Below are 114,412 nucleotides of genomic sequence, written 5' to 3' on the forward strand. Positions count from 1 at the left end.
ATTCCTGCACGGGCTCGCCGTCGACGACCTCTCGAGCTTCTACTACACACTCGCCGACCCGGTCGCCAAGGCCGGCGTCGAGGTGATCCTGTACGACCAGCGTGGCCAGGGCCTGTCGGAGCGTCCCCCGGAGGGCTATCGCCTCGACGACGCCATGGCGGACTTGTTCGCGATCCTTGACGCCTTGGATATCCGCGATCCGGTCGTCCTGGTCGGCAACAGCTATGGCGGAATTCTCGCCGGGCATGCGGCGCTGGCCCGGCCCGAACGGGTCGCGGGCCTGGTTCTGATCGACGCCGGATTCGCCGGCGAAATCGTCGGTGAGTGGCTCGAACGCATGATCAACACCCTCAGTGTCGCCGCCCTGCAATACGAGCACGAACGGATCGGCGAACAATGCGCCGCCGTGGGATGGCGCAAGCTGGCGCGGCAAGCGGCCGGCATCAACGCGCTGCTCAACGAGACGACACTGATCGAGGACCTCGCCGCCGCGCCGGTGGTCGACCCGGTCCGGCTGGGCGACATCGGGTGTCCGGTGCTGGCGGTGTTCGGTGAGCATTCCGAGATGATCGGCGCGGCACACGAGCTCGTCGGCCGGGTCCCGGACTGCACGGTGGAGGTGTTGCCGGGGCTGGCCCACACCGTGCTGCGGGAGGCGGCCGGCCCGCTCGCCGAAGTCGTGGTGTCCTGGCTGGGTTCGCAGGCGGGTGCTCGACTATGAGCCGCTTCCTTTTCGTCGTCCCGCCGCTGGCCGGGCATATCAACCCCACGGCAGCCATCGCGGCGGAACTTGCCGGACGTGCCCACGAGGTGGCGTGGGTGGGCCATCGGGTCGCCCTCGAACCGCTGGTGCCGGCGGGCGCCCGGATCTTCCCGGTCGCGGAGGAGATATCCGACGGACGGCTGCGCGCTTTCCGCGAACGCTGGCTCGGACTGCGCGGTTTCGCGGAGCTGAAGTTCTTCTGGGAAGAGTTCTTGATTCCACTCGGGCACATGATGCTGCCCGCGGTCGGTGCGGCGATCGACGCGTTCGGCCCGGACGTCATCGTTTCCGATCAGCAGGCGCTCGCGGGTGCGCTGGCCTCCCGCCGGACCGGGCTGCCGTGGGCGACCTCGGCGACCACGTCCTCCGAGCTGACCCGGCCCCTCGCCGCCCTGCCCAGGGTCGAGTCGTGGGTGATCGAGTGCATGGCGGCTTTCCAGCGCGCTCACGGCGTCCCCGACCCGGTCGATCTGCGCTGGTCGGACCACCTGGTCATGATCTACTCGACGACCGAGCTCCTCGGCCGGCTCGACGGCGTTCCCGAACACTTCGTCTTCACCGGACCGGTCCTGAACGCCACACCCAGGGAGGTGGCGTTCCCCTGGGACCGGCTCGATCCGGTTCGCCGCACGGTGTTGGTGTCGCTGGGCACGCTGAACGCCGAAGCCGGCGGCCGCTTCTTCCGAACCCTGGTGGATGCTGTCGACGAGGAGGCGGACCGCTGGCAGCTGATCATCGTGGCTCCTCCGGCGCTGATCGGCCCGGTACCGCCGCATGTCCTGGTTCGGGAGTACGTGCCCCAGTTGTCGCTGCTCGCCAAGGTCGACGCCGTGGTCTGCCACGGTGGTCACAACACGGCCTGCGAGGCACTCGCGCACGGTCTGCCGCTGGTCGTGGCGCCGATTCGCGATGACCAGCCCATCGTCGCCGCACAGATCGAGCGTGCCGGTGCGGGGGTCCGGGTGCGGTTCGGACGCGTGCGGGCTCCGGAGCTTCGCGACGCCCTCCGCGCGGTGCTGGACAACCCGGCCTACCGGGCGGCTGCCCGGCGGATACAGGCGTCGTTCGACGCGGCCGGTGGCGCCGCGGCGGCGGCCGATCACCTGGCGGAGTTGGCGGATCGTGCGCTTGCGAGCCGTGGAGGTCGCCGTGGCTGACTTGGTCTCGCAGCTGGATGCGGCTCTCGACCTGCGGCTGGTTGCGCATTTCTACCGGAAGCTGCACGGTCGGAATCCAGCCGGAATCTGGCAGGCGCCGGGTGCTGTCCCCCTGCTGAACGACGATGGCGGGTCGGTTGCGACCGTCACCGAGTGGGGTGCGATCGTGGCCGTCGAACCCCGAGCCGGCGACACCGTCGAATTGCGGTCGCTCAGCCGGCCGGCCGAGCGGGCCTCGGTGGATTCCGCGAGTTACTCGCCCGGCCGCCGGGCCGCATCGGGTCCGGACTGGTCGGTGGAACCGCTGGCCGTCGTGTGGGCATTTCGTGAGTCCGGGTACTCGCTCGGCGGCGTGGCGATCACCGTGCAGACCGACCTCCCGCGCGGGTGCGGACCGGCGGTGCCGGTGGCGGCGGCGTGCGCGACCGGACTTGCCCTGCGCGACCTGCTCGCACTCGACATTCCCGATACCGACCTGATCGACCTGGTCAGCGCCGGGCTGCAGGCGTTTTCAGTTCACACCGCAGCCCCGGGACTGGTGGCCGCGTCGCTGCTGTTGGGCGGCGGTGACGCGCTCGCCTGCGACAGCCGCGGCGGCTCGCGCGACCGCCTCGCCCTGGACTCGAGGAGTGCGGGGCTTCGGCTGCTGATTGTCGACACCCGGGTGCGCAGGCACCTCGCCGAGGGCGACTTCGCTGCCATGACCCGGTTCGACGCCGGTGGCCGCAGCCTGTCCGATCAGGCGGTAGCGCTGCTGCGCGCGGGTGACGTGCGAGGACTGGGACCGCTGCTCATCGCTTCGCACGAGGCCCTTCGACGTGCGGGGTGGAGCGCGCCCGAGCAGGACCTGGTGGTGGAGGCGGCGCTGGAGTCGGGGGCGCTCGGTGCCCGCATGATCGTCGATGGCGCCGGGCGCCCGGCACTCGCGCTGGTGCGCGTCGAGCAGGTTGGCGCGGTCCGATCGGCAATCGCGCGGACCTTTCGCCGGTCCGGCCGGCCCCCGCCGCGGTCAGTGTCCACTGTCACCGCGCGTCGCGCGCGTCGCGTCGCCTGAGATACCACTGGAAGGGGTGCCCGACATGGATTCGCTCATAGGGGGTCGAGGGCGGTGGGCCGATTGGTTTCCCCTGCTGTTCGCGACCGGAGTGCTCGTCAACGGTATCCGGCTGCGCCGGCGCCTGCGACGCCTGACCGTGCTGGAGCCGGCCACGGAACCCGTTGCGGATGGCCACAGTTTTCTCGTCGCGACCGGTGTGGAGCTGGACGAGGACACCAGGCGGGCCGCGAGTGCCTTCGCCCGCTGCCAGGGTTTGGACGTCGTCGACCTGGTCCCGGCGGATCTGTCGGTTGATCCGGCGATGGACCTGGGACGGCGGATCAACCCGGCTACCTTCCGGGGCGACGCCTTCGCGCTCGGGCGAGGAGCCCACCACGCGATTCTCGCCGACCGGGCTGTTCTCCACCATGCAGGTGTTGCGCAGGTCGGTGAGCTGGAGCAGACCGAGCTGGCCCGGATCACGATTCTTCTCAAACGGCAGGCCTACGCCTCGACCGAGGTGGTGGTTGCGCCGGGTCTGCGGTCGCTGCCCGAGCAGACCGACAAGTGCCGCGCACTCGCGCGGGTGCTCTACCCGTTCGAGTACCAGGTCCGCTCGGCGCTGCCGGGTGTTCAGTACGCAGCTTTGGCTCTGAGCGTGCTGGCAAATCCGGCCCGGGGCCTGATCGCCGCCGCAATGTTCTGTCTTCAGCCCTACCTGGTGTTCGCAGGCCGACACGACCCCCTTGCCCCGCCCGATCTGCACCGTGCGGTACTGCTGCGTTTGATCCGTGCTCCGCGGCGCTGGTGGCGTGCCCTGAGCGGTCCCTCGCCCCAGGCGATGGCCAGACGCGCGCTGGTGGCGGAGCGCCGGCCCGGGTACGCCGCCGACCTGGCGGCCGGGATCGGGAGATTCTTCGAACCCCGCCGGACCAGCTGTCCCTGGTGCGGCGGGACCGACCTGTCGGTCCGGGTGGCCATGCCCGATGTCATCAAACACAAGCCGGGACGGTTCACGCTGGAGCAGTGCCGGCAGTGCGGGCACATCTTCCAGAACCCGAGGCTGACCGCAGCAGGTCTGGAGTTCTACTACCGCGACTTCTACGACGGCCTCGGCGCGGAGTGGCAAGAGGCCGCCTTCGAGCACCCCTATCCGAGGGACGTTTATCAGGCCCGGGCCGCGATGCTCGCACCGTTCACCACGCCCGAGTCGTGGTTGGATGTCGGGGCCGGCCACGCCCACTTCTGCGCCGCCGCCCGCGTGGTCTGGCCTCGGACGCTGTTCGACGGGCTGGATATGTCGAACTGTATCGAGGAGGCCGAGCAGCGGGGTCTGGTCTCGCGGGGCTACCGGGGGCAGTTCCCCGAGCTGATCGAGCAGTTGGCGGGCCGGTACGACGTAGTGAGCATGCACCACTACTTGGAGCACACGCGCGAGCCATTGGCCGAGCTGGATGCGGCGGCTCGAATACTGCGGCCCGGGGGCTACCTCCAAATCGAGGTGCCCGATCCCGAGTGGCCATTGGGTCGGCTCCTCGGACGGTACTGGCTGCCCTGGTTCCAGCCGCAACACCTGCACATGTTCCCCGTCGCGAACCTCGAGCGGGCCCTGGGCGAGCGGGGGTTCACGACTGTCGCCGAGGAGCGCGGCCGAGCCCACATCGGTGGCGGCGTCACCGTCGCGGCCGGGCTGTTCCTGCGGGATCTCATGCCGCATGTGGACTATCCGTGGTCGCAGTCCGCTGCGACGCTCCCGCGTCGACTCTGGCAGGCCGGCGTTTGGCTGGCGGGCTCGCCGCTGATCGCCGTCGGCATGGTGGCCGACCAGATCCTCGACGGGGTCACCCGCCATGCGAGTCGGGGCGATGCCTACCGGGTGCTCGCCCGGATGGACGATGGACAAGGCCCGGCCGAACTCCCTCCAGCGGCGGGAGAAGGTGTCCCATGAGCCGGTTCCTGTTCGTTGTGCCTCCGCTCGCCGCGCACGTCCACCCGACCGCGGCGGTCGGAGCCGAGTTGGTCGACCGCGGTCACGTGGTCGCCTGGGCCGGCCACGTCGACCACATCAGGCCGATGCTGCCCGCTGGGGCCCGCCTGATCGAGGTGGGCTACCCGGACGACGGAGCCGCCGAACCGGTGGGGTCGCGGCAGTGGGGGGAGTCGATGCAGAGCCGTCGGCAGGGGATGCGTGGGCCGACGGCGTTCCGGTTCCTGTGGGAGGAGTTCCTGATCCCGCTCGCCACCTCGATGGTGGCGGGTGTCGAGGCAGCGGTCGACGACTTCTGCCCCGACGTGATGGCTGTGGACCAGCACACTCTCGCGGGCGCGCTCGTCGCCCGCGCTCGTCGCCTGCCATGGGCAACTTTGGCGATCATGTCCGCGGAGCTGGTCGACGCCCCGGGGCCCAAACTGCAGGCCTGGGTCACCGAGCGAGTCAACGGCTTTGTGCGCCGTTTCGATGATCTGGGTGCGGACACCTCCGAGGCGGGCGACCTGCGCTTCTCCGAGCACCTGGTGCTCGCCTTCACGACGGCGGCGCTTGTCGGCCCGCTCGAGCGGTTCCCCGACCACTATCGGTTCGTCGGACCCTCGATCTATCCGCGTGGTGGCGGCGACTTCCCTTGGGATCGGCTCGACCCGGCCCGCCACCATGTGCTGTTGACGCTCGGGACCGTCGCCGGCGACGTTGGGCAGCGCTTCATTTCCACGGCGATCGAGGCAGTGGAACCCATGACGGATCGAATCCAGCTGATCGTGGCCGCCCCACCAGGGTCGATCGACTCGTCCGGGGCGGATGTGCTGGTGCGCGACTTCGTGCCCTATCTGGAACTGCTGCCCCATCTCGACCTCGTGGTGTGCCACGCAGGGCACACCACGACCTGCGAGGCCCTCGCTTTCGGAGTGCCGCTGGTGGTAGCGCCGATCCGCGATGACAACCCGGTCGTCGCGGGGCAGGTCCAGCGCGCTGGAGCCGGGATCAGGGTGAAGTTCGGCCGGGTGCGGGCCGCCGAGCTGCGCGAGGCGATAGTGACGGTCCTCGACGACCCGTCGTACCACCGGGCGGCGTTACGGGTGCAAGCCTCCTTCAAGGCCGCCGGCGGTGCCGTGGCCGCAGCCGACTCCCTGGAGAAATTGGCATGAGCCGCCCACGACTGTCTGGAGTGTTGCCGCTGCTGGTTACCGGTGGGCTGATCTGGAACGGGTGGAGGCTGCGCCGCCGGATATCCGCGTTGCGGACCTTGGCGCCGGCCGACGAGCCGGTCGGTGCGAGCCTGCGTTTCGTTACTGCGGAAGGAGTCGCTCTGGACGACGCCATGCAGCGCGCGGCCGCTGTTTATGCACGCAAACACGGGGTGGCGGTGCTTGACCTGGTGCCGGCGGACCTGCCTGTCGAAGCCGCGCTCGATCTGGCCCGGGTAGTGGATCCCACCACCTACCGCACCGCGCGGCTGTGTCCCGGCCGCGGTGCGGCACATGCCCTTGCGATTCAGCCCGCGGTGTTGGAACGAGCCGAGCTCGACAAGATCGCCGCCCTGGATCCGGTGCAGATCACCAGGTTCACCGCCGAGGCAAAACGATGTGCCCCCGCGGACACGGATCTGGTGGTGACTCCCCACCTCGCGGCGGTTGATGTCGACCTCGGCAAGCGGCGAGCCGCTCTGGAAGCGACCGGATTTCCTGGGGTGTGGGCATTGACTCCCCTCGTGGTCCGATACGCGCTGCTGGCCGCCGGGTGCTGCGCCCATCGTGGCTGGGGTGCGGCGGCGGTACTGGTGTACTGCACGCAGCCCTATCTCGTCGTGTCGGGTGGCCCGCTCCGTCCGCGAGACCTGGCTTTCGCTTGGCTGCGGCCGGTGCGTGAGCCATACACCTGGATCAGGACGATTCTGGGCACGTGGCGCTCGCCGGAACAGGAGCGGGAGCGCGCGGAGGCCGCTGCTGCCAGGCAACGCTACGCGCGGGATCTCGCGTCCGGTACGGCGCGATTCTTCGAGACACGTCGAGAGACCTGCCCGTGGTGTGGCGGTCATGTGCTGAGGAAATGGGTCGAATCGCCGGACTTCAGCCAGCGTAAGCCCGGAATCTTTCGGCTGGACAAGTGCCTGGAGTGTGGCCATGTTTTCCAGAATCCGCGGCTGTCCGTGGCCGGCCTGGAGTTCTACTACCGCGACTTCTACGACGGTTCCGGTGCGGCAATGGCGGATTTCGCCTTTACCGTGACGGCGCCGGTCTATCGGGATCGGGCGATGATGTTGGCTCCGTTCACCACACCCAAGCGCTGGCTGGATGTCGGCACGGGGCAGGCCCACTTCTGCAATGCCGCTCGCGCGGTGTGGCCGGAGACGGTTTTCGATGGGCTGGACATGAGCGTGAACATTGAGCGGGCGCAGCAGCGCGGCTGGGTCTCTCGCGGCTTTCGCGGGTTCTTTCCCGAGCTGGCGGAGGAATTGGCTGGGCGCTACGACGTGGTCAGCATGCACCACTACTTGGAACACACGCGCGAACCATTCGCCGAGCTCGATGCCGCGGCGCGGGTGTTGCCGCCCGGTGGCTATCTGCTCATCGAGGTTCCCGATCCCGAGTGGCCGCTGGCGCGGCTACTAGGGCGGTACTGGCCGGGCTGGTCGCAGCCGCAGCACCAGCACCTGTTCCCGCTCGGCAACCTCCGAACGGCTTTGGCCGCACGGGGTTTCACCTCCGTCGCCGAACAACGTGCGCAAGCTCAGATGCCTTTGGACTTCAGCGGATCCACGCTCTTCCGAGTCGCCTCGCTCACGCCGGACCTGTCTACGTGGTCGCCGCTCGCCGCGACCCGTTTCCGTCGGCTGTGGAGTGTTGGGACCTGGACAGTGGGGGCACCGGTAATCCTCGCAGGCGGGCTGGTCGATCAGGCGATCAAGGCGGCGCTGCGCGATGGAAGCAGGAGCAACTGCTATCGACTGCTGGTTCGCAGAGACTGAGCCCGACGAGGAAGGAGCGCCCTGCAGTTCATGCCCGGTCCGGTCATCATTCACGCACTCGGATCGCGGGGCGATATCGCACCCGCGACCCTGCTCGGCAGGGAACTGCGGCTGCGTGGCCACCAGGTCCGGCTGGTCACCAGCAAGCGCTATGCCTCTCTCGCCGCGGAGGCTGGACTGGACCACAGCCCGTTGAGCATCGATTTCGAAGAGTTGATGCCCAGCCCGGCCTGGCAGGTGTGGTCCGACGGCAAAGGCCCGGCGGCAATTACGCGCGTTGGGTGGCGTTGATCCCCGCCGCTATGGCACCGACATGTTCGTGGGTCGGCTTCCGCATGAATGGCTCTTTCCACGGACCGCCGCAGTGGTTCACCACGGCGGGGCCGGGACAACCGGAACGGGGCTGCGGGCCGGTGTGCCCAATGTGGTGTGTCCATTCCATATGGATCAACCGTTCTGGGGAGCGCGTGTGGTCGCGCTGGGCGTTGCCGCGAGCACCCTGCCGGCGTCACCGTGAACAGCGGGATGGAGGTACGGTTCCTGGCATGAGCAAGACAACTGTGGAGTTGTCCCATCCGATCTCGGACGGCATGCTCACCTATCCGGGATTGACGGGACCGCGGGTCACCACAGATGTTTCGCGTCAGCAGTCGCCACTGATCGACATGGCCTATGACATCGCGCGGGTGGATATGGTCGGCAACACCGGCACCTATATCGATGCGCCCTTCCATTTCCATGCCGATGGTGCCGATATCGCCGAGTTGCCGCTGGAGCGGCTGCTCAATGTACCGATCGTGATGATCCGAGCGGCCGGCATGCGCGCGGTGGGACCGGATGTGCTCGGTGACCCGGCACGGCTGTGGGGCAAGGCGGTGCTCGTGCACACCGGATGGTCGGCTCGGTGGGGGTCGCCGTCGTACCGGGGCCCCGGGCATCCGTTCCTGATCGGTGAGGTCGCGGAGGCGCTGGTCGCTGCGAATGTGGCGGTGGTCGGAATCGACTCGCTCGACATCGACGACATCTCGCTGCCCACGCGACCGTGTCACCACGCATTGCTCGGGGCGGGAATCCCGATCATCGAGCAGATGACGAACCTGGACGTGGTCCCCGACATCGGTGCCAGGCTGGTCGCACTGCCGGCGCCGGTGCGCGGGATGGGCTCGTTTCCGCTGCGCGCTATTGCCTGGACCGATCACGGCGGCGCTCGCAGCTGATCACGATTTCACGAATTGGGCGCCCGGGCCGGGGGTGCGGTGGATGGCCGCTGGGGGTAGATGGGCATGGCCCGCGGCGCATTCCAGGACGAGCCGGACCGGGGCTTCGCAGTCGTGGTCGGCGCCGGGGGTGTGATGGCGGATCACGACCGACGGCCCCTGCGGATCGGCCAGATACTTGTCGCCCCACTCCAGCAACGCCACCAGGGTCGGCCGCAGGTCGAGGCCGCGCTCGGTGAGCCGGTACTCGTAGCGCTGCCGGGAGCCCGGCTCCTGGTATGGGATGCGTTGCAGCACACCGGCTTCGACCAGGCTGTCGAGCCGGGCGGAAAGCAGGTTGCTGGCGATACCCAAGCGGCCACGGAAGTCGCTGAAGCGAGTCGCGCCATCGATGGCCTCTCGAACGATCAGCAGCGACCAGCGTTCGCCGACTACCGACAGCGCGCGTCCCACCGAGCAGTTGGCGGTGTCGATTCGGCGATCCGGGTCCATGTGGCCACCCTATCGGGCTAGGTTGACAATCTCCACTCAGCGACCCTAGCGTTCGTTCATCTGAGTTTAGAAACTAAATCTAGGAGGTCGTCGGCATGCCGATGCTCGATGTCTACATTCCGGAGGGCACGTTCACGGCCGAGCGGGAAGCGGCGCTGATGAATCAGATCACCGAAATCCTCATCCGCCATGAGGGATTCGACCCCGCCGATCCGGTCACGCGCTCGGTCTCGTGGGTGTTCCTGCACCGCCCGGCAGCGGTCTACGTCGGCGGCGCACCCGCCGACATGCCGCGGTACAAAGTGGTCCCGTCGGTCCCGGAAGGACAACTGGACACCGCCAAGCGAGCCGGCGTCATCGCAGAGGTCACCGCGGCGATACTCGATGCGGAGGGCGGCGCGTGGCCGCGTGATCCCGGCCGAATCTGGGTGTTCCCCACCGAGATTCCCGAGGGACACTGGGGCGGATTCGGTGAAGTCAGGCCGTTGAGCCGAATTCTCGGCCGGTTGACCGGTGACGACGCACGGGCCACCCGGCTGGCGGCGGAGCGAATCGCCGCCAGCCGCGTCGAACGCACCACGCTCCCGCACAGCGCGCGCTGACCACCCGGTACCGGTGCCGCCATCTCGAGGCAGCACCGGCACCGACGGCCTCCAGCAACAGCTCGGATTATGGTGCGGCTCAGTCCGATTCGAGGCGGGAGCGCACGTCGTCCGAGGTGATGACCGGGCTTCCGAGGGTCAGTATGCGGAGTTGACGTTGTCCATGGAGCCGTAGCGGGCGGCTGCGTAGTTGCAGGCGGCGGTGATGTTGGCTACGGGATCCCAGATGTCCCAGGAGGTTCCGGCGACGTGGTAGGCCTGGAAGGTCGGGTCGATGACCTGGAGCAGGCCTTTGGACGGGGTGCCGCTGGCTGCGTTGGAGTCGTAGAGGTTGATGGCGCCGGGGTCTCCGCCGGATTCGCGCATGATGTTGCGGTGGATGGCGTCGTAGCTGCCCGGAATGCCTTGTGCGGCCATTATATCCAGTGCCTGACGGATCCAGCCGTGGAGGTCGGAACCGTACACGCCGGATTCCGCCGAAACCTTGCCGGAAAGACTCATGGCTGCCGGAACGGTTTGTGCCGGTGTGTGCGGGACGAGTGCCGAGGCCTCGGCGGTTGCCGTGATCGTCAGTGATGCGGCTGCCAGGGCGTAGACGGCGAGACGGCGGGCGGTCCGGGTGCGGGGACGGGGTCCGGTGGCCATTGAGTTCCTCCTCGGGAATTTCGGTGCCGGGCACATGTCGCTCCGTTGCGACCTGCGGGGCGAGAGAGCCCTGGCGGCGTTTCCGGGGGGAATCGGCCGCGTCGGCAGTGAAGACAGCATTGGTTGCGGGCCTGTGTCGGCACGACGGCCGATCTCCCCGAGACATACCTATTTCTGCTTCTCGCTCAATCCGCGTGTGGGGGTCCGCACTAGCGGCGGAGACCCGTCACCCGGCTGCGGGAACGGGCCGGCCCGTGTCCCTGAATTCGGCTGTTCGAATCGCGTTTTCCAACTCTGGAGCGCCTTCCCGATAGCTCGGTTGCCGAGGTCTGGCGGGGATACGCTGTGCGTTGACGAGGATTTGGCGGGTGTTGCTCGGTGCCGGGACGCCGGTGGATGGTGGGCCGCTGATGAGTGAGGACGATCGGTTCCTGACAGTTCGTGACGTGTTCGAGCCGGTCACGGACGAATTGGCCGCAGCCGGGTTCGAGGATGCCGAGGAGATCGGGCGGGGCGGTTTCGGTGTGGTCTATCGCTGCACACAGACCGAGCTGGATCGGACGGTGGCGGTGAAGATCCTGACCGCCGAGCTGGACGAAGAGAACCTGGCACGGTTCTTCCGGGAGCAGCGCGCGATGGGTCGGCTGACCGGGCATCCGAACATCGTGACGATGCTGCAGGCGGGTGTCACCGAGGGCGGACGGCCCTATCTGGTGATGCCGTATCACCCGGTCGGCTCTCTGGATGCACGGATCCGTGGGCAGGGTCCGCTGCCGGTTGAGACGGTGTTGTGGGTCGGGGTGAAGTTGGCCGGGGCGCTGGAGAGTGCGCATCGGTTGGGCATTGTGCATCGGGATGTGAAGCCGGGCAATGTGCTGCTGACCGAGTACGGCGAGCCCGCGCTGACGGATTTCGGTATCGCGCGGATCGCCGGGGGGTTCCAGACGACCGCAGGAACTCTGACCGGGTCGCCGGCCTTCACGGCCCCGGAGGTGCTCGAGGGCCAGGATCCTACGCCCGCCGCGGATGTCTACGGGCTGGGCGCCACCCTGTTCTGCGCCTTGACGGGGCATGCGGCGTTCGAACGTCGCAGCGGGGAGAACGTGGTGACCCAGTTCCTGCGGATCACCACCCAGCCGGTGCCGGACCTGCGCGAGAGCGGCATCCCTGCCGACGTGTCCGTGATGGTCGCGGCGGCGATGAGTCGCGATCCCCTCCAACGGCCGTCGGCAGCGGCGCTGGGGGAGGCGATCCAGCGGGCGCAGCGCCACCACGGGTTCACCGTGGACGAGATGGCGTTGCAACCCGAACCGACCCAGGAGCGCCGGGACCGCAAGCCCGCCGCGCCGGGGTGGCGCCCGCCGGTGCCGCCGATTTCCCGAAGTGCAGGCACATTGCCGCTGGAGTTGACCAGTTTCGTAGACCGCCGCGTCGAGCTGGCGGAGTTGAAGAATCTGCTGTCGGCGGCCCGGTTGGTGACGTTGACCGGGATCGGCGGTGTCGGCAAGACCCGGCTGGCGTTGCGGGCGGCGGTGTCCACGCGCCGGGAGTTCGCCGACGGGGTGTGGTTGGTCGAGTTGGCCGATGTCCACGACCCGTCCCTGCTGGTCAACGCGGTGGCAGCCATCCTGGGGTTGCGTGACGATCCGGCGCGGCCGTTGCCCGAGGTGTTGGTCGAGTTCCTGTCCACGCGCAAGTCGCTGCTGGTGCTGGACAACTGCGAGCAGCTGGTGGCGGCGGTGGCGGAACTGGTCGGGACATGGTTGCGGAGCTGTCCGGACCTGCGGATTCTGGTCACCACCCGCGAGCCGCTCGATATCGCCGGCGAGGCGGTGCTGCGGGTGCCGCCGCTGACGGTGCCGGACCCGGATCGGGAGCCGTCACTGCGAGGGAGGCTGCGGTACGACGCAGTCACGCTGTTCGTCGACCGCGCGACCGCGGTCGTGCCAGGTTTCGAATTGTCGGAAGACAACAAGGCCACCGTGGCCCGGATCTGCGCTCGGCTGGACGGATTGCCGCTGGCGATCGAGCTGGCCGCAGCGCGGATGCGGATGATGTCGCCCGAGCAGATCCTGCAGCGCCTCGACGATCGATATGCACTGCTGAGGCGCGCGAGCCGTACCGCACCTGCGCGGCAGCAGACACTGCAGTGGTGTATCGACTGGAGCTACGGGCTGTGCACCCCGATCGAGCAGCGGTTGTGGGCCCGGTTGTCGGTATTCGTCGGAGGCTTCGAACTCGACGCCGCTGAACAGGTGTGCGGCGTCGATCTGGCTCCGGAGAATGCGCTCGATGTGCTGTCCTCGCTGGTGGACAAGTCGATCGTGATCCGCGACGAGTCGGATGGTGTGGTGTGGTTCCGGATGCTGGAGACACTTCGCGACTACGGCCGACAGAAGCTGCGCGAGTCCGGTGAGGATCAGCAGTTACGGCGCCGGCACCTCCACTGGTCCCACCGAGTAGCGCTGGCCGCGGAGGCCGGGTGGATCAGCGACCGGCAGCCCTACTGGAACGCCAGGCTCGAACGCGGACAACCCAACCTGCGCGACGCGCTCGAATACAGCCTGGCCGAGAACACCGAGCAGGCGGCCGAAGCCGGACTGCAGACCGCCGCAGCACTATTCGTGTTCTGGACTTTCCGAGGTCTGTACAGCGAAGGTCGGCGTTGGATCGACCGGCTCCTCGACCACCCGGCCCGGCAATCCGTACCCGACCGTGTTAAAGCCCTTCACGCCGGCTGCATCATGGCAGCGGTGCAGGGCGACGTGCCGGCGGCTGCCGCCCTTGCCGAGGAGGGACGCGTGCTCGCCGAACGGGTTCCCACCCCGATGACCCGGGCACTGATCACCTATGCCGACGGTATCGTGGCGCTCTATCGCGGTGAGCTTGCTCTGGCGGTCTCCTGCTTGGAACGCGCTGTCAGGATGCTCAGCTCGAATCGGCAAGGATCCCTTTACGCTGCTGCTTTGGCCCGACTCGGCGGGGTGCACGCACTGGCCGGTGATACAGAAGTGGCGATCCAGTGTTACCGGAAGTTGATTTCCATCACCGAAGAGGTCGGTGAATCGTACTTCCGGTCGCTAGCGTTGTGGGGCCTGGGCGTTGCCGCCTGGCGGCAAGGTGAACGGTCCCGGGCAACCGAATTGTTCGAGGACGCACTGCGAGTCAACCGGCGAATGCGCAGTCCGTTCGTTGCCGCGTTGAGCCTCGAGGTGCTGGCCTGGGTCGCCGGTGCCAACGGTGACGCCGAGCGTGCAGCCGTACTGATGGGAGCCGCAGAAGAAGGACGGCGGTCCTTCGGTAACCCTGCGCCCATCTTGCCAATGGTGGACAATCACGACGAATGTGTCCGGACAACGCGATCCGCTCTCGGCGCCCGGAGATTCGATGTGGCCTCCGGCAAAGGCCGAGCGATGGGGATGGACGATGCCGTAGCTTACGTACTCGGCGAGACACCTGCCGACGCCATGGCCGCATCGGGTCCGGCCGCGGCTCTCACCAAGCGTGAGGGCCAGGTCGCGGACCTCATCGCGCAAGGCCTCACCAACAAGCAGATCGCGGCCAAACTGGTGATCTCCCAACGCACCGCCCAGGGCCACGTCGAGCACATTCTCACCAAACTCGGATTCACCTCCCGCGCGCAGATCGCGGCCTGGATCGCAGAAGACGCCCGAACGACAGAGTGATCGACCGGGCCGGCCGGCAATGAGATCCGGTACCCGGGGAAGCTCGAAGGCGAAGAGTCGAGACACCGTCGGGGCCGAGGCCACCACCTCGAAAAGCGCTGGCTCACACCGCAATACCGCCGGATCGGCAGCGTAGTCACCGCCGACAGCAAGCGAGCCGAGCCGACCTGTTCCGCCCCTGCGAGCGTGACGCCACGGCGTGGCTGGCTGAGGCTCGGCCCGACAACCTCGCGACGGTGCGAGATTGCCGGGCCGAAGTCGAGGATCACGCCCTTGCGTCGAGGGCCGGGTTATCGACGATCAGTATGCCGAGTTGACGTTGTCCATCGAGCCGTAGCGGGCGGCTGCGTAGTTGCAGGCGGCGGTGATGTTGGCTACGGGGTCGTAGATGTCCCAGGAGGTTCCGGCGACGTGGTAGGCCTGGAAGGTTGGGTCGATGACCTGGAGCAGGCCTTTGGAGGGGGTGCCGCTGGCGGCGTTGGTGTCGTAGAGGTTGATGGCGCCGGGGTCTCCTCCGGATTCGCGCATGATGTTGCGGTGGATGGCGTCGTAGCTGCCCGGAATGCCTTGTGCGGCCATGATATCCAGTGCCTGACGGATCCAGCCGTCGAGGTCGGAACCGTACACGCCGGACTCGGCCGAAACCTTTATGCCGGTAGTGCTCATGGCTGCTGGAGTGGTCTGTGCCGGTGATTGCGGGACGAGTGCCGAGGCCTCGGCGGTTGCCGTGATCGACAATGATGCGGCTGCCAGGGCATAAACGGCGAAGCGAAGGGCGGTCCGGGGACGGCGTCCGGTGGCCATTGAGTTCCTCCTCAGGAATTTCGATGCCGGGCACATGTCGCTCCATTGCGACCTGCGGGGCGAGAGAGCCCTGGCGGCGTTTCCGGGGGAATCGGCCGCGTCGGCAGTGAAGACAGCATCGATTGCGGGCTTGCTTCGGCACGACGGCCGATCTCCCGGAGACATACCTATTTCCGGGACTCACCCTTTTCCGGCTCTCGGCTCGATCCGCCGCACCGGCCGGTACCCGTGTCGGGAATGGCAGAGTTTGCCACCCGGGCACCAACAGCATCCACGGAGTGCGGTCACGGCCGGTCGCGAGCATTTTTCGTGATGGTCTGACCACTCGCGCAGGGATATTCTTGCTGGTGTCCGCTGCTGCGAATTACGAGTTACCGATGGCTGAAAGTGTTCCAATCGAAACGCAGCGTGATGCCGGTCCCGACGTCGTCACGGAGCTGAGCGCTGCCGGGTTCGACGACGCCCATGAGATCGGGCGGAGCGGTCTCGGGGCTGTTTACCGGTGCACCCAGGTTGCCGTCGACCGCACGGTGGCGGTGAAGGTCCTCACCGGTGAACTGGAGGAGGACCGGGAGCGGTTCTTCCGCGAGCAGCGGGCGATGGGTCGCCTCACCGGGCATCCGAACATCGTCAGCATGTTCGAGGTCGGGCAAACGGGCAGCGGTCGTCCCTATCTGGTCATGCCGTATTTTTCCCGAGGCTCGCTGGCTGAACGTATCCGCGACGACGGTCGGCTGCCTCTCGCGGACGCGCTTCACATCGGGGTGAGGATCGCGGGGGCGCTGGAATCCGCACATCGAGCGGGAGTTCTCCACCGCGATATCAGGCCGGCGAACATTCTGCTCACCGACTACGACGAGCCGGCGTTGACCGACTTCGGTCTCGCCCACGTCTCCGACGAGTTCGAGACCGATGCCGACCTCATCGCCAGCTCGCCGGCCTTCACCGCGCCCGAGGTGCTCGGTGGACAGGCACCCAGCCGCGGCTCGGATGTCTACGGGCTGGGAGCCACCTTGCTCGGTGCTCTCACCGGCCAGGTCGGATTCGAACGCGGCCGCGGTGAGCCGGCGGCGACCCAGTTCGTGCGGATCACCGGCCCCTCGAATCCCGACCGCTGTGAAATCGGTATCCCCTGGGACGTACGCGCAGTGATCGACGCGGCGATGTCTCGCGACCCGCACGACCGGCCTACCGCAACGCTGTTGGGCGAGCAACTGCGCCGAATACAGCGAGAGCACGGTTTCGCGGTCGACGAGATGGCGGTGCGCGACGAATCGGGCTCCGAATCCGAATCGCTGGTGAGTTCGGAACCGTCAGGGCCGCAAGGAGTTCCGCGTATTCGCAGCGACGGATTGCATGAGGGGACGGGGAATCTGCCGCTCGAGCTGACCAGCTTCGTCGATCGACGGACCCAGTTGTCCGAGGTCGGCAATCTGCTGCCAGGGTCGCGTCTGGTGACCCTGACCGGGATCGGCGGGGTCGGAAAGTCAAGGCTCGCACAGCGAGTCGCTCACAAGGTCCGGCAGAGGTTCGCGAACGGGGCGTGGCTGGTCGAGTTGGCGGAGCTGCGCGATGACGCTCTGCTGGCCGATGCGGTGGCCGCTGTCTTCGGAATACGAAGCCAAGGTGTCATATCCGTGCTCGACACGCTGGTGGAGGCGCTGGAACCGTATGAGCTGCTGCTGGTGCTGGACAACTGTGAGCACGTGGTCGACGCGGCCGCGAAGCTGTCGGAGGCGCTGCTGCGGGCGTGTCCGAATGTGCGAATCCTGGCCACGAGCCGGGAGGCGCTGGGGATCGGCGGGGAAACCGTGTATCCGGTGCAGCCGCTCGGGATTCCCGATTCGACCAGTGAGCGGGCGCTGGCGCACTCCCACGCGGTGGCACTGTTCGTCGAACGCGCCGCCGCGGCGGTGCCGGGGTTCGAGATGACCGAAGCGAACCAGCGTGCCATTGCCCAGATCTGCACCAGGCTGGACGGATTGCCGTTGGCGATCGAGCTGGCCGCGGCGCGCCTGCGCACGATGTCGGTCGAGCAGATCCAGACCCGGCTGAGCGACCGGTACGCCCTGTTGACCCGGGGTGGCCGGGGAACGCCGAAGCGGCAGCAGACGCTGTGGTATTGCGTCAATTGGAGCTATGACCTGTGCACACCCGACGAGAAGCGGCTGTGGGCTTGCTTGTCGGTGTTCGCCGGAGGTTTCGAACTCGACGCCGTCGAGCAGGTGTGCGCCGATGACATGACCGAGTCCCAGGTGCTCGATACCTTGTCCGCGCTGGTGGACAAATCGATCCTGGTCCGGCAGGAAGCCGAGGGGGCGGTGCGCTTCCGGATGCTCGAGACGGTGCAGGAATTCGGCCGGGAGAAGGCCGAGGAGTCCGGTCGGTTCCCGGACCTGCACCGGCGGCATCGGGACTGGTGCGAACAACTGGTACGCGAGGCCGGCGCCAATTTCATCGGCCCGCATCAACTGGATTGGGTTGCCCGGCTCGAGCGGGAACTGCCGAATCTTCGAGAGGCATTGGACTTCAGCCTGTCCGAGTCCGAGGAAGGCGGGCTCGGGATGACCACGAACCTGTACCTTTTCTGGGGCTTGCGGGGGCGGCTGCATGAGGGCCGTCGCTGGTATGAGCGCGTGCTCGGCCATTCGCTCGACGGCCGGACCGCGGACCGAGCCAGGGCACTGTTCGCCGCCGGCACGATCGCGGGTTTGACCGGCGACCTGCAGACCGCCAACGACCGGTTCACGGAGCTCCGCGTACTCGCCGAGCAGACAGTGGAACCGCTGGTCGGAGCCTTGGTCAACCACGCCGAGGCAAATCAGGCGCTCGCCCGCGGCAATGTCGGCGAGTCCGACGCGGTTGCCCTGCTGACCGATGTGGTCCGCAGTTACGAGGCGTGCGGTGAGCTCGGAATGCAGTTGGACGCTCAACTGTCCCTCGGCTGGGCCTATGCCCTGGGCGGTGATGCTGCCCGGGCCGTCGCCTGCCACGAGAAGACGCTCGCCACGACAGCAGCCTGCGGCGAAACGATCTATCGCTCATGGGCGTTGTTCGCGGCGGGCTTCGCCGTCTGGCGCGACGGCGACGTCGAACGCGCCAAGCACCTGCTGGAGGAAGGCGTTCGGCTGTCCGCACTGACATCCGATCCGCTCGTCGCCGCGGGTTGTCTGGAGACGCTGGCCTGGATTGCAGCCGACCGGAACGAACCTCGCCGTGCGGCGGTCCTGATGGGCGCAGCGGACAAGCTGGGGCGCCTCGCCGGCACCGCGACGCTCATGGTCCGTGATCTGCTCGCATACCGTACCGAGTGCATGCGGAGCAGCCGGCAGGCGCTCGGCGCACGAGCCTTCGACCGGGCCCGCCAGGAAGGTTCCGCGATGAGTCTCGACTCGGCCGTACGGCTCGCGCTCGACGAACCGTCCCCCGCACCCGATAGTTCGCCGCAGCAGCTGACGAAACGTGAACGGCAGGTCGCCGACCTCGTCGCGGAAGGTCTGACGAACAGAGCGATCGCGTCACGTCTGGTGATCTCGCAACGCACCGCACAGGGGCACGTCGAACACATCCTGGCCAAATTGGGTTTCACCTCGCGCGCCCAGATAGCGGCGTGGGCTGCGGAAAATTCCGGCGGCAGTCCGGGATGACCGGCCGGCGTCTCGCTGTGGTGTCGGCCGTGTCGAACTGCTCCCCGTGCCGGTGCGGCAACGGATAATTCGGCTGTGACCCAAGGCGGCGAGGCCCCTCCGGATGATGCGCAGATCCTCGGACGGGTGATGGGCGCGGGTCGCCCGCAGAGCGTCGGTAGCTTTCGCTTCTGGTTCGGTGACCAGCGGTGGGAGTGGTCCGATGAGGTGGCGGTGATGCACGGCTACCCGCCGGGCGCGGTGTCGCCGACCACTGATCTGCTGCTCTCGCACAAGCATCCCGAGGATCGTGTCCAGGTCGCGAGCATGATCGCGCGTTCGGTGAACGATGCGCTGCCGTTCTCGAGCCGCCACCGCATCATCGATACCGGCGGGAACGTGCACGACGTGATCGTGGTGGGTGATCAGATGGTCGACGGCCAGGATCGGGTTGTCGGATCGGCCGGTTTCTACATCGACGTGACCGATGCGCTGGCTGAGCACCGTCAGGAGGCTCTCGACGACAGCCTGCCCGAGCTGTATGCCGCGCGTGCGGTGATCGAGCAGGCCAAGGGCGCGATCATGCTGGTCTACGGTGTCAGCGCCGAGGCGGCGTTCCGGGTGCTCGCCTGGCGATCGCAGGAGACCAACACCAAGCTGCGTGCCCTGGCCGCGCAATTGATGGAGGACCTGCAAGCTCTGGCGGACGCGGCGAAGCCGATTCGCACCCACTTCGACCACCTGCTGCTGACCGCCCACGAGCGAGTACCTGAGCAATGACGGTCAGCGGTTTCCGGGCCGCGCCCCGCGGTACGCGAACAGTCGGTTGCAGCACCGGCGAGCGCGGGTTTACCGTCAGAGGGTTCGGTGTGCGTCGATTGGCAGATCGTGGCATCAACAACGCAGCAGCGCAGGCCCTTTCGCGCGTTGACGAAGCCCCTGGCACTGACCCGGCAGGAATCGCTGCAAATGGCGGCGATGGCCGGGATGATCGTCGGCCTGCATGTGCTGGGCTGGTTCACACTGGTCGCGCTCGTCGCCCCACAGCATCTCAGCGTCGGTGACCGCACCCTCGGCATCGGAGTCGGCCTGACCGCGTACACCCTGGGTATGCGGCATGCGTTCGACGCCGACCACATCGCTGCCATCGACAACACCACGCGCAAGCTCATGCACGATGGGCAACGTCCGCTGTCGGTGGGATTCTTCTTCTCTCTCGGACATTCCACGGTCGTCTTCGTGCTGGCCCTGCTGCTCTCGATGGGCGTGCGGGTCATTGCCGGGCCGATCGAGAACGACTCCTCGGCCCTGCATCACTACACCGGACTGATCGGCACGACGGTATCCGGGACGTTCCTCTACCTCATCGCGATCCTGAATCTCGTTGTGCTGGTGGGGATTCTGCGGGTCTTCGGGCGCATGCGCGGCGGCGGCCACGACGAGGCCGAGCTGGAGCAGCAGCTGGCACAGCGTGGTCTGGTGAATCGGCTGCTCGGGCCGGTGACGAGGTCGGTGACCAAGTCCTGGCAGATGTATCCGATCGGGCTGCTGTTCGGTCTCGGCTTCGACACCGCCACCGAGGTCGCGCTGCTGGTATTGGCCGGCACCAGCGCGGCGGTGGGCCTGCCCTGGTACGCGATTCTGTGTCTGCCGATTCTGTTCGCCGCCGGTATGAGCCTGCTGGACACCGTCGACGGCGGCTTCATGAACTTCGCCTACGGGTGGGCTTTCGCCAAACCCGTGCGCAGGGTCTACTACAACATCACCGTCACGGCGCTGTCCGTCGCGGTCGCCCTGATCATCGGCACCATCGAGCTGCTCGGCCTGCTCGTCGGCCAATTGGGCTGGACCGGCGGCGTCTGGGATTGGGTCGGCGGACTCGACCTCAATGTGGTCGGTTTCCTCGTGGTCGGCCTGTTCGTCCTCACCTGGGCCATTGCCCTGCTGACCTGGCACTACGGTGGCCTCGAGGAAAAGTGGACCACCGCGCGGCAACCTGAAGCCGGGGAATGAGCCGCAGGGGTGAGGTGGTGTGCGGGGCACGGCTCGGGAGTAGCTTGATAGGGGTCCTTCTCGGTAGGGGTTCTTCTCGACGAGACGAGTCGTTGTGCACGAGATGGCGATTACCCAGAGTGTCATCGATGCCGTCGGCGAACACGCGGCCGGCCGCACCGTCCATAGCGTGACGCTCGAGATCGGCGCACTCTGTGCCGTCGTCCCCGACGCTCTGCGATTCTGCTTCGATCTGGCCGCCGAGGGAACCGTCGCGGCGGGCGCACGTCTGGACATCCATCTCATTCCCGGCATGGCCCGGTGCCGGGCCTGCGGCCGGGACTTCGTCCTGCCCGATCCTGTGCTGCTGTGCCCCTGCGGCAGCGCGGATGTCGAGGTGACCGCCGGGCGGGAGCTGCGAATCCGATCCATGGAGGTGAGCGACCCATGTGTGCTACCTGCGGATGCGGTGGCGAGACGGGCGGACTGATCACCGTCCCCAACCCGCACGACCATGCTCATGACGACCACGCCCATCACGACCATGGGCACCCGGGGCACGACCATGCCGGCCACGAACACGGCGGTGACCACGTGCACCTGCCGATCACCGAGACCGTGACGCTGGAACAGCAGGTCCTGGCCAAGAACGACCGGCTGGCACAGGAGAACCGGGCCTGGCTCGCCGAACGCGACATCCTCGCGCTCAATATGACGAGCTCGCCGGGTGCGGGAAAGACCACGCTGCTGGTCCGCACCATCCGTGAACTCGGTGCGGGACCGGTCGCCGTCATCGAGGGGGATCAGGAGACCCTGCTCGACGCCGAGCGGATCATGGCCACGGGATGCAAGGTGGCACAGATCAATACCGGTGCCGGCTGTCACCTGGACGCGGCCATGACCCGCCGCGCCCTCGACCTGCTCGCGCCGGAGTCCGGCAGCCTGCTGTTCATCGAGAACGTCGGAAACCTGGTGTGCCCGGCGCTGTTCGATCTGGGCGAGAGCGGCAAGGTCGTGGTGATCTCGGTGACCGAGGGCACCGACAAGCCGCTGAAGTACCCGCACATGTTCTCGGTGGCGACCCTGGTGCTGATCAACAAGATCGACCTGTTGCCCTACGTCGACTTCGACCCGGACCGCTTCGGTGAGCTCGCGCGATCGGTGAATCCCGGAGTCCGAATCCTGGAGATCTCGGCGTCCACCGGGGCGGGTCTCGCGCAGTGGTACGAGTGGCTGTCCGCCCAGCGCGTGCCTGTTTAGCGGACCCTTGAGGCGGTCTCGGGCCGCGCCTAAACTTACGTGATCAGGCTCACATCCCGGTCGGTCGTTTTCGAGAAAACGGCGACGCCCGACCGTCTGGCATTTCGCTTCGAAGGGTGGCACCTTTTCATGCCGACTAAAGAAGCAGTCAATGCGGAGCAGACGCTGATCCACGTTCTCTGGATCAACGCGGGACTCAGTTGTGATGGCGACTCGGTGGCCCTGACTGCCGCCACCCAGCCCAGTGTCGAGGAGATAGCTCTCGGATCCCTGCCTGGTCTGCCCAAGATCGCCGTTCATTGGCCACTCATCGATTACGAATGTGGCCCGACCGGGGGAGCCGACGACTTCCTCGAGTGGTTCTTCAAGGCCGATCGTGGCGAGCTCGAACCCTTCGTCCTGGTCGTCGAGGGGTCGATCCCGAACGAGCGTTTGCACGTCGAGGGCTACTGGTGCGGGTTCGGCAACAATCCCGAGACCAACCAGCCCATGACCACCAGCGAATGGGTCGATCGGCTGGCCCCGAAGGCGACCGCAGTGGTCGCGGCCGGTACCTGCGCGACCTACGGCGGCATCCACGCCATGGCCGGCAATCCGACCGGCGCCATGGGCGTCCCCGACTACCTGGGCTGGGAGTGGAAGAGCAAGGCCGGCATACCCATCGTGTGCGTGCCGGGTTGCCCGATCCAGCCCGACAATCTCTCCGAGACCCTGACCTACCTGCTCTACATGGCCACCGGCCAGGCCCCGATGATCCCGCTCGACGAGGCATTGCGCCCCAAATGGCTTTTCGGTGCGACGGTGCACGAGGGGTGCGATCGCGCGGGCTATTACGAGCAAGGGGATTTCGCCACCGAATACGGCTCGCCGAAATGCATCGTGAAATTGGGGTGCTGGGGCCCGGTCGTGAAATGCAATGTGCCCAAACGCGGTTGGATAAACGGCGTCGGCGGTTGCCCGAATGTCGGTGGTATCTGTATCGGTTGCACCATGCCCGGATTCCCGGACAAGTTCATGCCCTTCATGGACGAGCCGCCGGGCGGCAAGTTGTCCTCCACCGCGTCGGGTTTGTACGGCTCGGTGATTCGCAGTCTGCGGCACATCACCGGCCGCACCGTGGACAAGGAGCCGAGCTGGCGGCACAAGGGAGACAAACTGGATTCCGGCGCGGTCCGGACCTGGTAGGGAAGGCAATCCGATGACCGAGATCATTCCCGAGCCCTCGCACCGCACGATCCAACCGGATGCCCTCGTCGAGATGGCCTGGGATCCGATCACCCGCATCGTCGGGAGCCTGGGCATCTACACCAAGATCGATTTCGAGAATCGGGAGGTGGTCGAGTGCCACAGCACCTCCTCGATCTTCCGCGGTTACTCGATCTTCATGCGCGGCAAGGATCCTCGTGACGCGCACTTCATCACCAGCCGCATCTGCGGCATCTGCGGCGACAACCACGCCACCTGTTCGTGCTACTGCCAGAACATGGCCTACGGGGTGAAGCCGCCGAATCTGGGCGAGTGGATCGTCAATATGGGCGAGGCCGCCGAGTACATGTTCGACCACAACATCTTCCAGGAGAACCTGGTCGGCGTGGACTTCTGCGAGAAGATGGTGTCCGAGACCAACCCGGGCGTGCTAGCCCTGGCCGAGAAGACCGAGGCGCCGCACGCGCAGGCGCACGGCTACCGCACCGTCGCCGACATCATGCGGGCGCTCAACCCCTTCACCGGCGAGTTCTATCGCGAGGCGCTGCAGGTCAGCCGCTATACGCGAGAGATGTTCTGCCTCATGGAGGGCCGCCACGTGCACCCGTCGACGCTGTACCCCGGCGGGGTCGGCACGGTCGCCACCATCCAGTTGATGACCGACTACATGACCCGGCTCATGCGCTACGTCGAGTTCATGAAGAAGGTCGTCCCCATGCACGACGACCTGTTCGACTTCTTCTACGCGGCGCTGCCCGGATACAACCGGGTCGGCCTGCGGCGCACGCTGCTGGGCTGCTGGGGCTCGTTCCAGGATCCGGAGGTGTGCAACTTCAACTACAAGGACATGGAGAACTGGGGCAACGCGATGTTCGTGACCCCCGGCGTCATAGTGGACGGGAAACTGATCACCCACTCACTGCTGGACATCAATCTCGGTATCCGAATCCTCTTGGGCAGTTCGTATTACGAGGACTGGACCGACCAGGAGATGTTCGTCAAGAACGATCCGCTGGGCAATCCGGTGGACCGCCGCCACCCCTGGAATCAGCACACCAACCCCAGCCCGCAGAAGCGCGACCTGGAGGACAAGTACAGCTGGGTGATGTCGCCACGCTGGTTCGACGGCAAGGAACATCTCGCGCTCGACACCGGTGGCGGACCGCTGGCGCGACTGTGGTCCACCGCCCTGGCGGGGATGGTCGACATCGGCTATGTCAAGTCCACCGGCCACAGCGTGCAGATCAATCTGCCCAAGACGGCGCTCAAGGGTCCGGTCGAATTGGAGTGGACGATACCGGCTTTCGGCAGCAACACCATCGAGCGCAACCGCGCCCGCACCTACTTCCAGGCCTACGCCGCGGCGTGCGCGCTGCACTTCGCGGAGAAGGCGCTCGAAGAGATCCGGGCCGGGCGGACGAAGACCTGGGAGCATTTCGAGGTGCCGGACGAGAGCATCGGCTGCGGTTTCACCGAGGCCGTGCGCGGTGTGCTGTCGCACCACATGGTGATCCGGGACGGCAAGATCGCCAACTACCATCCGTATCCGCCCACACCCTGGAACGCCAGCCCGCGCGACAGTTTCGGAACCCCGGGACCGTACGAGGACGCGGTGCAGGGACAGCCGATCTTCGAGGAGAACGATCGGGAGCACTTCAAGGGCATCGACATCATGCGCACCGTCCGCAGTTTCGATCCCTGCCTGCCCTGCGGTGTGCACATGTACCTGGGTGGTGGCAAGTCCTTGGACCTGCTCCACTCACCCACCCAGGCGCTGACCGCTGAGTAGCGGTCGAGCCGGTACCAGGAGGCGAGCGCGGTGAACGACCGATCCGAGGACCACCGCGCTCAGGCCGCGGACACCGATCGCTGGCGCGAGGCCGGCGAGCGGATCGACACCCTGCTGGGTGCGATTTCCGCCGCCGGGCCCGTGGCGCGGGAGCGCGCCGAGGAACTGGTCGGTGAGATCGTCGGCCTGTACGGTGCGGGACTCGAGCGGACCATCCGGCTGCTCGATCCCGAGACCGTCGAACGGCTGGTGGCCGACGACCTGATCGCCAGCCTGCTGCTGGTACACGGACTGCACCCGCACGACACGCTCACCCGCGTGCGCACGGCGCTGGACGGAGTGCGCCCATACCTGGGCTCGCACGGTGGCGACGTGACGGTGGTGGCGGTGACCGACGGCGTGCTGCGGCTGGCCTTCACCGGCAGCTGCCGCAGTTGCCCGTCCTCCGGGGTGACCCTGGAGCTGGCGGTGGAGGACGCGGTGCGCGCCGCCGCGCCGGAGATCGAGACCATCGAAGTGGTTGCGTCCGAACCGGATTCGAATACCGGCGTGATCCCGGCGGAGTCACTGCTGGCCCGCGTCCACGCCAACGGCGAGCACGGCGGAACCTGGATCGGGGCGCCCGAGCTGGCACTGCTCGGCACGGGTGAGGTGGGTGGTTTCGCGCTGGCCGGCGCGGCCGTCGTGGCCTGCCGGGTCGGCGACGAGCTGTTCGTCTACCGCGATCACTGTCCGTCGTGCGGGAATTCGATGGTGGGAGCGGCGCTGCATCGCCGGGCCGGGTTCGGGGCCGGCGCGGCCGTGCTGCGCTGCCCGGTCTGCCGGGCCCACTTCGACGTCGTACACGCCGGCGCACGCCTGGACGGCGACGGTCATCTGGAACCGCTCCCGGTTCTGATCCGTTCGGGCACACCGCAGGTGGCGGTGCCGATGGAGGCGGCCGGATGAATCCCGCCTTCGGCGTGCTGCGCAGGCTCGCGACGTCCCGGCCCGCCCCGGCGCCGGCGGGGGAGCGGTGTGAGATGTGCGGTGAAACCATCGCCGAGACGCACAGCCACGTCGTGAATATCGAAGGCAGACAACTCATGTGCGTCTGCCGGGCCTGCTATCTGCTGTTCACCGACCGCACCGCGAACCTGCGGTATCGCGCGGTCCCGGATCGCTGCCTCGCCTTCCCCGGGGTCAGCATCGGCCCGGGGGATTGGGACGCCCTGCAGATTCCGGTCGGCCTGGCCTTCTTCTTCCGCAACTCCACGCTCGGCCGCACGGTGGCGTTCTATCCCGGCCCGGCCGGCGCCACCGAATCCGAACTGCCGCTGGACCAGTGGAGCGCGATCCTGGACCGGCATCCCGAGCTCGCACAGGCCGACGACGATGTCGAGGCCGTGCTGATCCACCTGCCCGAGCGCGGCGGCACCCCGACCTGCCTGCTGCTGCCGATCGACGCCTGCTACGAATTCGTCGGGCACATGCGGTTGCTGTGGCGCGGATTCGACGGCGGGCAGGAAGCCCGCCACTACATCGAGGAATTCCTCGCCGCCATGACCGCCCGGGCCCGTGTCGTGGGAGGCACCCCGTGAGCCCGGCGTACTCGATCACCTTCGCGGTCCTGGGCATCCGGCCCGAACCGTATGCCGTGACGCCGACCCTGTCGGCGCGGACCGGCATCGCCGCGCTGTCCGAGGAGCCCGTGCACGCCATCGCCCTGCGCGCACAGGTGCGTATCGACCCGAACCGCCGCTCCTACACCGACGAGGAGGGTGCGGGCCTGACCGATCTGTTCGGTCCCCGGGAACGCTGGGCCGAGACCCAACGCTCCTTCCTGTGGATGCATTGCGCGACAATGGTTCCCGGCTTCGCCAGCGGTGGCACCGAGGTGGATCTGCCGATGCTGTGCACCTACGACCTCGAGGTCGCGGGTTCGAAGTATCTGCACGCGCTGCGCGACGGCACGGTCCCGCTGTCGTTCCTGTTCAGTGGCACCGTGTTCATCAGGGGCGAAACCGGTTTCGCGGTGCAGCAGGTGCCGTGGGACCGCGACGACCGGTTCGACATGCCGGTGTCGGTGTGGCGGGATCTGATGGCCGCGCACTTCCCGGACACGGGCTGGGTGCGGTTGTCGCGGGAGACACTGGATGAGCTGTCCGCCTTCAAATCCGGTCGTGGCCTGCTCGGCTACGACCAGGCGGTGCGCGAGTTGCTGGCCGCGGGGGGTGCGTGATGAGCGCCGATGTCGCGGCACGGGCGGCGGCGCGCGCGGTGGCCGACGCGGTGCTCTACGAGGGGTACCTGCTGTACCCGTACCGGGCGAGCGCCCGGAAGAACGTGTGCCGCTGGCAGTTCGGCGTGCTCGGACCGGAGCGGGCGGCCGCGGACGGGCTGGGCGAGGATTCCGAGCTCGCGACGCAGTTCCCGGTCACGGCCGGTGAGCCGGCGCGGATCAGTGTCGCGGTGCGGTTCCTGCACCGGCAGCGGCGCACGGTCCGGAGCTCGGACGGCACCGCCGTCGCGGAACTCCATGCCGCCGGTCGGTCCTGGCTGAGCTGGGACGAGGCCGTCGAATACGAGCACGACATCGGCCCGATACCGTTGGCGCACAGCATTTTTCCGTTCACGGTCCCCGGCGCCGAGGAGAGTGCGGCGATCAGTGACGACACCGGCGGCGTGGTCGGCTCGTTGCTGCGCACCCGGGAACCGCTCCGCGGCGAGCTCGAACTGTCGGTGGACGACGTCGGCGGCTACCGCCGAGTGGGCATCGTCCTGCGCAACACCGGCGCGGCGGCCACCGACCCCGATGACGCGCTGGCCCGCTCGCTGCTGGGCGCGCACCTGATCGTCGAACTCGACGGCGGGCGGTTCCATTCGCTCACCGATCCGCCTGCCGACGCCGAGGATGCTGTCCAAAGCTGTTGCCACCACCGCTGTTTCCCGGTGCTGGCGGGCCCGCCCGGCCAGGACGAGCTGCTGCTGGTCTCCCCGATCATCCTCTACGACCATCCCGAGATCGCCCCGCAGAGCCAGGGCCCGCTGTTCGACTCCACCGAGATCGACGAGATCCTGGCGCTGCGCGTGCTGACCATGACCGATGACGAGAAGCGCGAGGCGCGCGCCACCGACCCGCTCGCCGCCGAGATCATCGATCGCTGCGAGAAGCTCGACGCCGAGCGACTGGGATCCCTGCACGGCGTGCTGCGGGAGGACCCGTCCCCACGGGTGCTGCCCACGCTGGCCGACGGCGTCGACTGGTGGGATCCGATGGCCGACAGTGCCGTTGCGCCCGACACCGACGCGGTGGCGGTGGCCGGGGTGCTGGTGCGCAAGGGCAGCCGGGTGCGGTTGCATCCCGGGCGCCGCGCCGACGCGCAGGACCTGTTCTATGCCGGCCGCACCGCCAGGGTGGTCACGGTGCACGAGGACGTGGACGGCGGGGTGCACGTCGGTGTGGTCGCCGAGGACGACCCCGCAGCCGAATTGCACGAATGGTACGGGCGCTACCTGTACTTCGCCCCCGATGAGATCGAGCCGCTGGACGGCTCGCCCGAGTGAAAGGAAGGGCCGGAGATGGCAACGGTAGGAGTGGTCGCGATCGTGATCGTCGCCCTGGCCGCGTTGTTCGCGGTCGCTGTGGGCCTTGTGTCCATCCCCGATATCCGCAGGTACTTCCGGATACGGCACATGTGAGCGGGTGATCGCACGACACGGGTACTGGTCGCCGGGATCGGCAATATGTTCCTCGGCGACGACGGATTCGGATCCGAGGTGGTCCGGCGGCTGCCGCCGGACCACGACCCCGGCGTGTGCGTCACCGACTACGGCATCCGGGGCCTGCACCTGGCCTACGACCTGCTCGACGGATGGGACGCGCTGGTGCTGGTGGACGCGATCCCCGATCGCGGCGAACCGGGACGCGTGGAGGTCTTCCGCGCCGAATCCGGCGGCGGCGCTGCCGGATTCGACGGGCACGCCATGCACCCGGAGGCCGTCTTCGAGACCGTGCGCGCACTCGGCGGCGCGGTGCCGCCGACGGTCGTGGTGGGCTGCCAGGTGTGCTCGGTCGACGAGCGTATGGGACTGACCGACGTGGTCGCCGCCGCCGTGCCCGCCGCGGTCGCCGCGGTCGGCGACGTGCTGGCCGAACTACTCGCCCGGCAGGAGGTGTGAGCCGTGTGCCTCGGAATTCCGGGCCTGGTCGTGGAGATTCTCGACGGCTATCACGACCAGATCGCGCTCGTCGACGTTTCCGGTGAGCGGCGGAAGGTGAATGTCGGCCTGCTGGACCAGGATCCGGTCCGGCCCGGTGACTGGGTGATCATTCACATGGGCCTGGCGGTGGAGAAGACCGATGCGGCCGGCGCGGCCGCGGCCCTGGACGGGCTGCGGCTGCTGCGCCAGGGAGACGCGCCATGAGCGCCGGGCGCGGCCGCCGCCGCGTGGTGGTGCGCGGCGTGGTTCAGGGCGTCGGCTTCCGGCCGTTCGTGTACACCACCGCCGCCGAGCTGTCCCTGACCGGATCGGTGTCCAACGACAGCTGCGGTGTGATCATCGAAATCGAGGGCGCGACCGCGGATCTGGCGGAGTTCGTGCGGCGGATGCGGTCGGATGCGCCGCCGCTGGCGGTCGTCGAATCCGTCGAGTGCCTCGAGATTCCGGTGCGCGGCGGCACCGGCTTCCATATCGCCGCGACCAGCCGGGACGGGACCGGACGCACACTGGCCTCACCCGATGTGGCCATCTGCGCCGAGTGTGTCGCCGATCTGTGCGATCCGGGCAACCGGCGCTACCGGCACCCCTTCGTGAACTGCACCAACTGTGGTCCCCGGTTCACCATCATCGCGAGCCTGCCCTACGACCGCGATCGCACCAGCATGGCCGGCTTCCCGATGTGCGCGCGGTGCGCCGCCGAGTACGCCGATCCCGCCGACCGGCGCTTCCATGCGCAGCCCATCGCCTGCCCCGACTGCGGTCCCCGGTTGTCCTACACCGGCCCGGGCGCCGGTGATCCGGTCGCCGCCGCACGAGAGTTGTTGCGCGACGGCGGAATTCTCGCCGTCAAGGGCATCGGCGGGTACCACCTGGCCTGCGACGCCGGGAACGAGACGGCAGTGGCCGAGCTGCGCCGGCGGAAACGCCGCGGGGACAAGCCGTTCGCCGTCATGACGGCGGATCTGGATACGGCACGGCGTATCGCCGAGATCGACGAGACGGCCGCTCGACTGCTGACCGGGCCCGCCCGGCCCATCGTGCTGCTGCCACGCGCGGACCTCGCCGTCGGTACCGAAACCGGCGGGCGCGCTCCGGAATTCGCCATCGCGCCGTCGGTCGCCCCGCGCAACCCCGATCTCGGCGTCATGCTCGCCTACACGCCGCTGCATCTGCTGCTCTTCGGCCTGCCCGGTGACCCGCCCGGCCCCCGGGTGCTCGTGATGACCTCGGCGAACCTCGGTGGCGAACCCATCTGCTACGACGACGCCGACGCGCGGACCCGGCTGACGGGTCTGGCGGACGCCTGGCTCGCGCACGACCGTCCCATCCTGGTGCCCTGCGACGATTCGGTACTGCGGGTGGTCGACGGCATGGAACTGCCGTTGCGTCGTTCCCGCGGCTTCGCCCCGCTGCCCCTGGCCCTGCCGCTGCCGGTCCAGCCCACGCTCGCGGTGGGTGCGGATCTCAAGAACACCTGTGCCGTCGGCGACGGGCGCTATGCCTGGCTCAGCCAGCACATCGGCGATATGGACGATCTGGCGACGCTGCGCGCCTTCACCGACGCCGAACGCCATCTCGAGGAACTGACCGGCGTGCGACCGGTCGTGCTGGCCGCCGACGCCCACCCGCGCTACCGCTCGACCGCGTGGGCGCGGGAACAGGCGGGCGAGCGGCCGGTGCGCACCGTGCAGCACCATCACGCGCACATCGCGGCGGTCATGGGTGAACACGGCCTCGATCCGGCCGCCGCCGTCCTCGGAATCGCCTTCGACGGCACCGGATTCGGGCCCGACGGCGCGATCTGGGGCGGCGAGGTGCTGGCGGCCGGATACAAGGGCTACCGGCGGCTGGCCCATCTGCGCTACGTACCGCTGGCCGGTGGCGACGTGAGCGTGCGCCGCCCCTACCGCATGGCGCTGGCGCACCTGCGGGCCGCCGGAATCGAATGGACCGAGGATCTTCCCGCGGTGGCTGCGTGCCCGCCCGCCGAGCGCGCCGTGCTCGCCCACCAGCTGGACACCGGATTGGGCAGCGCGCCGACGTCGAGTATGGGCCGGCTGTTCGACGCCGTCGCGGCACTGGCCGGGGTCCGGTTCGAGGTCGACTACGAAGCGCAGGCCGCGATCGAACTGGAATGGCATGCGCGCGGGGTGGACCCGGCGGCCGGGCATTACCGGTTCGCGAGGCCGGATCGGGCCGGAGACGGGGACGGTGCGTCGGTGTTCGACGCCGCCCCGGTGATCGGCGCCGTGATCGGCGATGTGCGGGCGGGCGTCCCGGTGGGGATCATCGCGGCGCGTTTCCACGACGCGGTCGCGCGGCTGGTCCTCGGCCTCGCGGCCGACTACGCCACCCCGGCCACCCCGGTCGTCCTGACCGGCGGCGTGTTCCAGAACGCGCTGCTGCTGTCGGCCGCGCGTGGACTGTTGGTGGACAACGGTTTTCGAGTCTTGACCGCTCATCGGTTGCCGCCCAACGACGGCGGCCTGGCATTCGGGCAACTACTCGCCGCCGAGGCGGGTTGAGCGAAGGGAGCAGCAAATGTGCCTGGCAGTCCCGGGAAGGGTTCTCAGCCTGCAGGAACGCAATGGCACCCTGATGTCGATCGTGGACTTCGGCGGCGTGCAGAAGGACGTATGCCTGCAATACATCCCCGACGCCGCGGTCGGCGACTACGTCGTCGTTCACGTCGGTTTCGCCATCCAGCGGCTCGATGAGGAATCCGCCCTGCGGACACTCGCCGAGTTCGAGCATCTGGGTGTTCTGAAGGAGGAGTTCGGTAACGGATTCGAGATCGCGGCCGCGCAGGCGGGCCTGGCGAATCCCGAAGCAGCGCAGGAGTCGACAGGGCAGGAGTCGGATGAACCGGAGGTGGGGTCGTGAAGTACCTCGATGAATTCAGCAACCCGCAACTCGCCGGGGTTCTCCTCGAGCGGATCCGGGAAAGCGCAACGCGCCGCTGGGCGATCATGGAAGTGTGTGGCGGGCAGACGCATTCGATCATCCGTCACGGCATCGACCAACTGCTGCCCGAGACGATCGAAATGATCCACGGACCCGGCTGCCCGGTGTGCGTGACCCCGCTCGGCATGATCGACAAGGCCCTCGACATCGCCGCGCAGCCCGGCGTGATCTTCTGCTCGTTCGGCGACATGCTGCGGGTACCGGGCAGCTCCAAGGACCTGTTCCGGGTCAAGAGCGAAGGCGGGGACGTCCGGGTGGTGTACTCGCCGCTCGACGCGCTCGAGCTGGCGCAGGCCAACCCCGATCGGCAGGTGGTGTTCTTCGGCATCGGCTTCGAGACCACCGCGCCCGCCAATGCGATGACCGTCTATCAGGCGAAACGGCTTGGCATACGGAACTTCTCGCTGCTCGTCTCGCACGTGCTGGTGCCGCCCGCCATCGCCGCGATCATGGAATCACCGTCGTGCCGGGTGCAGGCGTTCCTGGCCGCCGGGCATGTCTGCACGGTGATGGGTACCCGCGAATACCCGCCGCTCGCCGACAAGTACCGGGTTCCGGTCGTGGTCACCGGGTTCGAGCCGCTCGACATCCTCGAAGGCATCCGGCGCACCGTCATTCAGCTCGAATCCGGACGGCACGAGGTGGAGAACGCCTACCCGCGAGCCGTTGCCGAAGCGGGCAACCCGGTCGCGAAGGCGATGCTCGAAGACGTCTTCGAGGTCACCGACCGCGCCTGGCGCGGGATCGGCGTGATACCGCGCAGTGGGTGGCGGCTCTCGGACCGGTATCGCGAGTTCGACGCCGAACAGCGGTTCGCCGTGGGCGACCTGCACACCGCCGAGTCCTCGATCTGCCGTTCCGGTGAAGTGCTGCAAGGGCTGATCAAGCCGCACGAGTGCGCGGCCTTCGGCAAGCAGTGCACGCCCCGCAACCCCCTCGGGGCCACGATGGTCTCCTCCGAGGGCGCGTGCGCCGCCTACTACCTGTACCGGCGCCTGGACCTGCCCGCGGAGGTGGCACATGCGTGAGGAGATCTCGGCGCCCGTCGACCTGGCGAACTGGGTGTGCCCCATGCCATTACGGGATTCACCCACCATCGTCATGGGCCACGGTGGCGGCGGCGCGATGTCGGGGGAACTGGTCGAGCATCTGTTCCTGCCCGCCTTCGGCGCGGCCGCCGAGGCCGGGATGGGGGACTCGGCGGTGCTCACCGTCGGGGAGTCCAGGCTCGCCTTCAGCACCGACTCCTTCGTGGTCAAACCGATGGTGTTCCCGGGCGGATCGATCGGTGAGCTCGCGGTCAACGGCACGGTCAACGACCTGGCCATGGCCGGTGCGCGACCGCTGGCGCTGTCGACGGCGTTCATTCTCGAAGAGGGCACCCCGCTGGCCGAGATCGCTCAGATCGCCGGGGCGATGGGTACCGCTGCGCTCGGCGCGGGCGTCACCCTGGTCACCGGTGACACCAAGGTGGTCGACGCCGGGCACGGCGACCGGGTGTACATCAACACCACGGGTATCGGCGTGATCGACGAGGGCGTGGACATCCGTCCCCAGCGCGCGAGTGTCGGGGACGTGGTGATAGTCAGCGGCGATATCGGCTTGCACGGCGTCGCGGTGCTGAGCTGTCGCGAGGGACTGGAGTTCGGCACCACGGTGTGCAGCGATACCGCACCGCTGCACGGCCTGGTGGCTGCCATGCTCGCCACCGGCGCCGACGTGCACGTGCTGCGCGACCCCACGCGCGGCGGTATGGCCGCATCGCTCAACGAGATCGCCCATACCGCGAAAGTCGGTGTGGCACTGGAGGAGAACGACATCCCGATCCCGCCCGAGATCCGCGACGCCTGTGGACTGCTCGGTCTCGACCCGATGTACGTCGCCAATGAGGGCAAGCTGGTCGCCTTCGTCGCGGCCGAGGACGCGGACCGGGTGCTGGCCGCCATGCACGCCCATCCGCTCGGGACGCGGGCCGCTGCGATCGGCGTCTGTGTGTCCGAGCATCCGGGCATGGTGGTGGCCAGGACCGCCCTCGGCGGTACCCGGGTGGTGGATCTGCCGGCCGGAGAACAGTTACCCAGAATCTGCTGAGGCGGAAGGGAATTCGCCCATGGACCCGGTCCACGTCGACGGGACCGAGATGTTCGCGCGCTACGCCTACGCGCCGAACGCGCTCGGCTACTGCGGGCCGCCCGACTCTGCCGGGCTGCGTGACGGGTCGAGCGCGGCCGTGCGGGCGACCGCACCGTTGTTCTCCGGGGCGTGGCCGTATCTGTGCGTGATGTCCGCGCTGACCGGGATCGAGGATCCACTCGACGCCCGGCTCGTCGAATCCTATTGGCTCGGTGGCGGAGTCGGTGCCGCGCTGGATCCGGCCGAGTTCGGCGCGGCCCTGCTCGCGCGCATCGGTCCGGTCGCCGGCCAGTATTGGGCGCACCTGAGCGCCCGCCTGGCCGTGGAGGCCGCGCCCAACCACAGCTTCCACGTGCTCGGCGTCTACCCCTGGTCCCGGCTGCTCGATGCGGCGGGTGAAGGCCCGGCCCTGCGGATTCTCGACGACTGCCGGATCACCTGGGCGCGAGTGATGGATCGGAGCGATTCGCAGGTGCTGGTCCGGTCCCGCCGGTTGAGCTGGGATGGCCTGAGCCTGGGCCTGTCCAGACCCGAGGACCGGACCCTGGACGTCTGGCACGATGGGTACGCCGCCGTGCCCGACGTCGAGGCCGGCGACATCCTCGCGGTGCACTGGGATCACCTGTGCGGGCGGATATCACCCTCGCAAGCTGCCGCGCTCGCTACCACGACCGTGCGCCAGATCAGGGTGACCAACGAGCGGCTGGCGCTCGGCCGTTCCGCCGCAACGGCGGGCGCGAGGCCGGACGGCTGAATTCCCGCCCGGACCTCGCCCGCGTCGGCTTCCGTCGAAATTCGATGAGTGCCAGCGCAACCGGGACCTGATCAGAGCTGCCCGAGGCGCTGAGCCAGGATCGTGGCGCGGGCCAGCTGGACCTTGCGGGCCTGGCCGGATGCGAAGGCCATCAGTCCGAGCGGGGTGCGCAGCCGGAGCTCGTCCTCGATGCGCGTGCCTTCCGGGCCGTCGGCGAACTCGAAGCGGTAGCCCATGTGAACGCCGCCGGGGCTCTTCACCTCACCCCAGACCGCCTTGCCGGGCGTCCCCTCGAGCGACACCCGGATGCGGTTGTCGTATTTCAGCCCGAGGAGCCGGAACCGTTCGACGGCTACGTACGAGCCATCCTGGACATCCTCGACCGCCACGACGAGCGGCGACAGGCCGATGTAGTTCTCGGGCCGGGTCAGATGCTCGTAGGCCGCTTCCGTGGGGGCAGGGACGGTGAACGTGTTACGGAGAATCTTTTCCGGCATTCCCGAACTCTAGCGGTCCCGCTGGTATGGGCTCGGCACGGTGCGGAACAGCTTGGCGTGCTGCTGATTCCGGTGTATCGGGTCGCACCGATGATGACCAGTCCGATCGACGTGGGGCAGCGATTCAATACTGATCAGTATCGGATACCGATCGGTATCAGTTATGCTTCGGTCATGCCCAAAGGAGTGACCAAGCGCAGGCCGATCACCGTGACCGCTTTGCTGGACGCGGCGTTGGCGTTGTTCGCGGAGCAGGGCTTCGGGGCGACGTCGATTCCGGAGATCTGCGCTCGGGGTGGGCTGACCAAGGGGGCGTTCTACTCGAACTTCGCCGACAAGGACGAGCTGTTCCTGGCGTTGTTCGATCGGGAGTGGAATGCGCGGCGCGAGCGGCTGCGGCAGTTGCTGCCGCCGGACCGCGACCCTGCCGCGAGGCTGAGCGGGGGCGTACTGCCGTCGATGGTGGACGAGGCGGAGCGGCGGTGGTTGCTGGTGTCGGCGGAGTTCGGGCTGCATGCGATTCGGCGGCCCGCACTCGCGCGGGCGCTGCTCGAGCACGAGGCCCGCGGTCGCGCCGCAATGGCCGAACTGCTCACCGAGGCGCTCGCGGCGAAAGGGCTCGTTCCCGTGCTGCCGATCGAGGACCTCACCCGGCTGATAGTGACGGTCGTCGAGGGCGAGAACCTGCACACCCTGACCGAGCGGTCGGCTCAGCGTGCCGAAACGGCCACGGCACGTTGGGAAACCGTCGAAATTCTGATCGAGCGACTGTCCGCCCCGGAAGGCGATATCCATGACTGAGCAAGACATCCCTGTCCGCGGCGCGCACGGCCTCGACCATGTCGCCGCCCTGAACGACCTGCTGGCCGACGTCGGTCTCTCCACCGAAAACGCCGGAGGCAGTGTCGGTTTCGCCGGACAGGATCCGATACTGCCTGCCCGCCACCGGCTCGGGGCGTGCATCGGGATTCCGATCATGGCCGCCGCCGTCGGCGCTGTCGCCCTGCATCGCCGCCGTGGTGGCCCGGGCCAGGATCTGCATCTCGACCTGCGGCAGGCCGTGCACGGCATCACCCCGCATGCGTTCTGGCACCCCACCCTCGCCGGTGAACTGCCGCCGTTCCCGCTCGTCGCAGACAATCCCTTCCTGCTCACGCCGTATCGCACGGCCGACGGCCGCACCGTCATGGCCTCGGGCGTCTACCCGCACCTGGCGGCGAAATGGTGCCGATTCCTCGACGTCCCACCCGATTACGCGAAGGTCGCGGCCGCCTTCGCGACCCGCGACGCCTTCGAACTCGAGGACGCCGCCAACGCCGCGGGGCTCCCGCTGTGCATCGCCCGCACCCCCGGGGAATGGCTGGCTCACCCGCAGGGCGCACTGCTGGCGCAGCAGCCCGTGATCGGGCTGCGCCGCATCGGCGACGCACCGACATCCGACTTCGGTTCGGCTGCACGACCTTTGGACGGCATCCGCGTGCTGTCGTTCACCCACGCCATCGCCGGTCCCACCGTGGGCCGCACCCTGGCGGAGCACGGAGCTGACGTGCTGTGCGCCACCCGCCCGAACGATTACGAGCACGACTTCATCTATGCCGAAGCCAATGTCGGCTCTCGCAGCGCCTATCTCGACCTCACCACGGACGCCGGTCGCGAACGCGCCGACGGGCTCCTGGCCGACACCCATATCGTGGTCAACAATCACCGCGGCGACAAGCTCGAGAGCCTCGGCCTCGACCCCGAGCAGCTGGCCGCCCGGTACCCGGGCATCATTGTCGTCTCGGTCACCTGCTACGGCTCCGACGGCCCTTGGCGCACCCGCGGCGGTTTCGACATGAACGGCTCCGCCGCCTCGGGCCTGATGACCCTCGAAGGCACCCCGGAGAACCCGAAACTCCCTGTCACCGGCATGATCAACGATTTCATCACCGGCTATATGGGAGCCATCGGCGCCCTCGGCGCCCTGAACAAACGAGCCATCGAAGGCGGCTCCTGGCACGTCACCGTCAACCTCACCCGCACCGCCATGTGGTACCAAACCCTCGGGCTGGTCGACCCGGCACTCGCCGGCACCGACGACGACCACACCCTTCGCGAACCCGCCGCCTACGACGCCTCCAGCCCCCTCGGCGACATTCACATGCTCGCCCCGCCCGTCCGCTTCTCCCACACCGACCCCGCTTGGCCGGACCCGCCCTTGGTACCGCGCGGCTCCAGCCGACCCGAGTGGCGCGATCGATGAGTAGCTCCGAAGATCCGCACCGGCTGCGGCCCATCACCTGAATGTGTGATGCCTCGGGCGGCGCGGATCGGGCACGCTGACGTTTCGGCCGCTGGTATGGCCCGGATCAGATGATGCCTGTGACGAGGAGCGTCTCCATGACCAAGAGCGACGAATCGACGATGACGGTGGAGCAGGCGCGGACGATCTCTGCGCCGCTGTATGCCGCGTTGAACAGGCCGGCCGAGCAGGACGTCGCAGCACTGCTGGCCGAGGCATGCAACGACGACTACCGGTCGTTCCACACCAACCAGGATTTCCTGACGCGTGACCAGCTGGGTGAGGTGTTCACGCGGATGGGGGAGACCGTCCCGGATCTGGCGTGGGAGGTCGTCGACATCCATGTGGTCGACGACATGATGATCGTGCGCGGCGAGGCGACGGGGACGCCCGTGGCCGAGTTCTGGGGTGCTGCGCCTACCGGTAAGTCCTTCCGCACCATGGCCATCGACGTGTTCACCGTCCGAGACGGAAAGCTCGCCACGGGCTATCACGTCGAGAACTGGGCGACCGCGCTGAAGCAACTGCAGGCCTCGTAGTACGTCCTTGCACCCTGGATCGAGGGAGGAATCACCATGCCGGCAGGGCCCGCGAACACGAATGAGGAACTGGTCGCCGCCGCCCGCGCTCAGCCGGCCGAGATCGCCGCCGGCGCGGCGTGATCCGGTCGGCCGGGAGTAGTCGTGACCGCACAGGCCTTGTGGCTGGACGATATTCGGGTAGGGGATCGCTTCCGGAGCGGGTCCCACACCGTGACCGCGGCGGAGATCGTCTCCTTCGCCGAGTCGTACGATCCGCAGCCGTTCCATCTCGGTGAATCCCTGGCGGCGGGAACGTTCTTCGCCGGGCTGGCGGCCAGCGGATGGCATACGGCCGCGATCACCATGCGGTTGCTCGTCGATGGTGGGCTGCCGATCGCGCACGGCATCATCGGCGTCGAGCAGCAGCTGGCGTGGCCGACGCCGACGCGACCCGGCGACGTGCTGCACGTCGAGTCGGTCGTCACCGAGGTGAAGGTCGGCCGGTCCGATCCCGCGCGCGGAATCGTCACCACCGAGTACCTGACGATCAACCAGGAGGGCGAGGTCAGGCAGCGGGCAACCGGCAAGATCCTGGTGTTCCGGAAACCGGAGTAGCACTCCGACCCGGTCAGGCCGGCTCGTGGATTTCGGTGACGATGGTGTACAGCTCGATGATGGTGCCGTCCTGGGTGCGCGCGATGTCCATACCGACGACCACCGGGGACTGGCCCGCGGGACCGTAGTGGAAGCCGAGGTGGCCGATGTCGTCGAGTTCGGAGGCCGGGCCCGCCGGGCGGAAGACCCAGTCCGGGTTCTCGGCGCGCAGCTCCTCGGCGCGGCGTTCGAGTTCCTTGCGTCCGTGCATGATTTGTTCCGCCTCGTGCCAGATCACCTCCGCGGCATAGGTTTCGGCGATGGCCGCGGCGCGCCGCGCCGGGTCGGGCTCGTTGAAGACATCGAGGAGGTTGCGGCGCATGAGGTCGGCGGGGGAAGGTATCACTGCGGGTCCTCTCATACGTGGTGGACGTTGCGATTCGAGATCGAGTGTGCCCGTGCGGACCAATCCCGGGCCTCGGGTGCGAGCTCGGCCAGGGCGGTCTCACTACCCGGTGCCGCGGTGCCGGCCAGGAGTTGTCGGCCCGGCGCTCGCTGCACGCCGAAGGCCCGGTAGATCATGTTTCCGGCCCTGTTCGAGCCGGATGTAGCAGTCGGCGCTGACCCCGGTGAGTACGGCGGCCTCTTCCGCGCGGAAACTCGCCCAGTTCGATGCCGGTCATCATCACAGCCTACGTACCGGACCGATCGGATCGGTCGCGACACCACGCCGTGGTTTCGGATCAAGGTCAAGGAAATCGCCGAGAATTATCCAGTAAGGGATTTACCAACCATCCGAATACCCACCGCCACAACGGAAATCACCGCTCGTACGGCGTGGCACCATCGACATCGAACACGGTAGTCACCCGTACAACGAGCCAGCACAACATGGGGGCGGCAGGGTTGCTCGTAGGCTCGTGGCACGGCACACCGGGACTCAGAGCGCTCGCCAGGTCCAGGGCTTCGGCACCAGTCCACGGAGGCACGCGATGCGGTGCTGGGCTTCTATCGCGGCTGCTTGCCTCGTATCCGATCGACCAAGCGCGAAACCGACCCATCGGAACTCCTGGATATCGGCAAGTACCCGATAACCCGGCCACCGGGTCACGTCGTAGCCGCCGTAGGCGTCGACAAAGCTCTGATACTGGCCGGCGGTGATCCGTCGGAAGTCGGTGTAGTCGACCGCCAGTTGAACGAGATCCCACTCGCGCCAACCAACAGATACTTTGTCGAGGTCCAAGACGGTGGGATCACCGGAGGGCGGCACCACGAGATTTCCTTGCCAGGCGTCGCCGTGTAGGACGCAAGGCGGCGACGGGTCGTCCAGTTCGTCGTACCGCTGGTGCAGCCGCGCGTACTGCTCCAAAAGCCATGAGCGGTCGACTTCCTCGATCGTGGTTGCGGACTCGATGCGTTCTCGCAGTCGATCGAATGGCGCGTAGCTCGGCAGCGGGAACTCGGTCGGGGCCGTCAACGCATGCAACTGGCGGAGCATCGTGCCCAGCTCTTCAGGTGTGGACGGCCTGTGGTCGGGGATCAGAGTCCACCAGGTTACGGGCCGTTCGTCCACCACCGTGGGCTGTGGAATCGAGTTCACCGCGCGCACTGTCGTGATGCCATTTCGGTTGAGCCACTGCGAGATACACAGTTCCCGCTGTGCCGTCCTGTAGCTGTGCGGCTCGCCGATCCGTGCCACGATCCCGTTGGGCAACTCGAAGATCGCATGCGAGCCATCGCGGATGGTGACCGCGCCGTGGGCATCGACGTTGCCGAGTTTCGCCGCCCTGGACAGCACCTCGGCGGCGGTGATCTGCGGTCCAGGCTGGTTCACGAGGACACCTCGAACGCCTCGCGCTCGTCGGTGAGCACACTGTACAGCCCATACACCTCGGGGATGCCAAGGTGCTTGATCGACGCACGAGTCAACACTTGCAATACATCGCGAATGCGGTGGGAATGAAGCTCTTTCGCTTGGCTCGCGGCTTGCAATCCGAGCGCGGCTGCTTCCTGGGGGTCGCCTAGACGCATGGTCAGCGTAGCCAGTCGCGTCAGCGAGAAAGTTCGTGACCGAGGGTAGCTCTGGCCTTGTCGCCGGATGGCTTGGCCAATCCGTGGTGCGGCCAAATCCATTTGGTTTCGAGCCAACGCGACCGGTATGAGGGCCTTGCCGGTGCTGCCCAAGTGCTCGGCTTCGTCGTAATAGCACATCCAGGGCGCATCTTCGCCGGGCATGCTGTCGGCGAAGTAATCGTCTGAGCGCGCGACCTCGTTCAACGTCTCGTCGGTGCGACCGAGGGCGGCGAGGAACTGTGCGCGTAACGCGCTGAGCATGGCGCGGGTGGTGGCAGAAAGCCGGTCGCACCGAACTTGGGCGAGTTCGATCAATGACAGAGCGTTGTCAACGCCGCTGGTGTAGGCCGTCATTCGGGCCATGTCGGCGAGCGTGCTCGCACGTAGTTCCCACGATCCGGCAGAGTCTGCGCACCAGAGGGCGAATCGGGAGTGTTGCTCTGCGGTGGTGAAGTCGCCGATATCGAAGGCGGCAAAGGCTGCGACGCCGCTCAGGTTGCCAACGGCCTCGAATAATGCCCGGCGCGTTTCGGGTGCGGTCTTTCCTCGCACGAGCGGTGCGAACGAGTAAAGCTGTTGGCTGGCAGCGGTATTGGCTGATCCGCCGCCATGAAGGTTTTCCGTGGTCGCGGCGTGGCGGGTGGCTTCTTTCACTCGCTCGACATCGGACCATGCGACGCTTTCGGCGCTCGGGGAATCAGGTGCGTAGCAGGCGGGCACGGACTCCAGGTTGAAGGGGCTGAACACGTTGGCGGCGAGCGACTTGCCGGGTACATCCGTGCCGGCGAGCGAGCTCGCGCCAGCACGCCGCGTCTCTCGCCGATCGCCATCCGCCTGGGCGCGAAGGGTGACAAGCGCTCCGTTTGCCTCGAGAGCGTTGTCGATCGCAGCAACAAGCTCAGGCGAAGGGAGATTGGAACCCTCCCACTCGGTCATGGTGACGTACTGGCGCGAGTAGCCGATCTTGGATGCCAGTACGCGCTGAGAGATGCCCGCCTCTTTTCGGAGGCGTTTGATTTCGCGCGCCAGATCATCGGCAACCGATGGCGGTTGCCGACCGGGTTCGATCGTCGAGTCGCCCTCACCCCTGGTCATGGGTTCATTCTGGTCTACCGCGCAGGTATGGCAAGTCGACTTTCGTCGCGACTTGCCATCTTTCTTGCCTGGCAAACGCCGCAGTTTGCTCGTTGTGAACGCCGCCGCGAACCGCGCGGCTCACACCCGAGCGATGAAGGAGCGCTGATGCACCGAGGTAGCAGGGTCTTCAGGTTCCCCGGGGGTGTGATGGAACTTCAGGCCACCGAGGACGAGTCCGAGGACCATTCGGGGTTCTACCTGGAATTTCTCAAGTTCAACGAGGGTGTCGGCGACCACGAGTTACCGCTGGAAGGGGCAGACATGCGTTACATGCCAACGTGTCTGGGCTACCTTCGGACTGACGTGTCCGGGGTGGCGCAGCTGTGGGATCAGAGCCAAATCCGCAAGCTCGCAACACGTCTGGGCTACGACTTCGCCGACATGGTGATCTATGACCCGAAGTTCGGGCGGCCCCCGTTGGCTCGCCTGAAGGCGCAAGCGACCCGTTTGGATGCCGAAGCGGTCATTGTCCCCAGCCCTGAGCACTTCGAGGGCGGGGAGATACCCGGGACACTGGTCCAGCAACTCGACGTGATCACCGTGAACCCCGAAGAGACCTACGCCCGGCGAACGATGTCGCCTCTTCGAGACCTCCCACCCGCACGTGCCGACGGCGCATAACGGGGAGGGCTGGTCGATGCGTCAGACCGAGTTGTTCGCAGCGATCGTGGCTGCCGCCCTGACATCCGTCGTGGTCATCGCGGGATCGGTGCTCGCGGTCGTGCGGTTGGTCTTCAACTTCACGCCAACCGAACTCGTCGCCGAACTCCGGGGATACCCCCATACCGACACCTGGAGCCATTCCGATGCTCAGGCACCTCGAAGGGGGGTGGTTGATCGACGTAGCGATTCAAGAACACCGATGGAGTTGTCCCACAATGCATTTCGCGATGAACCCTCGGCTAACCGCAACCGTGCCGGGGGTTTCCGCAACCCCGGGGAAGGGTCCCAGTCCACCGGAGACGGATTGGGGCCACTCCCTCATGCTCACTATTAGGAACGCTGGATTCGGTTGCCGCCACTCCTGGCACCCTGCACGCGGGGGTGTGCCTGCCGGGGATACATGGCGTGAGGTGCGGGGCTCCCGATGCGTCCTGCGGATTCTGATGTGCCGCAGTCTCGACCCGGCGGTGGAGGCGGCATCGGTTCCAGCAGCTCGAATCCAGGCTGCCTGTCAAGGAGTGTGGTTCCGAGATGTGACCCCGGTGAGTACGGCGACCTCTTCCGCCCAGGAACTCGCCCAGTTCGTTGCCGGTCGTCGCCACAGCCTACGTACCGGATCGATCGGATCGGTCGCGACGCCACGCCATGGTTTCGGATCACGTGCCGGCGAGGCCGATGAATTCGTGTACCGATCGGACGCTACCTGCGCCGTCGCCGACGGCGGCGGCGATGCGCTTCATCGATCCGGCGCGCATGTCGCCGACCGCGAAGATGCCCGGCACGCTGGTCTCGAACGGGAGGGGGCCGCGGCCCAGGGTGTCCCACATGTCTTCCGCGGTGCCGGGGCCGAGCGCGATGTCGGTGAGAACGAATCCGTCGGAGTCGAGGCGGATGTCGGCGAGCCAGGAGGTCTCCGGGTCGGCGCCGATGAAACAGAACAGGCCGGAACACGGGAGCTGCTGCGGTTCGGGTGCGTTCTTGCCGGACACGGTGATCGCGGCCAGGCGATCGTCGCCGTGCAGTGCGGTGACCTCGGTGCCGAGCCGGATGTCGATCGCGGGGTTGGCCTCGATGCGGTGGGCGAGGTAGCTCGACATCCCGGCGGACAGATCTCCCGATCGAACCACGAGGGTGACCATGCACCCGCGGCCGGCCAGGAAAAGCGCGGCCTGTCCTGCCGAGTTCGCGCCGCCGATCACCGCCACCGGGGTGCAGGAGCAGGTGCGGGCCTCGATTTCGGTGGCCGCGTAATAGATTCCGCGCCCTTCGAAGTCCGGCCAGCGCGGCAGGTCCAGCGCCCGGTACTTCACCCCTCCGGCGAGAATGACCGCCCGCGAGTAGGCGACGGCGCCGTCGGACAGCGTCACCTCGAACAGCGCGCCGGTGCGTCGCACCGAGACGACCCGGCACGGGCTGTTCAGCGAGGCGCCGAACTTCTGCGCCTGCACCATGGCCCGGCCGGTGAGGTCCGCGCCGCTGATGCCGTGCTCGAATCCGAGATAGTTCTCGATGCGGGAGCTGGAACTGGCCTGCCCGCCGACCCCGACCGCGTCGAACACGACCGTGCGCAGCCCTTCGGAGGCGCCGTAGACGGCTGCGGCCAACCCTGCGGGCCCGGCCCCTACGATGATCAGATCTGTTGCGGCCGAATCAGGTTCGGTTTCGGCTGAATACGCGAGGCCGAGGGCCGCGGCGACCTGCGCCGGATTCGCGTCGGTGATCACTCCGGTCGGCGTTACCGCCGCGGGCAGCCGTTCGTCGGTGACGCCGATCGTCCGCGCGAGCGCCGCGCCCGCGGTGCTGTCGATGTCGAACCAGGTATAGGCGATGCGCGCGTGCGCGGCCCAGGAGCGCAGCGCCAGCGACTCGCGAGACAGTTCGCTGCCGAGCATGCGCACGCTGAGCGCGGCGGCGCCGGACTGGAGTTCGCTACGGCGGGCGAGGAATGCGGTGAGGATGAGGTCCGACAGTTCGGTGTCCTCGTCCATCAGCCGGCGGAACGCGCCCGGGTCGATCCGGATGATGGAGCCTGCCGCGGTGACCCGCGCGGTCAGATACGTCGACTGCCCGGTGAGCAGGTTCAGCTCGCCCAGGAACTGACCGGGCGTGCACGAAACCACCAGCGCCTCGGGCAGATCCGTGGTCGCCACCCGCACGATCTCCGCCGCGGCGGTGGTCAACACGATGAAGTCGTAGGTCCGCTGCCCGGTTCCGTACAGCACCGCACCCGGCTGCACGACCTCGACGCTGCCGTATCCGCGCACCCGCTCGAGTTGTGCATCGGACAGGACGGGGAAGCGCTCAGCTTCGGGGTCGTGCGCGGGCGCGGCGGGAGTCATGGGGCCGACCCGTCGATGTCGCCGCGGAAGTCGCTGACGTCGGCGGCGAATTCCCGGGTGTGCTGGAAGATGCCATTGCCCGCGCGCATCACCCCGTTGGGGGCGGCCGCGTAGCTGAGCGCGGTCGAGGTCATGTCGCTTCCCTTCGCAGGACTGCCGGTCAGCGGGCCGTTGCCGATCGGTCGGACCAGGTTGCCATTCCCCAGCACGACGATCACTCACCTATTCGTGTGACGGCAAGCTGTGCAGGGTGTTCGCAAGCTGGACCCGGGACTGGATGCCGAGCTTGGTGAACGCCGAACGCAGATGGGTGCCGATGGTATTGACCGAGATGCCGAGCTCGGCGGCCGCGGATTTATTGGTGTGCCCCGCGCCGATGAGGGCCGCGACCCGGCGTTCCGAGGGCGTGAGCGAGGCCCAGCCGTCGGTTGAGTGATGCAGTGTGACAAGCCATTTGGAACGACGAGCACCGGCCGCCCGCATCACGTTCTGGATTTCGGCGGTCTTGGCCCGGGCATTCATGGTGTGGAATTCCTCCCACGCGCGGTCCAGTTCGGCCAGGCCGCGGCTGCGGTCACCGGCGGCGAGGAGGGCCCGCCCGTAGGATTCGGCTCCGCAGGCGCGCAGCAGGGGACGTGGGCTGCGGGCGAGAACCTGTGCGGAACGGCCGATGAGGTCCAGATCGCCACGGTTGCGGCCGCGCAGGTTCAACGCCATGCCCTCGAAACTGGCGACCCCCGGATTCCGGCTCGCTGCCACTTCCGCGACCGCTGTTGCCAGAGCAGTGAATTCGTGATCCATGGCGGTGTCGCCGATCTTGAAGAACAGGCCCGTCCAGCACGGCCACAGTGGCCAGTAGCCGTTGCACACACCCGCCCCGTCCAGGACGGGCCGCCACGTGGCCATGGCGCTCTCGAACTCACCGCGGGCGGCGGCGAGCCAGCCGCGCATGACCCCGACCACCGGCTTGCGGGTGTGGTCACCGCCTCGAACGATCTCGTCGGTGGTCCGGATGTGCTGATCCGCGCGCTCGATGTCGCCCTGCAACAACGCCACCGCGACGCTCACCATGGCGCCGTCGCAGGCCTGCTCGGTGTTGCCGAGGGTGCGGCCGAGGTCGATGAGCGCGCGGGCTGCGGCATCTGCCTCGTGGAGGCGTCCGAGATTGAAGTGCAGCCACATTTCGCTGCCGCTCAAGGCCGGCAGGATGGCTTCGGTCGTGCAGTGGTCGGTGCGGGCCTGATCGAGCAGCGCCTGTGCGTGGTCGTAGCGGTCGAGGAACTGCAGCTCGATGATCTCCTCGGCCAGGTAGGAGACCCCGCCGAGAGCGCGAAGTTCGCGAAAATGGCCCAGCGCCGTGAGGTGGCGGGCATCGTTCTTCGCGGCCTCACCGGCCGCCTGCAGAGCCAGGCCGAGCGCCTCGCGGTCGTCGACCGTCCGGGCGAGGTCGAGCGCGGCCTCGCTGACGCGGATGGCGGCGGGTCCGCGGGCGATGCGGGTGTTGGCCAGGGCAGCGGCAGCGCGCAGGCGCGCGGTGACCGTGGGCTCGAGGGTTCGGGTGCCGAGGACCCGCTCGGTGCGGGTGACGAGATCGCTGATGCGACCGCTCAGCCACAATGCCTGGGCCACTTGGGTTTCCACTTCAGCAACGAGAGGGTTGTCGTCCAGGCGAGCGAGGATCAGGTCGGCGACGGTGATGGCTTCGGTGGAACGCTGGGTGCGGCAGAGCACCGACAGGCACCGTTTGCTGAGGTCGAGCCAGGCGGGCTGGTCGGGTCGAACGGCCCGGAAGGCGAGCGCCGCCAGTTCCCCGGCCTCCTCGGGGTGGGCCGCCACGAGGGATTCGGCGACCTGAACCATGGTCGTGGCGCCGGGCAGATCGCCCGGACCGATCGCTTCCCGCGCGTGCGCGGCGGCGATGAGTTCTTCGGAGGCTGCGAGGTAGTAGACGGCGCAGCTGCGATGCAGCCGTCGAGCGGGTGCGGCCGGAATACCGGCGCACACCGCGGCACGTACCAGGTCATGCCGGCAGTCCACACGCTCGCCTTCGGCGCGCAGCAATCCCGACTCCAAGGCGCCGGAAAGAGCTTGTGGGAGCTGCTGTTCGGAGCTCGCGGTACCGAGCCTGCCGAGGTCGGGTACCGGAACCGCACGGCCGGCGATGGCGACGGTCTGCACGAGATCCCGCGCGGCGGGGCCGAGCTGTGCCAGCCTGGCGGCAATGGCCGCCGTGAATTCCACCGATACGGTGTCGGAGTCGTCGCGGGCGGTGGCTCGTGCGACATTGTCGATGATCTGGACGGCCAGTGTGGGATTGCCGTCGATGGCATCGAGGTATCCGCGCAGCCGCTGGTCGGGCAGGTGGCCCAGCCGATCCTGCGCGATCATGGCCAGGTCCGGCAGCGCCAGCGGGCCCAGCCGAATCTGCTCGACAGCGGCGAGTCCGTGTCCGGGGAGATCGGCTTCCACGTCGTCATCGCGGGTTGTCAGCACCCACACGACGGGCAGCCGGACCAGGCGTGGAATCACGGTCCGCAGGAGGAACTGGCTGACCCGATCGGCGCGGTCCACATCGTCGACGGCGAGCAACAGTGGGGCGGTGGCGGCGCGGTTCTCGAGCGCCGAGGCGACGGCTTCGACCAGGAGGAGCGGTTCTGCCGATTGCGCGACGATGCCCGCATAGTCGGCGGTGGCCAGCAAGGGATCTCGTCCGGAACGCAACAGGCCCAGCACCGTCGCACCCGGCTGGACCTGCTCCACGATGTCGCAGCGACCGGCCGCGACACGCATGCCGGTGCGCTCGGCCTGGCGGCATATCTCCGACAGCAGCGCCGTCTTGCCGAGCCCGGCGGCGCCGGTGATCCAGATGATCCCGCCGGTGCCGTGTCTGCTCGCGCCTCGCAGCACCGCCAGCGCACGCCGCATCGGTTCGCTCCGGCCCCGCAACGGCTCGGAATGCAACGGACACCGCCTTTCCCCGCAGCCACCCTGGACTACCCATTCTGCGCGGCCGCTCGAGCTCCGGCATCGCGAATTCGTCCAATCGGTGCTCGACGGGGCGGCTCGCCTCACCTGTTTGCGGTAGAGACGCCCCGGCCCGCTCGCTCGATACTGGGGCGACGATCCGTATGCGGGACCATGCAGGCCGTTGGATGGCTTCACGCGCGGCCGGACCGAGGAGGAGGCATGCACGACGCGCATGGCGCGCTCGCGTCGCAGCCTCCCGGGGCGGGACCGCAGCTGGGCCGGCAGCGTAGTGGCCGCGGCGCGCATTCGACAGTGTTTCTCCACGGCTGGCCGCAGACGTCCCACGCGTGGCGCCGGGTGCTTCCGCTGCTGGACGAGCTCTGTTCCGCGGTGGCCCTGGACCTGCCGGGAGTGGGCCGATCCGCGCCCCAGCCGCACGCGTTCGACAAGGTCACGATGGCGGCGAATGTGCATGCCGCACTGGAGGATCTGGGCCTGGGCCGGGTGTTCCTGGTCGGGCACGACATGGGTGCGCTCGTCGGCTATGCCTTCGCTCGACGGTATCCCGCCGCCGTCCGGGGACTGGTCAGCGTCGATACGGCGCTGCCCGGCATCGCCGGATGGGAGGACGTCACCTGCTCGCCGGCCTACTGGCATCTCGGCTTCCACAGCGACAGCTCCTGCGGCCGTTTCACCGCCCAGCCCCTGGTCCAGGGCAACGAGCGTGAGTACTTCCGCCGATTCATCGACCGCTTCGCCGCGCACCCGGAGGCGATCGGCGACACCGACATCACCGCCTACGTGTCGGGCTATCAGGGTGCGGATCGTCTCACGGCGGGGTTCAAGATGTTTCGTGCGCTGCCACTCGATATCGCCGACAATCAGCACGCCACCGAGGCGCTCGAGGTGCCGATCCTGCTCGCGTTCAGCGAGTTCTCCCACGCCACCGTCACCGACACCGTCGCGCAGGGACTACGCGATGTCGGAGTCACCGATGTACGCACCACCATGATCCCCGATGCCGGGCACTGGCCGGCCGAGGAACAACCGGTGTCGCTGGCCCGAGCCATTACCGAGTTCGTCGAATCGATCGTCTTCATCGATGAAAAACGGTGAGTATCAACGACCTCGGGCGGCGGGGTCGATCAGTTCTGGAATTGGGCATAGGCGGCGGCGAACAACGTGTAGGGGTTGCCGTAACCGGGGAAGAGACCGGTCATCTCGTCGATGACCTCTTGCGCGGACGACAGTTTGGCGACAGCCCGGTCGAATGCCTCGATGTAGGAACGGGATTGCGCGATTTGGCGTTCGGCGTCGTCGTCGGGCGCGCCGGGATCCTTGTGGCCGGCGATGATCGTGGCGGGGTGCAGGTCGGCGATCTTGTCGATGGTCGCCAGCCATGTCCGGCGGCTGGCGGGCGTCGAATTCCACAGCCACATATGGATGTTGTTGTACACGGCGTCGCCGGAGCAGACGGTGTCCAACTCGGGGATATGGACCACGGTGTTGAGGACACCGTCGGCGCCCCCGACTTCGACCAAGCGCACCGGGTGGTCGTCCACGGTCAGGGTTTCCGATTCCACCGGCTGCGGGAGTGCCGGTGTGCGGTCGAACCGGTCACCGAACCACGCGATCCAGTTCTGCTGCACCTCGGGTCCGAGGTTGTAGCGCGCTTCCTCGATGACGGTGGTGTTCAGAGCCAGCAGCCGGGCCTGCGGGAAAGCCTCGAGGACCGGGCCCGCGCCGAAGAAGTGATCGCCGTGACCGTGGGTGATGACGATGCTGGTCAGGTTCTTGCCGGTGTTGCCGATCCAGGCGGCGAGGCGGCGGCCTTCCTCGACCGTCATGAGCGCGTCGACAAGGATGGCGTCCCGCGCACCGGAGATCAGCGTGGCGGTCGATGCGGGCCAGGTGGCGGCGGTGTCCGGATCCCATCCCGGTCCACCGTTGATCGGCAGGTATCCGGTGTTGAAGACGTCGATCGTGAGAGACATGGCAATTGCTTTCGCTCGCAAGGGGCAGTCGGTGGTCTGGACGACCCGGAAGCCGGATCACGGCTCGAGTATCCGGAGTCGGTTCCGGACGCTCCATCACCCGAATATGTGACCCTGCCGCGAAGCACGGATGCTGCTTCGAGAGGCGGCGGATCGAACGCAGGCTACGATTGACCAAGCAATTGCTTGGTAGAGGGAGAAGTAGTGAGCGATGACTTCCGGGGACGTGATGGTGCCGCACTGGTCGCGGGTGGCACCGGCGGGATAGGCGCCGCGGTGGTCCGCCTGCTGGCGCAACGGGACAGCGACATCGGGCTCACCTATCGCGCGAATCGAGACGCGGCCGAGCTGCTGACGAAGGACGTCGAGCGGGTCGGACGCTCCTGCCGCGCCTGGGCGCTGGATCTCACCGATCCGAGTGCGGTCGCGGATGTCGTCACGCAGTTCGAGCAGCGATTCGGCAGTCTGCACACCGTGGTCTACGCCGCCGGACCCCATGTCCCGATGGTTCATCTGAGCAGCGTGTCGCCGGAGCAGTACCGGCAGCAGTTGACTGCCGACGCCGCGGCGTTCTTCAACCTGATGCACGCCACCCTGCCGCTGCTACGCCGGTCGCAGGGCTCGGTCGTCGCGGTGACCACGGCCGCAACACGCCGCTATCCGGTCCGCGATGGCCTTTCCGCCGGCACCAAGGGGGCAGTGGAAGCCGTCGCCCGTGGCCTGGCGGCCGAAGAGGGTCGCTACGGCATCCGCGTCAACTGTGTCGGTCCGGGCATGCTGACCGACGGTATGGCCGAGCGCCTGATCAATTCCGGAGATCTCGATCGAACCGCGCTCGAGGTCGCCCGGCGCAATATTCCGCTGCGCCGCTTCGGGAATGCGGACGACATCGCGGAAGCCGTCGCGTTCCTCGCATCGGACCGAGCGGACTTCATCTCCGGCCAAACACTGGACGTCGACGGCGGCTACACGGTCTGACGGACTTCGCCGACCGACCGCTGGTTCGCTGACCGTGACGACCATCCGCCCGATTGCAGTCGACCCGGCTGAGCGTTCATTCATCCCGCTGGGATGCCGAGGCGGGCGAGTTCGGTTCGGACGGTGGCGATGACGTCGGGGAGGGCGGCGGCGACCGGGGTGGAGAGGCCGACGCCGAGGTCGAGGCGGTGAGCTTCGACGGCGATGACTACGAGTTCGGCGGGGACGCGGCCGAGGGCGCGGCCCAGGGGGAGGGCGTCGGGGATGCCCATGGCGTGGGAGCTGGCGGCGTGGGTGAGGCCGCGCAGGGCGTCGACGGTGGTGCGCCAGACCCGGCCGGGGGTGGAAGGTTCACAGAGGACGGCATCGACCACGATCGCCAGCTCCGCGTCGGCCCAGAGATCCAGCAGACCCGTCGGCTCGCCGTCGCTCAATGCCACGAGAACGCCGGGCAGGCCCAGCCTTTCGAGTTCCGTGGCCACTGCGGGGCCGATGCCGTCGTCGTGCCGGTACTCGTTGCCGACGCCGATGACGACGGCTCGCGGACCGCTCATCGGCGCACCACGTCGAGCTCGAGGAAGTGGGCCGAGCACGAGATGCACGGATCGTAGTTGCGGATGGTGCGTTCGCACAGGGCGGTCAGCGCCGCATCGTCCAGGTCGAGGTGCTCGGACACCACGTGGCGTAGATCGTCCTCGATGGCAGCCTGGTTCTGGGAGGTCGGCGGAATGATCGTGGCGGCCCGGATGGAACCCGCGTCGTCGATTTCGTAACGGTGATAGAGCAATCCGCGCGGGGCCTCGCTGATACCGTGGCCGACGCCCGGCCGTGGCGCGCAGAGCGCAGCAGGGCTCACGGGCGGCTCGTAGTCGGCAATGAGACGTAGCGCCTCATCGATGGCGTACACCACCTCGACGGCACGAACCACGATGCTGCGGAACGGATTACGGCACTCCGGGCCGAGCCCCGCCGCGGCGGCGACCTGGCGGGCGAGTGGGGAAAGACGCCGGGAGTTGAGGCTGTATCGAGCCAGGGGACCGGTCAGATAACTTCGCCCGTCCAATCGCGCGTGCAGCGCGGTGGAATGCGGAACCTGTTCCTCGACCACGTGCTCGCCGAATTCACTTGCGGGGAAACCGAGTCCGGTGCTGGTCGACACGGTGCCATCCTCGATGGCGTAACAGTCCGACGCGGTGGCCGCGAGTAGATCGTGGTCGAGCTCCAGATCCGGGAAGTCGAATTGCGCCACCCGGCAGGCGGTTTCGATCGCGAAGTCCTGGGCGCGGCGCAGCTGTTCGGCGACCGGTGCCAGATCGGCGCGGCCGGGCACAGAGTAGAAACCGCCGACCCGGACATTGATCGGGTGGATGGCACGGCCACCGATCAGTTCGAGCAGCGTATTGCCCGCCTTCTTGATGGCCAGCCCTTGCTCGACCAGTTCGCGATGGTCGGCGGCCAGGGCGATGGCGTCCGGGTAACCGAGGAAGTCGGGCAGGTGCAGCAGGTGAATGTGAAGGGAATGACTCGAGATCCACTCGCCGCAGTACAGCAGTCGGCGCAGCGCGGTCAGCGGCGGATCCAGTGCGACGTCACATATCTGTTCGAGCGCGTTGCAGGCGCTGGTCTGATACGCCACCGGGCAGATGCCGCAGATCCGGGCGGTGATATCGGGTGGCTCGGTGTACGCCCGGCCGCGCAGGAAGGCCTCGAAGAAGCGCGGCGGTTCGTAGATATTGAGCTCTGCCCGCTCCACCCGCCCGTCCTCGACGACAACCCGCAGCGCGCCCTCGCCCTCCACGCGCGCCAGCGAGCTGACCCGCAATTGCCTACTGCGATGGCTCATCCCGGTTCCTCTCGGCGAAGTCCGGCGCGGCGACCGCGACCGTGCTGAACACTCGGTCGATATCGGCGGTATCCATGCCGTTGATCCGCAGGATCGGCAGCAGCGCACCGATATTGGGCCGTTCCATCGGGCCGAAGCAGCCGTAGCAGCCGCGGTGGTAGGACGGGCACAGGGCGCCGCATCCCGCCTGGGTGACCGGGCCGAGACAGGGAATGCCGTCAGCGACCATCACACAGGTATTGCCGCGGCGCTTGCATTCGGTGCAGACGCTGGTGTTCGGCAGGTCGGGTTCGCGCCCGGCCAGCAGCGCGCACAGGGTCTCCAGCAGTTGGCGGCGGTCGATCGGGCAGCCGCGCAGCTCGTAGTCCACCGGCACATGCGCCGCGATCGGCGTGGCGGTGTCCAGCGTCGAAATGTATTGCGGGCTGGCGTATACCACCGACGCGAATTCGGTGATGTCGGCGAAGTTGCGCAGCGCCTGGATGCCGCCGTGACTGGCGCAGGCGCCGATCGTCACGAGAATCCGTGACTGAGCGCGGATCTCGAGGATCCGGCGTTGTTCGTCGGGCGTGCTGACCGAACCCTCGACCAGCGACACGTCATAGGGCCCGGGCTCGACCGCGCTGCTCGCCTCGATGAAATGAGCGATGCGGACCCGGCCCGCCAGCGCGAGCAGTTCGTCCTCGCAATCCAGCAGGGTGAGCTGGCAGCCGTCGCAGGAAGTGAACTTCCAGACCGCGAGCGTGGGTGTCGTCATCAGAGCTCCCGTACCGAAAGCAGGGGTTCGGCCACCGCGTAGTCCACGACCGGGCCGTCGCGGCACAGCAGCAGCGGACCGAGCTGGCAATGGCCACAGCGGGCGACACCGCATTGCATATTGCGTTCCAGGGTGACCCGGATATCGGTGGGCGGGACGCCCGTGCGCAGCAGGGCGTGCGCGCAGAACCGCATCATCGGTTCGGGACCGCAGAGGAATGCCGTGGTGTTGCCCGGATCGACAACCAGTTTCGCGAGCGGTTCGGTGACGAAGCCGATCGGTCCCGTCCAGCCGGGAGCCGGATGGTCGACGGTCTGATGCAGTTCGAGCAGGCCGCCGCGGGCCCAGACCTGCTGGTTGTCCCGGAAGAGGATGTCATCGGGTGTGCGAGCACCGGTGATCAGGACGATCCTCCGAAATTCGGTGCGCCGCGCCAGCGCCTCCAGCACGACCGGGCGCAGCGGCGCCAGCCCGACTCCGCCGCCGACGATCACCAGATCGCGCCCGGCGGCGGAGCCGAGATCCCAACCGGTCCCGAACGGTCCGCGCACTCCGATCGTCGCGCCGACCGGAGCGTCGTGCAGGGCCGCGCTCACCGCCCCGACCGAGCGGATGGTGTGCTCCAGGAAATCGACTGCGGCACAGGGATTTCCACTGACCGAGATGGCGACCTCGCCCACGCCGAAGCGGTAGAGCATCATGAACTGCCCGGCCCGGAACCGTTGCGCGGCAGCGTCGATCGGGGCGAGCACCAGGGTCGCGGTGTCACTGGTCTGCAGGATGCGGCGTGCCACCCGATACGGGAGCATGGTGTCCGCGGACGCGCCGACGCGGGCCTCGGCGATCATCGGCCGTCACCTGACGTGCCCAGGCGTTTCGGTGTGGCGGTACAGGTTTCGGCGGGATTGCGGTAGAGATCCAGCAACCGGGCGCGGGTGGCCTGCAATCGTTCGAGGAGCGCCTCGAACAGCAGCAGCGTCAGTGCATGGCCGAAACTCGGGTCGGCGTCGGCGAATTCGGTCAGCCGAGTCGAATCGAATTCGATCGCTCGCACGGGTTCGGCGGTGATCGCACCGAAATGCCATCGGTACGGCGGCACCAGCCACGACCAGCCGAGCAGATCGCCCGGACCGAGTGTCTGCACCACGACATCGCCCCGCCCCGGCACCCCCGCGTCCAGCACTACCCGGCCTTCGCTGATGAGCCAGCAGCGGTCGGCCCGTTGGCCTTCCACGATCAGGCGCTGCCCGGCCGGATAGTGCACCGCATGCCCGGCCCGGGTCAGTGTTTCCAGCTTCGCGCGGTCGAGTGCTGCCAGCGAGGCGAACGCGGACAGTTCCTCAGTAGTGACCATCGCCGGCCTCCTCGCGCAGTTCGACGAGCCGGCCCATCTCAGCGGTCAGATCGATACCGGCCGGGCACCATGCGATGCAGCGTCCGCAGCCCACACAGCCGGAGCTGCCGAACTGGTCGTCCCACGTGCCGAGTTTGTGGCTGAGCCACTGCCGATACCGGCTCTCGCCCGACTGCCGCACGCTGCCGCCGTGCACATGGGAGAAATCCAATTCGAAGCACGACGCCCAGCGCTCCCAGCGTTCGGCATGGTCGCCGGTGAGATCGGTGACGTCCTCGGTAGTGGTGCAGAAGCAGGTGGGGCACACCATGGTGCAGTTGCCACAGGTCAGGCAGCGGCTCGCCACGTCCTCCCACTGCGGTGATTCGCGGGATTCGCGAATCACCGCGCGCAGGTCCGCATCCGGCATGCTGCGGCCCATGCGACCCGCTGCGGCCGCCACCTCGGCGCGGGCGTCCGCGATCTCGGCCTGGGTCGCCGGGTGTGAGCGGAGCTCGGCGAGTATGCGCTCGCCCGCCGCACTGCCCACCTCGACCAGGAACCGATGCCCGCTGTCGTCGATGCGTTCGGTGAGCGCGAGATCGTATCCGGCCGAGACGCCCGGCCCGGTGCCCATCGACGCGCAGAAACACACCCCGCCCGGCTCGGTGCAGTTCACGCCGACGATGAACAGACCGGCGCAGCGGGCCGCGAAAGCCGAGTCCGGGTACGCATCTCCACCGAGCACCCGCCCCAGAATGCCGATGGCGGCCATATCGCAGCCGCGCACACCGAGGAATGCGGCGGGGCGATCCGGTTGCGGTGGCTGCGACGACGGCTCGGTCGCCGGTGTCGGCGTCGGACCGTCTCCGGCCGCTACGAGATTCAGGTCGGCGTCGAGTCGTGCGATCAGGCGGTGCGGTGGATGCAGGAACTGCTTCCACGATCCCGGCCCGGCCGAATGCGCGAAGACCGCCTGGTCGGTGCGGCGATACACGCGATACCGGCCCGGCTCGGTGTGCACGCCCCACCCGGCGGGCAGTGCGGCCGGCGTGTCGAGTTCGTCGAGGATGATCGCGTTGTCGCGCATCGTCGGGCCGATAACCCGATATCCGTTCTCCTGTAACACCACGACGAGTTGGTCCAGCCCGTCGCGGTCGATCGTCACGGTGTCGCCGATGGTCACGCAAGCCTCCGTTCTCGCGTGTCGTTCGATTCCAGTCTGGCCGGTGCGGCGCGGCCGCGAACAGCGTCGAAGGTCCTCGGTACGGGGCCGGAGTGCCCGGGTCGGAAAGTCAGTGGCGAGATCGGTCAGCCCCGGCTGTCCGCATCGGAGCGGGAGGCGGGTACATGCTGCATCGACGAGTACCGCGCCGCGGCGATCTCCTCCTGGGCGCGCAGTTCCGCGCTGGTCCGCACATACGCATCGGGGCCTGGAAAGGTCAAGGCCCGATGCCCGGTGTCGGTCCAGTGCACGAGATACGGCGGTGCGCCGTCCGTGCCGTGCACCTCTTCGATGAGACCGCGACGGACCACGCCCCCGACCGCGCGTCCTTCGACGATCAGCCAGTCCCCTGGTTGTGCTCGCATCGAACGACCTCCTTACCCGTCGGCCGGAAACTCGTGTCTCGAATCTCTATCGTGGTAAGGCCATGCAATCCCTGGGTAGGGCCGGAAGTCCCTGCGCAGGACCTGGCCGCCCGCATGATGAACCACGCGACCACGAATCGGCCAGTAGCGCACCCGTGCCAATCCGAACCTATACCCGGCCTGCGGGTCGCTCACGCCGCCCCCTCCGGCTCGGCCGTAGTAGTGGGCAAGCGGGTGATGAACCAGTCCCGCGCGAGCTCCGCGGCCTTACGCAGGGTGCCGGGTTCCTCGAACAGATGGGTCGCGCCGGGCACCTCGGCCAGCACGGTCTCACATGACATCGCCTTGGCCGCCTGGCGATTCAGATCCATGACCAGGTAGTCGTGACCGCCCACGATCAGCAGAGTCGGCGCTCGTACCGCCGACAGTGCGCGGCCGGTCAGATCGGGTCGCCCGTCGCGAGACACCACCGCCCGCACGTGCACGCGCGGATCGGCTGCGGCGCGCAGGGCAGCGGCGGCACCGGTACTCGCCCCGAAATACCCGATCGGCAGCCCCTCCGCGTGTTCCTGTCCGCTCAACCACTCGGTGACCGCCACCAGTCGCCGGGCCAGCAGATCGATGTCGAACACATTGGCGCGGTTGACCTCCTCGGCCGTGGTGAGCAGGTCGAACAGCAGCGTGCCGAGTCGGGCCCGCTGCAGTACCTCGGCAACGTAGCGGTTGCGCGGGCTGTGGCGGCCGCTGCCGCTACCGTGCGCGAACACCACCACACCGATCGGATGCTCTGGAATGGTGAGATGCCCTGACACCATGGCTTTCCCGGCCCGCACACGCACCTCGTCGTCGCACAGCGGCGGATCCGCGACCGGTCCCGGTCGTGGCCGCGGATCCGGGGCAGCGGCGCCCGCCTCGGCGCGATCCTCGAAGACCATCGAAACCTCCTTAAGGCAGGCACTTCCAGCCTCACAGCCGCCGGCCGCCGCCGGCAGATCCGGTTGTCGCCGGTCGGGAGAGTCGTTGGTCCCACAACGACCTCCGAGACATCGGGTTGCTGACAGCGGGGGTGCGGTTCCGGCGCACCGTCCGTGCCGCCGTGCTGCGACTCTCCGGAGAACCCGGCGCGCCGACTACGCCCATCACTTCACCGGCCTGATCCTGCGATGAAACGCCGCCGGGTCACTGTGGGTCGAGGCTGACGTCAGCAACACGAAACTATGGATCTACACCCGGGCAGGCAGCGGGGCAGCGCCGGCGCACAAGGCAGCGCAGGCAGAGCGGGCGCCACCATCCCGACGCCGACCAGCCTGCGGTTCACCGCAATTGGTAACCAGTACGCCGGATACGTCAAAGTCGGCAGTACGCCCGCGCGATTCCGCCCAAGCATCGCGGCTCGCGCAATATTCTTCATACTCAATGTCTTTCGCGTCGCATGATTCTGATTGGCGTTCCTCCGCGGCAGTGCCACGCCGCGATATTTCCAGCTGGGAGCGTCGCGCGGTCCTTCCTGCCGCGACGCATCAAGTCAGCAACCGGCTGGATAACTGACACGAAAGGTCACAGGGCGGACGCCCCTGAGGTCGGTTGGCCAACAGATCGCGACCGGCGATTTGCCGCTCTCTTCCATGGCCGATTACCGTCCTCTTCCCTCTCTCCCCGCTCGTTGCGGTTGCGCGCCTGAGCATCTCGCTCCAGGACCTCCCTCAGGAGGTCACCGGCGGCGACGCGGGGGCGCAGGACGATTTCCGGAGCATGACGGCCCGGCAGGGAATGACATAGGTCTCTGTGGCGGAGAGGTCCAGGGGCAGGATGCTCGAGGCACAACCGCTTCAGGAGGACTGATGACTGACAACGCCGTTCCCGCAACGGATCCGGGTAACCCGCCGATCGTGGTCGGAGCCGACGGATCCGAAATCTCGTATCAGGCGGTGGCGTGGGCTGCAGTCGAAGCGGCCGCGCGCGGGTGCCCGCTGCATATCGTCGTTTCGCATGCGGTCACGATCGGGATGGGGCCCAGGCCGGAGCTGACCCGAGCGGAGATGCGGACTCTGCAGGAGCAGGGGGATCAGGTGCTCGAGGACGCCGAGCGGATGGCTCGTCTGACGCTGCCGGGGAACACCGTCCCGATCACCACCGAGCTGATCTTCGATCTGATCGCACCGGCGTTGATCGATCGGTCGACACATGCGCGCATGGTCGTGGTGGGCAATCGTGGACTCGGGGCGGTTCGCCGGGCCGTCCTGGGTTCGGTCAGTATCGCTCTCGCTCGGCACGCGCACTGCCCGGTCGTCGTGGTGCACGGCAACCCGGAGACCGCTGCCGAAGGCAAACCGATCGTGGTCGGCGTGGACGGCACGGCGAACAGCCGGCCCGCGTTGGCACTGGCGTTCGAAGAAGCCTCGCTACGGAAAGCCGGCCTGATCGCCGTACATGCCTGGAGCGACACGACCGGGTTCGACCTGCCGGTCATGGGCTGGGAGTCCATCCGGCAGAGCGAGGACAAGCTGCTCGGTGCAGCGCTCGCCGAGTACGAATCGCGCTATCCCGAAGTCGTGGTCGAGCGGGTCGTCGCCTGCGATACGCCGACGCGGGCCCTGCTCGAACAGGCGGAGGACGCGCAGCTGATCGTGGTCGGCAGTCATGGTCGTGGCGGGTTCGCGGGCATGGTGCTCGGGTCGGTCAGCACCGCGCTGCTGCACCTGGCGCACTGCCCGGTGCTCGTGGTCCGGAAACAGTGACGCGGTGAATCCCGCCGAGGGACAGGCGATGTCGAGAACGCATCCCGATCGCATCGCCTCGTATCGGCGATGGTGCACCGGTGGGCCCTTTGGCCCGCATCCGATGACGATCGACCGCATCGACGCCGGTGCGTGGATTCCTACCGTGAGAAGTGCAGTCCCGTCCGGGCACTGCGGCATCGCAGGACATCGGAGGACACGATGACAGACCTGGCGTACGACGACCCACATCGGCTGGCCTCGGCGGCCGTGGTCGTCGGAGCGGACGGATCCGACGGCGCGGCGCTCGCGGTGCGGTGGGCGGCGGACTTCGCGGCAGCGCGCGGGAGGGAGCTGCAGATCGTGCACGGCCTCGATCTGGCCGCTACGAGTGGCGCGTTCGGGCCCTACGAGGTCGTCGCGCCACCGATCCTCGACTCCGTTCGGGCGCACGGCCGCGCCGTGCTCGCCCGTGCCGAGCTCGCGGCGCGGGAACAGCAGCCCGGACTGCGTATCGTGACCTGCGTGTCGGGCGACACCGGGGCCGAGCTGCTGATCAAGCACAGCGCATCGGCCTACGCCACCGTCATCGGCGCGACCGGAGATGTCGGAACCCTCGGGCACCTCGGGTCGACGCTGCTCGCGGTGACCAGCCACGCAGCGGGCAAAGTCGTCGTCGTCCGCCCGGAAACCCTGCATGGCAGGGTGATTCGCGATTACGGTCCGGTCGTCGTCGGCGTCGACGGCAGCCCGACCAGCGAGGATGCTGTCGAAGCGGCCTTCGCTGAAGCGTCCGAACGCGGAACCGAGCTGGTCGCCGTGCATATCTGGACTGATTGGACCTCGGGCCGATACGCCGGTGACAGTCCGCCGGTGGACATCGGCCAGCTCGACCGCGTCGAGCATGCCGTGCTCGCTGAACGGCTGGCAGGCTGGCAGGAGAAGTATCCCGATGTCGAGGTGACCCGGAAGCTGTACCTGTCCGGGCCCGCGGAGCGGTTGATGGAGTTGTCGCAGGACGCACAGCTGGTCGTCGTCGGCAATCGTGGCCGGGGCGGATTCCTGGGGCTGCTGCTCGGATCCACCGCCCACTGGCTGGTTCAGCACGCGCACTGCCCGGTCATGGTGGTGCATCCCGAACACGGAGGGGACGGGCGGCGATGACTATGACCGAGGGCATGGCGTCAGCCCTCGGTATCGGTGACTTTCGGCCGTCACCAACGGCCACCCATGGAGACATGCTGAACAGTACGAAGCTGCGAATCCCGAGGAAGGAATAGCGATGTCGAGGACGCATCCCGATACCGACACCATCCGCGCGGCACTGGCCCTGGCCGTGCGCGCCCCGTCGGTGCACAACACGCAACCCTGGCAGTGGCGTATCGGGGAGAGCACCCTGCATCTGTACGCCGACGACACCCGCTGGCTGAAGCACACCGACCCCGACCGCCGCGAACTGGTGCTCAGCTGCGGCGCGGCACTGCATCACCTGCGAGTGGCGATCGGCGCGGTCGGATGGGAGACGATCGTGCATCGGCTCCCGAATCACGCGGATCCGCGACACCTGGCCGCGATCGAATTTCGCTCCGGGGCCACTGACCCCACGACGGTGCAGCTGGCGCAGGCCATCGCTCGACGTCGCAGCGACCGGCGGCATTTCACCTCCTGGGAGGTGCCCGCCGTGCACGCGGACAAGGTCATCGCCGCCGCCCGTGTCGTGGGCGTGGAAATTCGCGACGTCGATGCCCTCGGGGTGCGTGGGACACTGGCGCAGGCCTTCGAACAAGCGTCGGCGAGCCACGCCCAAGACCCGGACTACATCGCGGAATTGCATGCCTGGAGCGGCCACCATGCCGCACCATCCGGCGTCCCCGCCCGCAACGCCGTGGTCCCCACGGACCCGGCCGTACGTCCGTTCTCCGACCCTCGGCTCCCCGAAGCAGTCGTCCGCGACACCGACGAATTCTCGCGAATGCTGTTGCTCAGCACCGGGTCCGACGATCCCCTGGCGTGGCTGCGCGCCGGCGAATCCACCAGCGCCGCCCTGCTGACCGCGACCGTCCGCGGCCTGGCCACCTGCGCTCTCACCGAACCTCTGGAACTGCCGGCCATCCGGGAACAAATCCGCACGAACATCCTCGGCGGCTTCGGCCATCCGCAAGTGATCATCCGAATGGGCTGGGCGGCAACCAGCGCCGGCCCGGTCCCGCCCAGCCCCCGGTTCGCGCTGGACGAGGTGGTTCACCCGCTGGAACCGGCCGACTCGGCCGACCAATCGCAGTGACCAGTGCCGGGATAGTCATTTCGCTCCGATCTGTTCGCCTGTGGTCACCGCGTCCGTGATGCGGCCGGGGTGGTGAGGCCGTGGCGCATCACGGTGGTGAGGTAGTCGGGGGCTTGGCGGGCGCCCATGTGACCTTCGACGGTGAGTTCCCACGCGGTTTCGGCCAGCCCGCAGAAAGTGGAGGCCAGCCAGGTGGCTGGCATGTCGGCGCGGAGCACGCCCGCGTCTTGGCCGGCGGCCATCAGTGTGACGGTGTGGGCGAAGATCTCCTCAGCGCGGTCGGTGGCCTCGGGTGCACCGAGCACGTCGGGTTCGACGTAGACCAGATTCCAGAGCTGGGCGAACGGGACGTATTCGGCGACGAGCCCGGTCAGGACCTCGTCGGTGAAGCCGGGATGGGCCCGAGCGCGAGCCAGGGCCAGGTCGCAGTCGTCGAGGATCTTGGCGGCCATGGCCTGCACGAGTACCTGGCGGGTGGGGAACATGCGGGTCAGTGTGGCGCGGCTGATACCCGCGCGGGTCGCAATAACCTGCATCGACGCTCCGCGGTCCTTGGCCAGGACCGGGATCGCCGAATCCAGCACCCCGCTGCATCGGTACGCATCTGTGTATGAACTCCGTAAGCCTCGTTTGACGCGGGATCGCCGGTCTGGCCGCCGCCCGCACCCTGGCCGACCGAGGGCAGGACGTGGTGGTGCTCGAGGCGCGCGACCGTATCGGCGGCCGGATCTGGACCGACCGTCAATGGCCCGATGCCCCGGTCGATCTCGGCGCGTCCTGGATCCATGGCGTCGACTCCAACCCCATCGCCGAGCTGGCTCGCAGAGCCGGGGCGCGCACCGTGCCGACCAGCTATGACAACGGCACCGACTACGGTACGGACGGCCATCGTCTCGACGAGGACGCCACCGACCAGATCGGACACTGGCGCGACACGATCGCCAAAGCCCTCATCAACGCCCAGGACGACGCAGACAACAACGATGACGAGCGGGACGCGTCGCTGCGGTCGGTGGCCGAGCGTGCGGTGAACTGGCCTGTACTGTCCGAAGCGGACAAGGTATTGGTCGCCTCGGTGCTCAACGATTACGAACACGAGTACTCCGGCAGTGTCGATGACCTGTCGAGCCTGTACTTCGACGCCGACGCCAAGATCGAAGGCAAGGACGTGCTCTTCCCCGCCGGCTACGGCGCGATCACCGACTACCTGGCCAAGGGCCTGACCGTGCGCACCGGACAGGTTGTCACCCGCATCGACTGGAACGACCACGGAGTCACCGTCACCACCAACACCGGCGCCGTCGACGGATCACGTGGTGGTCACCCTCCCGCTCGGTGTGCTGCAAAGTGGCGCAGTCGAATTCGGTCCTGGCCTGGCCGACGACAAGTCAACTGCGATTGCGAAACTGGGCATGGGGGTACTCGACAAGTGCTACCTGCGATTCCCTGCCAAGTTCTGGCCCGACACCGACTGGCTCACCTACGTGCCCGGCCTCGACAAAGCCAGGCGGTGGGGCCAATGGGTCAACTACTCCCGCACCGACCGACTACCGGGTCACCCGCTGGTCATCCGACCCCTATGCCCACGGCTCCTACTCGTTCAACAAACTCGGCTCCACCCCTGACATGCGCGACCACCTCGCCGCCGGCATCGACGACCGCGTCCATTTCGCCGGTGAAGCGACGGATCGCAAATCCTTCGGCACCGTCCACGGCGCCTACAACTCCGGCCTCCGCGCCGCGGAACAGATCACCCGGTGAGAACCCGAGTGCTCGGTGAGGCGGTCCGGGGGCGGCGAGTGCGTCGAGGGTGTCGGCCTTGCGTGGGCCGGGTGGATCAGTGCGCCTCGATGTCGACCCCGGCGATCCGGCTGAGGGGCAGAGTGGGATCGACCATGTCGAATCCTGTGTCGGCGCGGCCGTCAGGGATGAATCGGAATGGTGTGCGGTGCGTGCAGTTTCAGAGCCTGTGCGATGGAATCCGAAAAGGTGCCGATGGCGGTCCAATCCCGCAGGTCGCCGTAGCGACCGCCGCCGAGCAGGCGGTAGAGGATGCGTGCGCCGAGTGAGACGCCGACGCGCTCGTAGTGCCCCGCGAAGGCCTGGTATTCACGCGGACTGATCGAGTCGCGCACGGCGGCAATGCGTTTCGGCACCATGCGGCCGATCCGATGGCCGATCGGTCCGCGCAGCGCCGGTTCGATGCCGACACTGAAGAGCCAGACCGGCCGAGCGCTGAGTTCGTCGCGGTGGGATGCCACGTACTCCGCGACGTTGGGCAGCAGGGCCATATCGTGCACCGCGCTGCCGATGACCACGGCGTCGAAACGCGACAGGTCCGGTGCGTGCTCGGCGTCGGCGACCTCGACGGTCGCGCCCCGGGCGGCGAGATCGTTGCCGATGTACTCGGCGATCTCCCGGGTCGACCCCTGAGCCGAAGCGAAAACGATGCTGACTGCAGGCTTGCGATTCTCCATGTGCCGAGCGTGCGCCCCGGAGACGGATCAGAATCAGAGGACTCGTGCCCGGCCGGAAGGGACGATGGTCACCAGCCCGCCGGCGGGACACGGAAGTCCCGCTAGTTCAGGTGGCGTGCCAATACCGGGGGGCTGCCCGGCGATCGTCGGGCGGGATCGGTGAATCCGGGCCGCAACTGATTCGATGACATCGGCCCATGGCCGGTGCCGGGACCGGAGCCGAGAATGGGGAGCATTCCATCGCTGGTCGGAGGTAAGGGCCATGGGTGTCATCGAGGCGCATGCAGTTACCAAGCGGTACCAATCCACTCTTGCGCTCGATCGTCTCGAACTCGACATCGAGGCGGGGGAGATCTACGGCTTCCTCGGCCCCAACGGCGCGGGAAAGACGACGACGATCCGGCTGCTGCTGGGCCTGCATCGTCCGACTGCGGGCACGGTGCGCATTGCGGGCCGGGACGCGTGGGCCGATCCGGTCGCCGCGCACCGGCATTGTGCGTATGTCGCCTCGGAGGCGTTGCTGTGGCCGTCACTGACCGGCGCGGAAACCTTCGAATACCTGGAGAATCTGCGCGGCGGCTGCGATCGCGCATACCGCGACCGGCTGATCGAGCGCTTCGATTTCGACCCTGACAAGAAGATTCGCGCGCTGTCGAAGGGCAACCGGCAAAAGGTGCAGCTGGTGGCGGCGTTCGCGACCCGCGCCGAAATTCTGATCCTCGATGAACCCACCTCCGGGCTGGATCCCTTGATGGAGGCGGCTTTTCGCGAGACCGTCGGTGAGGCCCGCGACCGCGGGCAGACGGTATTCCTGTCCTCGCATGTGCTCAGCGAGGTGGAGGCCCTGTGCGACCGGATCGGCATTCTGCGGGCGGGACGGCTCATTGATGAGGGCACCCTGGCGCAGCTGCGGCACCTGTCGGCGCGGACGGTCGAGGTGAGCTTCGCGCGGGACGGCGTCGATATCGCTCCGCTGCGCCTGGTCGACGGGGTCGAGGTCGTCGATGCGGTGGATCACCGTGTGGCACTGGAGGTCCGCGGTGAGATGGGGCCGCTGCTGGCGGTGCTCACAGGGATGCCGGTGACGACGATCGACAGTCGGGAACCGAGCCTCGAGGAGATCTTCCTGATCCACTATCACGACGGGGTCGGCAGCAGTACCGGGAAGGGCCGGGCCGGGAGCGCGGCGGAGACACGGCGATGAGCCGCGAGGCGATGCACGGGTTCGCCGTCATGGTGCGAGCGCGATTGCGCGCCAACCGGATATCGCTGGCGGTGATGACGGTTTTGATGGCGGTGTTCTGCACGACGGCGTTGCAAACATATGTGGTGGCGTTCCCGAATCAGGCGACTCGGACCGCGATGCTCGCACCGCTGACGAACAACGGTGCGCTGCGCGCGCTGTACGGCTACCCCTACGACGTCGGCTCGCCCGCCGGTTGGGTGGCGTGGCGCAGCATGACCAGTGTCGGGATCATCATGGCGATGTGGGCGGTGATCATCACGACCGGTGCGTTGCGCGGAGAGGAAGATGCAGGCCGGGGCGATCTGGTGCTCAGCGGCGGACAGTCCCGGCGGCGCTGGTTCGCGGCGGTGCTCACGGCCACGGCCGTTGAGACTTTCGTGATCATGGTGGTGACCGTGTCCGTGCTCGCCGCGGTCGGGGTGCCGCAGCATCTGCTCGGTTTCGTCGGCGCCTGCGAGCTGGGGCTGCAGCTCGCATTGCCCGCACTGCTGTTCGCCGGAGTGGGCGCCCTGACCGCGCAGTTGGCCGCCACCGTGCGTGGCGCGCGGTTGCTCGCGGCGGGAATTCTGGTGGCGGCCTTGATTATCCGCATGCCCGCCGACGTCGGTGCGGGCATTCCGTGGCTGCGATGGCTCACGCCCCTGGGCTGGTTCGAGGAACTGCGCCCGCCGGCCGCGCCGTCGCTGCTCACGCTGGCGGCGATTGCCGTCGGAACGGCTGTGCCAGTGGTGATTTCCGCGTATCTCTTGCGGATGCGGGATATCGGCCGGGGCGTGCTCGGGGTCCGGGACAGCCGGCCGCCACGGCGGCTCCTGCTCGGCTCGGCGTGGCAGGCCGCCCTGCGTGATGAGATTCCGCAGCTGAGTTTCTGGTTCGGCGGGACCATCGCCTACACCCTGCTGATGGGCGGCCTGGTCAAGACCATTCTCGACTTCATGCAGCGCACTCCGATCTATAGGCAGTTCTTCGGTCGCCAGATCGCCGTCGACGGTTTTGTCGCCACGCTCTTTTCGCTGGTCCAGTTGCTGGCCGCGCTCTTGGCGGTGGCATTGGTCGTGGCGGCCCGCAGCGAGGAATCGGCGGGCCGGCTGGAAGTCGTGCTGGCCATGCCGCACTCCCGGCTCCGATGGCTGTCCGGCCGCGCCGTGCTGGCGGTGTCCTTGGCGGCCGGTTTGACTCTGGTCGCATCGGTGGGCATGTGGACCGGCGCGGCGCTCACCGGCGAACGCCTTCGATTCGGTTCCCTCCTGGCGGCGTCGGCGAACAGCCTCCCGCTCATCGTGACCACCGTGGGCGCCGCGACCGCGGTGCTGGCGCTTGCACCCCGAGCCGTCTCCTTTGTGCACGCCCTGGTCGCCACAGCATTCCTCTGGGACTCCGTGGGTACGGCACTCAAAGCCCCGGCCTGGTCGCTGGAAGTCTCGCCATTCCACGCCCTCGCCCGCATGCCCCTGCAGCATTTCGCCGTCTCGCCCGCCCTCGTGCTCACCACGCTCGGCCTGGGGCTGTTCGCGCTGGCGCTGCTCAGCTTCCGCCGCCGCGATCTCGCGCTCGCATGACGACCCGCCCAGCGACGGAGGTCCTCACCGCGATGGACTTTGCGCACTGCCCGTCGCGGGCGCGTCGTCGTTGACTGGGAGCGGGAGGTTTCCGTGAAGACCGTCAACCATGAGAGCCCGCGAAGCACCAGCCGAGGCGCTGGGAGCCGATCGGCAAGTCCGCGTTCGAGCGCGCCGCGGCCAATGCCACCAAGTTCTCTCGGGAATTCACCTGGGAAGTGGCACGATCGAGCCTCGCGGGATTGCCCGGCGGCGGGCTGAACATCGCTTACGAGGCCGTGGATCGGCATCGGGGCACTCCGCTGGAGAACGCGCCCGATCGCGACGGCTGCGGTTCCCCATATCGAAGGAACGGTTCCCCGGTTACCGGCCCTCGCACGACTCGGCGTCGATGTAGCGCAGCACCTGGCCGGGGCGGGTGCCGGAACGGTAGACGGTGATGCCCTTAGCGCCGGCCTGCCAGGCGCGCTGGAAGACCCGGCGTACGTCGTCGGGAGTTTCGGATTCGGGGAGGTTGACCGTCTTCGAGACGGCGGCGTCGGTGTGGCATTGGACGGCGGCCTGCATCCGGATGTGCCAGATCGGCTCGATTTCGTGTGCGGTGTCAAATCTACGGCGGAGCTCATCCGGCAATCCGATGGCGCCGGAAGCTGTTCCGGTAGAGAGGATTTCGTCTTCCAGGACGGTGGACCATGCCCCTGCGGCCGTGGCGCGTGCCCGGAACAGGGGATCGATATGCGGGAAGTCGCGTCCGAGGATGTGCCGGGTATAGGCAAGGCCGTAGAGGGGTTCGATGCCGGCGGAGGTGCCTGCGATCAGCGAGATCGTCCCTGTGGGTGCGATCGAGGTGACCTGCGCGTGGCGCATGGGGGACCCGGTGGCCCACCGGCTGTGGGGGAACAGTGGGAACGGGCCGCGCTCGACGGCCAGCTGCCGTGAGGCGGCGTGCGCCCAGCGGGCGATGCGCGCCATGAGCCCGCCGGTGGAGCGGACGGCGTCGGTGCTGTCGTATGGGAGGCCCAGGGCGGCAAGCATTTCCGCGAGGCCCATGACCCCGAGGCCGATCTTGCGGGTGGCACGCGCGGCGGCGGCCAGTTCCGGCACGGGATACTCGGACACGTCGAGCACGTCGTCGAGGAAGCGGACCGCGATCGCGACGCCCTGTGCGAGCCTCTGCTCGTCGAGTCTTTCGCCGATGACGAAGCGTGCGAGATTCACCGAACCGAGCGTGCAGGACTCGTACGGTGCCAGCGGTACCTCGCCGCACGGGTTGGTGGCCCGCAACGCGCCCAGCTCCGGTACCGGGTTGGCGCGGTTGACCGCGTCGAGGAACAGCAGGCCCGGTTCGCCTCCGCACCAGGCGGATTCGGCGATCCGATCGAACAACTCGCGAGCACGGCCTGGGCCGCCGGATCGAGCCCGAGGTCGTCGATCACCGCATGGGGGTTCCAGGCTCGGAGGTCGCTCATCGCGTGACGATCCGGGGGAAAGCCGTTGCCGTATCGCGGGACACGATCTCGGTTCCGGATGGGTCCGGGACCACCAGCACCGGGCAGGGCGCGTGGCGGACGAGATCCTGGGTGATGCTGCCCAGACGCGCCGTGTGGGCGGACTCGGGATCATGCCCGATCACGACCAATTGCGCAGTGGCGCCGAGGCGTTCGACCGCGGTCGTGGCATCGCCGACCACCGTGACGGGCCGCACCTCCACATCGGGGAAGTCGCGTCGATACTGCCGCAGCTGGGCATCGGGGACGACCGAGGTCGCCGTGTGGTGATCGGGCGGAAGTCCCGACCACATCGCGTAATCGGGTGGTGACGCCCACTGCCGCCCCTGCCATACCCGCGCCACGGTGACATCCGTGCCGCGGTCCCGTGCCGCGCGGAACCCGGCGAGCAGGGCCGCACGGGCGGTGTACCAGGTGCCGACCACGACCAGGATCGAACCGTGCTCGGCTGCGGGCCGTCCGACCACCGCGACCGGGCAGCAGGCATCCCTGGTCACCGCCAGCGCGGTGGATCCCAGCACCATGTGAGAGAGAAACCCGACGTCCCGGGCACCCAGCGCGATGAGCATCGCTGACCGCGAGAGCTCGACGAGTACATGATCGGCTTGCCCACGCAGCACGGCGGTGGTGATCGCGAGCGGGTCCGCATCCTCAGCAGTTTGGTGCCGCGCGAGGACCGCGGAGCGCGTGTCCTCGAGTGCCGCGTGAGCCTCCCGGTGCCGCTGCCCGCCCGGCCGGAATGCGGGCTTGTCGATCGCGGGCACGACCGAGACCAATCGCAATGGGGCATGCCGGGCGACGGCCTCGGCCGCGGCCCACTCGGCGGCGCGCACGGCCACCTGCGAGCCGTCGATGCCGGCGACGACCGGACCGGGTTCAGCGGTCACCGCGGTGGGGATGTTCGTCTCCATGAAGCCAGGGTTCGCCGCGTCACTCCCGTCGGCTAGAGACCGCGCACCCGGGATCGCGGGACCAAAGTCACCGGCGAAAGGACCACCGTCCCCGGCAGCGACGACTCGATGCCCTACAGAACCGATGGTCTGGAGCGTGAAATCTAGTGTGTCAGAACAGTTTACCTCTCGTAAGGAGGGATCATGAGCCTGCTGTCCGTACATCGTCAGCCCGGTTCGCTGCTGCCCGACCTTGCCGAGCTGTGGAACGCCGTGGCGCCGCCCGCCGTCCCGATGTTCGGCACCCACCTGATGCGCGTCGAGGACACCATCGAGGAGGGGCGCTACCTGGTGCGCGCCGAGATTCCCGGTGTGGACCCGGCCAAGGACATCGAGGTGTCCGTGCACCAGGGGGAGCTGACCATCAAGGCCGAGCGGACCGAGAAACACGAGGAGAAGGGACATTCGGAGTTCACCTACGGCTCCTTCGTCCGCACTGTCGTACTGCCGCCGGGGGCTCAGGAGGAAGGCATCGACGCGAGTTACGCCAAGGGCATCCTGACTGTCAGTGTTGCGCTCGGTGAGCCCGAATCGCCCATCAAGACAGTCGAAGTCAAGTCCGCGGAGTGACATCCCGGCCCCGCGAACCGCACGGGCCCACACCCGAGAGAAGGCGGCCGATGCCGATCGTGACCTTGACCATGAATCCCGCGATCGACATCGCCGCCGGTGCGGACCGCATCCGGCCGACCTCCAAGACCCGCTGCACGCCACCGCGATTCGATCCCGGTGGCGGCGGAATCAACGCCGCGCGCACCATCGCGGCTCTCGGCGAGCCGGTGACCGCGATCTTCCCGGCGGGCGGCCCGTCGGGGCGGCAGCTCGAGGAGCTGGTCCGTGACGCCGGAGTCCCGATGCGATCGATCCCGATCTCCGGCCATACCCGGGAGAACCTCGCGGTCACCGACAACGGAAGCGGCGACCAGTTCCGATTCGTGTTTCCGGGACCCCGGGTGACCGCGCCGGAACTGCATCTCTGCTTGAGTGAAATCGAACGCGCGGCAGTCGGTTCCCGCTATGTGGTCGCAAGCGGCAGTCTGCCCCCGGGTGTCCCGGACGACCTCTATCAGACTCTCGCCGACCTGCTGCGCGACCTGGGTGTCCGTCTGATCCTGGATACGTCGGGTGCAGCGCTGCGCGCGGTCCGGTACGGGGTTCACCTCCTGAAACCGAGTGTGCGTGAGCTCGCCGAGCTCACCGGTCACCCGCTGCCCGACCGCAAGTCGCAACTCGCGGCCGCGCGGGAGCTCATCCTGGCGGGAGTTTGCGAGATCGTGGTCGTGTCGCTGGGGGCGAGCGGCGCGCTGGCGGTGACGCGCTACGACGACGAGTGGTTCCCGTCGCTCGAGGTGACCGTCCGCAGCGGTATCGGGGCCGGTGACGCCATGGTGGGCGCCATGACGGTCGGCCTGGCACGCGGCTACCCACTCGATGAGGCGGTGCGGCTGGGCATCGCCGCCGCCACCGCCGCCCTGACCACGCCGGGCACCCGGCCCGGCCATCCTGCCCGCATCGCCGAGCTGTACCAGCAAGAACCTGAGACCCGGCCGAGCTGCTTCTCGCCGGCCGGCTCGGGCAGCGCCGAAACGCCTGTTCCACAGAGGAGGACGTGATGACACACGAGGACTACGACGATCCGCACCACTTGGCCTCGGCCGGTGTCGTGGTCGGAGTGGACGGATCGCTCGGATCGGAGCTCGCCCTGCGCTGGGCCGCGAGCTATGCCGCCCAGCGCCGCCGGGAGCTCCAGATCGTGCACGCCCTCGATCTGGGCGGAGTCAGCAGTTCTGGAGGGCCCTCCGGGGTGGTGCCGCCGTCGGTGGTCGACGCGGTGCGGGCCCGGGGGCAGCAGCTCGTTCGCGAGGCCGAGGAGATGGCGCTGCGGATCGAACCCGGATTGCGGACCGCGACACGGCTTTCGGTGACCAATGCAAGCAGACTGCTGGTGGAGCTGAGCTCGGCCGCCTACGCGGTGGTGCTCGGAGCGACCGGAAACGCCGGGACATTCGTCCATCTGGGATCCACGCTTTTCTCCGTCACCTCCCATGCCCACAGTTCCGTGATCGTGGTGCGCCCGGATCCGGATGCGCACGACACTCTCCGCGAGTTCGGACCGGTCGTCGTCGGCGTCGACGGCAGCCCGGTCAGCGAGGCCGCCATCGCCACGGCCTTCGCCGAAGCCGCCGAACGCCACGCCGACCTGGTCGCCGTACATGTCTGGAGCGATTGGGATTTCGGCGAATACCTCGGTGACCGAGCCCCCGCCGATCTGGACCAGGTGGACGGACTCGAGGACGCCCTCCTGACCGAACGACTCGCGGGCTTCCAGGAGAAGTACCCGGACGTGCAGGTCACCCGCCGCATCTATGCGTCCGCCCCGGCGGACAAGCTGCAAGGGTGGTCGAAACACGCGCAACTGATCGTGGTCGGCAACCGCGGCCGCGGCGGTTTCACCGGCATGCTCCTGGGTTCCACGACGCACACGCTGGTGCAGCACGCCCATTGCCCGATCATGGTTGTCCGTCCCGCGGAGTGAGCCGAGCAGCCACCGAATCAGGAGACGTCATGGAAGAGAATGCTGTTCCCACAACGAGTTTCGAGCACTCGGATCACGATGATCTGGGGATCGTCGTCGGCACGGATGGATCCGAGATCTCCTATCAGGCGGTGATGTGGGCCGCCGTCGAAGCCGACATGCGGGGCTGCCCGCTGCATATCGTCACCTCGTACGCGAACCCGATCGTGGCGGGGGCGACGGAACAGAACCCCCACGACAGGCGTGACCTGAGGCAGCGAGGACAGCAGGTGCTCGCCGACGCCGCGCGTATCGCCGCCCACGCAGTGCCGGGGGCGAGCCTGCACATCAGGACCGAACTGATCTTCGACATGATCATCGGCGCGTTGATCGAGCGCTCGCGGCGGGCGCGGCTGCTGGTGGTCGGCAATCGGGGGCTCGGCTCGATCGGGCGGGCGGTGCTGGGGTCGGTGAGTACCGCGCTGGCCCGGCAGGCGCACTGTCCGGTCGCGGTCGTGCACGGTGTTTCGGAGACAGACCCGGCCTCGGCGTCGAAACCGGTGGTGGTCGGGGTGGACGGATCGGCGAACAGCGTGCCGGCCATCGAGCTCGCCTTCGGGGAGGCGTCGCGGCGCAAGGCCGACCTGATCGCGGTGCAGGCGTGGAGTGATACGGGTGGCTTCGACTTACCCGTGATGGGGTGGGACGCGATCCGCAAGACCCAGGATGTGCTGCTGGAAGCGGCCCTCGCCGGCTACGCCGCGCGCTGTCCGGAGGTCACCGTGCACCGGGTGGTGTCCTCCGATACCCCGGTGCGCGCGCTGCTGGAGCAGGCCGAGAACGCACAGCTCGTAGTGGTCGGCAGCCATGGCCGGGGCGGATTCGCCGGGATAGGGCTGGGCTCGGTGAGCACCGCGCTGCTGCATCTGGCGCAGTGCCCGGTCCTGGTGGTCCGTCAGCCATCGCAAACCCGGGCCGAAGAACCCGCCGGACAGTGACTTTCGGCCGTCACCGGCGGCCTGTCGCACGGGCCATGCTGGGTGAGAGCACGAGAATTTCGAGGAAGGACAGGCAATGTCGACTCTCCCCGATCACGACACCATCCGCGCCGCCGTGGCGCTGGCGGTGCGGGCGCCGTCGGTGCACAACACCCAGCCGTGGCTGTGGCGGGTCGGCGACACCACGGTGCACCTCTACGCCGACGACAGCCGCCGGCTGCCCTACACCGACCCGGACAGCCGGGAGCTGGTGGTGAGTTGTGGTGCGGCGCTGCATCATCTGCGCGTGGCATTGCGCGCGGTCGGCTGGGATACGGTCGTGCACCGGTTCCCGAACCCCGCCGAGCCGAGACATCTCGCCGCCCTGGAGCTCCACCACGCCGAGCCCGACGCGTCCGCTACGCGTCTGGCGCGCGCTATTGCCCGGCGGCGCAGCGACCGTCGCCGGTTCACCTCGTGGGAGGTGCCGCCCGCGCAGGTATCCGCGGTCGTCGCCGCGGGCGCGGATGTACCGGGAGTGCAGGTCCGCGAGATCGACACGACCGGGGAGCACGCGCGACTGATGCGCGCTTTCGTCGACGCCGCGACCGCACACCGCGATGACGCCGGCTACAACGCCGAGCTGACGGAATGGAGCGGCCACCACGCCGGCACACAGGGCGTACCCGCGCGCAACGCGGTGGTCCCGCCGGATGCGACAGTCCGGCCGTTCGGCGACCCCCGCCTGCCCGAGGCGGTCGTGAGTGACACCGAGGAGGCCGCGCGAATGCTGTTGGTGTGTACCGCCTCGGATGATCTCTGGGGCTGGCTACGCGCCGGCGAGGTGGCGAGCGCGGTACTGCTCGAGGCCACCGCGCGGGGGCTGGCCACCTGCGCGCTGAGCGAACCCCTCGAAGTCACCGGTGTGCGGACCCGGATCCGCCGGGATCTGCTGGGCGACTTCGGTTATCCGCAGCTGATCATCCGGATGGGCTGGGCGGCGACCAGCGCCGCACCGGTACCCACCACACCTCGGCTCCCGCTCGAGGACATCGTCCGTCCGCTCGAATCGCTGAGCCTGTCGGGTGAGCAATAGCGAAGACATGAGAGTCAGGAGCGCACAAATGACTGAAAACCTTGCCCCGCAGGTGGATCCGAATCCACCGATCGTCGTGGCCGTGGACGGTTCGGCCGTCTCCTACCAGGCGGTGGCCTGGGGGACGCTGGATGCCGCGCGGCACGGGGCTCCCTTGCACATCGTCACGTCGATTTGCGCGCCGGCCGGGCCCTCGCCGACCGTCGTGCTCGATGCCCCCGACATGGCTTCGCTCGAACTGGACGGCGAACGCATCGTGGGTGAGGCGACCCGCATCGCGTCCGAGACGCTGCCCGGCGAAGGGGTCGAGATGTCCTCGGAAGTCACCGAGGAGCCGATCATCTCGCGCTTGATGGACCTGTCGCGGGACGCCCGGATGATCGTGCTCGGCAGTCGCGGACTCGGCGCGCTCCGGCGTGGGCTGCTGGGATCGGTCGCCACCGCGGTGACCCACCACGCGCACTGCCCCGTTGCCGTCATCCATTCGACCGCGGCGGCGGACCCGGTATCGGCGCGGCAGCCGGTGCTGGTCGGTGTCGACGGCACGTCGAACAGTGTTGCGGCGCTGGAGCTCGCGTTCGAGGAGGCGTCGCTGCGCAAGACCGGCCTGACCGCACTGCACGCCTGGAGCGACGTCAGCGGACCCTACCTGCCGATGTCGGGGTGGGAGACCATCGAGGAGCAGGAGCGGGCGACCTTCGGTGAGGAGATGGCCGGATACGCCGAGCGGTATCCCGATGTCCCGGTACGGCGAATCCTGGTGAAGGATCGTCCGGTTCGCTCGCTGCTGGACGAGGCCGAACACGCGCAGCTGGTGGTCGTCGGCAGCCACGGACGGGGCGGCTTCACCGGCATGCTCCTGGGTTCCACCAGCAACGCCCTGCTGCACAGCGTCGATTGCCCGATCGTCATCGTGCGCGGCGAATGACCGGTTGGCGCGGCGGCCGCCGGTTCACTCCAGCGGCGCCGCCCAGTGCAGCAAGGTCCCCGCTCCCTCGGGGTTGGGGCCGAAGGAGAAGGTGCCGCCCATCTCCTCGGCCCGGCGCTGCAGGTTGTGCAGCCCACTCGGGGTGATGTTCTCGGGGATCCCGCAGCCGTCGTCGGCGACCAGCACAGTCAGATCGTCGGAGACGTCGATGGTCACCGCGACCGTCGCCGCCCCGGCATGCCGCACCGCATTGGAAACCGCTTCGCGCACCACGGCTTCGGCATGGTCGGCGAGTTCGGCCGCCACCACCGACAGCGGCCCGGTGATGCGCAACGACGTGCGCAGGCCGGTATCGGCGGTGTGCGTGCGGATCACCTCCTCGATCCGCTGCCGCAGCCGGGTGCTGCTCGCCGCGCCGCCGTGCAGGTCGAAGATCGAGGTGCGGATCTCCTGGACCACGTCCTGCAATTCGTTGATGACGTCCGAGATCCGGTCGCGCACTTCGGCCGAACGGGCGCGGGCGACGGTGCCCTGCAGGCTCAGACCGGCCGCGAAGAGCCGCTGGATGACATGGTCGTGCAGGTCGCGGGCGATGCGGTCGCGATCGGTCAGCACGTCGAGTTCGCGCATGCGCTGCTGGGCCTCGGCCAGCTGGATCGCCAGCGCGGCCTGATCGGTGAAAGCGCCTGCCAGTTCCTGTAATTCGTCCGCGAACGGGGGAGCACCGGCCGGGCGGACCATGACCAGCACACCGAAGGTCGACTCCTGGGCGTTGAGCGGCAGGATCAGCGCGGGTCCGGCGTCGAGCGCGATGTCGAGACCGAGATCGTCGCTGTCGTCAAGGCACAGGGCCACACCCTGGCGGAACGCTCGTCCGATCGCCGTCCCGGATGTGTGGACCACTCCGGTGTGACGGTGATCGTCCGGACCGGCGCACTTGCTGATCCGCAGCCCCTCGGCGTCGGCGTGGTTGCTGTCGGGTTCCTCGTCGACGGCGAGGAACGCCCATTTCGATTCGGTGAGGGTGCGCGTGTGTGTGACGAGGTGAGCGAGCACCTGCTCGGGATCGGTTCCGGCCAGGAATTCGGTGGCGATGTCGCGGGTGGCTTCGATCCAGGCTTGGCGGGTGCGGGTGGACTGATAGAGCCGGGCGTTGTCGATCGCGATTCCGGCGGCCGCGGCGAGGGCCTGCACGATGACCTCGTCGTCCTCGGTGAAGGGTTGGCCGCCGGACTTCTCGGTCAGATACAGGTTGCCGAAGATCTCGTCGCGGATCCGGACGGGCACGCCGAGGAAGGTCCGCATCGGCGGATGGTGGTCGGGAAAGCCGACCGACGAGGGATGGTCGGCGATGTTGTCCAGGCGGATCGGCTTGGGCTGGCTGATCAGCAGACCCAGCACGCCGCGGCCCTCCGGGAGATCGCCGATCCGGGCTCGCATCTCCTCGTCGATGCCCTCGTAGATGAACTGTTCGAGCTGATCGTCCGCGCGGACGCCGAGCGCGCCGTAGCGGGCGTCGACGAGGCTGATGGCGGTGTGCACGATGGTGCGCAGGGTTTGATCCAGATCGAGCCCCGAGGTCACCGAGAGCATCGCCTCGACCAGGCCGTCCATGCGGTCGCGAGCGTCGATGATCTGTTCGACACGGTCCTTGACCTCGGTGAGCAATTCCCGCAGCCGCAGCTGGGAGAGGGTGTCACGTACCGAGTAGGAGCCGTCGGGCTCAACGGTCATCTCGTGTTTTCCTGTACTCGTGTCGGGCGCGCGCGACTTGTTCTGTTACGGCTGTTTCATTTTAGGCGCGCGCCCGACGACGATAGTGCAGGTGAGTGGACGGCAGTGTCACCGCCGGTCCGGCTGGGCAAGTGCGCGGTCCAGGAGCACGCGCCGTTCGGCAGCTGCGACGGCGTGCCGGGTGCGCTGGATCGCATCGGGCGAGACGGACACCGACGTGATGCCCGCGCGCACGAGATGCTCCACGAATTCCGGACGGGTGGAGGGCGCCTGGCCGCACAGCGACGAGGTGATGCCGAGCCGGCGGGCGGTGGTGACGATCTGCGCGATGGCGTCCAGCACCGCCGCATCGGATTCGTCGAACAATTCGGCGCACTCCTCGGAATCGCGGTCCACGCCCAGCATGAGCTGGGTCAGATCGTTGCTGCCGATGGAGATTCCGTCGATCCCCAGTCCGACGTACTCCGGTAGCCGGTAGATCACCGACGGCACCTCGGCCATGACCCAGCGGTGCAGGCCCCGCTGGCGTCCGAGCGGGCTCGCGTCGACGAGCTCGAGGCACTGCTCGAGTTCCCAGCGGGTGCGGACGAACGGGATCATCAGGTGCACGTTCGGGGTCTGTTCGCGCACGCGTGCGAGCGCGGCCAGTTCGAGCCGGAACATCTCCGGCTGGCGTACGTAGCGGTAGCAGCCCCGGAACCCGATCATCGGGTTGTGCTCCCGGGGCTCGTAGCGCTCGCCGCCCTCGAGCGCCCGGAACTCGTTGCTGCGCATATCGCTTGCCCGGTAGACGACCGGGCAAGGCGCGAAGGCGGAGCTGATCCGGAGGATGGAGGCCGTCATGCTCTGGACGAACTTCTCGTCCTCGCCGCGGGCGATGAGATCGCGGGGATGGCGGCCGCCGAGCGCCTGGGTCAGCAGGACCTCGGCGCGCAGCAGGCCGACCCCGTCAGCGTCGCCGGCGGCGACGCGTTCGGCGACTTCGGGCAGCGCGAGATTCACGTAGACGCGGGTCGCGGTGGCCTCGGGTGCGGTGGTCTCGGGGACCGGACGCGGCACCGCGGTGATGGTGGCCGGAAGCGGGTTTCCGGCGTACACCTGGCCGGCGGACCCGTCGACGGTGACCTCCTGGCCGGTGGTCAGCTGGGAGGTGGCCGTGCGGGCTCCGACGATGCACGGGATACCGAGTTCGCGCGCCACAATGGCCGCGTGGCAGGTCATGCCGCCGCTGTCGGTCACCACCGCGGCGGCCCTCGACAGGGTCGGCAGCCAGTCCGGATTGGTCATGGGAGCGATCAGTATCTCGCCGTCGCCCAGCGCGGATCCCTCTGCGGGAGAGCGTAATACGCGCGCGGGCCCAGTGGCGCGGCCGGGTGCCGCGGCCAGCCCGCGCACCAGCACCCGACCCTCGACGGTGGGCGCCACGGGCGGTTTCGCCGCGGCGTCGCCGGGCAGTATGGTGATCGGCCGCGCCTGGACCAGCCAGAGATGCTCGTCGTCGAAGACCCATTCGACGTCCTGGGGGCGGCCGTGGTGCGCCTGCACCTCGAGTGCGAGCCGGGCCACGGCGACGGCCTGGTCGTCGGTGAGCGCCGGCGCCTCGGCCTCGGATTCGGAGAGCTGAATTCGCTGATCGCCGTCCGCGCCGGGCACGATGGCGAAGCTCTGGTTGCCGACCTCGGTGCTGAGCAGTGTCGGTCCGGCCGCGTCGAGGACGTAGGTGTCGGGTGTGACGGCGCCGGACACCACCACCTCGCCCTGGCCGCGCGCGGCGTCGATGACGATGCGATCGAGCGAACCGGTGGCCGGGTCGGCGGTGAAGGCCACGCCGGCCGTGCGGGCGGCCACCATCCGCTGCACCACCACGGCCATCTCGGGCCGATTGTGCATGCCGCGCCGCGCCCGATAGGTCAGCACGCGCGGGGAGAACAGCGATGCCCAGCAGTCGGTCAGCGCGGTGATCAATTCATCGTCGCCGTGAATATTGGTGTGGGACACGTTCATTCCCGCGAACGACGCGGTCGCGCTGTCCTCGCCGACAGCCGAGGACCGCACGGCCACGGTAACGGCGTCGCCGAGCCGGTGGTAGGCCGACAGCACGGCATCACGGACGGCCGGCGACATCGGGGTGTCGTGCACGAATTCCCGCATGCGGCGGCACAGCTCGTCGAGCTGCTGTGTCTCGCCGCGGGTCGCGCCCTGCGCTGCCGCGAGCCCGCGGGTGTGCAGTTCGTCGAGTTCCGGGCCGTGCGCACCTGCGCAGATCACCTCTTCGTAGGCGGATTTCAGCACGACGAACCCCGGCGGCACGGGCAGCTGCGCCGCGACCAGTTCGCCGAGATTGGCGCCCTTGCCGCCGGCACGGTCGGCATCGGTCAATCGCAATTCATCGAAGGTGGCGACGTAGTCACCCATGATGGCTCCAGTTCTTTTTCGACCCGGGCAGCATGAGCAGCAACAGGATCGGGACGGCGAGGATGAACAAGGCGGACAGCATCGCCAGCGGCGATGCGCCGCTGAGTTCGAGGCCGGTGACCACGAAGGGAAGTGCGATGACGAACAGGGGGGCGTGCCGGATCGTCACTGCTGCGCCTCCGGAGTCTCGAAAATACCTGCGGAGGTGAGAATTTCACTGAAATCGGTGCCGAGCAGCACGCGCCGCAGGGGTACGGGAAGTTGTGCCAGCACGTGGTCGAGCTGGCCGGGGGAGAACAGCTGGGCCAGCGCGTCGGTGACCGCCGCGGACATCCGCCTCGCCTCTTCCGTCGACACGTCGGCCGTCCGGGCGAATTGGTCGAGGAACGACTGCGGATCATGGCGCACGGGAACACGTCCCGGCGTCCAGCCCTCGTAGTAGACACCGCGCAGCAGCGTGGGCAGCTGGGCGCTCAGGTGTGCGGCCGCGCCGATATCGAGGCGGTCGCGCACGGTGTGCAGCCAGGCGCGCAGGGCCCGGTGCGCCTGCATCCGGTCGTCGGTGCCGAGCCGGTCGGCGACGGTGCGCAGCCAGATGCGGCCGGTATGGATCGCCGGGGCGAACGGATCGGTGTGATGGCTCATCGGCATGGCCTTTCGCGAAAATCGGGATGACCGCAGGCGTGCGGGTCAGGGGTGGGTCGGAGTGGCCTTGGCCTGCGGCAGGTGCAGAGCCTGCGCGATGGTGTCGGTCCAGATCGTGATGTCGGACCAGTCGCGCAGGTCCCCGTAGCGGGCACCGCCGAGCAGGCGATACATGGCGCGCGCGGGCAGCGAGACCCCGGCGCGTTCGTAGTGCCCGGCGAACGCGTGGAAATCACGCGGTGCGATCGAGTCACGCAGGGCGGCAATCTTCTTCGGGACGATATGGCCGATGCGGCGCCCGGTCGGACCGACCAGGGCCGGCCCCAGCCCGACGCTGAACAGCCACACCGGGTAAGCCTGGAGTTCGTGGCGATGCGACCGGACGAATGCGGCCATCTCCGGCAGCAGGGCCAGATCGTGCACGGCGCTGCCCAGCACGATGGCATCGAAGGGCGTGAGTTCGGGAGCGTGTTCGACGTCGGCGACCTCGACGGTCGCGCCGCGCGCCGTGAGATAGGCGCCGATGAAGTCGGCGATCTCACGGGTGGATCCCTGGGCGGTGGCGTAGATGACGGCGACGCGGGGAGCGGTGGTTTCCATGCATCGAGCCTGCTCGCGTGGCCGGATTTCGGTGAGAGGACTCCTACCCGTGGTGACCGGGACCATGGTCCTCGACCGCCTCAGCCGGCCGCCGCGGCGGGATGGGACAGGCCGGCCAGCGCGGTGGCGAGCAATCGACGGGCCTCTTCGGCCGGTCCGGCGAGCTCGGGCCTGGCCAGGACCTCGGCGAGCAGCGTGGGATCGGTGGCCTCCACGAGCACGCCGGTCCGGTCGGCCCGCACGACGACATTGCAGGGCAACAGCAATCCCGCCTCCCGGTCGACGGCGAGGGCGCGACCGGCCAGCTGCGGGTTGCAGGCTCCGAGGATCAGGTAGTCCTCGATGTGCTCACCGGTCCCCTCCCGGAGGGCGGCCTGGACATCGAATTCGGTCACGACGCCGAATCCGTGCTCCCGCAATGCAATCCGGGTGCGGTCCACGGCGTCGGGGAACGTCGCATCGAGGTGGACGGCGATGGCCGCGGCGGGTGCCACCGGAATCCGGATCTCGGTGATCAGCAGACGGGGATCGCTCACCTCGTCGGGGCCGATGAGATAAGCCTCTGTCGGCGGCCCGATGGGCCGATAGCCATTGCCCTGCAGCCACTCTCGCAATGCGCGGTACCCGGCGTCGATGTGGTGATAGCTGCCGCGATGGCAGGTGCGGGCCACCAGCGCCGGCGACTGGATGGTCAGCTCCGCACCCGAACTCGGGCCGAGGGCGGGTGCGGCCTCGATGGGAAGCCCGAAATCGACGACGATGGCATCCTCGGCGGGCAGTTCCCGATGGAAGGTGATCGTCGGCGCGCCGTTCGCGACCAGACCGGCCTGCTCGGCGACCTCCTCCAGCCGGTTCATGCCGCCGACAATGCCGTCGCTCAACAGGTCCGGGCGGATCTCCAACGGTATGCGCAGCACCGCCTGCGGCGGCATCTCGCACACGTTCACCCGGTACTCCATGACGCGCCTCCTTCGATGGTTCGTGCGTTCAGCGTGCGTCCGGACGCGCGGGCGGCACAGAGGACAAGGTCACGGTGGCGGGGGAACAAACGCACAGCCGTACGGGGCGATCGGCCGGCAGGCCCGGGTCATGATCACAGTCGTTCGTCGGCGGCGAGGGCGAAATAGTTCTCCTCCTCCTGCACGAAGTGCAGGCGCAGCACCGCATGCAGGCCGTAGAGGCAGGCCAACAGGTCGTCGATCTGATCCGGGTCGAATCCGCCACGCGCGTGGGCCAGTTCGAGATGGGTGCCGATGCGGGTGGCCAGCCGCTGGATCTCGGCGTGCGCGCGGCTCATGGTGGCGGTTGCCTCGGTGCCGCCGAGCGGCGCGGCGAGCGCGGGATAGAGCTGGGTCTCCTCGGCCACCTCATGGGGCAGCAGGTCCTCGATCAGAAAACGGTGCACGCTGTCGAGTGCCGCGAGGGCAGCGTCATCGGGGCGGTCCGCGACCCGGTCGGCGACCGCGCGGAGCTTCGCGAGGGCGTCCTGCAGGACATCGTGTTCGGCGGCGAAGCGGTGGAGCAGCTCTTCGGTGCCCGCCGGCAGGTCGAGACGGGCGGCCGGATTGCCGCGCAGTGCTCGCAGCGCGTTCAGGATCACGGCGACATCGATGGCCTCCTGAAGCAGCGCACCCGCCGCGGGCGGCAGCCAGCCGACGGCCGCGACGACCATGGCCGCCAGCGACAGGGTCATGCCGACGGTCGCGCTCTGGACCGCGATGCGCCGCGACCAGCGGGCGATGTCCATGGCGTCCGCGAGCCGGTCCAGCCGATCGGTGGTGAGCACGATATCGGCGGCCTCGGACGAGGCGGTCGAACCCCGCGCTCCCATGGCCACTCCCACCGTGGCGGCGGCGAGGGCGGGCGCGTCGTTGATGCCGTCGCCCACCATGACGGTCACCTGCTGCCGACTCTCCCGGCGCACCGCCTCGACCTTGTCGGCCGGGCTCTGGCCCGCGTAGACCTCGTCGAGGCCCAGCACCGTCGCGACCTCGCGCGCGGGCTCGGGACGATCACCGGTGAGCATGACGAGACGGTTCAACCCGGCCTCACGCAGCCGGCGCAAGGTGCGGGGCGCCTGCCGCCGCAAGGGATCCCGCAGCAACACGACACCCCGGGGGTCGTCGTCGACGACGATCCAGGCGACGGCGGCGGAGTCCAGCCGTGCCCGATTCATCACCGGCCGCGCCCATTCCGGGGTGATCATCGACTCCGGCAACTTCCCCACCTGCACGCGATGACCGTCGACAGTGCCGGTGACGCCGCGACCCGCCTGCTCGGAAACCGCTGTGGCAACGGCGAGCTGGAGCTTGCGGGCCAGCGCCTCGGTCACGATCGCCTCGGCCAGCACGTGCGGCGACAGCTGATCCACCGAGGCGGCCAGCTGCAACAGCCACGCTTCATCCGCGCCCGGAGCGGCGGCGACTTCCGTGACCACGGGCCGCCCGGCCGTGACGGTACCGGTCTTGTCCATGACCAGAGTTGTTGCGCGACCGAGATTTTCCAACGCCCCGCCGTCGCGCACCACCACGCCGACCCGCGACGCACGTGACAGCCCCGACACGATGGCAACGGGCGCGGCCAGCAACAACGGGCACGGTGTCGCGACCACGAGCACCGCCACCGCACGCACCGGCGATCCGCTGAACCAGTACGCGGCACCCGCGACGAGCAGGGTCAGCGGGAGAAACCACACGGCATAACGGTCCGCCAACCGGACCGTGGGCGCGGTGGCGGCTCCGGCTTCGCGTGCCAGCCGCACGATTCCGGCATAGGTGCTGTCGTCGGCCGTCGCGGTGGCCCGCATCTCGAACACGCCGCCGGCATTGAGCACGCCGCTGCGCACCGGCTCCCCGGGGGCGCGCTCGACCTGGAGCGGTTCACCGGTCAGTGCCGATTCATCCAGTGCCGCAACGGTATCCATGATCCTGCCGTCGGTGGGAACCACCTCGCCGGCGGCGATCACCAGGATGTCGCCCGGAACGATCTCATCGAGATCGACGACCCGCACCACGTCCCCCCGCCGTAGCCGTGCCGACCGCGGCGCTCGCTCGAGCAGGGCCCGCAGGTCCCGGGCGGCGCGCCGCTCGGCGGCGGCATCGAGCGCGTGCCCGCCGCTGAGCATGACCGCGATCAAGGCGCCCGCGAGGTACTCGTGCACCCAGAGCGTGCCGGCCAGCGACAACACCGCGATGAGGTCCACTCCGGCGCGCCCGCGGCGCAGCGCCGCGACGACCCACCACACCGCCGGGATCATGGCCACCACCGTGCCCGCGGCCCAGCACCAGTCGGCCACTGCTGTCGCCCCGGCGACCCAGGCGACGCCACCGGCGACCAGCGGTGCGATCGTGCCGGCCAGCAGCGCCGTTCCGAGGACGCCGCCGGCTCGATCCAGCCAAGCGTGCAAACGTGAATCGGCCACCATGCTCTCGTCCCTTCACCGGGTGTGCACTCCCGATCAGTGCATCGCAGTTGTCCGACGGAGTGGCAGGGCCACAGTCCCCGAACACCACTGCCCTTCGTCCCTGTCGTGGCCGGACCACGGCTCCTGGTGCGGTGTGCCCGATACGGCAACCTGAGACAAGGATCTCGGTGTGCGAGTCGGTGTTGCCAGGCTCATCGGTGCGATGTCGGTTGTGGGCTGTGCCGTGTCCGATGGATGTCCGAGACAGGACCTTCGGCCCTGTGGGGGCGCGGGTTCGGGTGTTGACATGGATCGAGGAGATGCAGTGCCGGGGATCGGGTGAGAAAGGGTTTGCAGTTGAAACGTGGGTATCAGTTCGCTCCGCGCGCCACCGTGAGTCTGGGGCGTGCGGAATCACTGCGGCTGCTGGCCGATGTCCCGTTCGGGAGGGTCATCTTCACGCGTGACGCGTTGCCCGCTGTGCGGCCGGTGAACCATCTGGTCGACGAGGGCGAGATCATCGTCGTGCGGACCCGGCTCACGTCTCGGCTGACATCGACCGTGCGTGCGGATTCGAATGTGGTGGTGGCGTACGAGGCCGACGACATCGACCCCGTTGCGGGGCTGGGATGGTCGGTGGTGGTGACGGGGATCGCCCGCACCGTGACGGATCCGGAACGGGTCGCACGCTACGAGCGCCTGCTGCAGCCGTGGGTCGACGGGGAGATGGACACCATCGTCGCCATCGAGCCGACCCTGGTGACCGGGGTGCGGCTCGTGGCGAAGCAGGCGGTTTAGCGGGTTCAGGACGCGGAAGTGCCCACCGCCGAAGGCGTTCCGGTGGCGAAACGCGCGGCGCGACGGCGCAATCGATGATCGGGCCGGCGGTCGCGGGCGGCCGGGACGGCGGGCGGTGTCCGGAAGAACCAGTGCTTCGCGGTTTCCGCCAGCGCGAGGTACACGAGGATCATGGCGAGCAGCGCGACGAAGAAGGCGCCGGGCAGCGGCTGGAAGCCGAGCGTGGCGGCCAGCGGCGTCACGGGCAGCAGTGCGCCGATTCCGACCGCGGCCAGCGCGGCGGTGAGTAGGGCGACGCTCGGGTGGCTGCGGAAGAAGGGCGTTCTGCGGGTGCGGATCACGAACAGCACCAGGGTCTGGGTGGCCAGCGATTCGACGAACCAGGCGGTGTGGAAGAGGGCTTCGCCCGCGTGGAAGACCCACAGCATGATGCCGAAGGTCGCGAAGTCGAACACCGAGCTGATGGGACCGAACACCAGCATGAATCGCCGGATCAGCCCGATGTCCCAGCGCGCGGGCCGGGCCAGCTGCTCCTCGTCGACGTTGTCGGTGGGGATGGCGAGCTGGCTGGAGTCGTAGAGCAGATTGTTGAGCAGGATCTGCGAGGGCAGCATGGGCAGGAACGGCAGGAACGCGGAAGCGCCCGCCGCACTGAACATATTGCCGAAATTGCTGGACGTGCCCATCAAGACGTACTTCATGGTGTTGGCGAACACGCGCCGGCCCTGGGTGACGCCGTCCGCCAGGACCTGCAGGTCCTTCTCGAGCAGCACGACGTCGGCGGCGTCCTTGGCGACGTCGGTGGCGGCATCCACGGAGATTCCGACATCGGCGGCGTGCAGGGCGAGCGCGTCGTTGACGCCGTCGCCGAGGAACGCGACATCGACGCCGAGCGACCGCTGCGCGCGGACGATGCGCGCCTTCTGCTCGGGATCGATGCGGGCGAAAACTGTTGTGGTGGCCAGCTTCCCGGTGAGCTCGGCGTCGGTGAGCCGGTCGAGGTCGGCGCCCGACAGGGTGTCGCCCGCCGGTAGGCCCAGCTGTTCGCAGACCCGCGCGGCCACTGTCGGATGATCGCCGGTGATGACCTTGACCGCGACGCCGAGCCTGGCCAGGCGGCTGATCGCCTCGCGCGCAGAGGCTTTCGGCGGGTCGAGGAACACGAGGAACCCGGCCAGCCGCAGACCGGTCTCGTCGGCGGCCGTCAGCGACGTCCGCCCGGGCGCTGGACGGGTCGCGACGGCGACCACGCGGTGCCCGGCCGCGAACTCGGCGCCTAGCGCCCGGGTGGCCGCGTCCGGCACGTTCTCGCAGCAGGCGAGGACGGCTTCGGGCGCTCCCTTCGTAATGATCGTGCCCCCGGTGTCCGGTGCATCGACCAGGACCGAGACCATGCGCCGCCGATGATCGAAAGGCAGTGTGGCGAGCCGGGTGTGCCGCTCGGCGCCGTCCCGCGGTGCGAGCGGCGCGGCCCACAGTGCCGTGTCGAGCGCGTCACCGCCGGCGAGCCGGCCGTTCTGGATCACGCCGTCGGTGCAGGCCATGCCCAGCTCGATGACATCGCCGTCGGTGTCCGGTTCGGCGGCGACCGCGCGCATGAATTCGATCCGCCCCTCGGTCAATGTGCCGGTCTTGTCGGTGAACAACACTTCGATGTCGCCGAGATCCTCGATGCAGACCAGCCGCTTCACCAGCACCTTGCGCTGCGCCAGGATTCGTGACCCGGCCGCCAGACTGGTCGACACCACCGCCGGCAGCAGTTGCGGGGAAATGCCGACCGCGATCGCCAGCGAGAACATCAGCGCGTCCAGCAGCGGCCGGTGCAACACCAGGTTCACTGCGAAGATGCCGATCGTCAGAACGGCGGCGACGCGCACCAGCAGCATCGAGAACCGGCGCAGCCCGGCCTGGAACTCGGTCTCGGGCTCCCGGCGCGCCAAACCGACGGCGATACGGCCGAATTCGGTGTCGCCGCCCGTCGCTGTCACGACGCCGCGGCCGGTCCCGGCGGCGACCACCGTGCCCATGAGTGCACAGCAGGCCAGCTCGGACACCGGGCTGCCCGCCGCTACCGGGTCGGTCGATTTGATCACCGGTTCCGACTCGCCGGTCAGTACCGATTCATCGCACTGCAGTCCGGTGACGGACAGCAGCCGGAGATCCGCGGGCACCAGTTCGCCGGGCCGCAGCTGGACGATGTCGCCCGGAACCAGCTCCGCGAGGTCGACCGATCGTGCCTGTCCGGCACGCGTCACCACGACTCGATGCCGGATGCGCTCGTGCAGTGCGGCCGCCGCCTGCTCGGCGCGGAATTCGTTGACGGTGCCCAGCCCGACGGACATCGCCACGATCACCCCGATGACCACCGCGTCGCTGCGCTCGCCGAGGAAGAACGACACCAGGGCGGTCACGGCGAGCAGCAGCAGGAGCGGCGAGCGCAATTGCCGCGCGATGACCGGCACGATGCGTGCGCGATGAGCCTGGATGGCGTTCGGCCCGAAAAAGCTTGCCCGTCCGGCATATTCGGATTCGGTCAGCCCTTCGTCGCCGGTGGCCAGTGCGGTCAGAATCCGGTCGGCGGGCCGCGCCGCCGCGTCCGTGGCGGGTATTGCCCGAACCGTGTGTGGCAGTGTGCGATTCGTGGCCGAGGACAGCGTGTGGACGTGCATACAGTCGAGGGTTCCGCTGTCCGGGCCTGGCCGATAGGGCCTGCTCGCATCCGGGGAGGGGACCAAAGACCTTGTAATCGAGGACTTGCCGCCGCTGTTGGATAGCCCCGGCCTCGGGGGTCTGTCGGGTCGGTGTGGGCGGATGCGGGAACGCGCGATCGCCGCGCCTTCGGCCGAAGACGCGGCGGGGGAGCGCGGTTCGCTCTACTGCGGACGCGGATGGTCGCCACGCAGCTTGGACGCGTAGACCGCGGCCTGGGTTCGGCGTTCCATGCCGAGCTTGGCGAGCAGCCGGGAGACGTAGTTCTTGACCGTCTTCTCCGCGAGGAACATGCGTTCGGCGATCTGCCGGTTGGTCAGCCCGTCGCCGAGCAGGTCGAGAAGTTTGCGCTCCTGGTCGGTGAGCCCCGCCAGCGGGCCGTCGGACTGGGTGCTGCGGCGCAGCCGATCCATCAGGGCCGCGGCGGCGCGGTTGTCCAGCAGCGAGCGGCCGGCGCCGACCTCCTTGATGGCCTTCGCCAACTCCATGCCCTTGATGTCCTTGACCACGTAACCGCTGGCTCCGGCGAGGATCGCGTCCATCATGGCCTGCTCGTCGGTGAACGAGGTGAGGATGAGGCAGCGCAACGCATCGACGCGCGAGAGCAGTTCACGGCAGAGTTCGATGCCGTTCCCATCCGGCAGCCGGACATCGAGGACCGCGACATCCGGTTTCAGCGCCGGGATTCTGGCCAAGGCCTGGGCCACATCGGAGGCTTCACCGATGACGGTGAGTTCCGGGTCGCCCTCGAGCAGGTCGACGAGTCCCCGGCGAACGATCTCGTGGTCGTCAACGAGAAAAACCTTGATCATGGCCGGTTCCCAATCTGTAGGTCGTCGTGGTCAAACATAGCTCTCAGGGCGGATTATCGGAGATGGCCGGACGGAGCCGGGCCGCCGGGGGTGGCGGGAGCGGTGACCTCCAGGATCTGTTCGAGGGGCAGCCGTGGGGTATGCGTCGGCTGCCGGTCGGAGGCGGGAACCGTGCCGACCCGCACCAGCACCTGGGGCTGCTCCACACGGCCGGTGAGCTCGCGGATGACCGCTCGGCTCTGCGGCACTTCGGTGACGTGGGTGATCGGGCAGGTCGCGTATCCCGCGACCGTACATTCGAGCAGGATGGTGGACAGCGCCTCGCCGCAGCGCACCAGGTCGGCCGAGGTGCTGCCGCTGGACACCACGAGGACCACGGACTCGTCGTCCTGGACATCGGCGCGGCGCGGCTCGTCGCCGACGGCCGGGAACACGCGGCTCAGATCGACCCGCTCGCGCTCCTCAGCAGACACCCGGGCCGTCGGCGGGATACCCTCCGCGGGGAGCGAATGCCCTGTCCACCACTGCAATTCGGCTTGATAGCCGGAATCGTAGCGGCGTATCGCCGCGGTGAGCCGTGAGGCGCGGGCGAGCTCGGTGCGGGCCTCGGGCGGCAGCACGGTGATCACCGCGTCGAGCGGGTCGACGATGACCGGCAGTACCGGTTCGAATTCGCGCCAGTCCGCCGGTGCGGCGAAGGGGAGCCGGTCGGTGTAGCGAACCGTGATGGCGGCGGTCCGATCCCGGTCGGCGTCGGTCACGATCCGCGACGGCTCGAAGGTCACCGTCGCCGGCTGATCATGCCGGTTGGGGTTGGGGAAGTACGTGACCTGCGTCTGCCACCCCGCCGCGGCCAGCGCGGCGCGCAGATGCCCCAGCGCGAGGCCACAGCTGATCAGCATCTGCCGCCCGGACTGGTCGGTGGCGGGGAGCATGCGCGATGGCACCGAGAACAGGTGCAGGGCATCGCCGTCGAACACCCAGCGCCACGGCTGGCTGTTGTGCAGGGAGGGCGCGCGACCGGCCAGCCGGACTGCCTGCTCGATCGTGTCGCCGCTGGGTAGTTGGCTCATGGACTCACGCTAGGACGGGTGGCGTGTGCGCTACAGGGGCCGTTGGTCCTCGTTACGGTGCTACAGGACCCTTGGCCCGGCGCCCGGCTGCACGCACGCTGAAGCCGTGGACGACAACATGCAGCCCGTGCCGCTGATCGACGCGCGGCGCCATGACGCGGTGATCTTCGATATGGACGGCGTGGTGACCGACAGCGCCCGCGTCCATGCGGCGGCCTGGAAGGAGATGTTCGACGACTTCCTCGCGCATCGGGCGCCGGCCCCGGGCGAGAACCTGTCGCCCTTCACCGACGACGACTACCTGCGGTGGGTGGACGGTGAACCGCGCTACCGCGGAGTGTCCGATTTCCTTGCCGCACGCGGTATTTCGTTACCCGAAGGCGATCCCGCCGACGCCGATGACGCGGGAACGGTGTGCGCACTCGGCAACCGCAAGGACCGGTTGTTCCTCGAACGGCTCGCCCGCGACAGCGTCCCCGCGTTCGACTCCACCGTGGCCCTGGTGCGGCGCCTGCAGACGGCGGGTATCGGTGTCGCGGTGTTCTCCGCCAGCCGCAACTGCGCCGACGTGCTGCGGGCCGCCGGTATCGGAGACCTGTTCGCGGTGCGGGTGGACGGCATCGTGGCGGCGGAGCTGGGGCTGGCGGGCAAGCCCGACCCGGCGATGCTGCGCGAGGCCGCGCGCCGGCTGGGCGCGGAGCCGGAACGGACCGTCGTCGTCGAGGACGCGGAGGCCGGTGTCGCGGCGGGCCGGGCCGGTGGATTCGGTCTGGTGATCGGCGTCGACCGGGGCGGGCACGGCGATCGGCTGGCCGAGCGCGGGGCCGATGTGGTGGTGCCCGACCTCGATCGGGTGCGGCTGCGCAACGGTTTCCGGCGGATGTCGGAGGTGCCGGCGGCGGTCGCGGGTCGGCTCGGTGACCTGCTCGACACCGAAAAGGCCTCCGTCCTGCTCGATTTCGACGGCACGCTGTCGGCCATCGTTCCCGATCCGGCGGCCGCGACCCTGGTGGAGGGCGGCGCGGCGGCCCTGGCGCGGCTCGCGGCGCAGTGCCCGGTTGCCATTGTCAGCGGGCGCGAGCTGGCGGATCTGCGTGACCGGGTGGGTGTCGACGGACTCTGGTACGCCGGGTGTCACGGCTTCGAATTGCAGGCCCCGGACGGCACGACGTACGTGCACGATGCCGCTCCGGGCGCCGAGCGTGCGCTGGCAGCGGCAGCGGAGGAGCTGACGCGGTCCTTGAGCGCCGTCGAGGGGATCCTGGTGGAGCACAAGCGCTTCGCGGTCGCCGTGCACTATCGGCGGGTCGCCCCGGAACAGGTCGGCGCGGTGACGGCCGCCGTGCACGCGCAGGCGCACGAGCGCGGCCTGCGCGTGACGGGCGGACGCAAGGTGGTCGAACTGCGGCCGGACATGGACTGGGACAAGGGCACTGCGCTGCAGTGGATCCTCGGCCATCTCGTCATGCCGATGTTGCCGATCTACGTCGGCGACGATCTCACCGACGAGGACGCCTTCGATGCCGTGGAGGCCGAGGGCATTTCGATCGTGGTCCGGCACGACGAGAACGGCGACCGGCGGACCGCCGCCCGCTTCGCGCTGCCCGGACCCGAGGGCGTGGGCTCCTTCCTCGACGATCTGGCCGTCCTGCTGGCCGCCGAATCCGCTGGGGCCGTATCGGATTCGTGGGTGTTCGCCTTCGACGGGTACGACCCGGCGCACGAGCGGCTGCGGGAGGCGCTGTGCACCGTCGGAAACGGATATCTCGCCACCCGCGGGGCCGCGCCGGAGTGCGCCGCGGGGGAGCACCACTACCCGGGTACCTATGTCGCCGGTATCTACAACCGGCTCTTCGATCAGATCTCAGGGCGCACGGTCGACAACGAGAGCCTGGTGAACCTACCGAACTGGCTGCCGGTCACGTTCCGGATCGGCGACGGCGACTGGCTCGATATCGACACCGTCGAATTGCTTTCCTATCGACAGGAATTCGATCTGCGCCGGGCAGTCCTGCTGCGGCACTTCCGCTTCCGGGACGGCACCGGTCGCATCACCGCGGTGCGGCAGCGGCGGTTCGCGGCCATGCACGCGCCGCACCTGTGCGCGCTCGAGACCGCGGTGACCGCCGAAAACTGGTCGGGCACGGTGGTCTTCCGCTCAGAGGTGGACGGCGCGGTGAGAAACAGTCTGGTGGCGCGGTATCGGGACCTGTCGGAGGATCACCTCGAGCGGGTCTCGGCGCGGGAGCTGTCACCCGAATCGGTGCTGGTGGTGGTGCGCACCGGGCAATCCCGGATTCCGGTTGCGACCGCGGCGCGCGGCACGCTGCACCGAGAGGATGTGAAGCTGTGTCCCGCCACGGAACTCGTCGAGAGCGACGGGTCGATCGGGCACGACCACGGCGTCGCGATGACCGAGGGTGACACGGTCGTGCTGGAGAAGATCGCGGCCGTGGTCACCGGCCGCGACCACGCGGTCTCGGCCCCGGACGACGAGGCCGCGCGCGCACTGCGCAGTGCCGGCCGGTTCGCGGACCTGCTCGAATCGCACACGGCCGCCTGGGAACATCTCTGGGATCGGCTCCGAATCGATCTGGGCGGCGGTGAGCACGCGACCCGGGTGATCCGGTTGCACCTGCTGCATCTGGTGCAGACCCTCTCGCCACACACCGCCGATCTGGACGTAGGGGTCCCCGCGCGGGGTCTGCACGGCGAGGCCTATCGGGGGCACGTCTTCTGGGACGAACTGTTCGTGCATCCGGTTCTGAGTCCTCGCTTCCCGCGACTCGCCCGCGGTCTGCTGCGCTACCGATACCGGCGGTTGCCGGAGGCGCGTCGCGCGGCGGCCGCCGCCGGGTTGTCCGGGGCGATGTTCCCGTGGCAGTCCGCCTCCGACGGCCGTGAGGAAAGCCAGCTCATGCATCTGAATCCGCTGTCGGGGCATTGGAATCCGGATCCGAGCCCGCGCGCCCACCATATCGGCAGTGCCATCGCCTACAACGTCTGGCAGTACTTCCAGGCGACCGGCGACCTCGAATTCCTCACCGACTACGGCGCCGAGCTCATGGTGGAGATCGCCCGGTACTGGGCGAGCCTGGCCGACTACGACCCGCGCCACGACCGGTATCACCTGCGCGGGGTCATCGGGCCCGACGAATTCCACACCGGTTCGCCGAGCGCACCGGGATCCGGCGTGGACGACAATGCCTACACGAATGTGATGGCGGTGTGGACGTTGCTGCGGGCGCGCGACGCGCTGGAACGGCTGACGCCCCGTGCACGGGCGGAACTGCTCGAATCGCTGCGGGTCTCACCGGTGGAACTGACGCGGTGGGAGCACGTCGGGCGGCGGATGTACGTGCCCTTCCACGACGAGGTCATCAGCCAGTTCGACGGTTACGAGCAACTGGCCGAACTCGATTGGGACGGCTACCGGCAGCGCTACGGCGAGATCCAGCGGCTCGATCGCATCCTCGAGGCCGAGGGTGACGACGTCAACCGCTACCGGGCCGGCAAACAGGCCGATGTCCTGATGCTGTTCTATCTGTTCTCCGCCGACGAATTGCGGGAGGTGCTCGGACACCTCGGCTACGACCTTCCCGGGGAGATGATTCCGCGGACGATCGACTACTACCTGGCCCGCACGTCGCATGGATCGACGCTGAGCGCGCTGGTCCACGCCTGGGTGCTGGCCCGCGCACATCGGGCGCGGGCGATGGAATTCTTCGACCGGGTCCTGGATTCCGATATCGCCGATATCCAGGGCGGGACCACGCAGGAGGGAATCCACCTCGGCGCCATGGCCGGAACCATCGACCTGGTTCAGCGGTGCTTCACCGGAATGGAGATCCGGGCCGATCGCCTCATCTTCAACCCCTGCTGGCCCGACGAGCTGGGGGAGCTGCGCTTCTCGATCGTCTACCGCGGGCACCGGCTCGCGATCAGGGTCAGCGCCTCCGACCTGGAGGTCGCCGCCGATCCGGGTGTGGCGGACCCGGTGGAGATCCATTACGACGGGTTCACCGAGCTGCTGCCGGCGGGGGCGACGGTCCGAATGCCGGTGAGCCGCAAGGCATCCGATCCGGATCCGCTCACGACCGCAGCTGACTGACGCCCCACCGGGCCAGCCCGATCGCGACGGCCAGGTATTCGACGACCGCGAGATACACCAGCACCGCGCCGTACAGCCGAGCCCAGAGGGAGATGTAATCGGTGGCGGCGGGAACCGCGACCACCATCGCCGCGCCGAGGACCAGGGCCACGGTCGCCACGGCATGCGGTGTTGCGGGAGGATTCATGGCAGCAAGTTTTGTCGCGGCTCGCGCGAATCAGCAGGGCCGATGTTCCCGACACCGGTGGGACCAACGGCCGAAGTCCCAGGCCGCTCAGCCCGTCGCCGCGCAGAGGTCTTTGGTCCTCACTCCGAGGACGATCGCCTGCAGAGGGCGGTCAGGTCCCATTTCTACCGTGAGAGTACGAGCCCCTCCCGGGCGCCGACGATTTCACCTCACCGGAGGTCAGGATGACAAACCAGGAACTCGACGATCCGCATCGGCTGGCCTCGGCGCCCGTTGTGGTCGGCGTGGACAATTCGGAAGGTTCGGCGCGGGCGGTGCACTGGGCCGCGAACTACGCCGCACAGCGGCAGCGGCGACTGCACATCGTCCACGGCCTGGATCTGGTGGCGGTCAGCCGTGGCGTCGGTCCCTACTCGGTGGCGGCGCCGTCGCTGGCCGAGGCCGTCAAGGCCGCCGGTGCGGCGGCCATCGCCCGGGCCCGGCTGGCCGCCGGCGACTACGAGCCGGAACTGACGGTCTCCTCCGCGGTGTCGACCGACAGTCCCGCCCAGCTGCTGATCGATCTCAGCGAGTCCGCCTTCGCGGTGGTGATCGGGGCGACCGGGACGGCCGGCACGCTCTCGCATCTGGGATCCACCCTGTTCTCGGTGACCAGTCACGCCCGGGGCGCGGTGGTCGTGGTGCGGCCGGATCCCGACGCCGCCAATGCCGTTCGCGGCTCGGGTCCGGTCGTGGTCGGCGTGGACGGCAGCCGCGTGAGCGAGGCCGCGATCGCCGCGGCGTTCGCCGAAGCCTCCGAACGGGGGGTGGGGTTGGTCGCCGTCCACGTCTTCAGCGATTGGGACACCGGGCAATTCGCCGGCGAGGTGATCCCGGTCGTGACCGCGGAACTGGCCGGCGTAGAGGAGGCCGTCCTGGCCGAGCGGCTGGCCGGTTGGCAGGAGAAGTATCCGGACGTCGAGGTGACCCGCCAGGTGTTCGCCTCCGGGCCCGCCGGGCAGCTGGGTGAGCTGTCGAAGACCGCGCAGTTGGTGGTGGTCGGTAACCGCGGTCGTGGCGGATTCATGGGAATGCTGCTCGGATCCACCGCCCATTGGCTGGTGCAGCACGCGCACTGCCCGGTGATGGTCGTGCATGCCGATGACGAGGAGGCGAAGCGATGACGCTGACCATGCCCGGCGCCGGAACCGGAATCCGGGACGATCTGATCGATCTGGACGCGTGGTGGCGGGCCGCCAATTATCTGGCCGCCGGGCAGATCTACCTCATGGACAACCCGCTGCTCACCGAGAAGCTGCGGCCCGAGCACATCAAGCAGCGGCTGATCGGCCACTGGGGAACCGTGCCCGGGGTGACCCTGACCTACGCCCACCTCAATCGGGTCATCATGCGGACCGGGCAGCAGATGCTGTTCGTGCTGGGCCCCGGCCACGGGGCGGCGGCGCTCACCGCTGCGACCTGGCTCGAGGGCACCTATTCGCTGCGGCACCCGGAGGTCGGACAGAACCTGGCCGGGATGCGAGAACTGTTCCGGCAGTTCTCCTTCCCGGGCGGTGTCCCCAGCCATGCCTCACCGCATCTGCCGGGTTCCATCCACGAGGGTGGCGAACTGGGCTATTCGCTCGCCCATGCCACCGGCGCGGCGCTGGACAATCCGAATCTGGTGGTGGCGTGCATGATCGGTGACGGCGAGGCCGAAACCGGGGCCCTGGCCACCAGCTGGCACGGGTCGCTGTTCCTGGACCGCGTCACCGACGGCACCGTGCTGCCGATCCTGCACCTCAATGGCTACAAGATCGCGAATCCGACGCTGCTGGCGCGCATGTCGCGCGGCGAGCTCGACGCCATGCTCAGCGCGCACGGCTGGGAGCCGATGTATGTCGACGGCGACAATCCGGCCGAGGTCCACGACCGGTATGCGACCGTGCTCGACGAGGCGATGGAGCGGATCCGGGAGATTCGCGAGTTCGGCGAGCGCGGCCTGGGTCCGCGCGACCCCTGCCGTCCGATGATCGTGTTGTCGACTCCGAAGGGGTGGACCGGTCCGATGATGGTGGACGGCGTGCGCGTCGAGGGCACCTTCCGGGCGCACCAGGTGCCGTTGCCGGGCGTACGGGAGAATCCGGAACACCTTGCGCAACTGGAGGACTGGTTGCGGTCCTATCGGCCCGAGGAGCTCTTCGACGACGAGGGCCGTCCGGTGGACCGGATCGCGCGCCTGCATCCCGAGCACCTGCGGATGAGCGCCAATCGCGCCGCGCACGGTCACGACAGCGTCGACCTGCAACTGCCCGACCCGGCCGACTACACCCTCGAATTGCCCGCGCCCGGAACCGAATCGGCGGAGGCGACGCGGGTGCTGGGCGGGTATCTGCGCGACGCGCTGGTCGAGAATCCGCACAATCTGCTGTTCTTCTCGCCGGACGAGCACACCTCCAATCGCCTGGACGCCGTTCTCGAGGTCACCGGCCGGCGCTGGCGCGCCAGGCGGATCGCGGGCGATGATCGGCTGTCCCCGGACGGCCGCGTCTTCGAGGTGCTGTCGGAGCATTTGTGCCAGGGCTGGCTGGAGGGTTATCTGCTGACCGGCAGGCACGGTGTGTTCTCCACCTACGAGGCCTTCGCGCACATCATCGACTCGATGGTGGTGCAGCACGCCAAATGGCTGCACATGGCGGCGGAATTCCCCTGGCGCGAGCCGATTCCCAGCCTGAACTACCTGATCACCTCGCACGTGTGGCGGCAGGATCACAACGGGGCGTCCCATCAGGATCCCGGATTCATCGACCACGTGCTCAGCAAGCGGCCCGAGGTCAGCCGGGTATACCTGCCGCCGGACGCCAACTGCCTGCTGCACGTCTTCGACCACTGCCTGCGCAGCCGCGGCCGGGTCAATGTCGTGGTCGCCGGGAAGCAGCCCGCGTTGCAATACCTCGACGACGAGGCGGCGCGACTGCACTGCGAGCAGGGTCTGGGCGTCTGGCACTGGGCGAGTTCGGATTCCGATCGTCCCGCCGAGGTCGTGCTGGCCTGTGCCGGGGACGTCCCCACCCAGGAAGCCCTGGCCGCCGGGGCGCTGTTGCGAGAACTCGTGCCGGACTTGGCGATCCGTTTGGTCAACGTGGTGGACCTGGCCCGCCTGTTCCCGCCGGATCGCCATCCGCACGGGATCTCCGACGAGGAATACCGCTCCGTCTTCACCGACGCGCCGGTGATCTTCGCCTTCCACGGCTACCCCTGGCTCATCCACCGCATCGCCTACCGCCGCCCCGGCCACGACGTCATGCACGTCCACGGATTCACCGACAACGGCACCACCACAACACCTTTCAGCATGTGCGCCATGAACGGCATCGACCGCTTCACCCTGGCGGCCGCAGCCCTTGCCGAGGTGCCGCGCCTGTCCGAACAGCTCGCCCCGCTCACCGAGGAGCTCACAGCCCGCCGTGAGGCCGCCGACGCCTACGCCCGCCGCTACGGCATCGACCCACCGGAGATCACCGACTGGCGCTGGCCCTCCTAGCCCGGGGGGTGGCGCATTAGGTTACTGATCAGTTGCCCAGTCTGTTTCTACCGTTGTGACTGGTCGATTGGTCTTGTCATCCCCCAGATCAGCATTGTCCGGCGAATCATATGAATGCGCTGATCAGGCATGTTAATTGAAGTAACACATATCACCCCCTAATCGGCGGCCGGCCTGGTGGATATCGGCGGCGCGCTCGATAGGGTTCCAATCCTCCACTACAGCAGGATTTTTCGATCCCGAGCCGTGCCACGCGCAGAGGATCGAGGAGACGTGAGCCGCTCACCCCTTCGCGGCGGCTCACGGTCGTCCCGCGGATTGCCTGCAACGATCCCGGTGACGACGTCGAGGTCGACGCCCGGGTGCGGCTGGTTTGCTGCCCGCCCGGGCGTCGATCCACCATGGCCGGCCCAATCCATCCTGGGAGCGCCGCGAAAAACTGGCCCGGCCCGGCCATCGCCGTGTGGTAGCTCGCCGGGCCACTTCCGCTCCGAGTCAGTCAGTGCGCTGTCCATCAGCGACGTCGAATCGATTGATAACTGCTGGATCTTGGTAGCTGGTTATCCCAGTGATCCGGTCTGCATCCACCGACAGCACCACCACTGCGAACAAGGTGAATGCCGAGTCCGGGTGCTCGCGCCGGTAGGCCACCGCGGCGGGCTGCCCATTCACGACCGTGGGATGCATCCGGTATCGACCGGCCGTCGTGCCGACCAACTGGGCCAGGCGTGCCAAGCAGCGGTCTTTGCCCGACAACGAGGTACCCCTGGGAACAGACTCGAGGGTGGCGTCCTCTCGCAACAGCTCGGTGAGCGCAGCGATATCGGCGTTTTCGAACGCAGCCATGTACCGGTCGAGAACGGCGCGGGCCTGCGGCGAATCCGGTTCGAGCACAGCGTGATCCGCAGGTGCTAGTTCATCCACTGTGGCGCGAGCGCGTTGCAACGCACTCTTGACCGCCGCGACACTGATGCTGAGCATGTCGGCAACCTCGACCGCGGGATAGGAGAGCACCTCACGCAGAATGAACACCGCCCGCTGGCGCGGTGGCAGATGCTGCAGGCTCGCTACCAGCGCTAGCCGCAGATTCGATCTGGACACCGCGATCTCGGCGGGGTCATCGCTCGAACCTTCGTACAGCCGGTTGGGGAATGGCTCGATCCAAAGCGGATCGGAGGAACCGGCGGCGAGCGGTGAACCGGGGTCCTCGCTAGCTGGGCCGAGTCCGGACGGCAGGACTCGGCGCTGCTGATGGACCACTGCTGTCAGGCACAGGTTGGTGGCAATCCGGTAGAGCCAGACCCGCACCGTCGAGCGCTGTTCGAACGACTCCCAGCCGCGCCACGCCCGGAGGTACGTCTCCTGAACGAGATCTTCGGCCTCCTGTACCGACCCGACCATTCGGTAACAGTGCGCGATCAGCTCCGGCCGGTATCGGTCGGCGTAGTACAGAAACTCGTTCCGATCGATCGTGCCGGAAATAGTCGGCCGCATCTCAGCTCCTCCACGAATGCCAGGGAGTCATTTCCGGATGAACGCGGCCGCGAAGGTACGCAGCGCTTCGGGGTTGAGTGCATCAGCGAACCCGACGATCAACTCGTCGACTCCCGCCTGCTCGTAGACGGCGAGTCGGTCACCAATGGTGTCGAGGGTGCCGATAAGCCCGTAGTCGGCGAGCAGGCCGGGAAAAACCAGGGGAGCCCACTCTGGAACCGCGGCCCGGGCTTGTTCGTCGGTGTCGGCGATGATGCAGTAGGACGTGGAGGTCTTCGTAATCGTGGAGAAGTCGCGTCCCACATCGGTGCAATGCTTGGCGAGGACGCTGTACTTGCGGGCCACCTCGTCCGGCGGTTCCTGGACGTTACACAGGTCCCCGTACTTCGCGACCAGTCTGAGGGTGACCTTTTCACCGCCGCCGGCGATCATCATCGGGATGCGCGGTTGTTGCACGCCGGCGGGCTGGTTGACCACCCCCGCGGCCCTGAAATAGCTGCCGTCGAAGGTGGTCGCCTGGTCGGTCCACATCGACGTGATGATTTGCAGCGCCTCCTCGAGCCGCCGCAGCCGCTCGGGTGCGGCCGGGAAGTCGTAGCCGAAGGCCCGGTATTCGTCCTCGTACCAGCCCGCGCCGATTCCGAACTTCAGTCGCCCGCCCGAGATGACATCGAGGGTCGATGCCATCTTCGCCAGCAGGGTCGGATTGCGGTAACCGTTGCCGGTCACCAGCTGTCCCAGCTTGATGTCCTTGGTCTCCCGGGCCAGCGCCGCCAGAGTGGTCCATGCCTCGAAGACATAGGCGCCAGGCGGCCCGAACGGAATGAAGTGATCCGGCGCCCAGATCGTGTCGAATCCGCATTCGTCGGCGACCACCGCGAGATCACGGATCGTCGTGAACGCTGCCACCGGGTCGGTGTAGCCGTAGAACTCCTGGGTAGTCCCGGTCGGGATATAAAGGCTGAGTTTCACAGGGTGTCGTCCTTTCGAGATTTGGTGCGCATATCTCTAGGCGAAGAAGCTCATCGCGGTTCCGTGTCGCGCTGCGGGCTACCGTGATACGCCTCGATGAGCCATCTCCCGTCATGCTGTACAAGCACCCAGGTCCCCCACTCCCACCGCTCGGCCGCAGGCTCGGTCTCACCCCTCGGCACTGTGACACTCTTGGAGATCACCACTGCGGTGCCGCCGTCGAGAAACCGGATGTAATCCACCTCATGGATGCGTCGCGAGGACTTCAACGGGCCGGCGAACGCCGCTCCCATGCCGGCACGAATTGCTTGTTTGCCCGGCAGGTACACACCCGGCAGGATCGCCGTGGCAGTGTCGGCGTAGCACCCGACGAACGCTTCGACATCACCGTCGGCCCACGCCGCCGACGCCGCGTCGAACAGCGCCCGCACAGCGCTGTCCACCGCTCCGGCAGCGGGATTCGCATAGCTGGTCATCGATCGTCCTCACTCTCGACTGTCCGGTCGCGCCGCTCGCGCGCCCGGTTTGTAGTGCACAGAATGAAGACTTCGGCCGGACCGAAAAGGAATCGCAAACAATGACGGCCATGCTCACGGCCAACCTCGCGGCGCACTCGCAGCCCCGCCGTCGACGATACGATGACCTGCCTCCCGGAAAGTGTCTGGGCCACATGCCGATTGGGGTGCTGGAGATGGACGGGGAGTCCCCAGGAAGATGGGTTTGTGATGCTGGAGTACTAGGGGCAATGGTCATCTCGAGTGCGACCTGTCGACTCTGCTGAGCCTGCTAGTGGCTGCGCCAGGCTCGGGAATGCCGCCCTGAGAGGACTGATTCCCATGACCACCGCCCGTGCCTTCATCACCGCCGCCGTCTTCCTATGGCTGGGCATGGTGCTGGCCATCTCGTTCATCGAGGCGCCGCTGAAGTTCCGTGCCCCGAATGTCACCCTCGCCATCGGACTCGGCATCGGCCGCCTGGTCTTCCGTGCCCTCAACGGCGTCGAATCCCTACTCGCCATCCTCGTTCTCGCTGCCGTCTGGGCCGATCCTCCCGGTGCTGCGACGACCCTCGCCCTCGCCGTCGCGATCGGCGCACTGGTCATGCAGCTCGCTTTCGTGCGCCCCCGGCTGACCCGGCGCAGCGACGCGGTGCTGGCCGGGGACGAGGGGCCGCGTTCGCGCAGCCACTATGCCTACGTTGCCCTCGAAGTCCTGAAGGCGATCGCCCTCCTCAGCGCCGGCGTGCTCGTCCTGGACAGCGCGATGCGATGACTTCGCGCGCTACGGTGCTCTGATGGGTGACGCCACAGGGCGGTGGCTGCCCGGGACGCGACAGTTCCGGGGTTACCGGCGTGGCTGGCTGCGGTCCGACGCCGTGGCCGGAGTCACCGTGGCGGCCTATCTGATTCCGCAGGTGATGGCGTATGCGACGGTGGCCGGTCTGGCGCCGATCGCGGGCCTGTGGGCGGTGCTCGGCCCGCTGGCCGTCTATGTGGTGCTGGGGACCTCACGGCTGCTGTCGGTCGGGCCGGAATCGACGACCGCGCTCATGACGGCGGTGGCGCTGGCGCCGCTGGCCGCGGGTGACTCCGCCCGCTACGCGGCGTTGGCCGCAGCGCTCGCGCTCCTGGTCGGAGCCTGCTGTGTGGCCGGCGCGGTGACCCGGCTGGGGGTATTGGCCGACCTGCTGTCGAAGCCGGTACTGGTCGGCTACTTGGCCGGGACGGCAGGAATCATGATCGTGGGCCAGCTCGGCCGGGTCAGCCGGGTGAGCGTGACAGGCGAGTCCATCCCCGATCAACTGCGGTCCTTCGCTGCGCATGTCGACGAATTGCATTGGCCTACCGTGTGTCTGGCCGGCGGCACCCTGGCCTTGCTGCTGCTGCTGGCGGCGTGGCGGGCGCCGCGGCTGCCGGGTCCGCTGGTGGCGGTGCTGGGCGCGACAGTGGTGGTTGCGGTGTTCTCGTTGCGGGAACGCGGGATTCGCGTGGTGGGTGAGATCCCGTCCGGGCTACCGGTTCCGGGCATACCGCACGTCGCGGTCGCGGACCTGGCGAAACTGCTGCTGCCAGCGGTCGGGATCGCCCTGGTCGGATTCTCCGACATGGTTCTGACCGCCCGCGCGTTCGCGGCCCGGCACGGCGTGGCCGTCGACGCGAACCGCGAACTGCTCGCCATGGGCGCGACCAACCTGACCGCCGGTGTCTCGCAGGGGTTTCCGGTCAGTTGCAGTGGCAGCCGCACGAGCATCGCCGACGCCGCGGGTGCGCGTACCCAGCTGTACGCGGTAGGGGCGCTGCTGACGGTGCTCGCCGTCTTGTTCTGGGGACGGACCGTGCTCGCCGCGTTCCCGGCCGCCGCGCTGGGCGCGTTGGTCATCTACGCCGCGCTGCGGCTGATCGACCTGCCGGAGTTCCGTCGCCTGGCGCGATTCCGTCGCAGCGAGCTGGTGCTCGCGCTCAGCACGGCCCTCGCGGTGCTGGCGGTCGGCGTCCTGTACGGGATCCTCATCGCCGTCGGCCTGTCGATCCTGGACCTGCTGCGCCGGGTGGCCCGCGCCCACGACGCGATCCAGGGCTTCGTCACCGGTCTGGCCGGCATGCACGACATCGACGACTACCCGGAGGCGACGACCGTGCCCGGACTGGTGGTCTACCGGTACGACGCCCCCCTGTGCTTCGCCAACGCCGAGGACTTCCGCCGCCGTGCGCTGGCGGCCGTCGATACCGTCACCGCGGCGGTCCCGGTCCGCTGGTTCGTCCTCAATGCCGAGGCCAATGTCGAGGTCGATCTGACCGCACTGGATGCCCTTGATCAGCTCCGCACCGAATTGGCTTCCCGTGGCGTGGTTTTCGCGATGGCGAGGGTCAAGAAGGATCTGCGCGCGGCGCTCGACGCGGCCGGGCTCACCGCCCGTATCGGGGCCGATCGCCTGTTTCCGACGCTGTCGACGGCGCTGGCGGCCTATCGGCACCAGACCGGCGACCTCGGACCGGCGGATCGGTGACTTTCGGCCGTCACCGAGCGGCCCTGGAAGCGAGATGCTGAACGGGCACACAAGAAACTCCAGGGACGAGGTGCAGGGCCATGTCGCACGATTGCTCACTGCCGTGGCGGGTGTGGCGGATGCGGCCGTGGAACACGAATCCGCTCATGCGGGCATCCGACCGCTGGGAGTCGGTGCTGCACATGCTGGTGGTCGTCCTGCTGCTGCTGGCCGTGCCGGTCGCCGCCGCGGTCGGCACCGAGACGTACACCCGCAGCGCCGCCCACATCAGCGTTGCGAACGCTTCGAAGACCACGGTCCACGCGACGGTTCTGACCACGCCGAAGGAAGTCCAGCCGGCCGGTCCCGCGCAGCCGGCGCGTTTCGAGTCACAGGTGCAATGGCAGCGCGACGGGAACCTCGCGACCGGAACGATCGAGATCCGGCGCGATACGAAGGCCGGTGACACGGTGCAGCTCTGGGTCGGGCCCGACGGCCTGGTCACCGACCCGCCGCGGGAACCCGAAATGGCGATGTGGGACGGCGTCGGCACCGGTCTCGCGCTGCTCATGGGAGCTGGATTCGGAGTCCTCGCGCTGCTCTGGTGCGTCAGCCAGGGGCTGGAACGCCTGCACGCCGCACGTTGGGAGGCGGAGCTGCGCGGGCTCGGCCGTCCCATCGGCACCTAGTCACCACAGACCATCGGGAGGATACCGGTCATGAGCGCCGACCCCAGTTCTGTTGCCGGGCAACCGATGTCGCGCATCATCATCGCCGCCGTCGACGGCTCGGCGACCTCGTACCGGGCGGCGGTGTGGGCCGCGGTGGCCGCGGATCTGCACGGCTGCGGACTGCACCTCGTCACCTCCATCTCGCTGCCCGTCGGCGAAATCCCCGGCGAGTTGCTCGGCGACACCGACCTGGAGCTGCTGGACCGGGACGGCCAGCGAATCGTCGGCGAAGCCGGCCGCGTGGTGCGCGCCGCGGCGACGGGTGCGGCCGTGCCGATCACGACCGAGGTAATTCGCGAACCCATCATCGACTATCTCCTCGATCAGTCCCGGCACGCGCGTGCGATCGCCGTGGGCAGCCGCGGACTGGGCGCGATCCGGCGCGGCCTACTCGGCTCGGTGGCCGATGCGGTCACCCGGCACGCGCACTGCCCGGTAGCGGTGATCCATGCGACCGCGGCGGCCGATCCGCTGTCGGCGGAGAAGCCGGTGCTGGTCGGCATCGACGGCTCACCCCACAGCGTGCCCGCAGTGGAATTCGCGTTCCAGGAGGCCTCGGTACGCAAGGTCGGGGTGACCGCGCTACACGTCTGGACCGATGTTCTCGGCTCATACGTGCCACTGATCGGCTGGGAGCCGCTGCGTGCGCAGGAGAACGAACTGCTCTCCGAGCGGCTCGCCGGGTTCGGCGAACGCTATCCCGACGTGCCGGTCCGTCGCATGCTGGTGACGGAACGCCCGGCCCAGGCTCTGCTCCAGGAATCCGAGCACGCGCAATTGGTCGTGATCGGCAGCCGCGGCCGCGGCGGCTTCACGGGCATGCTGCTCGGTTCCACCAGTTCCACCGTGTTGCACAACGTCGAGACCCCGACGGTCGTCGTGCGCGCGTAATCGAGGATCAGGTGTCGGTCATGACCGAATTACAGCCGCTGGATGCGGGATTCATCGAACTGGAGGACTCCGACCGGCATATCAGCCTCGGTATCGCCGCCGTGGCGATCCTGGCCGGTGCGCCTCCCGGTCGTGCGGAATTCACGGCGGCGTTGGCCGAGCGGGTCTCGGCCAACGACCGCCTGCGGCAGCGTGTCCGGCGTGCGCCACTGGACCTGGCCGTACCGGTATGGGAGGACGACCCGAATTTCGATCTCGCCCACCATCTCCGATGGAGCGCGCTGCCCGCGCCTGCCGACGAGCCCGCCCTGCGCGAATTCGTCGCCGGTGAGCTGGTGGAGCGCCTGGACCGTGATCATCCGATGTGGGAGTGCGTAGTCATCGACCACCTCGCGGGCGGGCGCTGGGCCGTGATCGTGAAGGCGCACCACAGTCTGGTCGACGGTGTCTCCGGCGTGAATCTGTTCGAAAGCTTCTGTGATGAAACGGAAGTTGAGAGCCGAGAGGAGGCGGCGCCGGACACCGATGCCGCCGGAGGCAGCAACTGGTTCGACTGGGCGGTCACCGGGCTCCGGCTGCCGGTGGAGGTGCCACGGTATGCGCTGAGCCTGGCCCGCAGCCTGGCCCCGGTGGCAGCCGCACTCGTCTCCACGCCCGCGGCCTCCTCGCTCAACGGTCCGATCGGCAGGCAACGGCGCTATGCGATCGCGCGAGCCTCGCTCAGCGAGATCCGGGAGATCGGCCACGGCTTCGACGCGACGGTCAACGACGTCGTGCTGGCCGCGGTGACATCGGCGTACCGCGCGGTTCTGCTCGGGCGCGGGGAAGAACCCACCGGGAACAGCGTGCGGATTCTCGTCCCGGTGTCGATGCGAGCCGCCGACGCGAAATCGTTTCTCGACAACCGGGTCTCGGCGGTCCTGTCCCTGCTGCCCTTGCACCTGGACGACCCGGTCGAACGACTCACCGCCATTCATCGGCGGATGGCCCGGCACAAGTCGGGCGGGGCGGCGCAAGCCGAGAAGTCGCTGCTCGCCCTCGCCGGCCGGCTCCCGTTCGCTCCGGTCGCCTGGGGCATGCGGCTGTGGTCGCATCTGCCGCAGCGCGGCGTGACGGCCGTGGCGACCAACGTCCCGGGCCCGCGCCGCACCCTCACCATGCTGGGTCGCGAGGTCCTGGAGCTGATACCGGCCATTCCCATCGCCATGCGCCTGCGTACCGGCATCGCCATCCTGAGCTACGGCGATCAGCTCACCTTCGGCATCACCGGCGACTACGACTCCACCCCCGACCTCGAGGTGCTCGCCGACGGAATCCACACCGCCATAGCCGAACTGCTCACCGCCGCGCGAGCCCGGCCACAGCACCCGGCCGAGTAGGTCTCCGGTGCTCGGGCCCACCGTCGGACAGCCAGAGGTCCCGCTACCAGCGGGACCAAAGTCCTGCCCACGGTGCCACCGGCAGCGGCGAAAGGCCGTCGGGCGTGGGACTTCGGCTTCTGTCTGCGGTGCCCGGTCGCGGCGGACGATCGGATCGGCGGGCGGATCGACGCGCTCGCGGACGGAGGACACAATGGTTACCGAGTACGGGGGCCACGGCATCGGGGCGGCGGCTGTGCGGCCGCCGAACGCACTGCGACATGCGCTGGGGGAGTACAGGACACGGCATTCCGGCGCGGTTGTCGAGCCAACGGCGCCCGCGTCGGCGGTGCCCGCGGCGCGCGGGGTGCGCGAGGTGCGTGCACGGTGGTTCGCCATGGTGACGGCCGGGGAATTCCTCGGGTTCCTCGTGCCTGCACTCGCGGGTGCGCTCATCGCACACGCGAGTGGGGCGGCGGTTGCCGCCGTCATGCTGACGGCGGGGGCCGTCGAAGGCGCCGTCCTCGGGTACTTCCAGGCTCGGGTGTTGCGAACACTGTTGTCCTGTTTGCGAATTCGCGAATGGATGGCGGTCACCTCGGCCGGCGCGGTGGTGGCGTGGTCGATCGGGGTGCTGCCCATGCTCTACGGCGAACGATTCGGCGCCTGGCCCACCTGGGCACAGGTTCCGGTGGCCGTCGCGGGCTCGGTGATCGTGGTGTCCTCGATCGGTGTCGCGCAGTGGACGGTGTTGCGCCGCTTCAGTGATCGGTCCGCACTGTGGATCCTGGCCAACGCGGTGGCATGGATCGGTGGGCTCATCGCCTTCACGGTGGTGGCGCCGCCGCTGTGGCAGCCGGGCCAGCCGCTGATTCTCACCGCCGCCATCGGTGCGCTGGGCGGTGCGGCCATGGCCGCCGCCATGGCGTGGGTGACCGGTGCCTTCCTGACCCAGGTACTGGCCGACGGACATCGCCGGACGCCGCCTACGGAGCGCCGATCCTGAAGCCCCGCACCGGATTCCCCATCGAGACCGTGCTCGACCCTTTGTTCCGAACAGGAGAACGACATGAACCCCGAACCCTCCACCGTCCGCTCCGTCCGACTGCGCGGCGACCTGGACGAACCGCTCTCCCGCTGGCTGTGGCTGGTGAAATGGATCCTGGCGATACCCCACTACATCGTGCTGTTGTTCCTGTGGATCGCCTTCTGGGTGGTCACGGTGGTGGCGTGGTTCGCGATCCTGTTCACCGGGCGCTACCCGCGCTCGCTGTTCGACTTCACCGTGGGTGTGATGCGCTGGTCCTGGCGGGTGCAGTTCTACACCTATGCGGCGCTGGGCACCGACAGGTATCCGCCGTTCACCCTGCGGCAGACCGACTATCCGGCGGATCTGGAGATCGATTACCCCGAACAGCTCTCGCGCGGGCTCGCTCTCGTGAAATGGTGGCTGCTCGCCATCCCGCACTATTTGATTCTGGCCGCCCTGTTCGGCGGCGGTGTGATGCTCGGTGGCGATACGGGCGACAACGACGCCAGCAACACGATTCCGCTGATCGGCGTGCTGGTACTGATCGCCGCGGTCGCCCTGCTGTTCACCGGCCGCTACCCGCGCGGACTGTTCGGATTCGTCCTCGGCGTGAACCGGTGGTTCTACCGCGTCCTGGCGTATTCGGCGCTGCTGACCGACGACTATCCACCCTTCCGGCTCGACCAGGGCCCGCGGGAACCAGCCGAGGATGTCGTGCCGTGACAACGAGATTCCCCCGGGTGCCGGAACGCTGGGCAGTCATCGCCGTGCTGCTGGCGGTCGCCGTGGTGCTGGCCGCTGCGGCGCTGGTGGCGATCCTCTGCGATCGCAGTGATCAGTCCGCGCCGTCACCGCCGGCCCTCGTCGCCTCGTCGGCCGGTGCCGACTTCCGCTACGAACTCCTCTGGCCCTTCTGCAGCCTTGCCGAACACCCGGCCGCTCAACCGCACAGCACGACGGGACAGGGGGAGTGATGCAACAGATCCCGGCTCGTGGAACCGAACAATGCGGCGGTCGCGGAGCTGCGGGCGTGGGTGCCGACGACCAGTAGCTGGGAGTCGCATCCCGCCTCCGCCAGAACGGCGGCGGGTACGCCTGGAACGGTCACCTCGGTGACCTCCACGCCCGGGTGAGCCAGGCGATGCGGGGCCAGTGCACTCGTCAGGACGGCATCGTCGGTGGCCGTGTGGTCGGCTGCCGGTCCGATCGCCACGATCCGGTTCCCCGGCCGGCAGTGCACGGCGGTCAGCGGCACCGAGAGTGCCTCGGCGAGTTCGAATCCCAGCGCGAGGGCCGCCGTACTGAGCGGGGTGCCGTCCACACCCACCGTGACCGGTTTCCGCCGCGGAATGCGACGACCCGCTCTACCGCGCCATACCGCGACCGGGCACCGCGCGTGGCGTGCGACCTCCATGGTCGTCGGGCCGACCAGCCGCCCATCCCAGGCGGTCTGGGCCCCGACCACGAGGATCCGGGCGTGCGAGCTGCGCGCGATGAGCGCGGGAGCGGCCGCCTCGGGGGTGACCTCGGTGGTGACGGGCAACTCCGGCGCACAGGAACGAACCAGTGCCACAGCGTGTTCGGTGGTGTGCGCGGCGATCTCGTGCCAGCGAACCACCCGTCCGCTCGGGTGAACGTGCTCCGGCTCGCCGTCGCCGCGGGGAAATCTCGGAGCGCAGGCGATCACGAGCGGTTCGTGGATGGCCGTGGCGAGATACGCGGCCCAGCGGACGGCATTGAGTGAAACCGTCGAGCCGTCCACCCCGGCCACCACGGCGTTGCGATCATGATCTGCGTCCATCGTTCCCTGCCTCCCGCCCGGCGTATCCGCGCGAAACCTGTCCCGACTTTTCGAGAATGACGCGTCACCGCCGATCGCACACGATGCGAGAGACCTCGATCGCGGTGACGTAAGACCATCCGCTCGCAGGATCGGGCCGGGCGACAGGTGTGTCGGACCTACCCGGCGGTGATGACGACCTTGAGCGCCCCGGTCTCGCCGGCGCGCGCGAAGGTGTCGTACGCGGAGGGGAATTCGTCCATCGTGAAGCGGTGGGTGATCATCGCGGCAGGGTCGAGGCGCCCGCTGGCCACCAGGTCGATGAGCCGGGGTGTGGAGTAGGTGTCGACCAGGCCGGTGGTGATGGTCAGGTCCCGGATCCAGATCTTCTCGAGGTGCAGGGTGGCGGGCTTGCCGTGCACGCCGATATTGGCGACGTGACCGCCCGGGCGAACGAGGTCGACTGCGGTTTCGAACGTTTCGGGGATGCCGACCGCCTCGATGGTGACGTCCGCGCCGAGGCCGCCGGTCAGCCGTGCGATCACGTCGGCCGGATTGTCGCGGCCGCTGTTGACGATGACGTCCGCGCCCAGTTTCGCGGCGGCGTCGAGTCGGCTGTCGGCCAGGTCGATGGCCACGATGTGGCCGGGGCTGTAGAGCCGGGAGGTGACGATCGCGGCCAGCCCGATCGGACCCGCGCCGATGATCGCCACGGTATCGCCCGGCCGCACGGCGCCGTTGAGGACGCCGACCTCGTAGCTGGTGGGCAGAATGTCGGCGAGCATGAGCATCTGCTCGTCGGAGATGCCCTGGGGGATCGGATAGGTCGAGGTATCGGCGAAGGGGACGCGCACCATTTCCGCCTGCGTGCCGTCGATGAGATGGCCGAGGACCCAGCCACCACCGCCGAGGCACTGCCCGTAGCGGCCCTCCCGGCAGAATCGGCATGCGCCGCAAGCGCTGATGCAGGAGATCAGGACCCGCTCGCCGACCTTGCCGGTGTGCACTCCGGTGCCCACCTCGACGATGGTGCCCACGGCTTCGTGACCGAGAATCCGGCCGGGCGCGAACTCGGGAACGTCACCCTCGAGAATGTGCAGATCGGTGCCGCAGATCGTCACCGCCTCGACGCGGATGATCGCATCGGTCGGTTGCGTGATGATCGGATCGGGAACCTCATCCCAGGATTTCTGCCCGGGTCCATGAAAAACCATTGCTCGCATGGGAATACCTCCTGTGCGCGGACATCTCGACCGGCCTACCGGTCCGGTGCTGCCGCAGTGCGTGATCGGCGGCCGTGCGTATCGGTCGCGGCGTCGAGGGAATCGGCGAAGTCGATGAGCTGGTGGACCTGTTCGCCGTGCCGGCGCAGGAAGTCCTCGCGGGCGCGGCCGCGGCGGAAGGTGAGGAAGGAGCGGCCGGTCTCGAGCTGCCAGGTGTACCAGAACAGGTAGGGGATGGTGAGGACGAAATTGGCTATGCCCCAGACGATCCAGACATCGTTGTTGAACCACCCGTCCGACGGCATCACCTTCGGGAAGATGTTGTAGATCGCGATCACCAGCATGAGCACGGGCAGCGTGTAGATGCGCGCCATGATGTAGAGCTCTGGGCGGCGCTTGACCAGCGGATAGATCTCCGCGACCGCGAGAATGCAGATGCTGGCGGCGAAATGCTCTTCCTGCGGGGGATATCCGCCGAAGGTGAAGCACAGATTCCAGGTGGTGTAGAGGAAGTTCCACGCCATCGTCGTGTAGGCGACGAGTTCGGCGTTGCGGCCGGGCAGCACTTCCCAGAAGCGCGGGCAGTAGGGGATCGTGAGGCACAGTCCGAGCCCGACCGCGGCGTTCCAGTAGTTGCCGATCTGGGCGTCGCGCAGGGTGGCCTCGGCGATGTTGAGGAACAGGATCGCGTACGGGAACCACAGGAATCGCGGGTTGCGCAGGATCTCCCACACCCGTCCGGGGCGTTGCTCGGCCACGGAGATCCGCATCGCGCCGACCAGGGTGAGCGGGATCAGCACCGACAGGATCTTGGCCCAGGAGAACCAGTTGATCAGGCCGATGTCGCGGCCGGGCCCCCAGATCCAGAGCGGGAACGTCAGCAGCGACAGTCCCCATACCCACATCGCGGGTCGTGGATGGGTGCGCATGTAGTCGACGATGAGCCACAGCACGCCGCAGAACACCAGCATCGAAACCGCCGTCACCCACGTGAAGGGGGCCGGATTCCCGGACACCGCCTGCGACGCGGCGCTGATCATGGTGGATACCGCCTTTCACTTACTGCGGAGGAGAGCGATCGGGCAACCGACGAGCAGGCTGATTCCGCCCATCTCGAGCCGACCGCGTGGGCAGCCGCGGACGGCGCGCCGTGCGGCCGGGGAGCGGCGCCGCGCTCGCCTGTGTCAGCCCTGTTCGATCGTGAGGATGTCGGCCAGCGGGCGCCGGGGAGTCGGCGGCAGGGGCGGTTCCCCGGCAGGCACGGTGCCGATCCGGACGACGAGCTGCGGTGTGCCGGGATGCCGCAGCAGGTTGGTGAGAATGTTTCGGGCCGTGGGTAATTCGGTGATGTGGGTGAGCGCGCAAGTCGCCAGCCCGGCCACCGTGCATTCGAGCAGGACCGCCGACAGGGCCTCGCCCGTCGCCAGCCACTCGGGTAAGGAATCACCCTCCGAGCTGAGCATGACCATCCCGGCGTGGTCGTCGGTCTCCGCGCGCCGCATGGAGTGCGGCGCGGATGGGAAGACCCGGCCCACCCGGACCCGGGCGAACTCCGCGTCCGAGACCAGCGCCGCCGACGGAACCCCCTCGGGAACCCCGGAATGCCCAGCCCACCAGCCGATCTCGGCCTGATACATCATGTCGTGCCGGCGCAGCGCAGCGGTCTGCTGGGACACCGCGGCCAGCCTGGCCTGTACCGCGTCGTCGAGCGTGTCCAGCTCCAGGTAGTACGGCGAGACCAGCATTCGCAGCCTCCGCTGGAGGTCTTCCCAGTCCCCGGGCGCGCCCAGCGGCAGCCGGTCGGTGCGACGGTCTTCGATGGCCCCCGCGCGGGCCACCAAACCCGATGGGGGATCGGGCCAGGGCCGGAAGCTGATCTCGGCCAGGCGGCCGGGATCCAGTGGGTCCGGGACCCGGGTGGTGTCGGTGTGCCAGCCCTGCGCGCCGAACGCGGTGCGGACATGGTGGAGCATGCCGCCGCAGCTGATCACCTGCTGGCGGCCGTGCGGGTCCGCGGCGGTGAGCAGCCGGTCGGGATCGGTGCGAAGATGCAGCCGCGCGCCGTCGAAGCGCCAATGCCAGGGCTGGGTGTTGTGCACGGAGGGCGCGCGCGAAGCCAGCAGCATCGCGGCCCTCAGCGTGCGGTGGTCGGGTACGGCGAGCGGGGTGGCGTTCATTGCGGTCATACTTCGAGTGTTCGCGTCGGCCAGTCCGGAACATACGGGCTTTCCGCCTGCTGACCAGGGACGTTGGTCACCAGGGCGAGTGCCGGCGCGGTGCGTTCGGCCCGCTCCTTGATGCCCCGCAGCATCTTGGCCTCCATGATGAGACTGCCGGGCTCCATGATCAGCATGTAGAAGAGCCGTTGCAGCAGACCGGCATCCGGTAGCGCGATGCGGTTGCGGCTGATCAACCGGGTGCCCTCGGCGGTCGGGCAGAGGCCGAACGCCCACACCCAGCGGTGGTCGGTCGAGGCCAGCACGAAGGCATGCGGACGGTCCAGCACAGCCACCCGCATCGCGGGACCGGACTTGCCCATCGGCAGCACATCGTCCACCGCGAGCTGCTGATACTCCGGCAGGATCTGGTCGGCGCTGTGCATGTCCAGGCCGAGCAGGTTCTCGATCCAGTCGTAGGTGTAGGCGCCGGCCCGGCCCGGTCCCATCTGAACCAGCCACGGCCAGATCTGCTCCGGCGTGGCGGCGACGGTGATCGCACGCGTGGTGACGGTGCCGGCTTCGGCCAGCAGTTCGTCACCGGGCATCGTCCGCCCGACCTCCTCGGCGGTCGAGCCCCAGGTCACGCACTTGGTGCGTGCGAAGAGCCGGTATCCGGCCGCCAGCCCGGTGAGGGCCGAGGCCACGCCGATCACGGTCGCCAATGGTGTCTTCACTGTTCTTCCTCTCGGTGGGACGTCGATGTCGATCCTCGGCCGCGCCGCGGGATTTCCGCAGGGACCGATGGCCCGACATCCGCCCTCGGAACCGGTGACTTTCGGCCGTCTCGCCGCAGCTCGCCCGCGCGGGATGCTGTGAACGAACAGTGGATTCGCACGGATCGGAGGACAGGCAATGACGGAGTTCGTGGACCGGAGCGCGCTCGTCACCGGCGGTGCGCGGGGAATCGGCGCGGCGGTGGTCGCGGAACTGGTGAAGGCGGGCTTCGGCGTCGTCATCGCGGACCTGCGCACCGACGCCGGGACGAAGCTCGCCGAAATCCATGGGCCGCAAGCACGATTCCATCATCTCGACGTCACCGACGAGGAGGAGTGGCAGCGGGTGCTGGAGAAGACCGAGCGAGAATTCGGTCCGCTGGGCGCACTGGTGAACACCGCCGAGATCCTCGACCTCGGCACCGTAGAGTCCGAGTCGCCCGCCCTGTTCCGGCACGTGCTGGACGTCAACCTCTACGGGCCCTGGCTCGGGATGCGGCTGGCCGCGCCGCGCCTGCGTGCCGCGGGCGGTGGCACGATCGTCAATATCTCCTCGACCGCCGGCCTGGTGGGCTACCCGGGCATCAGCGGATACGTCGCCAGCAAGTGGGGACTGCGCGGATTGACCAAAGCCGCGGCGCTGGAACTGGGTTCGTCCGGCATTCGCGTGTGCTCGGTGCACCCCGGGCTGATCCATACGGCGATGACCACCGGCCTGGACGAGTCGATCGCCGCCACCCAGCCGCTGGCGCGATTCGGCGAACCGGAGGAGGTCGCGGCCATGGTGCGGTTCCTCGTCACGGAGGCGACTTTCTCTACCGGGTCGGAATTCGTGGTCGACGGCGGCGCGACCAGCGGTCAGGCCGGGCTGATCGAAACGTCTGGTGCAGACCAGCGGTAATGGCGACACGAAAGAACTGGAGGCATCGCCATGATGTATTGGTACGGCCACGACATGAGTGGCTGGGGCTACGCCTGGATGGGCGTGGGCATGTTGGTCTTCTGGGCCCTGCTCATCGTCGGGATCGCGCTCGCGGTCCGGTTCGCGGTATCCGACCCGGGCCGCTCGGGCCGCTATGAATCCCCGTCGCCGCAGGAACTGCTGGCCCAGCGTTTCGCGCGCGGCGAGATCGACGAGACCGAATACACCAATCGCCTTGCCGCACTGCGGGCCTCGGGCGCGCGGCAGTAGAACGACGGGAGTGCGAGCATGTCGAAGATCTCCGAAACCCCTGGCGGGCAATTGAATCCGCCGGTCGTCGTGGCAACCGACGGATCGGCCGTCTCGAACCTCGCCGTGGCCTGGGCGGCTGTCGATGCGGCACTGCACGCCTCGCCGCTCGAGATCGTCACCTCGATGGCGGTCCCCGGCGGATGGGGGCCCGGTGCGATGCTGACAAATACCGACACCGATTGGCTCCGCCTCGATGGCGAACGGGTGGTCACCGAAGCGAGTCGCGTGGCGCGCTCCGCGGCCGTCGGCGACGGCCTGTCCATCCGCACCGATATCACCTTCGACACGGCGATTCCGTCTCTGATCGAACGGTCGCGGCACGCGCGCCTGCTGGTGGTGGGCAGCCGCGGGCACGGCGCGATCCGGCGCGGCCTGCTCGGATCGGTCAGTACCGCGGTGACACGGCATGCCCACTGCCCGATCGCGATCGTGCATTCGACAGCGGCGATCGACCCGGTGTCAGCGGAGAAGCCGGTGCTCGTCGGCGTCGATGGCACACCCAACAGCGTGCCTGCCCTGACGCTGGCTTTCGAGGAGGCATCCCGTCGCAAGGTCGGGCTCGACGCGCTGCACGCCTGGAGCGACACCAACCGTGACGGCCTGCCGCTGCCAGGGTGGGACGCCGTCCGCGACCGCGAAACCGAACTGCTCGCCGAAC

102 protein-coding genes and 4 pseudogenes (2 of these 106 only partly in view) are annotated in these 114,412 nt (G+C 68.2%); 64 read left to right on the forward strand and 42 right to left on the reverse strand.

Going from position 1 to position 114,412, the window contains the following annotated elements; translation table 11 throughout:
• The 9 genes in view from ACFXIV_RS22005 to ACFXIV_RS22045 are tightly spaced (at most 30 nt apart) and all read left to right on the forward strand, a layout consistent with a single transcriptional unit that may run on beyond the window.
• Positions 1-721, forward strand: the 3' portion of a protein-coding gene (locus tag ACFXIV_RS22005) for an alpha/beta fold hydrolase (protein WP_379396256.1). 95 nt of this gene lie to the left of the window's left edge; only the last 721 of its 816 coding nucleotides appear in the window; its start codon lies off the left edge, out of view; the stop codon is at positions 719-721.
• Positions 718-1,920 carry a glycosyltransferase gene (locus ACFXIV_RS22010; RefSeq protein ID WP_379396254.1) on the forward strand — a complete coding sequence of 401 codons (1,203 nt, stop codon included), beginning with the start codon at positions 718-720 and terminating at the stop codon, positions 1,918-1,920. Before ACFXIV_RS22005 ends, ACFXIV_RS22010 begins: the two co-directional genes overlap by 4 nt.
• Entirely contained in the window at positions 1,913-2,974 is a 1,062-nt protein-coding gene (locus tag ACFXIV_RS22015) for a hypothetical protein (RefSeq protein ID WP_379396252.1), read from the forward strand. Before ACFXIV_RS22010 ends, ACFXIV_RS22015 begins: the two co-directional genes overlap by 8 nt.
• 25 nt (positions 2,975-2,999) lie before the next feature.
• Complete coding sequence (locus ACFXIV_RS22020; protein WP_379396250.1) at positions 3,000-4,904, forward strand: class I SAM-dependent methyltransferase; 1,905 nt, start codon at positions 3,000-3,002, stop codon at positions 4,902-4,904.
• On the forward strand, positions 4,901-6,097 hold the full coding sequence (locus tag ACFXIV_RS22025; RefSeq protein WP_379396248.1) for a glycosyltransferase: 1,197 nt from the start codon (positions 4,901-4,903) through the stop codon (positions 6,095-6,097). The genes ACFXIV_RS22020 and ACFXIV_RS22025 overlap by 4 nt, the downstream gene beginning before the upstream one ends.
• Positions 6,094-7,917 (forward strand): class I SAM-dependent methyltransferase, encoded by a 1,824-nt coding sequence (locus ACFXIV_RS22030; protein ID WP_379396246.1) that lies wholly within the window; start codon positions 6,094-6,096, stop codon positions 7,915-7,917. Before ACFXIV_RS22025 ends, ACFXIV_RS22030 begins: the two co-directional genes overlap by 4 nt.
• Positions 7,918-7,947: 30 nt before the next feature.
• Positions 7,948-8,208: a glycosyltransferase gene (locus ACFXIV_RS22035; RefSeq protein ID WP_379396244.1), complete on the forward strand. Its 261-nt coding sequence runs from the start codon at positions 7,948-7,950 to the stop codon at positions 8,206-8,208.
• A 22-nt stretch (positions 8,209-8,230) separates the two neighbouring features.
• Positions 8,231-8,434, forward strand: coding sequence for a glycosyltransferase (locus ACFXIV_RS22040; RefSeq protein WP_379396242.1), 204 nt, complete (start codon positions 8,231-8,233; stop codon positions 8,432-8,434).
• Between the two features lie 28 nt (positions 8,435-8,462).
• Entirely contained in the window at positions 8,463-9,134 is a 672-nt protein-coding gene (locus tag ACFXIV_RS22045) for a cyclase family protein (RefSeq protein ID WP_379396240.1), read from the forward strand.
• Here the strand turns inward: ACFXIV_RS22045 and ACFXIV_RS22050 are convergent, their stop codons facing one another.
• On the reverse strand, positions 9,135-9,626 hold the full coding sequence (locus tag ACFXIV_RS22050; protein WP_379396238.1) for a winged helix-turn-helix transcriptional regulator: 492 nt from the start codon (positions 9,624-9,626) through the stop codon (positions 9,135-9,137).
• Between the two features lie 95 nt (positions 9,627-9,721).
• Here ACFXIV_RS22050 and ACFXIV_RS22055 point away from each other — a divergent pair, with 95 nt between their 5' ends.
• A complete protein-coding gene (locus ACFXIV_RS22055; protein ID WP_379396236.1) occupies positions 9,722-10,228 on the forward strand; it encodes a 4-oxalocrotonate tautomerase family protein in 507 nt (168 codons plus the stop codon).
• Positions 10,229-10,366: 138 nt separating this feature from the next.
• Here the strand turns inward: ACFXIV_RS22055 and ACFXIV_RS22060 are convergent, their stop codons facing one another.
• Positions 10,367-10,873, reverse strand: a complete 507-nt coding sequence (locus ACFXIV_RS22060) for a transglycosylase SLT domain-containing protein (RefSeq protein WP_379396234.1) — start codon at positions 10,871-10,873, stop codon at positions 10,367-10,369.
• Positions 10,874-11,283: 410 nt separating this feature from the next.
• Between ACFXIV_RS22060 and ACFXIV_RS22065 the strand changes: the two genes are divergently transcribed.
• A complete protein-coding gene (locus tag ACFXIV_RS22065; protein WP_379396232.1) occupies positions 11,284-14,559 on the forward strand; it encodes a protein kinase in 3,276 nt (1,091 codons plus the stop codon).
• Positions 14,560-14,859: 300 nt separating this feature from the next.
• Here ACFXIV_RS22065 and ACFXIV_RS22070 read toward each other — a convergent pair whose 3' ends face one another.
• Positions 14,860-15,363: a transglycosylase SLT domain-containing protein gene (locus ACFXIV_RS22070; protein WP_379396230.1), complete on the reverse strand. Its 504-nt coding sequence runs from the start codon at positions 15,361-15,363 to the stop codon at positions 14,860-14,862.
• A gap of 377 nt (positions 15,364-15,740) precedes the next feature.
• Between ACFXIV_RS22070 and ACFXIV_RS22075 the strand changes: the two genes are divergently transcribed.
• The 19 genes from ACFXIV_RS22075 to ACFXIV_RS22165 all read left to right on the forward strand — a co-directional run bounded on the left by ACFXIV_RS22075 (position 15,741) and on the right by ACFXIV_RS22165 (position 35,290).
• On the forward strand, positions 15,741-19,010 hold the full coding sequence (locus ACFXIV_RS22075) for a protein kinase (RefSeq protein WP_379396228.1): 3,270 nt from the start codon (positions 15,741-15,743) through the stop codon (positions 19,008-19,010).
• Positions 19,011-19,085: 75 nt separating this feature from the next.
• Positions 19,086-19,769 (forward strand): PAS and ANTAR domain-containing protein, encoded by a 684-nt coding sequence (locus ACFXIV_RS22080; RefSeq protein ID WP_379396226.1) that lies wholly within the window; start codon positions 19,086-19,088, stop codon positions 19,767-19,769.
• Positions 19,770-19,916: 147 nt separating this feature from the next.
• On the forward strand, positions 19,917-21,002 hold the full coding sequence (locus tag ACFXIV_RS22085) for a HoxN/HupN/NixA family nickel/cobalt transporter (RefSeq protein ID WP_379396224.1): 1,086 nt from the start codon (positions 19,917-19,919) through the stop codon (positions 21,000-21,002).
• A gap of 94 nt (positions 21,003-21,096) precedes the next feature.
• Positions 21,097-21,471, forward strand: a complete 375-nt coding sequence (locus ACFXIV_RS22090) for a hydrogenase maturation nickel metallochaperone HypA (RefSeq protein WP_379396222.1) — start codon at positions 21,097-21,099, stop codon at positions 21,469-21,471.
• Positions 21,429-22,241 (forward strand): hydrogenase nickel incorporation protein HypB, encoded by an 813-nt coding sequence (gene hypB, locus ACFXIV_RS22095; RefSeq protein WP_379396220.1) that lies wholly within the window; start codon positions 21,429-21,431, stop codon positions 22,239-22,241. The genes ACFXIV_RS22090 and hypB overlap by 43 nt, the downstream gene beginning before the upstream one ends.
• A 129-nt stretch (positions 22,242-22,370) precedes the next feature.
• On the forward strand, positions 22,371-23,426 hold the full coding sequence (locus ACFXIV_RS22100) for a hydrogenase expression protein HypE (RefSeq protein ID WP_379388030.1): 1,056 nt from the start codon (positions 22,371-22,373) through the stop codon (positions 23,424-23,426).
• Positions 23,427-23,439: 13 nt separating this feature from the next.
• Entirely contained in the window at positions 23,440-25,236 is a 1,797-nt protein-coding gene (locus ACFXIV_RS22105; RefSeq protein WP_379396218.1) for a nickel-dependent hydrogenase large subunit, read from the forward strand.
• A gap of 30 nt (positions 25,237-25,266) precedes the next feature.
• On the forward strand, positions 25,267-26,184 hold the full coding sequence (locus ACFXIV_RS22110) for a NifU family protein (RefSeq protein WP_379396216.1): 918 nt from the start codon (positions 25,267-25,269) through the stop codon (positions 26,182-26,184).
• Complete coding sequence (locus ACFXIV_RS22115) at positions 26,181-26,816, forward strand: DUF5947 family protein (RefSeq protein ID WP_379396214.1); 636 nt, start codon at positions 26,181-26,183, stop codon at positions 26,814-26,816. The genes ACFXIV_RS22110 and ACFXIV_RS22115 overlap by 4 nt, the downstream gene beginning before the upstream one ends.
• Complete coding sequence (locus ACFXIV_RS22120; RefSeq protein ID WP_379396212.1) at positions 26,813-27,457, forward strand: DUF6084 family protein; 645 nt, start codon at positions 26,813-26,815, stop codon at positions 27,455-27,457. The genes ACFXIV_RS22115 and ACFXIV_RS22120 overlap by 4 nt, the downstream gene beginning before the upstream one ends.
• Complete coding sequence (locus ACFXIV_RS22125; RefSeq protein WP_379396210.1) at positions 27,457-28,782, forward strand: hypothetical protein; 1,326 nt, start codon at positions 27,457-27,459, stop codon at positions 28,780-28,782. Before ACFXIV_RS22120 ends, ACFXIV_RS22125 begins: the two co-directional genes overlap by 1 nt.
• 15 nt (positions 28,783-28,797) lie before the next feature.
• Positions 28,798-28,917: a DUF6893 family small protein gene (locus ACFXIV_RS22130; RefSeq protein ID WP_379388039.1), complete on the forward strand. Its 120-nt coding sequence runs from the start codon at positions 28,798-28,800 to the stop codon at positions 28,915-28,917.
• Positions 28,918-28,941: 24 nt separating this feature from the next.
• On the forward strand, positions 28,942-29,397 hold the full coding sequence (locus tag ACFXIV_RS22135) for a hydrogenase maturation protease (RefSeq protein WP_379396473.1): 456 nt from the start codon (positions 28,942-28,944) through the stop codon (positions 29,395-29,397).
• A gap of 3 nt (positions 29,398-29,400) precedes the next feature.
• Positions 29,401-29,643: a HypC/HybG/HupF family hydrogenase formation chaperone gene (locus tag ACFXIV_RS22140; protein WP_379396208.1), complete on the forward strand. Its 243-nt coding sequence runs from the start codon at positions 29,401-29,403 to the stop codon at positions 29,641-29,643.
• Positions 29,640-31,964: a carbamoyltransferase HypF gene (hypF, locus tag ACFXIV_RS22145; protein ID WP_379396207.1), complete on the forward strand. Its 2,325-nt coding sequence runs from the start codon at positions 29,640-29,642 to the stop codon at positions 31,962-31,964. The genes ACFXIV_RS22140 and hypF overlap by 4 nt, the downstream gene beginning before the upstream one ends.
• 16 nt (positions 31,965-31,980) lie before the next feature.
• Complete coding sequence (locus ACFXIV_RS22150) at positions 31,981-32,322, forward strand: HypC/HybG/HupF family hydrogenase formation chaperone (protein WP_364618377.1); 342 nt, start codon at positions 31,981-31,983, stop codon at positions 32,320-32,322.
• A complete protein-coding gene (hypD, locus tag ACFXIV_RS22155) occupies positions 32,319-33,431 on the forward strand; it encodes a hydrogenase formation protein HypD (protein WP_379396205.1) in 1,113 nt (370 codons plus the stop codon). Before ACFXIV_RS22150 ends, hypD begins: the two co-directional genes overlap by 4 nt.
• Positions 33,424-34,494: a hydrogenase expression/formation protein HypE gene (gene hypE / locus ACFXIV_RS22160; protein ID WP_379396203.1), complete on the forward strand. Its 1,071-nt coding sequence runs from the start codon at positions 33,424-33,426 to the stop codon at positions 34,492-34,494. Before hypD ends, hypE begins: the two co-directional genes overlap by 8 nt.
• Positions 34,495-34,513: 19 nt before the next feature.
• Entirely contained in the window at positions 34,514-35,290 is a 777-nt protein-coding gene (locus ACFXIV_RS22165; RefSeq protein WP_379396201.1) for a DUF6390 family protein, read from the forward strand.
• A 71-nt stretch (positions 35,291-35,361) separates the two neighbouring features.
• Here ACFXIV_RS22165 and ACFXIV_RS22170 read toward each other — a convergent pair whose 3' ends face one another.
• Entirely contained in the window at positions 35,362-35,787 is a 426-nt protein-coding gene (locus ACFXIV_RS22170; RefSeq protein WP_379396199.1) for an SRPBCC family protein, read from the reverse strand.
• A 174-nt stretch (positions 35,788-35,961) separates the two neighbouring features.
• On the opposite strand from ACFXIV_RS22170, the gene ACFXIV_RS22175 reads away from it, so the two are divergent.
• The 4 genes from ACFXIV_RS22175 (at position 35,962) to ACFXIV_RS22190 (ending at position 39,204) form a co-directional block, all read left to right on the forward strand.
• Positions 35,962-36,588, forward strand: a complete 627-nt coding sequence (locus tag ACFXIV_RS22175; RefSeq protein ID WP_379396197.1) for a TetR/AcrR family transcriptional regulator — start codon at positions 35,962-35,964, stop codon at positions 36,586-36,588.
• Entirely contained in the window at positions 36,581-38,029 is a 1,449-nt protein-coding gene (locus ACFXIV_RS22180; protein WP_379396195.1) for a CoA transferase, read from the forward strand. The genes ACFXIV_RS22175 and ACFXIV_RS22180 overlap by 8 nt, the downstream gene beginning before the upstream one ends.
• Positions 38,030-38,166: 137 nt before the next feature.
• Entirely contained in the window at positions 38,167-38,607 is a 441-nt protein-coding gene (locus ACFXIV_RS22185) for an ester cyclase (RefSeq protein ID WP_379396193.1), read from the forward strand.
• A 144-nt stretch (positions 38,608-38,751) separates the two neighbouring features.
• Positions 38,752-39,204 carry a MaoC family dehydratase gene (locus ACFXIV_RS22190; protein ID WP_379396191.1) on the forward strand — a complete coding sequence of 151 codons (453 nt, stop codon included), beginning with the start codon at positions 38,752-38,754 and terminating at the stop codon, positions 39,202-39,204.
• A 13-nt stretch (positions 39,205-39,217) separates the two neighbouring features.
• Here the strand turns inward: ACFXIV_RS22190 and ACFXIV_RS22195 are convergent, their stop codons facing one another.
• From ACFXIV_RS22195 to ACFXIV_RS22205, 3 genes are all read right to left on the reverse strand, one after another.
• Entirely contained in the window at positions 39,218-39,589 is a 372-nt protein-coding gene (locus ACFXIV_RS22195) for a nuclear transport factor 2 family protein (protein WP_379396189.1), read from the reverse strand.
• Between the two features lie 534 nt (positions 39,590-40,123).
• Positions 40,124-40,981, reverse strand: a complete 858-nt coding sequence (locus ACFXIV_RS22200) for a phosphotransferase enzyme family protein (protein ID WP_379396187.1) — start codon at positions 40,979-40,981, stop codon at positions 40,124-40,126.
• Positions 40,982-41,013: 32 nt separating this feature from the next.
• A complete protein-coding gene (locus tag ACFXIV_RS22205; RefSeq protein WP_379396185.1) occupies positions 41,014-42,351 on the reverse strand; it encodes a helix-turn-helix transcriptional regulator in 1,338 nt (445 codons plus the stop codon).
• A gap of 189 nt (positions 42,352-42,540) precedes the next feature.
• Between ACFXIV_RS22205 and ACFXIV_RS22210 the strand changes: the two genes are divergently transcribed.
• Positions 42,541-43,014 (forward strand): hypothetical protein, encoded by a 474-nt coding sequence (locus ACFXIV_RS22210; RefSeq protein ID WP_379421317.1) that lies wholly within the window; start codon positions 42,541-42,543, stop codon positions 43,012-43,014.
• Positions 43,015-43,712: 698 nt separating this feature from the next.
• On the opposite strand, the gene ACFXIV_RS22215 is transcribed toward ACFXIV_RS22210, so the two are convergent.
• The 3 genes from ACFXIV_RS22215 to ACFXIV_RS22225 form a co-directional block, all read right to left on the reverse strand.
• Positions 43,713-45,395: an FAD-dependent oxidoreductase gene (locus ACFXIV_RS22215; protein ID WP_379396181.1), complete on the reverse strand. Its 1,683-nt coding sequence runs from the start codon at positions 45,393-45,395 to the stop codon at positions 43,713-43,715.
• Positions 45,392-45,529 carry a hypothetical protein gene (locus tag ACFXIV_RS22220; protein WP_379396179.1) on the reverse strand — a complete coding sequence of 46 codons (138 nt, stop codon included), beginning with the start codon at positions 45,527-45,529 and terminating at the stop codon, positions 45,392-45,394. The genes ACFXIV_RS22215 and ACFXIV_RS22220 overlap by 4 nt, the downstream gene beginning before the upstream one ends.
• An 88-nt stretch (positions 45,530-45,617) precedes the next feature.
• A complete protein-coding gene (locus tag ACFXIV_RS22225; protein WP_379421318.1) occupies positions 45,618-48,668 on the reverse strand; it encodes an AAA family ATPase in 3,051 nt (1,016 codons plus the stop codon).
• On the opposite strand from ACFXIV_RS22225, the gene ACFXIV_RS22230 reads away from it, so the two are divergent.
• Entirely contained in the window at positions 48,582-49,478 is an 897-nt protein-coding gene (locus ACFXIV_RS22230) for an alpha/beta fold hydrolase (RefSeq protein WP_379396175.1), read from the forward strand. The genes ACFXIV_RS22225 and ACFXIV_RS22230 overlap by 87 nt on opposite strands.
• Positions 49,479-49,507: 29 nt before the next feature.
• Here the strand turns inward: ACFXIV_RS22230 and ACFXIV_RS22235 are convergent, their stop codons facing one another.
• Positions 49,508-50,356 carry an MBL fold metallo-hydrolase gene (locus ACFXIV_RS22235; protein ID WP_379396173.1) on the reverse strand — a complete coding sequence of 283 codons (849 nt, stop codon included), beginning with the start codon at positions 50,354-50,356 and terminating at the stop codon, positions 49,508-49,510.
• A 204-nt stretch (positions 50,357-50,560) separates the two neighbouring features.
• Between ACFXIV_RS22235 and ACFXIV_RS22240 the strand changes: the two genes are divergently transcribed.
• The gene (locus ACFXIV_RS22240) at positions 50,561-51,334 is read left to right on the forward strand and encodes an SDR family NAD(P)-dependent oxidoreductase (protein ID WP_379396171.1); all 774 of its coding nucleotides are present in this window, start codon (positions 50,561-50,563) and stop codon (positions 51,332-51,334) included.
• An 80-nt stretch (positions 51,335-51,414) separates the two neighbouring features.
• Here ACFXIV_RS22240 and ACFXIV_RS22245 read toward each other — a convergent pair whose 3' ends face one another.
• From ACFXIV_RS22245 to ACFXIV_RS22280, 8 genes and pseudogenes are all read right to left on the reverse strand, one after another.
• Positions 51,415-51,888, reverse strand: coding sequence for a hydrogenase maturation protease (locus tag ACFXIV_RS22245; RefSeq protein WP_379396169.1), 474 nt, complete (start codon positions 51,886-51,888; stop codon positions 51,415-51,417).
• The gene (locus ACFXIV_RS22250; RefSeq protein WP_379396167.1) at positions 51,885-53,177 is read right to left on the reverse strand and encodes a Ni/Fe hydrogenase subunit alpha; all 1,293 of its coding nucleotides are present in this window, start codon (positions 53,175-53,177) and stop codon (positions 51,885-51,887) included. The genes ACFXIV_RS22245 and ACFXIV_RS22250 overlap by 4 nt, the downstream gene beginning before the upstream one ends.
• Positions 53,161-53,934 carry an oxidoreductase gene (locus ACFXIV_RS22255; RefSeq protein WP_379396165.1) on the reverse strand — a complete coding sequence of 258 codons (774 nt, stop codon included), beginning with the start codon at positions 53,932-53,934 and terminating at the stop codon, positions 53,161-53,163. Before ACFXIV_RS22255 ends, ACFXIV_RS22250 begins: the two co-directional genes overlap by 17 nt.
• Positions 53,934-54,782 (reverse strand): FAD/NAD(P)-binding protein, encoded by an 849-nt coding sequence (locus tag ACFXIV_RS22260; protein WP_379396163.1) that lies wholly within the window; start codon positions 54,780-54,782, stop codon positions 53,934-53,936. Before ACFXIV_RS22260 ends, ACFXIV_RS22255 begins: the two co-directional genes overlap by 1 nt.
• On the reverse strand, positions 54,779-55,288 hold the full coding sequence (locus ACFXIV_RS22265; protein ID WP_379396161.1) for a cyclic nucleotide-binding domain-containing protein: 510 nt from the start codon (positions 55,286-55,288) through the stop codon (positions 54,779-54,781). The genes ACFXIV_RS22260 and ACFXIV_RS22265 overlap by 4 nt, the downstream gene beginning before the upstream one ends.
• Complete coding sequence (locus tag ACFXIV_RS22270) at positions 55,275-56,453, reverse strand: 4Fe-4S dicluster domain-containing protein (RefSeq protein ID WP_379396160.1); 1,179 nt, start codon at positions 56,451-56,453, stop codon at positions 55,275-55,277. The genes ACFXIV_RS22265 and ACFXIV_RS22270 overlap by 14 nt, the downstream gene beginning before the upstream one ends.
• Positions 56,454-56,578: 125 nt before the next feature.
• Positions 56,579-56,857 (reverse strand): DUF1918 domain-containing protein, encoded by a 279-nt coding sequence (locus tag ACFXIV_RS22275; protein ID WP_379396158.1) that lies wholly within the window; start codon positions 56,855-56,857, stop codon positions 56,579-56,581.
• A gap of 191 nt (positions 56,858-57,048) precedes the next feature.
• Positions 57,049-57,780: pseudogene (locus tag ACFXIV_RS22280) on the reverse strand (dienelactone hydrolase family protein); the annotation flags it as partial.
• A 918-nt stretch (positions 57,781-58,698) separates the two neighbouring features.
• Between ACFXIV_RS22280 and ACFXIV_RS22285 the strand changes: the two are divergent.
• From ACFXIV_RS22285 to ACFXIV_RS22295, 3 genes are all read left to right on the forward strand, one after another.
• Positions 58,699-59,595 (forward strand): universal stress protein, encoded by an 897-nt coding sequence (locus ACFXIV_RS22285; protein ID WP_379396157.1) that lies wholly within the window; start codon positions 58,699-58,701, stop codon positions 59,593-59,595.
• Positions 59,596-59,796: 201 nt separating this feature from the next.
• Positions 59,797-60,738 (forward strand): universal stress protein, encoded by a 942-nt coding sequence (locus tag ACFXIV_RS22290; RefSeq protein ID WP_379396155.1) that lies wholly within the window; start codon positions 59,797-59,799, stop codon positions 60,736-60,738.
• Positions 60,739-60,856: 118 nt separating this feature from the next.
• Complete coding sequence (locus ACFXIV_RS22295; RefSeq protein WP_379396153.1) at positions 60,857-61,858, forward strand: Acg family FMN-binding oxidoreductase; 1,002 nt, start codon at positions 60,857-60,859, stop codon at positions 61,856-61,858.
• A 44-nt stretch (positions 61,859-61,902) separates the two neighbouring features.
• Here the strand turns inward: ACFXIV_RS22295 and ACFXIV_RS22300 are convergent, their stop codons facing one another.
• The gene (locus ACFXIV_RS22300) at positions 61,903-62,394 is read right to left on the reverse strand and encodes a TetR/AcrR family transcriptional regulator (protein WP_379396151.1); all 492 of its coding nucleotides are present in this window, start codon (positions 62,392-62,394) and stop codon (positions 61,903-61,905) included.
• Between the two features lie 113 nt (positions 62,395-62,507).
• Between ACFXIV_RS22300 and ACFXIV_RS22305 the strand changes: the two are divergent.
• Positions 62,508-63,619, forward strand: a pseudogene (locus tag ACFXIV_RS22305) (flavin monoamine oxidase family protein).
• 161 nt (positions 63,620-63,780) lie between these two features.
• Here the strand turns inward: ACFXIV_RS22305 and ACFXIV_RS22310 are convergent.
• Positions 63,781-64,335, reverse strand: a complete 555-nt coding sequence (locus ACFXIV_RS22310) for a flavodoxin domain-containing protein (protein ID WP_379396149.1) — start codon at positions 64,333-64,335, stop codon at positions 63,781-63,783.
• A gap of 262 nt (positions 64,336-64,597) precedes the next feature.
• Between ACFXIV_RS22310 and ACFXIV_RS22315 the strand changes: the two genes are divergently transcribed.
• Together ACFXIV_RS22315 and ACFXIV_RS22320 are read left to right on the forward strand one after the other, a co-directional pair.
• On the forward strand, positions 64,598-65,539 hold the full coding sequence (locus ACFXIV_RS22315) for an ATP-binding cassette domain-containing protein (protein ID WP_379396147.1): 942 nt from the start codon (positions 64,598-64,600) through the stop codon (positions 65,537-65,539).
• Positions 65,536-67,140, forward strand: a complete 1,605-nt coding sequence (locus ACFXIV_RS22320) for a hypothetical protein (RefSeq protein WP_379396145.1) — start codon at positions 65,536-65,538, stop codon at positions 67,138-67,140. The genes ACFXIV_RS22315 and ACFXIV_RS22320 overlap by 4 nt, the downstream gene beginning before the upstream one ends.
• Before the next feature lie 393 nt (positions 67,141-67,533).
• Here ACFXIV_RS22320 and ACFXIV_RS22325 read toward each other — a convergent pair.
• Both ACFXIV_RS22325 and ACFXIV_RS22330 read right to left on the reverse strand, forming a co-directional pair.
• Positions 67,534-68,535, reverse strand: a pseudogene (locus ACFXIV_RS22325) (ribonucleoside-diphosphate reductase); the annotation flags it as partial.
• 70 nt (positions 68,536-68,605) lie between these two features.
• Positions 68,606-69,559 carry a universal stress protein gene (locus tag ACFXIV_RS22330; protein WP_379396143.1) on the reverse strand — a complete coding sequence of 318 codons (954 nt, stop codon included), beginning with the start codon at positions 69,557-69,559 and terminating at the stop codon, positions 68,606-68,608.
• Positions 69,560-69,739: 180 nt separating this feature from the next.
• Here ACFXIV_RS22330 and ACFXIV_RS22335 point away from each other — a divergent pair, with 180 nt between their 5' ends.
• From ACFXIV_RS22335 to ACFXIV_RS22360, 6 genes are all read left to right on the forward strand, one after another.
• On the forward strand, positions 69,740-70,168 hold the full coding sequence (locus ACFXIV_RS22335) for an Hsp20/alpha crystallin family protein (RefSeq protein WP_379396471.1): 429 nt from the start codon (positions 69,740-69,742) through the stop codon (positions 70,166-70,168).
• A 50-nt stretch (positions 70,169-70,218) separates the two neighbouring features.
• Positions 70,219-71,211 (forward strand): 1-phosphofructokinase family hexose kinase, encoded by a 993-nt coding sequence (locus ACFXIV_RS22340; protein WP_379396141.1) that lies wholly within the window; start codon positions 70,219-70,221, stop codon positions 71,209-71,211.
• Positions 71,211-72,134 carry a universal stress protein gene (locus ACFXIV_RS22345; RefSeq protein ID WP_379396139.1) on the forward strand — a complete coding sequence of 308 codons (924 nt, stop codon included), beginning with the start codon at positions 71,211-71,213 and terminating at the stop codon, positions 72,132-72,134. The genes ACFXIV_RS22340 and ACFXIV_RS22345 overlap by 1 nt, the downstream gene beginning before the upstream one ends.
• Positions 72,135-72,163: 29 nt before the next feature.
• Positions 72,164-73,111 carry a universal stress protein gene (locus ACFXIV_RS22350; RefSeq protein WP_379396137.1) on the forward strand — a complete coding sequence of 316 codons (948 nt, stop codon included), beginning with the start codon at positions 72,164-72,166 and terminating at the stop codon, positions 73,109-73,111.
• Between the two features lie 76 nt (positions 73,112-73,187).
• Positions 73,188-74,186, forward strand: coding sequence for an Acg family FMN-binding oxidoreductase (locus ACFXIV_RS22355; protein WP_379396135.1), 999 nt, complete (start codon positions 73,188-73,190; stop codon positions 74,184-74,186).
• Between the two features lie 28 nt (positions 74,187-74,214).
• Entirely contained in the window at positions 74,215-75,114 is a 900-nt protein-coding gene (locus ACFXIV_RS22360; RefSeq protein ID WP_379396133.1) for a universal stress protein, read from the forward strand.
• A 24-nt stretch (positions 75,115-75,138) separates the two neighbouring features.
• On the opposite strand, the gene ACFXIV_RS22365 is transcribed toward ACFXIV_RS22360, so the two are convergent.
• From ACFXIV_RS22365 to ACFXIV_RS22395, 7 genes are all read right to left on the reverse strand, one after another.
• Positions 75,139-76,848 carry a GAF domain-containing sensor histidine kinase gene (locus ACFXIV_RS22365; protein WP_379396131.1) on the reverse strand — a complete coding sequence of 570 codons (1,710 nt, stop codon included), beginning with the start codon at positions 76,846-76,848 and terminating at the stop codon, positions 75,139-75,141.
• 108 nt (positions 76,849-76,956) lie between these two features.
• The gene (ppsA, locus tag ACFXIV_RS22370) at positions 76,957-79,263 is read right to left on the reverse strand and encodes a phosphoenolpyruvate synthase (RefSeq protein ID WP_379396129.1); all 2,307 of its coding nucleotides are present in this window, start codon (positions 79,261-79,263) and stop codon (positions 76,957-76,959) included.
• Positions 79,256-79,432 carry a hypothetical protein gene (locus tag ACFXIV_RS22375; RefSeq protein WP_379396127.1) on the reverse strand — a complete coding sequence of 59 codons (177 nt, stop codon included), beginning with the start codon at positions 79,430-79,432 and terminating at the stop codon, positions 79,256-79,258. The genes ppsA and ACFXIV_RS22375 overlap by 8 nt, the downstream gene beginning before the upstream one ends.
• Positions 79,429-79,908, reverse strand: coding sequence for a DUF2267 domain-containing protein (locus ACFXIV_RS22380; RefSeq protein ID WP_379396125.1), 480 nt, complete (start codon positions 79,906-79,908; stop codon positions 79,429-79,431). The genes ACFXIV_RS22375 and ACFXIV_RS22380 overlap by 4 nt, the downstream gene beginning before the upstream one ends.
• 45 nt (positions 79,909-79,953) lie before the next feature.
• Complete coding sequence (locus ACFXIV_RS22385) at positions 79,954-80,508, reverse strand: flavodoxin domain-containing protein (protein ID WP_379396123.1); 555 nt, start codon at positions 80,506-80,508, stop codon at positions 79,954-79,956.
• A gap of 80 nt (positions 80,509-80,588) precedes the next feature.
• Complete coding sequence (locus tag ACFXIV_RS22390; RefSeq protein WP_379396121.1) at positions 80,589-81,467, reverse strand: DUF302 domain-containing protein; 879 nt, start codon at positions 81,465-81,467, stop codon at positions 80,589-80,591.
• A 134-nt stretch (positions 81,468-81,601) separates the two neighbouring features.
• A complete protein-coding gene (locus ACFXIV_RS22395) occupies positions 81,602-83,932 on the reverse strand; it encodes a heavy metal translocating P-type ATPase (protein ID WP_379396119.1) in 2,331 nt (776 codons plus the stop codon).
• A gap of 336 nt (positions 83,933-84,268) precedes the next feature.
• Between ACFXIV_RS22395 and ACFXIV_RS22400 the strand changes: the two genes are divergently transcribed.
• Positions 84,269-84,709 (forward strand): pyridoxamine 5'-phosphate oxidase family protein, encoded by a 441-nt coding sequence (locus ACFXIV_RS22400; RefSeq protein ID WP_379396117.1) that lies wholly within the window; start codon positions 84,269-84,271, stop codon positions 84,707-84,709.
• A 5-nt stretch (positions 84,710-84,714) separates the two neighbouring features.
• Here ACFXIV_RS22400 and mgtA read toward each other — a convergent pair whose 3' ends face one another.
• From mgtA to ACFXIV_RS22415, 3 genes are all read right to left on the reverse strand, one after another.
• Positions 84,715-87,378, reverse strand: a complete 2,664-nt coding sequence (gene mgtA / locus ACFXIV_RS22405) for a magnesium-translocating P-type ATPase (protein ID WP_379396115.1) — start codon at positions 87,376-87,378, stop codon at positions 84,715-84,717.
• Positions 87,379-87,582: 204 nt separating this feature from the next.
• Complete coding sequence (locus ACFXIV_RS22410; protein ID WP_379396113.1) at positions 87,583-88,230, reverse strand: response regulator; 648 nt, start codon at positions 88,228-88,230, stop codon at positions 87,583-87,585.
• Between the two features lie 53 nt (positions 88,231-88,283).
• Complete coding sequence (locus tag ACFXIV_RS22415) at positions 88,284-89,303, reverse strand: Acg family FMN-binding oxidoreductase (RefSeq protein ID WP_379396111.1); 1,020 nt, start codon at positions 89,301-89,303, stop codon at positions 88,284-88,286.
• 118 nt (positions 89,304-89,421) lie between these two features.
• Here ACFXIV_RS22415 and otsB point away from each other — a divergent pair, with 118 nt between their 5' ends.
• Positions 89,422-93,414, forward strand: a complete 3,993-nt coding sequence (otsB, locus tag ACFXIV_RS22420; RefSeq protein ID WP_379396469.1) for a trehalose-phosphatase — start codon at positions 89,422-89,424, stop codon at positions 93,412-93,414.
• Here otsB and ACFXIV_RS22425 read toward each other — a convergent pair.
• Positions 93,395-93,601 carry a hypothetical protein gene (locus ACFXIV_RS22425; protein WP_379396109.1) on the reverse strand — a complete coding sequence of 69 codons (207 nt, stop codon included), beginning with the start codon at positions 93,599-93,601 and terminating at the stop codon, positions 93,395-93,397. The genes otsB and ACFXIV_RS22425 overlap by 20 nt on opposite strands.
• 224 nt (positions 93,602-93,825) lie before the next feature.
• Here ACFXIV_RS22425 and ACFXIV_RS22430 point away from each other — a divergent pair, with 224 nt between their 5' ends.
• The gene (locus ACFXIV_RS22430) at positions 93,826-94,764 is read left to right on the forward strand and encodes a universal stress protein (RefSeq protein ID WP_379396107.1); all 939 of its coding nucleotides are present in this window, start codon (positions 93,826-93,828) and stop codon (positions 94,762-94,764) included.
• On the forward strand, positions 94,761-97,124 hold the full coding sequence (locus tag ACFXIV_RS22435) for a phosphoketolase (RefSeq protein ID WP_379396105.1): 2,364 nt from the start codon (positions 94,761-94,763) through the stop codon (positions 97,122-97,124). Before ACFXIV_RS22430 ends, ACFXIV_RS22435 begins: the two co-directional genes overlap by 4 nt.
• Positions 97,125-97,619: 495 nt before the next feature.
• On the opposite strand, the gene ACFXIV_RS22440 is transcribed toward ACFXIV_RS22435, so the two are convergent.
• Genes ACFXIV_RS22440 through ACFXIV_RS22450 form a run of 3 tightly spaced genes read right to left on the reverse strand, consistent with a single transcriptional unit; the run spans position 97,620 to position 100,066 of the window.
• On the reverse strand, positions 97,620-98,618 hold the full coding sequence (locus ACFXIV_RS22440) for an RNA polymerase subunit sigma-70 (RefSeq protein WP_379396103.1): 999 nt from the start codon (positions 98,616-98,618) through the stop codon (positions 97,620-97,622).
• A 27-nt stretch (positions 98,619-98,645) separates the two neighbouring features.
• Positions 98,646-99,590, reverse strand: a complete 945-nt coding sequence (locus ACFXIV_RS22445) for an LLM class F420-dependent oxidoreductase (protein ID WP_379396102.1) — start codon at positions 99,588-99,590, stop codon at positions 98,646-98,648.
• Positions 99,591-99,640: 50 nt separating this feature from the next.
• Positions 99,641-100,066, reverse strand: a complete 426-nt coding sequence (locus ACFXIV_RS22450) for an SgcJ/EcaC family oxidoreductase (protein ID WP_379396100.1) — start codon at positions 100,064-100,066, stop codon at positions 99,641-99,643.
• A 360-nt stretch (positions 100,067-100,426) separates the two neighbouring features.
• Between ACFXIV_RS22450 and ACFXIV_RS22455 the strand changes: the two genes are divergently transcribed.
• The 8 genes and pseudogenes from ACFXIV_RS22455 to ACFXIV_RS22490 all read left to right on the forward strand — a co-directional run bounded on the left by ACFXIV_RS22455 (position 100,427) and on the right by ACFXIV_RS22490 (position 107,559).
• Positions 100,427-100,861 carry a hypothetical protein gene (locus ACFXIV_RS22455; RefSeq protein ID WP_379396098.1) on the forward strand — a complete coding sequence of 145 codons (435 nt, stop codon included), beginning with the start codon at positions 100,427-100,429 and terminating at the stop codon, positions 100,859-100,861.
• Between the two features lie 22 nt (positions 100,862-100,883).
• A complete protein-coding gene (locus ACFXIV_RS22460; protein ID WP_379396096.1) occupies positions 100,884-102,596 on the forward strand; it encodes a SulP family inorganic anion transporter in 1,713 nt (570 codons plus the stop codon).
• A gap of 80 nt (positions 102,597-102,676) precedes the next feature.
• Entirely contained in the window at positions 102,677-103,264 is a 588-nt protein-coding gene (locus ACFXIV_RS22465; protein WP_379396094.1) for a hypothetical protein, read from the forward strand.
• Between the two features lie 30 nt (positions 103,265-103,294).
• Positions 103,295-104,197, forward strand: a complete 903-nt coding sequence (locus tag ACFXIV_RS22470; RefSeq protein WP_379396092.1) for a universal stress protein — start codon at positions 103,295-103,297, stop codon at positions 104,195-104,197.
• Positions 104,198-104,217: 20 nt separating this feature from the next.
• Positions 104,218-105,576, forward strand: a complete 1,359-nt coding sequence (locus ACFXIV_RS22475) for a wax ester/triacylglycerol synthase family O-acyltransferase (RefSeq protein WP_379421319.1) — start codon at positions 104,218-104,220, stop codon at positions 105,574-105,576.
• A gap of 193 nt (positions 105,577-105,769) precedes the next feature.
• Positions 105,770-106,561, forward strand: a complete 792-nt coding sequence (locus ACFXIV_RS22480; protein WP_379396090.1) for a hypothetical protein — start codon at positions 105,770-105,772, stop codon at positions 106,559-106,561.
• A gap of 75 nt (positions 106,562-106,636) precedes the next feature.
• Positions 106,637-107,308, forward strand: a pseudogene (locus ACFXIV_RS22485) (DUF4389 domain-containing protein); the annotation flags it as partial.
• Positions 107,305-107,559, forward strand: coding sequence for a hypothetical protein (locus ACFXIV_RS22490; protein ID WP_379396088.1), 255 nt, complete (start codon positions 107,305-107,307; stop codon positions 107,557-107,559). The pseudogene ACFXIV_RS22485 and the gene ACFXIV_RS22490, both read left to right, overlap by 4 nt.
• Here the strand turns inward: ACFXIV_RS22490 and ACFXIV_RS22495 are convergent.
• From ACFXIV_RS22495 to ACFXIV_RS22515, 5 genes are all read right to left on the reverse strand, one after another.
• The gene (locus ACFXIV_RS22495) at positions 107,526-108,386 is read right to left on the reverse strand and encodes a universal stress protein (protein WP_379396087.1); all 861 of its coding nucleotides are present in this window, start codon (positions 108,384-108,386) and stop codon (positions 107,526-107,528) included. The genes ACFXIV_RS22490 and ACFXIV_RS22495 overlap by 34 nt on opposite strands.
• Before the next feature lie 158 nt (positions 108,387-108,544).
• Positions 108,545-109,588 (reverse strand): zinc-dependent alcohol dehydrogenase family protein, encoded by a 1,044-nt coding sequence (locus ACFXIV_RS22500; protein WP_379396085.1) that lies wholly within the window; start codon positions 109,586-109,588, stop codon positions 108,545-108,547.
• Positions 109,589-109,623: 35 nt separating this feature from the next.
• Positions 109,624-110,628, reverse strand: coding sequence for a hypothetical protein (locus tag ACFXIV_RS22505; RefSeq protein ID WP_379396083.1), 1,005 nt, complete (start codon positions 110,626-110,628; stop codon positions 109,624-109,626).
• A gap of 144 nt (positions 110,629-110,772) precedes the next feature.
• Positions 110,773-111,774: an Acg family FMN-binding oxidoreductase gene (locus ACFXIV_RS22510; protein ID WP_379396081.1), complete on the reverse strand. Its 1,002-nt coding sequence runs from the start codon at positions 111,772-111,774 to the stop codon at positions 110,773-110,775.
• Entirely contained in the window at positions 111,771-112,481 is a 711-nt protein-coding gene (locus ACFXIV_RS22515; RefSeq protein WP_379396079.1) for an SRPBCC family protein, read from the reverse strand. Before ACFXIV_RS22515 ends, ACFXIV_RS22510 begins: the two co-directional genes overlap by 4 nt.
• A 178-nt stretch (positions 112,482-112,659) precedes the next feature.
• On the opposite strand from ACFXIV_RS22515, the gene ACFXIV_RS22520 reads away from it, so the two are divergent.
• The 3 genes in view from ACFXIV_RS22520 to ACFXIV_RS22530 are tightly spaced (at most 30 nt apart) and all read left to right on the forward strand, a layout consistent with a single transcriptional unit that may run on beyond the window.
• The gene (locus ACFXIV_RS22520; protein WP_379396077.1) at positions 112,660-113,421 is read left to right on the forward strand and encodes an SDR family NAD(P)-dependent oxidoreductase; all 762 of its coding nucleotides are present in this window, start codon (positions 112,660-112,662) and stop codon (positions 113,419-113,421) included.
• Positions 113,422-113,451: 30 nt separating this feature from the next.
• Positions 113,452-113,712, forward strand: coding sequence for an SHOCT domain-containing protein (locus tag ACFXIV_RS22525; RefSeq protein ID WP_379396075.1), 261 nt, complete (start codon positions 113,452-113,454; stop codon positions 113,710-113,712).
• 18 nt (positions 113,713-113,730) lie between these two features.
• Positions 113,731-114,412, forward strand: the 5' portion of a protein-coding gene (locus ACFXIV_RS22530) for a universal stress protein (RefSeq protein ID WP_379396074.1). 221 nt of this gene lie beyond the right edge of the window; 682 of the gene's 903 nt are visible here — the first part of the coding sequence; the start codon lies at positions 113,731-113,733; its stop codon lies off the right edge, out of view.

The sequence above is a fragment of the Nocardia sp. NPDC059236 genome, assembly GCF_042754085.1.
In the GTDB taxonomy this organism is placed as follows: domain Bacteria; phylum Actinomycetota; class Actinomycetes; order Mycobacteriales; family Mycobacteriaceae; genus Nocardia.

Bases quoted from the DNA above. Each gene is read 5' to 3' on its own strand.
- ACFXIV_RS22050 (WP_379396238.1), bottom strand. From the start codon at position 9,626: ATGGACCCGGATCGCCGAATCGACACCGCCAACTGCTCGGTGGGACGC.
- ACFXIV_RS22310 (WP_379396149.1), bottom strand. From the start codon at position 64,335: ATGGAGAATCGCAAGCCTGCAGTCAGCATCGTTTTCGCTTCGGCTCAG.
- ACFXIV_RS22060 (WP_379396234.1), bottom strand. From the start codon at position 10,873: ATGGCCACCGGACCCCGTCCCCGCACCCGGACCGCCCGCCGTCTCGCC.
- ACFXIV_RS22260 (WP_379396163.1), bottom strand. From the start codon at position 54,782: ATGATCGCCGAGGCCCGCGTCGGCGCGTCCGCGGACACCATGCTCCCG.
- ACFXIV_RS22245 (WP_379396169.1), bottom strand. From the start codon at position 51,888: ATGAGCGGTCCGCGAGCCGTCGTCATCGGCGTCGGCAACGAGTACCGG.
- ACFXIV_RS22225 (WP_379421318.1), bottom strand. From the start codon at position 48,668: ATGCGCGCCGCGGCCACTACGCTGCCGGCCCAGCTGCGGTCCCGCCCC.
- ACFXIV_RS22345 (WP_379396139.1), top strand. From the start codon at position 71,211: ATGACACACGAGGACTACGACGATCCGCACCACTTGGCCTCGGCCGGT.
- ACFXIV_RS22130 (WP_379388039.1), top strand. From the start codon at position 28,798: ATGGCAACGGTAGGAGTGGTCGCGATCGTGATCGTCGCCCTGGCCGCG.
- ACFXIV_RS22475 (WP_379421319.1), top strand. From the start codon at position 104,218: ATGACCGAATTACAGCCGCTGGATGCGGGATTCATCGAACTGGAGGAC.
- ACFXIV_RS22440 (WP_379396103.1), bottom strand. From the start codon at position 98,618: ATGCGGCCGACTATTTCCGGCACGATCGATCGGAACGAGTTTCTGTAC.
- ACFXIV_RS22150 (WP_364618377.1), top strand. From the start codon at position 31,981: ATGTGCCTGGCAGTCCCGGGAAGGGTTCTCAGCCTGCAGGAACGCAAT.
- ACFXIV_RS22460 (WP_379396096.1), top strand. From the start codon at position 100,884: ATGGGTGACGCCACAGGGCGGTGGCTGCCCGGGACGCGACAGTTCCGG.
- ACFXIV_RS22495 (WP_379396087.1), bottom strand. From the start codon at position 108,386: ATGGACGCAGATCATGATCGCAACGCCGTGGTGGCCGGGGTGGACGGC.
- ACFXIV_RS22205 (WP_379396185.1), bottom strand. From the start codon at position 42,351: ATGACCAGGGGTGAGGGCGACTCGACGATCGAACCCGGTCGGCAACCG.
- ACFXIV_RS22520 (WP_379396077.1), top strand. From the start codon at position 112,660: ATGACGGAGTTCGTGGACCGGAGCGCGCTCGTCACCGGCGGTGCGCGG.
- hypF (WP_379396207.1), top strand. From the start codon at position 29,640: ATGAGCGCCGGGCGCGGCCGCCGCCGCGTGGTGGTGCGCGGCGTGGTT.
- ACFXIV_RS22315 (WP_379396147.1), top strand. From the start codon at position 64,598: ATGGGTGTCATCGAGGCGCATGCAGTTACCAAGCGGTACCAATCCACT.
- ACFXIV_RS22355 (WP_379396135.1), top strand. From the start codon at position 73,188: ATGTCGACTCTCCCCGATCACGACACCATCCGCGCCGCCGTGGCGCTG.
- ACFXIV_RS22040 (WP_379396242.1), top strand. From the start codon at position 8,231: ATGTTCGTGGGTCGGCTTCCGCATGAATGGCTCTTTCCACGGACCGCC.
- ACFXIV_RS22230 (WP_379396175.1), top strand. From the start codon at position 48,582: ATGCACGACGCGCATGGCGCGCTCGCGTCGCAGCCTCCCGGGGCGGGA.
- ACFXIV_RS22360 (WP_379396133.1), top strand. From the start codon at position 74,215: ATGACTGAAAACCTTGCCCCGCAGGTGGATCCGAATCCACCGATCGTC.
- ACFXIV_RS22320 (WP_379396145.1), top strand. From the start codon at position 65,536: ATGAGCCGCGAGGCGATGCACGGGTTCGCCGTCATGGTGCGAGCGCGA.
- ACFXIV_RS22210 (WP_379421317.1), top strand. From the start codon at position 42,541: ATGGAACTTCAGGCCACCGAGGACGAGTCCGAGGACCATTCGGGGTTC.
- ACFXIV_RS22300 (WP_379396151.1), bottom strand. From the start codon at position 62,394: ATGCAGGTTATTGCGACCCGCGCGGGTATCAGCCGCGCCACACTGACC.
- ACFXIV_RS22525 (WP_379396075.1), top strand. From the start codon at position 113,452: ATGATGTATTGGTACGGCCACGACATGAGTGGCTGGGGCTACGCCTGG.
- ACFXIV_RS22285 (WP_379396157.1), top strand. From the start codon at position 58,699: ATGACTGACAACGCCGTTCCCGCAACGGATCCGGGTAACCCGCCGATC.
- ACFXIV_RS22055 (WP_379396236.1), top strand. From the start codon at position 9,722: ATGCCGATGCTCGATGTCTACATTCCGGAGGGCACGTTCACGGCCGAG.
- ACFXIV_RS22185 (WP_379396193.1), top strand. From the start codon at position 38,167: ATGACCAAGAGCGACGAATCGACGATGACGGTGGAGCAGGCGCGGACG.
- ACFXIV_RS22295 (WP_379396153.1), top strand. From the start codon at position 60,857: ATGTCGAGGACGCATCCCGATACCGACACCATCCGCGCGGCACTGGCC.
- ACFXIV_RS22265 (WP_379396161.1), bottom strand. From the start codon at position 55,288: ATGGTCACTACTGAGGAACTGTCCGCGTTCGCCTCGCTGGCAGCACTC.
- ACFXIV_RS22100 (WP_379388030.1), top strand. From the start codon at position 22,371: ATGCCGACTAAAGAAGCAGTCAATGCGGAGCAGACGCTGATCCACGTT.
- ACFXIV_RS22220 (WP_379396179.1), bottom strand. From the start codon at position 45,529: ATGACCTCGACCGCGCTCAGCTACGCGGCCGCCCCCAACGGGGTGATG.
- ACFXIV_RS22115 (WP_379396214.1), top strand. From the start codon at position 26,181: ATGAATCCCGCCTTCGGCGTGCTGCGCAGGCTCGCGACGTCCCGGCCC.
- hypB (WP_379396220.1), top strand. From the start codon at position 21,429: ATGTGTGCTACCTGCGGATGCGGTGGCGAGACGGGCGGACTGATCACC.
- ACFXIV_RS22275 (WP_379396158.1), bottom strand. From the start codon at position 56,857: ATGCGAGCACAACCAGGGGACTGGCTGATCGTCGAAGGACGCGCGGTC.
- ACFXIV_RS22020 (WP_379396250.1), top strand. From the start codon at position 3,000: ATGGATTCGCTCATAGGGGGTCGAGGGCGGTGGGCCGATTGGTTTCCC.
- ACFXIV_RS22410 (WP_379396113.1), bottom strand. From the start codon at position 88,230: ATGATCAAGGTTTTTCTCGTTGACGACCACGAGATCGTTCGCCGGGGA.
- ppsA (WP_379396129.1), bottom strand. From the start codon at position 79,263: ATGGGTGACTACGTCGCCACCTTCGATGAATTGCGATTGACCGATGCC.
- ACFXIV_RS22175 (WP_379396197.1), top strand. From the start codon at position 35,962: ATGCCCAAAGGAGTGACCAAGCGCAGGCCGATCACCGTGACCGCTTTG.
- ACFXIV_RS22045 (WP_379396240.1), top strand. From the start codon at position 8,463: ATGAGCAAGACAACTGTGGAGTTGTCCCATCCGATCTCGGACGGCATG.
- mgtA (WP_379396115.1), bottom strand. From the start codon at position 87,378: ATGCACGTCCACACGCTGTCCTCGGCCACGAATCGCACACTGCCACAC.
- ACFXIV_RS22250 (WP_379396167.1), bottom strand. From the start codon at position 53,177: ATGAGCCATCGCAGTAGGCAATTGCGGGTCAGCTCGCTGGCGCGCGTG.
- ACFXIV_RS22290 (WP_379396155.1), top strand. From the start codon at position 59,797: ATGACAGACCTGGCGTACGACGACCCACATCGGCTGGCCTCGGCGGCC.
- ACFXIV_RS22180 (WP_379396195.1), top strand. From the start codon at position 36,581: ATGACTGAGCAAGACATCCCTGTCCGCGGCGCGCACGGCCTCGACCAT.
- ACFXIV_RS22125 (WP_379396210.1), top strand. From the start codon at position 27,457: ATGAGCGCCGATGTCGCGGCACGGGCGGCGGCGCGCGCGGTGGCCGAC.
- ACFXIV_RS22470 (WP_379396092.1), top strand. From the start codon at position 103,295: ATGAGCGCCGACCCCAGTTCTGTTGCCGGGCAACCGATGTCGCGCATC.
- ACFXIV_RS22425 (WP_379396109.1), bottom strand. From the start codon at position 93,601: ATGAATCCTCCCGCAACACCGCATGCCGTGGCGACCGTGGCCCTGGTC.
- ACFXIV_RS22235 (WP_379396173.1), bottom strand. From the start codon at position 50,356: ATGTCTCTCACGATCGACGTCTTCAACACCGGATACCTGCCGATCAAC.
- ACFXIV_RS22165 (WP_379396201.1), top strand. From the start codon at position 34,514: ATGGACCCGGTCCACGTCGACGGGACCGAGATGTTCGCGCGCTACGCC.
- ACFXIV_RS22170 (WP_379396199.1), bottom strand. From the start codon at position 35,787: ATGCCGGAAAAGATTCTCCGTAACACGTTCACCGTCCCTGCCCCCACG.
- ACFXIV_RS22365 (WP_379396131.1), bottom strand. From the start codon at position 76,848: ATGACCGTTGAGCCCGACGGCTCCTACTCGGTACGTGACACCCTCTCC.
- ACFXIV_RS22255 (WP_379396165.1), bottom strand. From the start codon at position 53,934: ATGACGACACCCACGCTCGCGGTCTGGAAGTTCACTTCCTGCGACGGC.
- ACFXIV_RS22395 (WP_379396119.1), bottom strand. From the start codon at position 83,932: ATGGTGGCCGATTCACGTTTGCACGCTTGGCTGGATCGAGCCGGCGGC.
- ACFXIV_RS22430 (WP_379396107.1), top strand. From the start codon at position 93,826: ATGACAAACCAGGAACTCGACGATCCGCATCGGCTGGCCTCGGCGCCC.
- ACFXIV_RS22070 (WP_379396230.1), bottom strand. From the start codon at position 15,363: ATGGCCACCGGACGCCGTCCCCGGACCGCCCTTCGCTTCGCCGTTTAT.
- otsB (WP_379396469.1), top strand. From the start codon at position 89,422: ATGCAGCCCGTGCCGCTGATCGACGCGCGGCGCCATGACGCGGTGATC.
- ACFXIV_RS22450 (WP_379396100.1), bottom strand. From the start codon at position 100,066: ATGACCAGCTATGCGAATCCCGCTGCCGGAGCGGTGGACAGCGCTGTG.
- ACFXIV_RS22380 (WP_379396125.1), bottom strand. From the start codon at position 79,908: ATGAGCCATCACACCGATCCGTTCGCCCCGGCGATCCATACCGGCCGC.
- ACFXIV_RS22510 (WP_379396081.1), bottom strand. From the start codon at position 111,774: ATGACCGCAATGAACGCCACCCCGCTCGCCGTACCCGACCACCGCACG.
- ACFXIV_RS22330 (WP_379396143.1), bottom strand. From the start codon at position 69,559: ATGGAGACGAACATCCCCACCGCGGTGACCGCTGAACCCGGTCCGGTC.
- ACFXIV_RS22105 (WP_379396218.1), top strand. From the start codon at position 23,440: ATGACCGAGATCATTCCCGAGCCCTCGCACCGCACGATCCAACCGGAT.
- ACFXIV_RS22340 (WP_379396141.1), top strand. From the start codon at position 70,219: ATGCCGATCGTGACCTTGACCATGAATCCCGCGATCGACATCGCCGCC.
- ACFXIV_RS22500 (WP_379396085.1), bottom strand. From the start codon at position 109,588: ATGCGAGCAATGGTTTTTCATGGACCCGGGCAGAAATCCTGGGATGAG.
- ACFXIV_RS22415 (WP_379396111.1), bottom strand. From the start codon at position 89,303: ATGAGCCAACTACCCAGCGGCGACACGATCGAGCAGGCAGTCCGGCTG.
- ACFXIV_RS22480 (WP_379396090.1), top strand. From the start codon at position 105,770: ATGGTTACCGAGTACGGGGGCCACGGCATCGGGGCGGCGGCTGTGCGG.
- ACFXIV_RS22010 (WP_379396254.1), top strand. From the start codon at position 718: ATGAGCCGCTTCCTTTTCGTCGTCCCGCCGCTGGCCGGGCATATCAAC.
- ACFXIV_RS22455 (WP_379396098.1), top strand. From the start codon at position 100,427: ATGACCACCGCCCGTGCCTTCATCACCGCCGCCGTCTTCCTATGGCTG.
- ACFXIV_RS22025 (WP_379396248.1), top strand. From the start codon at position 4,901: ATGAGCCGGTTCCTGTTCGTTGTGCCTCCGCTCGCCGCGCACGTCCAC.
- ACFXIV_RS22435 (WP_379396105.1), top strand. From the start codon at position 94,761: ATGACGCTGACCATGCCCGGCGCCGGAACCGGAATCCGGGACGATCTG.
- ACFXIV_RS22465 (WP_379396094.1), top strand. From the start codon at position 102,677: ATGTCGCACGATTGCTCACTGCCGTGGCGGGTGTGGCGGATGCGGCCG.
- ACFXIV_RS22350 (WP_379396137.1), top strand. From the start codon at position 72,164: ATGGAAGAGAATGCTGTTCCCACAACGAGTTTCGAGCACTCGGATCAC.
- ACFXIV_RS22390 (WP_379396121.1), bottom strand. From the start codon at position 81,467: ATGGAGTACCGGGTGAACGTGTGCGAGATGCCGCCGCAGGCGGTGCTG.
- ACFXIV_RS22035 (WP_379396244.1), top strand. From the start codon at position 7,948: ATGCCCGGTCCGGTCATCATTCACGCACTCGGATCGCGGGGCGATATC.
- ACFXIV_RS22505 (WP_379396083.1), bottom strand. From the start codon at position 110,628: ATGATCAGCGCCGCGTCGCAGGCGGTGTCCGGGAATCCGGCCCCCTTC.
- ACFXIV_RS22215 (WP_379396181.1), bottom strand. From the start codon at position 45,395: ATGACTCCCGCCGCGCCCGCGCACGACCCCGAAGCTGAGCGCTTCCCC.
- ACFXIV_RS22030 (WP_379396246.1), top strand. From the start codon at position 6,094: ATGAGCCGCCCACGACTGTCTGGAGTGTTGCCGCTGCTGGTTACCGGT.
- ACFXIV_RS22075 (WP_379396228.1), top strand. From the start codon at position 15,741: ATGGCTGAAAGTGTTCCAATCGAAACGCAGCGTGATGCCGGTCCCGAC.
- hypE (WP_379396203.1), top strand. From the start codon at position 33,424: ATGCGTGAGGAGATCTCGGCGCCCGTCGACCTGGCGAACTGGGTGTGC.
- ACFXIV_RS22065 (WP_379396232.1), top strand. From the start codon at position 11,284: ATGAGTGAGGACGATCGGTTCCTGACAGTTCGTGACGTGTTCGAGCCG.
- ACFXIV_RS22385 (WP_379396123.1), bottom strand. From the start codon at position 80,508: ATGGAAACCACCGCTCCCCGCGTCGCCGTCATCTACGCCACCGCCCAG.